The sequence below is a fragment of the Oceanicella actignis genome (genome assembly GCF_900111545.1).
Taxonomy (GTDB): Bacteria; Pseudomonadota; Alphaproteobacteria; order Rhodobacterales; family Rhodobacteraceae; genus Oceanicella; species Oceanicella actignis.
Window position 1 is genome coordinate 1 of record NZ_FOHL01000004.1, and the last position, 111149, is coordinate 111149.

The 111149-nt window shown below is 70.7% G+C and carries 103 protein-coding genes and 1 tRNA gene (1 of these 104 running past the window's edge); 51 read left to right on the plus strand and 53 right to left on the minus strand.

Features of this window, described 5'->3' with window-relative positions; genetic code table 11:
- The 3 genes from BMW67_RS07790 to putA all read right to left on the minus strand — a co-directional run.
- The coding region (locus BMW67_RS07790) for a GTP-binding protein (RefSeq protein WP_125459003.1) at positions 1-485 on the minus strand (485 nt) is incomplete at its 3' end.
- 133 nt (positions 486-618) lie between these two features.
- Positions 619-692 (minus strand) — tRNA-Gly (locus BMW67_RS07795).
- A 55-nt stretch (positions 693-747) separates the two neighbouring features.
- Positions 748-4404 carry a bifunctional proline dehydrogenase/L-glutamate gamma-semialdehyde dehydrogenase PutA gene (putA, locus tag BMW67_RS07800; protein WP_072746980.1) on the minus strand — a complete coding sequence of 1219 codons (3657 nt, stop codon included), beginning with the start codon at positions 4402-4404 and terminating at the stop codon, positions 748-750.
- Between the two features lie 127 nt (positions 4405-4531).
- On the opposite strand from putA, the gene BMW67_RS07805 reads away from it, so the two are divergent.
- The gene (locus BMW67_RS07805; RefSeq protein WP_072746981.1) at positions 4532-4990 is read left to right on the plus strand and encodes an Lrp/AsnC family transcriptional regulator; all 459 of its coding nucleotides are present in this window, start codon (positions 4532-4534) and stop codon (positions 4988-4990) included.
- Between the two features lie 46 nt (positions 4991-5036).
- Here the strand turns inward: BMW67_RS07805 and BMW67_RS07810 are convergent, their stop codons facing one another.
- The 9 genes from BMW67_RS07810 to BMW67_RS07850 form a co-directional block, all read right to left on the minus strand.
- Entirely contained in the window at positions 5037-7691 is a 2655-nt protein-coding gene (locus BMW67_RS07810) for a TRAP transporter large permease subunit (protein ID WP_072746982.1), read from the minus strand.
- A 14-nt stretch (positions 7692-7705) separates the two neighbouring features.
- Positions 7706-8716 carry a TRAP transporter small permease subunit gene (locus BMW67_RS07815; protein ID WP_072746983.1) on the minus strand — a complete coding sequence of 337 codons (1011 nt, stop codon included), beginning with the start codon at positions 8714-8716 and terminating at the stop codon, positions 7706-7708.
- Positions 8717-8779: 63 nt separating this feature from the next.
- Complete coding sequence (locus tag BMW67_RS07820) at positions 8780-9871, minus strand: TRAP transporter substrate-binding protein (protein WP_072746984.1); 1092 nt, start codon at positions 9869-9871, stop codon at positions 8780-8782.
- Between the two features lie 284 nt (positions 9872-10155).
- Positions 10156-10950 carry a TIGR03084 family metal-binding protein gene (locus BMW67_RS07825; RefSeq protein WP_342707600.1) on the minus strand — a complete coding sequence of 265 codons (795 nt, stop codon included), beginning with the start codon at positions 10948-10950 and terminating at the stop codon, positions 10156-10158.
- A gap of 2 nt (positions 10951-10952) precedes the next feature.
- Positions 10953-12083: a nitronate monooxygenase gene (locus BMW67_RS07830; RefSeq protein ID WP_072746985.1), complete on the minus strand. Its 1131-nt coding sequence runs from the start codon at positions 12081-12083 to the stop codon at positions 10953-10955.
- 25 nt (positions 12084-12108) lie between these two features.
- Positions 12109-14061 carry an acetyl/propionyl/methylcrotonyl-CoA carboxylase subunit alpha gene (locus tag BMW67_RS07835; protein ID WP_342707601.1) on the minus strand — a complete coding sequence of 651 codons (1953 nt, stop codon included), beginning with the start codon at positions 14059-14061 and terminating at the stop codon, positions 12109-12111.
- A gap of 2 nt (positions 14062-14063) precedes the next feature.
- The gene (locus tag BMW67_RS07840; RefSeq protein ID WP_072746987.1) at positions 14064-14864 is read right to left on the minus strand and encodes an enoyl-CoA hydratase-related protein; all 801 of its coding nucleotides are present in this window, start codon (positions 14862-14864) and stop codon (positions 14064-14066) included.
- Between the two features lie 2 nt (positions 14865-14866).
- On the minus strand, positions 14867-16486 hold the full coding sequence (locus tag BMW67_RS07845; protein WP_072746988.1) for an acyl-CoA carboxylase subunit beta: 1620 nt from the start codon (positions 16484-16486) through the stop codon (positions 14867-14869).
- Positions 16483-18258: an acyclic terpene utilization AtuA family protein gene (locus tag BMW67_RS07850; RefSeq protein WP_072746989.1), complete on the minus strand. Its 1776-nt coding sequence runs from the start codon at positions 18256-18258 to the stop codon at positions 16483-16485. Before BMW67_RS07850 ends, BMW67_RS07845 begins: the two co-directional genes overlap by 4 nt.
- Positions 18259-18361: 103 nt before the next feature.
- Here BMW67_RS07850 and BMW67_RS07855 point away from each other — a divergent pair, with 103 nt between their 5' ends.
- The 3 genes from BMW67_RS07855 (at position 18362) to BMW67_RS07865 (ending at position 20814) form a co-directional block, all read left to right on the plus strand.
- Positions 18362-18988 carry a TetR/AcrR family transcriptional regulator gene (locus tag BMW67_RS07855; RefSeq protein WP_072746990.1) on the plus strand — a complete coding sequence of 209 codons (627 nt, stop codon included), beginning with the start codon at positions 18362-18364 and terminating at the stop codon, positions 18986-18988.
- The gene (locus BMW67_RS07860) at positions 18985-20127 is read left to right on the plus strand and encodes an acyl-CoA dehydrogenase family protein (RefSeq protein ID WP_072746991.1); all 1143 of its coding nucleotides are present in this window, start codon (positions 18985-18987) and stop codon (positions 20125-20127) included. Before BMW67_RS07855 ends, BMW67_RS07860 begins: the two co-directional genes overlap by 4 nt.
- Positions 20128-20199: 72 nt before the next feature.
- Positions 20200-20814, plus strand: coding sequence for an MOSC domain-containing protein (locus tag BMW67_RS07865; protein WP_072746992.1), 615 nt, complete (start codon positions 20200-20202; stop codon positions 20812-20814).
- Here BMW67_RS07865 and BMW67_RS07870 read toward each other — a convergent pair.
- Positions 20805-21146 carry a DUF2853 family protein gene (locus BMW67_RS07870; protein ID WP_072746993.1) on the minus strand — a complete coding sequence of 114 codons (342 nt, stop codon included), beginning with the start codon at positions 21144-21146 and terminating at the stop codon, positions 20805-20807. The two genes, BMW67_RS07865 and BMW67_RS07870, sit on opposite strands and share 10 nt — an antisense overlap.
- A gap of 414 nt (positions 21147-21560) precedes the next feature.
- On the opposite strand from BMW67_RS07870, the gene BMW67_RS07875 reads away from it, so the two are divergent.
- From BMW67_RS07875 to BMW67_RS07915, 9 genes are all read left to right on the plus strand, one after another.
- The gene (locus BMW67_RS07875) at positions 21561-23237 is read left to right on the plus strand and encodes a formate--tetrahydrofolate ligase (protein ID WP_072746994.1); all 1677 of its coding nucleotides are present in this window, start codon (positions 21561-21563) and stop codon (positions 23235-23237) included.
- A 94-nt stretch (positions 23238-23331) separates the two neighbouring features.
- Positions 23332-23835 carry a hypothetical protein gene (locus BMW67_RS07880; RefSeq protein ID WP_125459004.1) on the plus strand — a complete coding sequence of 168 codons (504 nt, stop codon included), beginning with the start codon at positions 23332-23334 and terminating at the stop codon, positions 23833-23835.
- Entirely contained in the window at positions 23832-24299 is a 468-nt protein-coding gene (queF, locus tag BMW67_RS07885) for a preQ(1) synthase (RefSeq protein WP_072746996.1), read from the plus strand. The genes BMW67_RS07880 and queF overlap by 4 nt, the downstream gene beginning before the upstream one ends.
- Before the next feature lie 38 nt (positions 24300-24337).
- A complete protein-coding gene (folD, locus tag BMW67_RS07890) occupies positions 24338-25237 on the plus strand; it encodes a bifunctional methylenetetrahydrofolate dehydrogenase/methenyltetrahydrofolate cyclohydrolase FolD (RefSeq protein ID WP_072746997.1) in 900 nt (299 codons plus the stop codon).
- An 88-nt stretch (positions 25238-25325) separates the two neighbouring features.
- Positions 25326-25541: a SlyX family protein gene (locus tag BMW67_RS07895; RefSeq protein WP_072746998.1), complete on the plus strand. Its 216-nt coding sequence runs from the start codon at positions 25326-25328 to the stop codon at positions 25539-25541.
- 32 nt (positions 25542-25573) lie between these two features.
- Positions 25574-26323, plus strand: coding sequence for an SDR family oxidoreductase (locus BMW67_RS07900; RefSeq protein ID WP_072746999.1), 750 nt, complete (start codon positions 25574-25576; stop codon positions 26321-26323).
- A 101-nt stretch (positions 26324-26424) separates the two neighbouring features.
- Positions 26425-28995 (plus strand): ABC transporter transmembrane domain-containing protein, encoded by a 2571-nt coding sequence (locus tag BMW67_RS07905; protein WP_072747000.1) that lies wholly within the window; start codon positions 26425-26427, stop codon positions 28993-28995.
- A 37-nt stretch (positions 28996-29032) separates the two neighbouring features.
- A complete protein-coding gene (locus tag BMW67_RS07910) occupies positions 29033-29500 on the plus strand; it encodes a cyclic nucleotide-binding domain-containing protein (RefSeq protein ID WP_072747001.1) in 468 nt (155 codons plus the stop codon).
- A complete protein-coding gene (locus BMW67_RS07915; protein ID WP_177174494.1) occupies positions 29497-30408 on the plus strand; it encodes an MBL fold metallo-hydrolase in 912 nt (303 codons plus the stop codon). The genes BMW67_RS07910 and BMW67_RS07915 overlap by 4 nt, the downstream gene beginning before the upstream one ends.
- A 3-nt stretch (positions 30409-30411) precedes the next feature.
- On the opposite strand, the gene BMW67_RS07920 is transcribed toward BMW67_RS07915, so the two are convergent.
- From BMW67_RS07920 to BMW67_RS07950, 7 genes are read right to left on the minus strand one after another with little or no spacing between them, the layout of a single operon-like run.
- Entirely contained in the window at positions 30412-31866 is a 1455-nt protein-coding gene (locus BMW67_RS07920; RefSeq protein WP_072747003.1) for an aldehyde dehydrogenase family protein, read from the minus strand.
- Complete coding sequence (locus BMW67_RS07925) at positions 31863-33476, minus strand: ABC transporter ATP-binding protein (protein WP_072747004.1); 1614 nt, start codon at positions 33474-33476, stop codon at positions 31863-31865. The genes BMW67_RS07920 and BMW67_RS07925 overlap by 4 nt, the downstream gene beginning before the upstream one ends.
- Entirely contained in the window at positions 33473-34291 is an 819-nt protein-coding gene (locus BMW67_RS07930; RefSeq protein ID WP_072747005.1) for an ABC transporter permease, read from the minus strand. Before BMW67_RS07930 ends, BMW67_RS07925 begins: the two co-directional genes overlap by 4 nt.
- Positions 34288-35235, minus strand: coding sequence for an ABC transporter permease (locus BMW67_RS07935; RefSeq protein WP_072747006.1), 948 nt, complete (start codon positions 35233-35235; stop codon positions 34288-34290). The genes BMW67_RS07930 and BMW67_RS07935 overlap by 4 nt, the downstream gene beginning before the upstream one ends.
- Positions 35232-35753 carry a hypothetical protein gene (locus tag BMW67_RS07940; protein ID WP_072747007.1) on the minus strand — a complete coding sequence of 174 codons (522 nt, stop codon included), beginning with the start codon at positions 35751-35753 and terminating at the stop codon, positions 35232-35234. The genes BMW67_RS07935 and BMW67_RS07940 overlap by 4 nt, the downstream gene beginning before the upstream one ends.
- Before the next feature lie 58 nt (positions 35754-35811).
- Complete coding sequence (locus BMW67_RS07945; RefSeq protein WP_072747008.1) at positions 35812-37284, minus strand: ABC transporter substrate-binding protein; 1473 nt, start codon at positions 37282-37284, stop codon at positions 35812-35814.
- Between the two features lie 25 nt (positions 37285-37309).
- The gene (locus tag BMW67_RS07950) at positions 37310-38611 is read right to left on the minus strand and encodes an acetylornithine deacetylase/succinyl-diaminopimelate desuccinylase family protein (RefSeq protein ID WP_072747009.1); all 1302 of its coding nucleotides are present in this window, start codon (positions 38609-38611) and stop codon (positions 37310-37312) included.
- 80 nt (positions 38612-38691) lie between these two features.
- On the opposite strand from BMW67_RS07950, the gene BMW67_RS07955 reads away from it, so the two are divergent.
- Entirely contained in the window at positions 38692-39261 is a 570-nt protein-coding gene (locus tag BMW67_RS07955; protein ID WP_072747010.1) for a PAS and helix-turn-helix domain-containing protein, read from the plus strand.
- A 55-nt stretch (positions 39262-39316) separates the two neighbouring features.
- Positions 39317-40141, plus strand: coding sequence for a 4-hydroxy-tetrahydrodipicolinate reductase (gene dapB, locus BMW67_RS07960; RefSeq protein WP_072747011.1), 825 nt, complete (start codon positions 39317-39319; stop codon positions 40139-40141).
- A gap of 10 nt (positions 40142-40151) precedes the next feature.
- On the opposite strand, the gene BMW67_RS07965 is transcribed toward dapB, so the two are convergent.
- From BMW67_RS07965 to BMW67_RS07975, 3 genes are read right to left on the minus strand one after another with little or no spacing between them, the layout of a single operon-like run.
- A complete protein-coding gene (locus BMW67_RS07965; protein ID WP_072747012.1) occupies positions 40152-40796 on the minus strand; it encodes a Smr/MutS family protein in 645 nt (214 codons plus the stop codon).
- A gap of 9 nt (positions 40797-40805) precedes the next feature.
- The gene (mltA, locus tag BMW67_RS07970; RefSeq protein ID WP_072747013.1) at positions 40806-41879 is read right to left on the minus strand and encodes a murein transglycosylase A; all 1074 of its coding nucleotides are present in this window, start codon (positions 41877-41879) and stop codon (positions 40806-40808) included.
- Positions 41876-42538, minus strand: coding sequence for a Tim44/TimA family putative adaptor protein (locus tag BMW67_RS07975; protein WP_342707602.1), 663 nt, complete (start codon positions 42536-42538; stop codon positions 41876-41878). Before BMW67_RS07975 ends, mltA begins: the two co-directional genes overlap by 4 nt.
- Before the next feature lie 188 nt (positions 42539-42726).
- On the opposite strand from BMW67_RS07975, the gene BMW67_RS07980 reads away from it, so the two are divergent.
- Both BMW67_RS07980 and secB read left to right on the plus strand, forming a co-directional pair.
- Complete coding sequence (locus BMW67_RS07980) at positions 42727-43230, plus strand: FxsA family protein (RefSeq protein WP_072747015.1); 504 nt, start codon at positions 42727-42729, stop codon at positions 43228-43230.
- Positions 43231-43313: 83 nt separating this feature from the next.
- Positions 43314-43802 carry a protein-export chaperone SecB gene (gene secB, locus BMW67_RS07985; RefSeq protein ID WP_370426841.1) on the plus strand — a complete coding sequence of 163 codons (489 nt, stop codon included), beginning with the start codon at positions 43314-43316 and terminating at the stop codon, positions 43800-43802.
- A 31-nt stretch (positions 43803-43833) separates the two neighbouring features.
- On the opposite strand, the gene dnaQ is transcribed toward secB, so the two are convergent.
- The 5 genes from dnaQ to BMW67_RS08010 are packed head-to-tail and all read right to left on the minus strand — an operon-like array spanning position 43834 to position 47436.
- A complete protein-coding gene (gene dnaQ, locus BMW67_RS07990; protein WP_072747016.1) occupies positions 43834-44547 on the minus strand; it encodes a DNA polymerase III subunit epsilon in 714 nt (237 codons plus the stop codon).
- On the minus strand, positions 44540-45172 hold the full coding sequence (coaE, locus tag BMW67_RS07995; protein WP_072747017.1) for a dephospho-CoA kinase: 633 nt from the start codon (positions 45170-45172) through the stop codon (positions 44540-44542). Before coaE ends, dnaQ begins: the two co-directional genes overlap by 8 nt.
- 1 nt (position 45173) lies before the next feature.
- Positions 45174-46013: a shikimate dehydrogenase gene (locus BMW67_RS08000; protein ID WP_072747018.1), complete on the minus strand. Its 840-nt coding sequence runs from the start codon at positions 46011-46013 to the stop codon at positions 45174-45176.
- Positions 46010-46618 carry a Maf family protein gene (locus BMW67_RS08005; protein ID WP_072747019.1) on the minus strand — a complete coding sequence of 203 codons (609 nt, stop codon included), beginning with the start codon at positions 46616-46618 and terminating at the stop codon, positions 46010-46012. The genes BMW67_RS08000 and BMW67_RS08005 overlap by 4 nt, the downstream gene beginning before the upstream one ends.
- A complete protein-coding gene (locus BMW67_RS08010) occupies positions 46615-47436 on the minus strand; it encodes a pyruvate, water dikinase regulatory protein (protein ID WP_072747020.1) in 822 nt (273 codons plus the stop codon). The genes BMW67_RS08005 and BMW67_RS08010 overlap by 4 nt, the downstream gene beginning before the upstream one ends.
- A 455-nt stretch (positions 47437-47891) precedes the next feature.
- Between BMW67_RS08010 and hemE the strand changes: the two genes are divergently transcribed.
- The 8 genes from hemE (at position 47892) to BMW67_RS08050 (ending at position 56355) form a co-directional block, all read left to right on the plus strand.
- Complete coding sequence (hemE, locus tag BMW67_RS08015) at positions 47892-48932, plus strand: uroporphyrinogen decarboxylase (protein ID WP_072747021.1); 1041 nt, start codon at positions 47892-47894, stop codon at positions 48930-48932.
- Entirely contained in the window at positions 48929-49384 is a 456-nt protein-coding gene (gene hemJ / locus BMW67_RS08020) for a protoporphyrinogen oxidase HemJ (RefSeq protein WP_072747022.1), read from the plus strand. Before hemE ends, hemJ begins: the two co-directional genes overlap by 4 nt.
- A gap of 140 nt (positions 49385-49524) precedes the next feature.
- Positions 49525-50796: a transcription termination factor Rho gene (rho, locus tag BMW67_RS08025; RefSeq protein WP_072747023.1), complete on the plus strand. Its 1272-nt coding sequence runs from the start codon at positions 49525-49527 to the stop codon at positions 50794-50796.
- A gap of 70 nt (positions 50797-50866) precedes the next feature.
- Positions 50867-52171: a tRNA uridine-5-carboxymethylaminomethyl(34) synthesis GTPase MnmE gene (gene mnmE / locus BMW67_RS08030; protein WP_072747024.1), complete on the plus strand. Its 1305-nt coding sequence runs from the start codon at positions 50867-50869 to the stop codon at positions 52169-52171.
- A 2-nt stretch (positions 52172-52173) separates the two neighbouring features.
- Positions 52174-54039: a tRNA uridine-5-carboxymethylaminomethyl(34) synthesis enzyme MnmG gene (mnmG, locus tag BMW67_RS08035; RefSeq protein ID WP_072747025.1), complete on the plus strand. Its 1866-nt coding sequence runs from the start codon at positions 52174-52176 to the stop codon at positions 54037-54039.
- Entirely contained in the window at positions 54036-54677 is a 642-nt protein-coding gene (gene rsmG, locus BMW67_RS08040) for a 16S rRNA (guanine(527)-N(7))-methyltransferase RsmG (RefSeq protein WP_072747026.1), read from the plus strand. The genes mnmG and rsmG overlap by 4 nt, the downstream gene beginning before the upstream one ends.
- Before the next feature lie 10 nt (positions 54678-54687).
- Entirely contained in the window at positions 54688-55479 is a 792-nt protein-coding gene (locus tag BMW67_RS08045; RefSeq protein WP_072747027.1) for a ParA family protein, read from the plus strand.
- A gap of 18 nt (positions 55480-55497) precedes the next feature.
- Positions 55498-56355, plus strand: a complete 858-nt coding sequence (locus tag BMW67_RS08050; protein ID WP_072747028.1) for a ParB/RepB/Spo0J family partition protein — start codon at positions 55498-55500, stop codon at positions 56353-56355.
- On the opposite strand, the gene holA is transcribed toward BMW67_RS08050, so the two are convergent.
- The 4 genes from holA to BMW67_RS08070 all read right to left on the minus strand — a co-directional run bounded on the left by holA (position 56352) and on the right by BMW67_RS08070 (position 61031).
- Positions 56352-57368 (minus strand): DNA polymerase III subunit delta, encoded by a 1017-nt coding sequence (holA, locus tag BMW67_RS08055; RefSeq protein ID WP_072747029.1) that lies wholly within the window; start codon positions 57366-57368, stop codon positions 56352-56354. The two genes, BMW67_RS08050 and holA, sit on opposite strands and share 4 nt — an antisense overlap.
- Positions 57365-57865: an LPS assembly lipoprotein LptE gene (gene lptE, locus BMW67_RS08060; RefSeq protein WP_072747030.1), complete on the minus strand. Its 501-nt coding sequence runs from the start codon at positions 57863-57865 to the stop codon at positions 57365-57367. The genes holA and lptE overlap by 4 nt, the downstream gene beginning before the upstream one ends.
- Positions 57852-60428 (minus strand): leucine--tRNA ligase, encoded by a 2577-nt coding sequence (gene leuS / locus BMW67_RS08065; protein WP_072747031.1) that lies wholly within the window; start codon positions 60426-60428, stop codon positions 57852-57854. The genes lptE and leuS overlap by 14 nt, the downstream gene beginning before the upstream one ends.
- Positions 60429-60509: 81 nt before the next feature.
- Complete coding sequence (locus BMW67_RS08070; protein ID WP_170258967.1) at positions 60510-61031, minus strand: DUF3576 domain-containing protein; 522 nt, start codon at positions 61029-61031, stop codon at positions 60510-60512.
- Between the two features lie 254 nt (positions 61032-61285).
- Here BMW67_RS08070 and BMW67_RS08075 point away from each other — a divergent pair, with 254 nt between their 5' ends.
- The gene (locus BMW67_RS08075; RefSeq protein ID WP_072747033.1) at positions 61286-62296 is read left to right on the plus strand and encodes a porin; all 1011 of its coding nucleotides are present in this window, start codon (positions 61286-61288) and stop codon (positions 62294-62296) included.
- Between the two features lie 288 nt (positions 62297-62584).
- On the opposite strand, the gene BMW67_RS08080 is transcribed toward BMW67_RS08075, so the two are convergent.
- A complete protein-coding gene (locus tag BMW67_RS08080; protein WP_072747034.1) occupies positions 62585-64351 on the minus strand; it encodes an ATP-binding protein in 1767 nt (588 codons plus the stop codon).
- A gap of 97 nt (positions 64352-64448) precedes the next feature.
- Positions 64449-64997: a GNAT family N-acetyltransferase gene (locus tag BMW67_RS08085; protein ID WP_072747035.1), complete on the minus strand. Its 549-nt coding sequence runs from the start codon at positions 64995-64997 to the stop codon at positions 64449-64451.
- Positions 64998-65130: 133 nt separating this feature from the next.
- Here BMW67_RS08085 and BMW67_RS08090 point away from each other — a divergent pair, with 133 nt between their 5' ends.
- From BMW67_RS08090 to BMW67_RS08125, 8 genes are all read left to right on the plus strand, one after another.
- A complete protein-coding gene (locus tag BMW67_RS08090; protein ID WP_072747036.1) occupies positions 65131-67557 on the plus strand; it encodes a heavy metal translocating P-type ATPase in 2427 nt (808 codons plus the stop codon).
- Complete coding sequence (gene cueR / locus BMW67_RS08095) at positions 67554-67952, plus strand: Cu(I)-responsive transcriptional regulator (protein ID WP_072747037.1); 399 nt, start codon at positions 67554-67556, stop codon at positions 67950-67952. Before BMW67_RS08090 ends, cueR begins: the two co-directional genes overlap by 4 nt.
- A gap of 58 nt (positions 67953-68010) precedes the next feature.
- Positions 68011-69420, plus strand: a complete 1410-nt coding sequence (locus BMW67_RS08100; protein ID WP_245728491.1) for a sensor histidine kinase — start codon at positions 68011-68013, stop codon at positions 69418-69420.
- Positions 69417-70052 carry a response regulator gene (locus BMW67_RS08105; protein WP_072747038.1) on the plus strand — a complete coding sequence of 212 codons (636 nt, stop codon included), beginning with the start codon at positions 69417-69419 and terminating at the stop codon, positions 70050-70052. The genes BMW67_RS08100 and BMW67_RS08105 overlap by 4 nt, the downstream gene beginning before the upstream one ends.
- Before the next feature lie 108 nt (positions 70053-70160).
- Positions 70161-71363: a calcium-binding protein gene (locus BMW67_RS08110; RefSeq protein ID WP_083581240.1), complete on the plus strand. Its 1203-nt coding sequence runs from the start codon at positions 70161-70163 to the stop codon at positions 71361-71363.
- Positions 71364-71483: 120 nt separating this feature from the next.
- Positions 71484-72779, plus strand: coding sequence for an amidohydrolase family protein (locus tag BMW67_RS08115; protein WP_072747039.1), 1296 nt, complete (start codon positions 71484-71486; stop codon positions 72777-72779).
- 22 nt (positions 72780-72801) lie between these two features.
- Entirely contained in the window at positions 72802-73623 is an 822-nt protein-coding gene (locus tag BMW67_RS08120) for a purine-nucleoside phosphorylase (RefSeq protein WP_072747040.1), read from the plus strand.
- A gap of 19 nt (positions 73624-73642) precedes the next feature.
- Positions 73643-73837, plus strand: coding sequence for a PLDc N-terminal domain-containing protein (locus BMW67_RS08125; RefSeq protein WP_245728492.1), 195 nt, complete (start codon positions 73643-73645; stop codon positions 73835-73837).
- A 39-nt stretch (positions 73838-73876) separates the two neighbouring features.
- Here BMW67_RS08125 and BMW67_RS08130 read toward each other — a convergent pair whose 3' ends face one another.
- Entirely contained in the window at positions 73877-74824 is a 948-nt protein-coding gene (locus BMW67_RS08130; protein WP_072747042.1) for a cyclase family protein, read from the minus strand.
- 205 nt (positions 74825-75029) lie between these two features.
- Between BMW67_RS08130 and BMW67_RS08135 the strand changes: the two genes are divergently transcribed.
- Positions 75030-76526 carry a helicase HerA-like domain-containing protein gene (locus BMW67_RS08135; protein WP_072747043.1) on the plus strand — a complete coding sequence of 499 codons (1497 nt, stop codon included), beginning with the start codon at positions 75030-75032 and terminating at the stop codon, positions 76524-76526.
- A 3-nt stretch (positions 76527-76529) separates the two neighbouring features.
- Here BMW67_RS08135 and BMW67_RS08140 read toward each other — a convergent pair whose 3' ends face one another.
- The 7 genes from BMW67_RS08140 to ccrA form a co-directional block, all read right to left on the minus strand.
- Positions 76530-78089: an ATP-dependent DNA helicase gene (locus BMW67_RS08140; RefSeq protein WP_072747044.1), complete on the minus strand. Its 1560-nt coding sequence runs from the start codon at positions 78087-78089 to the stop codon at positions 76530-76532.
- A 91-nt stretch (positions 78090-78180) separates the two neighbouring features.
- Positions 78181-78828, minus strand: coding sequence for an acyl-homoserine-lactone synthase (locus BMW67_RS08145; protein ID WP_072747045.1), 648 nt, complete (start codon positions 78826-78828; stop codon positions 78181-78183).
- A gap of 86 nt (positions 78829-78914) precedes the next feature.
- Positions 78915-79640, minus strand: a complete 726-nt coding sequence (locus BMW67_RS08150; RefSeq protein WP_072747046.1) for a helix-turn-helix transcriptional regulator — start codon at positions 79638-79640, stop codon at positions 78915-78917.
- 154 nt (positions 79641-79794) lie between these two features.
- Entirely contained in the window at positions 79795-80142 is a 348-nt protein-coding gene (locus BMW67_RS15440; RefSeq protein ID WP_125459005.1) for a hypothetical protein, read from the minus strand.
- Between the two features lie 87 nt (positions 80143-80229).
- Positions 80230-80859: an acyl-homoserine-lactone synthase gene (locus tag BMW67_RS08155; protein WP_072747047.1), complete on the minus strand. Its 630-nt coding sequence runs from the start codon at positions 80857-80859 to the stop codon at positions 80230-80232.
- A gap of 90 nt (positions 80860-80949) precedes the next feature.
- Positions 80950-81681 carry a helix-turn-helix transcriptional regulator gene (locus BMW67_RS08160; protein ID WP_072747199.1) on the minus strand — a complete coding sequence of 244 codons (732 nt, stop codon included), beginning with the start codon at positions 81679-81681 and terminating at the stop codon, positions 80950-80952.
- Between the two features lie 658 nt (positions 81682-82339).
- Entirely contained in the window at positions 82340-83632 is a 1293-nt protein-coding gene (gene ccrA, locus BMW67_RS08165; RefSeq protein WP_072747048.1) for a crotonyl-CoA carboxylase/reductase, read from the minus strand.
- Between the two features lie 296 nt (positions 83633-83928).
- Here ccrA and BMW67_RS08170 point away from each other — a divergent pair, with 296 nt between their 5' ends.
- Positions 83929-85902 carry a protein meaA gene (locus tag BMW67_RS08170; protein WP_072747049.1) on the plus strand — a complete coding sequence of 658 codons (1974 nt, stop codon included), beginning with the start codon at positions 83929-83931 and terminating at the stop codon, positions 85900-85902.
- A 10-nt stretch (positions 85903-85912) separates the two neighbouring features.
- Here BMW67_RS08170 and BMW67_RS08175 read toward each other — a convergent pair whose 3' ends face one another.
- Positions 85913-87085: an MFS transporter gene (locus BMW67_RS08175; protein WP_072747050.1), complete on the minus strand. Its 1173-nt coding sequence runs from the start codon at positions 87083-87085 to the stop codon at positions 85913-85915.
- A gap of 104 nt (positions 87086-87189) precedes the next feature.
- On the opposite strand from BMW67_RS08175, the gene BMW67_RS08180 reads away from it, so the two are divergent.
- The 8 genes from BMW67_RS08180 (at position 87190) to atpC (ending at position 95127) form a co-directional block, all read left to right on the plus strand.
- A complete protein-coding gene (locus tag BMW67_RS08180; protein ID WP_072747051.1) occupies positions 87190-88575 on the plus strand; it encodes an aminotransferase in 1386 nt (461 codons plus the stop codon).
- Complete coding sequence (locus tag BMW67_RS08185) at positions 88572-88958, plus strand: DUF952 domain-containing protein (RefSeq protein WP_072747052.1); 387 nt, start codon at positions 88572-88574, stop codon at positions 88956-88958. Before BMW67_RS08180 ends, BMW67_RS08185 begins: the two co-directional genes overlap by 4 nt.
- A complete protein-coding gene (locus BMW67_RS08190; protein WP_072747200.1) occupies positions 88958-90004 on the plus strand; it encodes a quinone-dependent dihydroorotate dehydrogenase in 1047 nt (348 codons plus the stop codon). The genes BMW67_RS08185 and BMW67_RS08190 overlap by 1 nt, the downstream gene beginning before the upstream one ends.
- Before the next feature lie 250 nt (positions 90005-90254).
- Positions 90255-90815 (plus strand): F0F1 ATP synthase subunit delta, encoded by a 561-nt coding sequence (locus BMW67_RS08195; protein ID WP_072747053.1) that lies wholly within the window; start codon positions 90255-90257, stop codon positions 90813-90815.
- Positions 90815-92353, plus strand: a complete 1539-nt coding sequence (gene atpA, locus BMW67_RS08200) for a F0F1 ATP synthase subunit alpha (RefSeq protein WP_072747054.1) — start codon at positions 90815-90817, stop codon at positions 92351-92353. The genes BMW67_RS08195 and atpA overlap by 1 nt, the downstream gene beginning before the upstream one ends.
- A 29-nt stretch (positions 92354-92382) precedes the next feature.
- Positions 92383-93261 (plus strand): F0F1 ATP synthase subunit gamma, encoded by an 879-nt coding sequence (locus BMW67_RS08205; protein WP_072747055.1) that lies wholly within the window; start codon positions 92383-92385, stop codon positions 93259-93261.
- Positions 93262-93280: 19 nt separating this feature from the next.
- Positions 93281-94702: a F0F1 ATP synthase subunit beta gene (gene atpD, locus BMW67_RS08210; protein WP_072747056.1), complete on the plus strand. Its 1422-nt coding sequence runs from the start codon at positions 93281-93283 to the stop codon at positions 94700-94702.
- 26 nt (positions 94703-94728) lie between these two features.
- Positions 94729-95127 (plus strand): ATP synthase F1 subunit epsilon, encoded by a 399-nt coding sequence (gene atpC / locus BMW67_RS08215; RefSeq protein ID WP_072747057.1) that lies wholly within the window; start codon positions 94729-94731, stop codon positions 95125-95127.
- 74 nt (positions 95128-95201) lie between these two features.
- On the opposite strand, the gene BMW67_RS08220 is transcribed toward atpC, so the two are convergent.
- The 7 genes from BMW67_RS08220 to BMW67_RS08250 form a co-directional block, all read right to left on the minus strand.
- Positions 95202-95678, minus strand: coding sequence for an RNA pyrophosphohydrolase (locus tag BMW67_RS08220; RefSeq protein WP_072747058.1), 477 nt, complete (start codon positions 95676-95678; stop codon positions 95202-95204).
- 7 nt (positions 95679-95685) lie between these two features.
- Complete coding sequence (locus BMW67_RS08225) at positions 95686-97005, minus strand: S41 family peptidase (protein ID WP_072747059.1); 1320 nt, start codon at positions 97003-97005, stop codon at positions 95686-95688.
- Between the two features lie 14 nt (positions 97006-97019).
- The gene (locus BMW67_RS08230; RefSeq protein ID WP_083581242.1) at positions 97020-98180 is read right to left on the minus strand and encodes a murein hydrolase activator EnvC family protein; all 1161 of its coding nucleotides are present in this window, start codon (positions 98178-98180) and stop codon (positions 97020-97022) included.
- A complete protein-coding gene (gpmI, locus tag BMW67_RS08235) occupies positions 98177-99736 on the minus strand; it encodes a 2,3-bisphosphoglycerate-independent phosphoglycerate mutase (protein WP_072747060.1) in 1560 nt (519 codons plus the stop codon). Before gpmI ends, BMW67_RS08230 begins: the two co-directional genes overlap by 4 nt.
- A 78-nt stretch (positions 99737-99814) precedes the next feature.
- The gene (gene rlmH, locus BMW67_RS08240; protein ID WP_072747061.1) at positions 99815-100285 is read right to left on the minus strand and encodes a 23S rRNA (pseudouridine(1915)-N(3))-methyltransferase RlmH; all 471 of its coding nucleotides are present in this window, start codon (positions 100283-100285) and stop codon (positions 99815-99817) included.
- Between the two features lie 7 nt (positions 100286-100292).
- Positions 100293-100640 (minus strand): ribosome silencing factor, encoded by a 348-nt coding sequence (gene rsfS / locus BMW67_RS08245; RefSeq protein ID WP_370426843.1) that lies wholly within the window; start codon positions 100638-100640, stop codon positions 100293-100295.
- Positions 100641-100859: 219 nt separating this feature from the next.
- Positions 100860-101738, minus strand: coding sequence for a branched-chain amino acid aminotransferase (locus tag BMW67_RS08250; RefSeq protein WP_072747062.1), 879 nt, complete (start codon positions 101736-101738; stop codon positions 100860-100862).
- Between the two features lie 185 nt (positions 101739-101923).
- On the opposite strand from BMW67_RS08250, the gene BMW67_RS08255 reads away from it, so the two are divergent.
- The 6 genes from BMW67_RS08255 (at position 101924) to BMW67_RS08280 (ending at position 105900) form a co-directional block, all read left to right on the plus strand.
- Positions 101924-102460, plus strand: coding sequence for a MarR family winged helix-turn-helix transcriptional regulator (locus BMW67_RS08255; protein WP_072747063.1), 537 nt, complete (start codon positions 101924-101926; stop codon positions 102458-102460).
- Complete coding sequence (locus tag BMW67_RS08260; RefSeq protein WP_083581243.1) at positions 102457-103227, plus strand: response regulator; 771 nt, start codon at positions 102457-102459, stop codon at positions 103225-103227. The genes BMW67_RS08255 and BMW67_RS08260 overlap by 4 nt, the downstream gene beginning before the upstream one ends.
- A gap of 131 nt (positions 103228-103358) precedes the next feature.
- Positions 103359-103868 carry a type III secretion system chaperone family protein gene (locus BMW67_RS08265; RefSeq protein ID WP_072747064.1) on the plus strand — a complete coding sequence of 170 codons (510 nt, stop codon included), beginning with the start codon at positions 103359-103361 and terminating at the stop codon, positions 103866-103868.
- Positions 103869-103914: 46 nt separating this feature from the next.
- On the plus strand, positions 103915-104751 hold the full coding sequence (proC, locus tag BMW67_RS08270; protein ID WP_072747065.1) for a pyrroline-5-carboxylate reductase: 837 nt from the start codon (positions 103915-103917) through the stop codon (positions 104749-104751).
- Positions 104752-104894: 143 nt separating this feature from the next.
- Positions 104895-105383 (plus strand): phasin family protein, encoded by a 489-nt coding sequence (locus tag BMW67_RS08275; protein ID WP_072747066.1) that lies wholly within the window; start codon positions 104895-104897, stop codon positions 105381-105383.
- Positions 105384-105543: 160 nt separating this feature from the next.
- Complete coding sequence (locus BMW67_RS08280; protein ID WP_072747067.1) at positions 105544-105900, plus strand: tRNA-binding protein; 357 nt, start codon at positions 105544-105546, stop codon at positions 105898-105900.
- Between the two features lie 9 nt (positions 105901-105909).
- Here BMW67_RS08280 and BMW67_RS08285 read toward each other — a convergent pair whose 3' ends face one another.
- Entirely contained in the window at positions 105910-107244 is a 1335-nt protein-coding gene (locus tag BMW67_RS08285; RefSeq protein WP_342707603.1) for an ATP-binding protein, read from the minus strand.
- A gap of 72 nt (positions 107245-107316) precedes the next feature.
- Here BMW67_RS08285 and BMW67_RS08290 point away from each other — a divergent pair, with 72 nt between their 5' ends.
- Positions 107317-108255, plus strand: coding sequence for an MBL fold metallo-hydrolase (locus BMW67_RS08290; RefSeq protein WP_072747068.1), 939 nt, complete (start codon positions 107317-107319; stop codon positions 108253-108255).
- Positions 108256-108265: 10 nt separating this feature from the next.
- On the opposite strand, the gene BMW67_RS08295 is transcribed toward BMW67_RS08290, so the two are convergent.
- Positions 108266-109405, minus strand: coding sequence for a M48 family metalloprotease (locus BMW67_RS08295; RefSeq protein ID WP_072747069.1), 1140 nt, complete (start codon positions 109403-109405; stop codon positions 108266-108268).
- Between the two features lie 69 nt (positions 109406-109474).
- Positions 109475-111149: the 3' portion of a DUF898 family protein gene (locus BMW67_RS08300; RefSeq protein WP_083581246.1), read on the minus strand. 188 nt of this gene lie beyond the right edge of the window; 1675 of the gene's 1863 nt are visible here — the last part of the coding sequence; its start codon lies off the right edge, out of view; its stop codon occupies positions 109475-109477.

Here is a 111149-nt window from a genome sequence, read left to right on the forward strand (position 1 = left end):
TCGTCGCCCGGGAAGTCGTAGGAGGACAGCAGCTCGCGCACCTCCATCTCGACCAGCTCGAGCAGCTCGGGATCGTCGACCTGGTCCACCTTGTTCAGGAACACCACCAGCGCCGGAACGCCCACCTGGCGCGCCAGCAGGATGTGCTCGCGCGTCTGCGGCATCGGGCCGTCCGCCGCCGAAACCACCAGGATCGCGCCGTCCATCTGCGCCGCGCCCGTGATCATGTTCTTCACGTAGTCCGCGTGGCCCGGGCAGTCGACATGCGCGTAGTGGCGCTTCTCGGTCTCGTACTCGACATGCGCCGTCGAGATCGTGATGCCGCGCGCGCGCTCCTCGGGAGCCGCGTCGATCTGGCTGTAGTCCTTGAACTCGCCGAAATACTTCGTGATCGCAGCCGTCAGCGTCGTCTTCCCGTGGTCAACGTGGCCGATCGTGCCGACGTTCACATGCGGTTTCGTGCGCTCGAACTTTGCCTTCGCCATCCGTCCGTTCCCTGATTTCGAGGTCCCATCCGCGCAACCGCGGATCAACCGCGCCCGCTTAGTGAAAAAAGCGTCGCAGCGCAACAGGGAATGCGGTCATCATTCCGCGCGGCGCGCGAAAATGGGGAAGGCGTGGAGCGGGCAGCGGGAATCGAACCCGCAACAAGAGCTTGGAAGGCTCGTGTGATACCGTTTCACCATGCCCGCCGACGCTTTCCAGATAGCGCCGCGGCGCGCCGGACGCAAGCCCGGCGCGCCCCGCTCAGGCCGAGCGCGCCAGCAGCTCGGCGTTGCCGCCCGCCGCGGTGGTGTCGACGCTGAGCACGCGCTCATGCGCGAAATCCTGCGGCGCGTCCAGCCCGGCGACCAGCGGCGCGATGGGCCCCTCGCGCGCTGCAAGAGCCCTGCGCAGCGCGGCGAAGCGGTCGGGCGCGCAGGGCGTGGCGGCGGCGACCGCGATGGGCAGGCGCGTCAGCGCCTCGGGGTCGAGCGCGCCGTCAAGCGCGACGAGCGGCGGCGCGGCGCGGCCGCGGCCGGGCGCGCGCAGCAGCGGCGCCAGGATGCGCGGCGCCCCCGGCGCGGCGGCCACGACCGGGCAGCCCATGGCCAGCGCGTGGACGCATTGCGTCAGCAGCGCCTCCTCGTCCGGCCCAAGGCATAGCGCCGGGCCGCGGGGCGCAAGCCACAGCTGGTTCGATTCCCCGGTCGGTCCGGGCAGGTCGATGGGCCCCATGTCCACCGCCGCCGCCGCCGCCAGCGCCCGGGCCGCGCGCCCGCGCAGCAGCGCGCGCAGCGTGGCGAGGCGCGCGGGATCGGCCGCCCAGGCCCGCGTCTCGGGCGCGGCGGCGAGGCGCTCGAGCGCGGCGCGGGCCGCGGCCTCGTCCAGCGCCGGACCGGCCGCAACCGCCGTCGGCTGCGTCGCGGGCCGGCGGAAGCGGGGCAGATAGTTCGGCCCGCCCGCCTTCGGCCCGGTTCCCGACAGCCCCTCGCCGCCGAAGGGCTGGCAGCCGACCACGGCGCCGATCTGGTTGCGGTTGACATAGATGTTGCCGACATGCGCCCGATCGACGATGCGCTGAACGCGCCCGTCGATGCGGCTGTGCACGCCCATGGTCAGCCCGTAGCCGCGCGCGTTCACGGCCTCGACCACGCGCGGCAGATCCGGCGCGCGGAAGGTGGCGATGTGCAGGACGGGGCCGAAGATCTCTTCCTCCAGCGCCTCGATGCCCGGCACGCGGATGACCGCCGGCCCCACGAACAGCCCGCCCGCCGGCGCCTCGAGGCGCTTGAGCAGCCGCCCCTCGGCCTCGGCGCGGGCGATGTGAGCCTCGATGCGGGCGCGCGCCTCGGCGTCGATGACCGGGCCGACATCGGTCGACAGGGCGCGCGGGTCGCCGATGCGCAGCAGGTCCATCGCGCCCAGCAGCATCTCGGTCACCGTCGCGGCGACGTCCTCCTGCACATAAAGGATGCGCAGCGCCGAGCAGCGCTGCCCCGCCGACTGGAAGGCGCTGGCCAGGATGTCGCGCACCGCCTGTTCGGGCAGCGCCGAGCTGTCGACGATCATGGCGTTGAGCCCGCCGGTCTCGGCGATCAGCATCGCCTCGGGGGCGCTGCGGGCCAGCTGGCGGTTGATCAGGGCGGCGACCTCGGTCGAGCCGGTGAAGCATACGCCGTCGATCCCCGGATCGGCGGTCAGCGGCGCGCCGACGCCGGGGCCGTCGCCATAGACCATGCACAGCACGTCCTCGGGCAGGCCCGCCTCGGCCAGAAGCGCGGCGGCGCGCGCGGCGGTCAGCGGCGTCTGCTCGGCCGGCTTGGCGACCACGGCGTTGCCCGTGGCGAGGGCGGCCGAGATCTGGCCGGTGAAGATCGCCAGCGGAAAGTTCCAGGGCGAGATGCACGCGATCACGCCGCGCGCGGGGCCGGCGGCCTCGGCCAGCGGCGCCTGGGCGGCGTAGTAGCGCAGGAAATCGACCGCCTCGCGCACCTCGGCCACGCCGTCGAGCCAGGTCTTGCCCGCCTCGCGCGCGACCAGCTCGATCAGCTCGGCCATGTTGTCTTCGTAAAGATCGGCCGCCGCGCGCAGGATGGCGGCGCGGGCGGCGACGGGCGTCGCCTCCCAGGCCGGCTGGGCGGCGCGGGCGCGCGCGACGGCGCGGGCCACGCCTTGGGCGTCGGTCTCGTGCGCCACGCCCACCACCTCGGCCGGATCGGCGGGGTTGGTCACGGCGCGCGGCGCGCCCTCTTCGCCGGCGATCCAGCGATGGGGCGCGGCGAAGGGCGCGCGCGCCCGCGCCAGCGCCCGCACGGCCAGCGGATCGGTCAGGTCGACCCCGCGCGAGTTGCGCCGCTCGGCGCCGTAGAGGTCGGGCGGGGCCGGGATGGTCGGATCGGGCGAGAACTCATCCGCCTCGGCGGCGGCGATCGGGTCGGCGGCGATGACCTCGGGGGGAATGGCCTCGTCCACGATCTGGTGCACGAAGGACGAGTTCGCGCCGTTCTCGAGCAGCCGCCGCACCAGATAGGCCAGCAGGTCGCGATGGGCGCCGACCGGGGCGTAGATGCGGCTGCGCACGCCATGCTCGGACAGCAGAAGATCATGCAGCCCCTCGCCCATGCCGTGCAGGCGCTGGAATTCGAAATGATCGCGCCGCTCGCCGGCCATGTGCAGGACCGCGGCGGCGGTGTGCGCGTTGTGCGTGGCGAATTGCGGATAGATGCGGTCGGTCATGCCCAGCAGCTTGCGCGCGCAGGCGATGTAGCTGACGTCGGTGTGGCGCTTGCGGGTGAAGACGGGATAGCCCTCGAGCCCAAGCACCTGGGCGCGCTTGATCTCCGAGTCCCAGTAGGCCCCCTTGACCAGCCGCACCATGATCCGCCGGTCCAGCTTGCGGGCCAGCGCGTGCAGCCAGTCCAGCACCTCGGGCGCGCGTAGCCCGTAGGCCTGGACCACGACGCCGAAGCCGTCCCAGCCGGCAAGCTCGGGGTCCGACAGAACGGCCTCGATCACGTCAAGCGACAGGTCCAGGCGGTCGGCCTCTTCGGCGTCGATGTTCAGGCCGATGCCGGCCCTGGCCGCCGCGCGGGCCAGCTCGGACAGGCGCTCGACCATCACCGGCAGCATCACGTCGCGCTGGCCGTACTCGTAGCGCGCATGCAGCGCCGACAGCTTGACCGACACGCCCGGATTGTCGCGCACCGTGCCGCGCGCGCCCTCGCCGGCGACGCGGATGGCCTTGGCGTAGGCGCGGTGATAGCGCAGCGCGTCGGCGTCGGTGCGGGCGGCCTCGCCCAGCATGTCGTAAGAGAAGGTGTAGCCGCGCTCGCGCATCCGGGCGCCGCGCTTGACGGCCTGCTCCATGGTCTCGCCCAGCACGAACTGGGCGCCCATCTCCTGCATCGCGCGCGAGACGGCCAGGCGGATCGCCGGCTCGCCCAGCCGCCGGACCAGCCCGCGCAGGGCGGCGACGACGCCCTCGCCCTCGTCCGACAACATGCGCCCGGTCAGCATCAGCCCCCAGGTCGAGGCGTTGACCAGGATCGAGCCGCTGTCGCCCAGATGCGCGCCCCAGTCATGGGGGGCGACCTTGTCCTGGATCAGGTCGTCGATGGTCTCGGCGTCGGGCACGCGCAGCATGGCCTCGGCAAGGCACATGAGCGCGACGCCCTCGCGGGTGGACAGCCCGTATTCGGCCAGGAACAGCTCCATCAGCCCCGGATCGTCGCGCTTGCGGATCGCGCGGACCATGTCGGCGGCGCGGGCGCCGATGGCGGCGCGCTCGTCCGCGGTCAGGCCCGCGGCGGCGGCCAGGGCGGCGACGGCCTCGCTCTCGTCGGTCAGGATGCGGCGGCGCATGCGCGCGCGCAGCTCGTCAAGGGCGGCGGGGGCGGCGGAATCGGCGAAGGTCTGGGACATGGCGGGGCTCTCCTGGGCTCATGCTTGCGAGCATAACCCGCCGCGAGGGGGCTTGCGTCCCGTCTTGCGGGCCTGTTTCGGGCCATCTGACTTTTGTTCGTCGTCCATTTCGGCCATCATCCCGCGCATGAAGGAAGAAACCGACCGACTCGATTCCATCGACCTGCGCATCGTGCGCGAGCTGGAGCGCGACGCGCGCCAGTCCTTCGCCCGGCTGGCCGAAAAGGTGGGCCTGTCGAAGTCGCCCGTGCAGGCGCGGGTCAAGCGGCTTGAGCGGCTGGGGGTCATTCGCGGCTACGCGGCGCGGGTCGATCACGCGCGGCTGGGGGCGGGGCATGTGGCCTTCGCGCAGGTCACGCTGTCGGACACGCGCTCGCACGCGCTCGAAGCGTTCAACCGCGCGGTGGCCGACATTCCTCAGATCGTCGAATGTCACATGATCGCGGGCGGCTTCGACTATCTGCTCAAGATCCGCACGCGCGACATCGGCGCCTATCGCCGCCTGCTGGGCGAGACGCTGTCGCGCCTGCCGCATGTCTCGCACAGCTCGACCTTTGTGGTCATGGAGGCGGTGAAGGACGACTGAGCGCGAAAGCGAACGCCCCGCCACGGGGGCGGGGCGTCGTGGTGGCTCAGAAGCTGAGCGAGATGTCGCGGTGATCCGCCGAACACGAGGCGATGAACAGCGCCTGCTCGCGCGTCAGTCGGGGCTGCTGGCGCGCGCCCAGCGTGTCGCGGATGGCGGCCTCGTAGCGATCGAGCGCCGGCGCCAGCTCGGCCAGCGCCCGCTCGCGCCAGGCCAGATCGGCCTCGAGCGCGTTCAGCGCCGCCTGCATCTGGGCGATGGCCTCGGCCTTGTCGGGCGTGCGGGCGCGCAGGGCCGAGCGCGCCTTGGACACGGCCGAGCGGATTGCGCCGGCGCCCTCGACATCGCCCAGACGGCTGCGCATCTCGGTCACGGGCTCGACCATCTCGGCAGGCTCGTTCGCGGCCACCGCCTCGGCCAGGGCGCGCAGATCGGGCGCCAGGGCGCGCAGCGCCTCGGTCGCGGCCAGCGTCGCCTTGATTTCGGCCGCGGCCTCGTAGCTCTGATCCGCGGCGCGGCGATAGGCGGCGCGCGCGTTCTTCTCGGCCTGGTCCAGCTTGTGGAACGCCTTGTAGACCTCGGGCCAGTCGGCGGGGATCCGCGCGGCCAGCGCGGCGCGCTCGGTCTCGATCTCCTTGAGCCGCGCCTCGAGACGGGGCTTGAGCTGGTCGCCATCCTCGGGCCGCAGGCGGCTGAGGCGGGTGCGGATGCGGTCCGCCTCCTCGTCCAGACGGCGGATGTCCTTCTCGAGCGTGCGCACGGCGTCGTGCACGGGCCGATAGGCGGGGGCCGCGGCCGCGACCGCCTCGGCCGCCTTGCGCGCCTGCCCGAGCAGCGCGATGGCCTCTTCGGCCTTGTCGAGCCCGGCGGTCAGGTCCTTGGCCAGCTTCGAGGGCAGATAGCTCAGATCCTGGGCGCGCAGCGCATCGGCGACGGCGCGGATCCGGTCCGCGTCGTGCGCAAGGCGCTCGGCGACGTATTCCTCGAGGCACAGCTGCAGCTTCGGGTTGCGCGGCGGCGGCGCGGTTTCCGAGGTCAGCGAGACGCGCGTGGGCAGGTAGTTGGCCAGCGGCGGGTAGAAGCCGACGATGCCCAGCGCCACCAGCTGCAGCGCGATGAAGGCGATGACGCCCTTGTAGATCTCGATCGTGCGCACCGCCGCGGGCGCCACGCCGCGCAGGTAGAACAGCGCGAAGCCGAAGGGCGGCGTCAGGAACGAGGTCTGGATGTTCAGCCCGATCATCACGCCCAGCCACACGGCGGTGACGTTGGCGGCCGGATCGGCCAGCAGGATCGGCGCGACGATCGGCACCACGACCACGGCGATCTCGATGAAGTCCAGGAAGAAGCCCAGGATGAAGATCACCATCATGACGATGAAGAACTGCATCCAGAAGCCGCCGGGCAGCGATTCCAGGAACTCCTGCACCAGATGCTCGCCGCCGAAGCCGCGGAAGGCGGCGGTCAGCATGGCCGCGCCCATCAGGATGATGAACACCAGCGCCGAGGTCTTGGCCGTTTCGACCATCACGCCCTGCAGCGTGTTGTCGATGCGCAGCGCCCGCGCGCCCGACCATACCAGCGAGGCGATCAGCCCCGCACTGCCGATCAGGGCGATGACGACGCCGATCTGGTCGTCGGGGGTCTGGATGTTCTTGATGTTGGGCGCATAGACCACCTGCGCGAAGCCCGCAACCGCCAGCGAGATCAGGAACAGGATCGCCGGCGCGTAGGCCCGCGGCCCGGTCTCGAGCCGGTAGCCCGCCATCACCAGCGCGCCCGCCGCGCCGATGGCGCCGGCCTGGTTCACCGTCGCCACGCCGGCGATGATCGAACCCAGCACCAGGAAGATCAGCGCCAGCGGCGGCACCAGGGTGATCGCCACCTTGCCCCAGAAACGCGCGTCGTAGTCGCCCTCATAGGGCACGGCGGGGGCCTTCTTGGGGTTGAGCAGCGCGAAGACCAGGATGAACGCCATGTAGAGCCCGACCAGCACCAGGCCGGGCACGAAGGCGCCCAGGAACATCTCGCCCGCCGAGGTCGAGGCGACGTCGAAATCCGAGGGCATCGACAGCTCGCCCGTGGCGGCCTTGTAAAGCGCCTTGCGCGCCGTGCCCGCCTGGTCGACGGCGCTGGACAGCTGGTCGGCCAGGATGATCAGCACGATCGAGGGCGGGATGATCTGCCCCAGCGTGCCCGAGGCGGCGATGGTGCCGGTGGCCAGCGGCTTCGAGTAGTTGTTGCGCAGCATCGCCGGCAACGAGATCAGCCCCATCGCCACCACCGTCGCGCCCACGATGCCCGTGGTCGCCGCCAGCAGCGCGCCCACGAACACCACCGAGATGCCCAGCCCGCCGGGAATCGGCCCGAACAGCTGCGCCATGGTCACCAGCAGGTCCTCGGCGATGCGCGAGCGCTGCAGCATGATGCCCATGAAGATGAAGAGCGGAATCGCGATCAGCGTGTCGCGCTCGGCCTCCCAATAGACGCCGCGCAGGTTCGTGACCCCCGCCGACAGCCATTGCGACGGACCGCCCGAGGCGAAATAGGCGTCGGGCGAGCCGGCGAACAGCCAACCCGCCGCAGCCGCCGCACCCACGGCCAGGATCGCCGAGCCGGGCAGGGCGAAGGCGACCGGATAGCCCGAGCCGAGCGCCAGCGCCATGAGCAGGATCAGAAGAGCCAGAAAAACGAGTTCCATGTCAGCGATTCCGATCAGGCGGCGTGCGCGCCGTCATGGGCGCGGCCGCCCGGCTCGCCGCGCCAGTCGGCGACGGCGTCGAAGAAATATGCGGTGAACTGGATCAGCATGGTGATGGCGAACACGCCCAGATACCCGGCCATCAGGTATTTGACATACATGCCGAACCCGGACTGCGAGACCTCGTAGTTCGAGAGCGCGCCGGTGATGATGGCCGATCTGCCCGCGAACCCGATGATGAGGACCGTCCAGCACAGGACCATGCCCAGCAGCACCGTCCCGACGGCGTTCACCATGCCCTTGGTGCGGGGGCGGAAGCCGGCGTAGAACACGTCGACGCGCACATGCCCCTCCTCCATCAGCGTGTGGGCCGAGGCGAACAGAAACAGCGCTGCATACCAGAAGCGCACGAGGTCGCCCATGAAGGCCTGCTCGTAGGAGAAGATGAAGCGCGTGATCACGATCAGCAGCTCGGCCGCCACGATCAGCAGCGCCAGCCAGGTGAAGCCGAGCGTGCGCGAGAAGAACGCCGTCGCGAACCCCAGCGCCACAAGCGGCAGGTGAACGTTCGGCCCGCGGAAATGCGAACGCCCCAGATCCGAGGCGAGATCGGCGCCGACGACCTGTTCGAGCAGGCCCTCGACGCGCAGGAAGGAAATCGCGGCGTCGGCGATGCCCACATACAGCACCGCGAAGAAGCAGCCGCGGATCAGAAACGCGTTGAAGGCGGCGATGTCGTCGCAATCCTCGCGCAGGCCGCGCAGGGGCGTGCGCACGACCCAGAAGGCAGCCGCCAGCGCCGCCGCCGGCCAGGCCAGCAGCATGACCCAGGCCGCCGCGCCGCCGCCGGCCAGGGCCTGCGCCGGGCCCGGCATTTCGGGCGCGCCGTAAATCAGCCAGATCTCGGCCAGGAACACCGCCAGCATGGCCAGGTTGACCCAGCCGAAAAGCCGCGCGGCGACGTCCAGCCCGTCATTGCCGCCGGCCTTGCCGATCCTGCGGCCCTCTTCGCCAGACAAGGTCATCGCGTTCCCCCCTGTGCGAGGAACGGGGCCGAAGCCCCGTTCCCGTCATCGTAGCGGCGCGGCTCAGATGCCCAGCGCGCGGTTGCGCTTTTGCGAGTAGGCGACGTCCGAGATCTTCATCCAGGCGCCGATCTCGCGCAGCGCCTTCTGGAAGCTGTCGTCCACCTCGCGGGTCAGCTCCGAGTGGGCGCGCGTCTCTTCGAACACCTCGGCGGCGGCCTCGGCGAAGCTCTCGTAGATCTCGTCCGAGAACTCCTTCAGCACGACGCCGTTCTCGTTGATCATCTTCGACAGGTATTCGCCGTTGAGCGCGTTCACCTCGTCCATCGAGTTCGCGTGCTCTTCATAGGCGGCCGCGGTGATGACCTGACGCTCCCAATCGGTCAGCGAGCCCCACCAGGACGCGTTCATGGTCAGCGACAGGGCCGCGCCCGGCTCGTGCATGCCGGGATAGTAGTAATACTTGGCGGCCTCGTAGAACTTCATGAAGTAGTCGTTGTAGGGGCCGACCCACTCGGTCGCCTCGATGGCGCCGGAGACGAGGTTCTCGTAGATCTGGCCGCCGGGCAGCGACACCGGCGAGGCGCCCAGCTTGGCCATGACGTCGCCGCCAAGGCCGGGGATGCGCATCTTCAGGCCCTTGAGATCGTCGGCGGTCTCGATCTCCTTGTTGAACCAGCCGCCCATCTGGCAGCCCGTGTTGCCGGCCAGCAGGCCCTTGAGGCCGAACTCGCCCTTGACCTTGTCCATCAGCTCGTTGCCGCCGGCGTATTTCATCCAGGCGGTGTGCTCGGTGTAGGTCATGCCGAAGGGCACGGCGGTGAAGTAGGCCAGCGCGGGGTGCTTGCCCTTCCAGTAGTAGTCGGCGCCGATATAGGCCTGCGCGTTGCCCGAGGCGACCTCGTCGAAGCTGTCGAAGGCGCCCACGCGCTCGCCGGCGGCGAAATACTCGGTGACGATGCGCCCTTCGCTCAGATCGGTGATGCGCTGGGCCAGGCGCTGGGCGCTGATGCCCAGGCCGGGGAAGTCGCGCGGCCAGGTCGAGACGATGGTCATCGTCTTGCGCGCCTGCGCGACGGCCGGAGCGGCCAACCCGCCGGCGGCGGCGGCCGCGCCGCCCAGCGCGGCGCCCTTCAGAAACTTGCGGCGTTCCATTCATACCTCCCGTCTGATGTCATCGGCGCGCGGCCCGCCTTTTGCGCGGGCGGTTTGAGCGCGTCCGGTCTGCCAATTTGCACTTTCAGGCCCGATGGTCAATCGCAACGCCTTGCAACGCGGCGATCGGTCCCGCCGCGGCGGCGCCAAGCGCCTGACGGCGCGTCGCTTTCGCGCGCGGCGATATGCGCCGCCCGCCCATGCGCGGCGCGCGAATGCGGCTTGCCCGCCCTTGGCGCGGCGCCCGCGCCGCCCGCGCCGGGCGGGCGGGCGGCGCGGGCGCCTCAGCGCCGAACCGGGCCGCGCGTGCCCGGCGCGGGCGGCGTCTCGGGCGGTCCGGCGAAGCATTGGGCCGTGCGCATCCAGCGCTCGGCGGTCGGGCCGACCACGCGCAGGGCGGTGTCGGCGACGTTGCGCGTCTGGGTCACGACCTGGCAGAACTCGACGGCCGATCCCTCGATCAGATCAGGGCCCTCGCCGAACTCCCACACGGCGCCCGAGGGCGCGGTCAGCCGCAGGCGCGGCATGGGGGCGGGGGGCTCTTCGCCGCGCACGCGGAACGACCAGCCATAGGCGTTCACCCCCAGCACCACGACGTTGCGGATGCGGTCGGTCTCTTTGCGCTCGAGCCCCAGAAGGTCGAACACCTCCTGCCCATGGGCCCAGGTCTCCATGATGCGCGCCGAGATGGACGAGCGCGCCGACATGCTGGGCCCGGCCCATTTCACCCGCGCCCTGGGGTCGGCCTCGGCCCAGCGCGCGGCCATGTCCAGATAATGCGCGCGCCAGGCCTCGCGCAGCGCGTGGCCGCGCAGGCCGCCCAGCCATTCGTCCTCGGCCTGGCGCAGGCCGCGCCGGCCCAGCCGGTCCATGACCGGCGCCAACATCTGGTCGAAGGCGCGCTCGTCGGTCAGCGAGCGGTCGGCGGCGACGTTCCAGAAATGCAGGTGCCCCAGAACGTCGTTGATCGTCCAGCCCTTGAACTGCGTCGGGCGGTCGAAATCGGCCTCGGGCAGATCGGCGACGACGGCGTGCAGCGTCTCGCTCTCTTCGCGGAAATCGCGGGCTTGCTCGATCATGTTCATTCCTCCAGAAGGCGCGACAGGCGCTCGTAGGCGGCCAGGAAGTCGGTCTTGAACTCCTGCACCACGGCGGCGGCCGAGCCGGCGGCGCGCATCAGCCCCACGCCCTGCCCGACCCAATAGGTGGCCAGCCGCTCGGCGCCGGGATGGCCCGCGGCGGCCAGCTTCTCGACGCGGGCGAGCGCCGGTTCGGTCAGCAGCGATTGCAGCGGCATGGGCAGGGGCGGCGGCGCGTCGGGGCCTTCCCACGCATCGGTCCAGGCCGAGCGCAGCTGGCGCGAGGGCTTGCCCGTGCGGCTGCGCGCGCGCACCGTGTCGCGCGAGCCGGCGGCCAGCAGCTTGCGCTTGATCGGCTCGGGGGGTTCGGCCTCGGCGGTGGTCAGCCAGACCGAGCCGCACCAGGCCCCGGCCGCGCCCATCGCCATCGCCGCCGCCATCTGGCGGCCGGTCACGATGCCGCCGGCGGCCAGCACGGGAACGTCGCCCGCGACCTCGACCACCTCGGGGACCAGAACCATGGTCGGGACCTCGCCGCAATGGCCGCCGGCCTCGGCGCCGGCCGCGACCAGGATGTCGACGCCCGCCGCGATCTGCGCAAGCGCATGCTCGCGCGCGCCCACCAGCGCGGCCACCGGGACGCCCCGCGCGCGGGCCATCTCGATCATCGCCGCCGGCGGCGCGCCCAGCGCATTGGCGATCAGGCGGATGGGAAACGAGAAGGCGACCTCGAGCATCTCGGCCGCGCCGGCCTCGCTCATGTTGCGCGCGGCGCGCAGGGCGGCGCGGCGGTCCTGGTCGAGATCGGCGGCGGGCAGGCCGCCCTGGGCCAGAAGGCGCTCGACGAAGGCGCGCTGGGGCTCGGGCAGCATGGCCGCCAGGGCGTCGTCGTCCAGCGCCATGCCCTTGCCGGCCATGGCGTTGGGCACGATCAGATCCACCCCGTAGGGCTTGCCGTCGCAATGGGCGTCGATCCAGGCCAGCTCGCGCCGCAGCTCGTCGGGCGTGTATTTCACCGCCCCGAACACGCCCATGCCCCCCGCGCGCGAAACCGCCGCCACCACGTCGCGGCAGTGCGAGAAGGCGAACAGGGGAAATTCGATGCCCAGCCTTCGGCAAAGCTCCGAGTTCATGGCTCGCTCCTTTCCCGGCGCCGCGTCACGGCTCTTCGATCTCGACCAGCGGATCGCCCGCGGCCACCTGCGCGCCGGCCTGCGCGTGCACGGCCTTGACGCGCCCGGCGGCGGGGGCGCGGATGTCGTGCTGCATCTTCATCGCCTCGAGCGTGGCCAGGCGCTGGCCCTGGGCGACCTCAAGCCCCGGCTCGGCGGCCATGTCGGTCAGCACGCCGTGCATGGGCGCGCGCACAAGCCCCGGCCCGGCCTGGTCGCCCGCGGCGGCGGCGCGGTCGGCGCGCGTGAAGCGCAGGTCGCGCCAGGGCAGGGCCAGCAGCAACGCGTCTCCCTGCGCGGCGTGGAACATGCGCACGCGCCTTTCGTCGAGGCGCAGCGTCGCGCCGTCGGGCTCGTCGCGCTCGATCCGGGCGGCGAAGGCGGCGGCGCCGGTCTCGACGCGCAGCGCCGCGCCGCGCGCGCTCACGCGAAGGGCGCGCTCGGCCTCGGCGGCGCGCAGGCGCGCCGTCCATGCCGCGGCGCCGGCGCTGGACCAGTTCTCGAGCCCGGCGGGGTCCGAGACCATGGCCGCGCGCGAGGCGCGGCGCCCGCGCAGGAAGGCGGCCAGCGCGCCCAGCGCCCAGTCCTCTTCGCTCAGGGGCGGCGCGGGGTCCACGCCCGCCTCGTCCAGAAAGGCGGTCGTCGCGGCGCCTTGCGCGAACAACGGCGCGCGCAGGGCGGCGATCAGAAAGCCGCGATTGGTCGCCGGCCCCAGCAGCGCCGTGCGCTCGAGCGCGGCGATCAGCCGCCGGCGCGCGGTTTCGCGGTCGGGGCCATGGGCGATGATCTTGGCCGCCATCGAGTCGTAATGGGCCGAGATGCGCGGCCCCACGCCGTGATCGACGCGCACGCCCTCGGGCGCGCGCCACAGCGCCACCGGCCCGGTCGAGGGCAGGAACCCCGCGGCGGGATCCTCGGCGCACAGGCGAACCTCGATGGCGTGGCCGTTCAGGCGCACATCCTCCTGCGCAAGGCCAAGGGGCGCGCCCTGCGCGACGCGGATCTGAAGCGCGACAAGGTCAAGGCCGCAGACCGCCTCGGTCACGGGGTGCTCGACCTGAAGGCGCGTGTTCATCTCGAGAAAGAAGAAGTCGCCGCCCCGGTCCAGAAGGAACTCGACCGTGCCGGCGCCGCGATACCCCGCCGCGCGCGCCGCCGCCGTCGCCGCCGCGCCCATGCGCGCGCGCAGCTCGGGATCGAGGGCTGGGCTGGGGGCCTCTTCGATCAGCTTCTGGTGGCGGCGCTGCACCGAACAGTCGCGCTCGCCCAGATGGATCGTCGCGCCGTGGGCGTCGGCCATGATCTGGATCTCGACATGCCGCGCGCCCAGCGCCGCGCGTTCCAGGATCAGCGCGTCCGACCCGAAGGCGGCCAGGGCCTCGGCCCGGGCGCGGGCGAGGGCGTCGGGCAGCGCGTCAAGCTCGCGCACAAGGCGCATGCCGCGCCCGCCCCCGCCCGCCGCGGCCTTGACCATGAGCGGCGCGCCGATGGCGCGCGCCTCGGCGATCAGGCGCGCGTCGGACTGGTCGGGGCCGTCATATCCGGGCAGGCAGGGCACGCCGGCCTCGGCCACGCGCCGGCGCGCGGCGGCCTTGTCGCCCATCAGCTTGATGGCTTCGGGCGGCGGGCCGACGAAGACCAGCCCCGCCGCCTCGACCGCGCGGGCGAAGTCGGCGTTCTCGGACAGGAAGCCATAGCCCGGGTGGATCGCCTGCGCCCCGGTCCGGCGCGCCGCGCGCAGGATCGCCTCGGCGTTCAGATAGCTTTGCGCCGCCGGGGCGGGGCCGATGCACGCGGCGTCGTCGGCGAAGGCGACATGGGGGGCGTCGGCGTCCTCGTCCGAATGGACGGCGATGCAGCGCAGCCCCAGGCTGCGCGCGGCGCGCATCACGCGCAGGGCGATCTCGCCGCGATTGGCGACAAGGATGGAGTCGAACATGCTCATTCCTCCGGGGCCGCCACGGCCCAGCGCGGTTTGCGGCGAGCGGCGAAGGCGGCCAGCCCCTCGCGCGCCTCGTCGCCGGTCAGAAGGCAGGCGAAGCCGCGCGCGGCGCGCTCGATCTGCGCCGCGCGCTCCAGCCCCGGCAGCGCGCGCAGCAGGGCCTTGGTCTCGGCCACGGCGCCGGGCGCGGCCGCGAGGGCCTGCGCGCGCACGGCCGCCAGCGCCGCGTCGAGCCGGTCCGCGGGCACGGCCTGATCCACAAGGCCCAGGCGCTGGGCCTCGCGCGCGTCGAGGGCGGCGCCGGTCAGCATGAGCCGCCGCGCCGCCGCCGGCCCCGTGCGCCGCAGCACGAAAGGGGCGATCTGGGCGGGCGACAGGCCCAGCCGCGTCTCGGTCAGGGCCAGGCGCGCGTCCTCGGCCGCGATGGCGACGTCGGCGACGCACATCAGCCCCACCCCGCCGGCGGCGGCCGCGCCCTCGACCGCGGCCACGACCAGGATGGGCAGCGCGTCGATCTCGTCGAACAGGCGCGCGGCCTCGCGGCTCATCCGCTCGGCGGCGGCGCGGTCCATGCCGCCGTCAAGCGCGGCGGCGAAGCCCTTGAGGTCGCCGCCGGCGCAGAACACCCCGCCGCGCCCGCGCAGCGTCAGGCCGCGCGCGCCCTCGGCGACCATGGCCGCGCAAGCCTCGCGCAGCTGCGCGGCCATCTGCGGCGTGAGGGCGTTGCGCGCCTGCGGCCGCGAAAGCCAGACGGTGCGCCAGGGGCCGTCGCGCTCGATCTCGATTTCGCTCCGGGCCATGGTCACATCCTCGCCACGCCGAAGGCGTTGGGCCGAAGACGGCGCGCGCGCGCCTCGCGGCAGGTCTGCAGGGCGAAGGCCAGCACCTTGCGGCTGTCGCGCGGGTCGATCACGCCCATGTCCAGCATCCGGCCCGAGGTGTAGAAGGCGTCCTCCTGCCGCTCGAAATGGGCCTGGATGGCGGCGCGCTGGGCGGCCAGCCTGTCCTCGTCGGGCTCGAGGCCGCGCCGGCGCAGGCCCGCGCGGGCGACCAGATCCATGGCGCCGGCGGCCTGCGCGCCGCCCATCACCCCCGTGCGCGCATTGGGCCAGGCGAACAGGAAGTCGGGGTCGTAGCCCAGCCCGCACATGCCGTAGTTCCCGGCGCCGAAGCTGGCCCCGACATAGAGCGTGATCTTGGGCACGCGCGCGTTCGACACCGCCTGGATCATCTTCGAGCCATGCTTGATCATGCCGGCGCGCTCGCTTTCGACGCCGACGATGTAGCCGGTGGTGTTGGACAGGAAGATCAGCGGCGCGTCGGCCTGGTCGCACAGCTGGATGAACTGCGCCGCCTTGGCCGCGCCCTGCGGATCGATGGGGCCGTTGTTGCCGATGATGCCGACCTCGACGCCATGGATCGCGGCCTGAAGGCACACGGTCGAGGCGCCGAAGCGCGGCTTGAAGTCCATGAAGTCCGAGCCGTCGACCAGCCGCGCGGCCAGCTCGCGCATGTCGTAGGGCTTGCGATAGTCCACGGGGACGAGGCCGGCGATCTCGTCCGGGTCGTGCAGGGGCTCGGCGAAGGAGGGGCGCGGCGCGGCGCAGCGGCGGTTCCAGTCGAGCCGGGCCATCAGCTCGCGCGCCATGGCCAGGCCCTCGGCGTCGTCCTCGGCCACATACTCGACCAGCCCCGAGACCGAGGCGTGCATGTCCACCCCGCCCAGCTCGGCGTCGGTCGCGCTTTCGCCCGTCGCGGCGCGCACCAGCGCCGCGCCCGCCAGCGCGGCCATGCCGTTGCGGCGCACGCCGATGACGTAGTCCGACAGGCCCGGCTGATAGGCGCCGCCCGCGGTCGAGGGGCCGTGCAGGACCGTGATCGTGGGGATGCCCGCCGCGCTCAGCCGCGCCAGCTTGCAGAACATGGCGCCGCCATGGGCCCACAGCTCGACCTCGTAGTTCATCAGGTTGGCGCCGGCGCTTTCGACCAGATGCACCAGCGGCAGCTTCTGGCGCATGGCGATGTCCAGCACCCGCAGCGCCTTGTCCACGCTCTTGGGCGTGACGGCGCCGGCGTTGATGCCGCTGTCGTCGGCCAGCACCATGCAGCGCACGCCCGAGACGAAGCCGATGCCGGCGATCATGGACCCGCCGGGGATCGAGGTTTCGGGATCGGGGTCCTCGACCATGTAGTTGCACAGGCTGAAGAGCTCGAGAAACGGCGCCCCCGGGTCCAGCAGGCGCGCCACGCGCTCGCGCGGGGTCAGCTGGCCGCGCTCCTCGAACCGGGCGCGGCGTTTCTCCGAGGCGGCGGCGGCCCGCGCCTCGAGCGCGCGCAGCCGATCGACCAGCGCCAGCATGTCGGCGCGGTTGGCGGCGAACTCGGCCGAGGCGGGCGAGATGCGCGATCGGAACACGGTCATGGGCGGCCCTCCCGGGGCTTGGCGGCTTCGGCAAGCTCGGCGGGCGCCGGCACATGCGCGGCCAGCAGGCGCTGCGCATAGCCCTTGCCCTGCGGGTCGGCGCGCAGCGAGGCCACGCCCCCGCCCTCGAGCACGTCATGCAGCACGATGTTCATGGCGTTGATCCCCGGCAGCAGGAAGCGTTCGACGCGCGAGGGGCCGAAGCGCGCGAAGACCTCGGCGACGCGCTCCTCGGTCAGCGCCGCCCAGATCAGCGGCAGCCATTCGGGGCGGCGCGCGATGACCCCCACATTCACCCGGTCGCCCTTGTCGCCCGAACGCGCCCAGGCCAGCCGTTCGAGCGGCGCGGTCCCGGCCGCGGGCGCCTCGGGCGGCGGCGGGGGCGCGGGGCGCGGCGGGGGCGCGTCGGACGCGCCGCGCGGCGCGGGCAGGGGCGCCGGGTCGCCGATGTCGAGGCGCGCGCGCGCCTCTTCGGCCGGCAGAAGGAACGAGAACAGCCGCACCACCGGCGAGGGCTTGGGCCGCGCGCCGGCGAACATGCTCAGCCCGGGCGGGGCCGACAGGGCCAGGCCGATGGCCGCCTTCAGATACGTCGCCACCGCGCGCGCGTCGGCATGCCGGACCGCCAGCTTGAGCGCGACCTCCTCGTAGCCGGGCGGGTCATCGACGCGGCCGCCCGAGATCTCGGCGCTGATCCGGTCGAAATCGGGGGCGTTCATGGCCCGCAGCGCCGCTCGGGCGCGATCCTCGACCGCGCGGGCGAAGACGGCGGCCTTCTCGCGCGCGTCGCGGCCCTCGAAGGCGAAGATCTGGCCGGCGCGGAACCCGTCGGCCCAGGTCGCGCCGACCTTCAGCAGCCCGCTGGGCGCGCGCCCGCGCGCGCCGGCGACGCGCACCCGGTTCGGCCCGGCCTGCGTCAGCGTCACGCCCGAAAAGTCGCAGATCACGTCGGGCAGCGCGTAGGATTGCGGGTCCTCGATCTCGTAAAGCATCTGCTCGCCCACCGTCGCGGGCGAGACGAGCCCCGCGCAGCCCTCGGGCAAGACGATGTCGGCGGTCCCGTCGGGGCGGACCTCGGCGATCGGATAGCCGATGCGGGCGAAGTCGCCGACCGTGCGCCAGTCGGTGAAGTTGCCCCCGGTCGCCTGCGTGCCGCATTCGAGCAGATGGCCGACCAGCGAGCCGGCCGCCAGCAGGTCATGATCGTCCGGCCCCCAGCCGAAGCGATGCATCAGCACGCCCAGCGCCAGCGCGCTGTCGGCGCAGCGGCCGGCGACGACCACGTCCGCCCCGCGGCGCAGCGCCTCGGCGATGGGAACGGCGCCCAGATAGGCGTTGATCGAGGCCACCTTCGCGGCCGGCGGAAAGGGCGCGCCCGAGAACATCTCGACCCGATCGGCGAATTCGGCGGCGCGGGCGGTCAGGTCGTCGCCGGTCACGCAGGCCACGGTCAGATCAAGCCCCTGGCGCGCGATCTCGGCGCGCAGCGCCGCGGCGCAGGCGGGCGGGTTCACGCCGCCCGCGTTCGAGACCACGGCGACGCCGCCCCGGGCGATCGCGCGCAGATTGGGCGCCATGGCGGCGGTCACGAAGTCGGTCGCATAGCCCATGGCCGGGTCGGCGGCCCGCGCCCGCGCCATGATCGACATGGTGATCTCGGCCAGATAGTCGAAGATCAGCGCATCCACGCCCGCATCCAGCAGCTGCCGCGCGGCATGGGGCGCGTCGCCCCAGAAGCCGCTCGCGCCGCCGATTCTGATGATGTCCGCCATGGCGCCGCCTCCCTCGCCGTCCTTTCCGCTTGCGTCAGAACGAACGTTCTGTCTGTATGTTTGTCGAAACCCGCGCGCCGCGCAAGCCGAAAAGGACGATGACGTGACGACGCCCACGCCCGGAACCGCCGCCGCACCCGCGCCCGAGAGCGCCGCCGACCGCGTCGCCGCGGCGCGGGCGCGCATTCTTTCGGCGGTCGTCGCCTGCCTGGACGAGCTGGGCTACGCCGACACCTCGATCGCCAAGGTGCAGGCGCGCGCGGGCGTCTCGCGCGGGGCGCTCACCCATCACTTCCCGAGCAAGGAGGATCTGATGGCCGCGGCGGCCGAACGGCTGCTGGACGCGGCGCTCGAGCCCGCGCGCCGCCGCGACCCGCGCCCCGCGCGCGAGCAGATCATCGACGCCTGGCGGCGGATCGTGAACACCCCCGAGGGCCGCGCCTTCGTCGAGATCCTGGTCGCCGCGCGCACCGACGCCGCGCTGGGCGCGCGCATCCTGCCCCGGCTGGCCGCGTGGGAGGCGCGCGTGGGCGCGGCCGTGGCGCAGATCTTCCGCACCCCCGAGGGCGACGCGGCCCGGGTCTGGGCCATCTGCCGCACCTTCCTGCGCGGCCTCGTGATCCACGAGCGCTTCGTCGCGGACCCGGCCGAGCTGAACGCCATGGTCGCGCGCTTCGCCGACATCGTCGCCCCGCACCTGCAGCCCGCCGCGCCCGAGGAGGCCCCATGAAGAACCCCTTCGAAACGGACGAACGCCGCGCCTTTCGCGAATCCGTGGCCCGCTTCGTGGCCAGGGACATCGCCCCATATGCCGACGAGTGGGACGAGGCGGGCGAAGTCCCGTGGGAGCTGCACCTCAAGGCCGGGGCGCTGGGCCTGTTCGGCTTCGGCATCGAAGAGAAATGGGGCGGGCTGGGCTTCGACGACTGCTTCATGCGCGCCGCCGCCAGCCAGGAGCTGGGCGGGTGCGGCGCCTCGGGGGTTTTCGCGGCGCTGGGCGCGCGCAACATCTCGGTCGGCCCGATCGCCGCGCTCGGCTCGGACGAGATCCGCGCCGCCGTGCTGCCCGAGGTCCTGTCCGGGCGCGAAAGCTCGGCCCTGGCGGTGACCGAACCCTCGGGCGGCTCGGACGTGGCCAACCTGCGCACGCGCGCGCGCCGCGACGGCGGCGACTACGTCCTCGACGGCGAAAAGACCTTCATCACCGGCGGCATGAAATCGCGCTGGTTCGTGGTCGCCGCGCGCACCGGCGGGCCGGGGCTGGGGGGCATCTCGCTGTTCCTGGTCGAGGCCGGCGCGCCGGGCTTTTCGCGCGCGGCGATGACGCGCAAGATGGGCTGGTGGGCCTCGGACCAGGCGACGCTGCGCTTCGAGGGCGTGCGCGTGCCCGCGCGTCACATGCTGGGCCCGCAGGACCGCGGCTTTCTGGCCATCATGCACAACTTCAACTACGAGCGCCTCAACATGGTCGCCGCCTGCGTGGGCATGGCCCGCCGCTGCTGGCGCGACGCGCTGGACTGGGCGCGTCAGCGCAGCACCTTCGGCAAGCCGCTGATCGAGCGCCAGGTCATCCGCCACAAGTTCGCCGAGATGTCGGCGCGCATCGACGCGGTGGAAAGCTATCTGCACATGATCTGCTGGCAGGCGAACGAAGGCGCGATGCCCGTGGCCGAGGTCTCGAAGGCCAAGTTCCTGGCCACGAAGACGCTCGAATTCGTGGCCTCGGAATGCATGCAGGTGATGGGCGGCGCCGGCTACATGCGCGGCAACGCCGTCGAGCGCACATGGCGCGAGGTCAAGGTCATGGCCATCGGCGGCGGCTCGGAAGAGATCCTGCGCGACCTCGCGGCGCGGCAGATGGGGCTGTGAAGTCTTGACCCCGCGCGCCCCGAGCGCGAACGTGCGCGCCGGATCGTTTCCCGCCCGGCGCAAGGAGCCGCCATGCCCATTCTCTCGCCCACATCCATCGCCGGCCGCGTCGCCTTTCTGGGGGTGGTGCGCGACCGGCGCGTCACCCTGCGCTCCGAGCCGCTGACCGCGGTCGAGGCGACCTTCGAGGGCTTTGCGGGCGAGTGCCATGGCGGGCTGACGCGCCCGTCATGTTCGCGCGTGGCGGCCCAGTATCCCAAGGGAACCGAGATCCGCAACGCGCGTCAGGTCTCGATCCTGTCGGTCGAGGAGCTGGCCGACATCGCGGCGCGGATGGGGCTGGAGGCGCTGCGCCCCGAATGGCTGGGCGCCAACCTCGTGCTCGAAGGCATCCCCGACCTGACGCTTCTGCCGCCCTCGTCGCGGCTGATCTTCGCCAGCGGCGCAAGCATCGTCGTGGACATGGAAAACGGCCCCTGCCAGTTCCCCGCGCAGGAGATCGAGCGCGAACGCCCCGGCAAGGGCAAGGGCTTCAAGCCCGCGGCCGAGGGGCGGCGCGGGCTTGTCGGCTGGGTCGAGCGGCCCGGCCCCATCGCGCTCGGCGACGAGGTTCGGCTGCACGTCCCGCCGCTGCGCCTTTACCCGCACCTTCCGGCGCAGGCCGGCGCCGCGGCGGATCAGCCGTAGACGGCTTCCTTGCCGAAGCGCTTGACCAGCAGATAGTAGACCACCGCGCGGTATTTGCTGCGGTTCGAGCGCCCGTAGGTCTCCATCGCCTCGTCGATGGCCTTGTCCAGCTCGGGACCGTCGGGCAGGCCCAGCTTGCCGATCAGGAAGTTGCGCTTGACGGTCTCGAGCTCGGCCGGGTCCGAGCCCGACACGGTCGAGGCGTCGGCGTTGTAGATCGACGGGCCGCAGCCGATGGTGACCTTGCGCAGCAGGTCCATGTCCGGCTCGACCCCGCATTTCTCGCGCAGATCCGCGGCGTATTTCTCAATCAGCTCGTCGCGCTTGCCCATTTCGCATCCTCCCTGGCGTTTTCAAGGCGTCGCTCTCGATCATGACCGCGCGTTCGGCCCGATCAAGCGTCGAATTCATCCCTGGGCGAGGAACAAGGCGGAAATCCGGCCTCCGCGCGGCCGCGCGGGGGCGATTCGCACGCCCCGCCCGGACCTTGCCGCGCGCGCTCGTCGCGCCGTTCGGGCGCGTCCGCGAACGGCGACGGGCGCCACCGATGGCGCGCGCGGGTTTCCTGTCGGAAACGGCCGCGGGCGCGGAAATCGGCGCCGCCGTCGCTTCGCGGGCGGATTTCGTCGCAAAAGCTTGCCCATCGCGGCGCGGACAGCTCCTTAATCGGGGCCATCCGGCGCGGCCGCGCGCCGCCGCCCGCACGCCGCCGGGCCGGCGCGCTCCAGCATGAAAGACGACGCTCCATGGCACACAAGACCGACATCGAAATCGCCCGCGAAGCGAAAAAGAAGCCGATCCAGGAGATCGGCGCCAAGCTGGGCATCCCGGCCGAGCATCTGCTGCCCTTCGGCCATGACAAGGCCAAGGTCTCGGACGCCTTCATCAAGTCGCTGAGCGACCGGCCCGACGGCAAGCTGATCCTGGTCACCGCGATCAACCCCACCCCCGCCGGCGAGGGCAAGACCACCACCACCGTCGGGCTGGGCGACGGGCTGAACGCGATCGGCAAGAAGGCCGCCATCTGCATCCGCGAGGCCAGCCTCGGCCCCTGCTTCGGCATGAAGGGCGGCGCCGCCGGCGGCGGCTATGCGCAGGTCGTGCCGATGGAGGACATGAACCTTCACTTCACCGGCGACTTCCACGCCATCACCTCGGCGCACAACCTGCTGTCGGCGATGATCGACAACCACATCTACTGGGGCAACGAGCTGGGCATCGACCAGCGCCGCGTGACCTGGCGCCGCGTGATGGACATGAACGACCGCGCCCTGCGCCAGATCGTCACCAGCCTGGGCGGCGTGGCCAACGGCTTTCCGGCCGAGGGCGGCTTCGACATCACCGTGGCCTCCGAGGTCATGGCCATCCTGTGCCTGGCGACGGACCTCAAGGACCTGCAGCGGCGCCTTGGCGACATCATCGTGGCCTATCGGCGCGACCGCTCGCCGGTCTATGCGCGCGACCTCAAGGCCGACGGCGCGATGACGGTGCTGCTGGCGCAGGCGATGCAGCCGAACCTGGTCCAGACGCTCGAGAACAACCCCGCCTTCGTTCATGGCGGCCCCTTCGCCAACATCGCCCATGGCTGCAACTCGGTCATCGCCACGCGCACGGCGCTCAAGCTGGCCGACTACGTGGTGACCGAGGCCGGCTTCGGCGCCGATCTGGGCGCCGAGAAGTTCATGAACATCAAGTGCCGCAAGGCGGGGCTCGCGCCCGACGCGGTGGTGATCGTCGCCACGGTGCGCGCGCTGAAGATGAACGGCGGCGTCGCCCGCGCCGATCTGGGCGCCGAGAACGTCGCCGCCGTGCGCAAGGGATGCGCCAATCTGGGCCGCCACATCGAGAACGTGAAGCAGTTCGGCGTGCCGGCGGTGGTGGCCATCAACCACTTCGTCACCGACACCGAGGCCGAGATCGAGGCCGTCAAGGCCTATGTCGCCGAGCAGGGCTCGGAAGCCATCCTGTGCACCCACTGGGCCAACGGCTCGGCCGGCATCGCCGACCTGGCCCGCCGCGTGGTCGAGCTGGCCGAAAGCGGCGCGGCGCAGTTCGCCCCCCTCTACCCCGACGACATGCCGCTGTTCGAGAAGATCGAGACCATCGCCAAGCGCATCTACCGCGCCGACGAGGTGCTGGCCGACAAGAAGATCCGCGACCAGCTGCGCGCCTGGGAGGAGGCCGGCTACGGCAACCTGCCCATCTGCATGGCCAAGACGCAGTATTCCTTCTCGACCGACCCGAACCTGCGCGGCGCGCCCACCGGCCATTCGGTGCCCGTGCGCGAGGTGCGCCTGTCGGCCGGCGCCGGCTTCGTCGTCGTCATCTGCGGCGAGATCATGACCATGCCCGGCCTGCCTCGCCACCCGGCCGCCGAGACGATCCGCTTCAACGAGGAAGGCTTCGTCGAGGGGCTGTTCTGAACCGGCGCGGCGCGCGCCGATGGCCTCGACGCGCGCGCCGCGCTACAACCGCCGGACCCGCCGCACGCGCGGCGCCGTTCGGAAAGGACCGACCATGACCCCCATGGCACTGATGCGCGCCGCCGCGCTGGCGCTGCTCGCCGCCTCGGGCGCGGCGGCGGACCAGCCCGCCGGGCAGGACAAATACGCCGGCTACCACTATCCGCCGGTCGGCTCGCAAGAGGTCTTCGCCCGCGACCTGATCCGCGGCCCGGCGCCGGACGCGGCCGCGCGCGAGGCCTTCGTCAGCATGATCGCGGCGGCGCAGTTCGACGGGCGCCACCCGGCGGGCTACGCGCTGTTCGCCAAGGGGGCCGGCTCGCGCAAGCTGATCATGGTCGCGCTCGACGACCAGATCTTCCGCACGCCCTTCCGCGCCCGCGCCGTGATGGCGCGGCTGTCGGCGGCGATGCGCGGCGCGCCCTTCTTCAAGGAGAACGGCCTGTCGCAGGACGGAACCTTCTTCGACATGCTGGCGATGCTGGATTTCGAAAGCCTGACCGTGACCGACGGCGCGACCTGGTCGCACCGCGTCATCTTCGACAGGAGCGCCGAATGACCGACGAAACCGACCTGAGCGCCATCACCACGCTGGGCCGGGCCGCCCCGCAGCCGCGCTCGCCCGAAGAGGCGCGGCTCGACCCCGTGCCCAACCCCAAGCGCGGCACGCTTTACCTGGCGCGCTTCACCTGCCCCGAGTTCACCTCGCTGTGCCCGGTCACGGGGCAGCCGGACTTCGCCCATCTGGTCATCGACTACGCGCCCGATGCGCATCTGGTGGAATCGAAGTCGCTCAAGCTGTTCCTGACCTCGTTCCGCAACCACGGCGCGTTTCACGAGGATTGCACCGTCGAGGTGGGCCGCCGCATTCAGGAGGCCATCCGCCCGCTTTGGATCCGCGTCGGCGGATACTGGTATCCGCGCGGCGGCATCCCCATCGACGTCTTCTGGCAAAGCGGCCCCCCGCCCGAGGGGCTGTGGCTGCCCGATCAGGGCGTGCCGCCCTATCGCGGGCGCGGCTGAGCGCCCGTTCTGCGAACGCATTTTCGAAGGATCATGCCATGACCGCCTCCATCATCGACGGAAAGGCCTTCGCCCAGCAGTTGCGCGCGCGCGTGGCCGAACATGTGGCCCGGCTCAAGCGACAGGGGATCACGCCCGGGCTGGCCGTGGTTCTGGTCGGCGAGGACCCCGCCAGCCAGGTCTATGTGCGCAACAAGGGCCGGCAGACCGTCGAGGCCGGCATGGCCTCGTTCGAGCACCGGCTCGACGCCGCGACGTCGCAGGACGAGCTTCTGTCGCTGATCGCGCGGCTCAACGCCGACCCGGCCGTGCACGGCATCCTCGTGCAGCTGCCGCTGCCCAGGGGGCTGAACGCCGAGGCGGTCATCAACGCCATCGACCCGGCCAAGGACGTGGACGGCTTCCACATCCTCAACGTCGGGCGGCTGGCGACGGGGCAGAGGGCGATGGTTCCCTGCACGCCGCTGGGCTGCCTGATGCTGCTGCGCGACCGGCTGGGCGACCTGTCGGGCGCCGAGGCGGTGGTGGTGGGGCGCTCGAACATCGTCGGCAAGCCCATGGCCCAGCTGCTGCTGCGCGAGAACTGCACCGTCACCATCGCCCACAGCCGCACGCGCGACCTGCCGCAGACGTGCCGCCGCGCCGACATCCTGGTGGCGGCCGTCGGCCGGCCCGAGATGATCCGCGGCGACTGGATCAAGCCGGGCGCCACGGTGATCGACGTGGGCATCAACCGCGTGCCCGCCCCCGACAAGGGGCCGGACAAGACGCGCCTTGTCGGCGACGTGCACTTCGCCGAGGCGGTCGAGGCGGCGGGCGCCATCACGCCGGTTCCCGGCGGCGTCGGCCCCATGACCATCGCCTGCCTGCTGGCCAACACGCTGACCGCCTGCTGCCGCGCCCATGGCCTGCCCGAACCCGAGGGCCTGACCCTCTGACGCGGCGCCCATCGCCGCCCGAATCCCCTTTCGCCCGCGCCCCGGCCTGCGCTAGCCTGCGGGCCGCGAAGCAGGCGAAGGGGGGCTCATGTCCGACGACGCGAACATCGAGGCGCGGCTTGCCGCGCTGGAAGAGCATGCCGCGCATCAGGCCCGTCTGATCGAGGATCTGGACGAGGCCGTCCGCCGCCAGTGGGACGAGGTCGAGCGCCTGCGCAAGCGCCTTGCGCAGGCGATGGCCCGGCTGAGCGAGCTGCAAGGCGCCCTCGGCCCGCACGCGGCCGAAAAGCCCCCGCATTACTGAGCCCGCGACGCGCTCGAGAGGAGGACCAAGCAATGAGCCTGGAAGGACAGGTCGCCTGGATCACCGGCGCCGGCGGCGGAATCGGCGAGGCCGCGGCCCGCGCCCTGGCCGAAGGCGGCGCGCATGTCGCGCTGAGCGGCCGCCGCGCCGCCGAGCTCGAGCGCGTGGCGCGCGACATCGTCGCGGCGGGCGGCTCGGCCGAGACGCTGCCGCTCGACGTGACCGACGACGCCGCCGTCGCCGAGGCCGGCCGCGCCATCGCCGAGCGCCGCGGCCGGCTCGACATCCTGGTGGCCAATGCGGGCGTCAACGTCCCCCGCCGCAGCTTCGCCGAGGTCGACATGGCCGGCTGGCGCAAGGTGGTGGATGTGAACCTGAACGGCGTGATGAGCTGCGTTCTGGCCGCGCTGCCGACCATGCGCGCGCAGGGGGGCGGGCTGGTGATCATGATCTCGTCCTGGGCCGGACGCCACGCCGCGCGCCTGACAGGCCCGGCCTACAACGCCAGCAAGCACGCGGTCGTGGCGCTGTCGCACTCGCTCAACATGGAAGAGGGCGTGAACGGCATCCGCTCGACCGTCGTCATGCCCGGCGAGGTGAACACCCCCATTCTCGACGGCCGCCCCGTTCCCCCGCCCGAGGAAGAGCGCGCGCGCATGCTGCAGGCGGCCGACCTTGGGCGCATCATCCGCTTCGCCGCCGAAACCCCGCCGCATGTCTGCCTGAACGAGATCCTCGTCGCGCCGACGCGCAACCGCCTGTTCGACCCGATCGGCGCCTGAGCGCGCGGGCGCCGATGAACGGCTGGGCGGGCCGGCCTTTTCTTGCCGGCCCGATTGCGGGATGATCGGAGTCCGGCCACGGCCACGAGGGGCGCACCTGCATGGCGGACAAGCTGACGGCCTTCGCCTGGCGGCACTCGCGGCGAGACCAGATCATCATCACGGCGCTGACGGCGACGACCTTTCCGCTGATGTGGGCGACGCTCGAGCTGCCCAAGCGGATCATCAACGACGCCATCGACGGGCGCAACTTTCCCCGCCAGATCGGCTGGATGGAGCTTGAGCAGACCCAGTATCTGCTGGCGCTGTGCCTGGCCTATCTGGGCGCGGTGGCGGGGAACAACGCGCTCAAATACATCCTCAACGTGCGCCGCGGCCTGACGGGCGAGCGCATGCTGCGCCGGATGCGCTTCGACCTGTTCCGCCGCGTCATGGGGCGGCCGCTGACGCGCCTGCGCGCGACCAATCCCGGCGAGCTGGTGCAGATGATTTCGGCCGAGCTGGCGCCGGTGGGCGACTTCATCGGCGCCATCTTCGCCACGCCGCTGATGGCGGGCGGGCAGTTCATCGTCTATCTGGGCTTCATCATCGTTCAGAACGCCATGATCGGCGCGGCGGCGCTGGCGCTGTATCCGGTCCAGGCGTGGCTGGTGCCCAAGCTGCAGGCGCGGGTGGTGGCGCTGATCCGCGAGCGCATCGCCAACATCCGCGCCATGGCGCGCGACGTCACCGAATCGATCGAGGGCGCGCCCGAGATCCTGGCCCTGCGCACGCGCCGCTGGCACATGGCCGTGGTGTCGCGGCGGCTCTACGACAACTTCGTCATCCGCAAGCGCATCTTCTACCTGAAATATCTCATCAAGTTCGTGAACAACGTGGCCGACCACGTCACGCCGTTCTTCATCTTCCTGATCGGCGGCTGGTTCGTGATCGACGGCACGCTGGACCTGGGCGCGCTGACGGCGGTGCTCATCGCCTACAAGAACCTCTCGGCCCCGTGGAAAGAGCTGCTGAACTACTACCAGACCTTCTCGGACATGGCCGCGCGCTATCAATACGTGATGGACCAGTTCCAGCACGACGAAGAGGCCCCCGCCCTGCCCGAACGCGCGCCCCAGGGCCCGCACGCGCTTGCGCTGACCGATGCGCGCGCGCCCGGCCTGCCGGCGCCGGTCACCTGCCACGTGCCCGCCGGCGCGCGCGTGGCGGTGGTGGACCGCGACGCGGCGCGGCGGGGGGCGCTGCTGGCGGCGCTGGCCGGCATCGCCGAGCTGCAGTCGGGCGGCTGGTCCTCGTCCCAGCCGATCATCTATCGCGCCTCGGCGCTGGTGCGCTCGGACGCGCGGGTCTTCGCCGGCAGCTTCCGCTTCAACATGCTGCTGGGGCTGATGTTCCGCCCCGTCGCCGACGCCGACGACCCCGAGGCCGAGGCCCGCCGCCGCGAGGCCCTGGCCACCGGTGCGCCCCCCGACGACGTGGACGCGCGCTGGATCGACCCAGCCGAGGCCGGATACCGCGACATGGCGCATGTCGAAAGCCGCATCCTCGAAGCGGTTCACGGGCTCGAGCTGGACGACGACCTGTATGTGATCGGCCTTGGCAGCCGCGCCGACCCCGACGCCCGCCCGCGCCTGGCGCGCACGCTGCTCGATCTGCGCACGCACATCGCCGCCTCGGCCGAGCTGGGCCCCATGCGCGAGGACTTCATCGACGTCTGGCGCCCCGACCGCTTCAACGCCAATGCCTCGCTGGGCGAGAACGTGTTCTACGCCCGACCGCTCGACCCCGAAAGCGGCTGGGCGGGACTGCTGGCCGACCGCAAGGTGATGCGCGCGCTCGACGCGGCGGGGATACGTCCGCTGCTGACCGAAATCGCCATCGACCTGTGCGAGACGCTGCTGAGCCTGTTCGAAGGCGTGGCCGCGGACAGCGACCTCTTGCGCGAATACGGGCTTTTCTCGCGCTCGGAAACGCCCGAGATCCGCGCCATCGTCCAGAAGGCGCGTCGGCGCGGCCCGGGGCGGCTGTCGCGCGCCGAGACGCGCCGCCTGCTGACCATCGCCATGGACTACCGCCCCGCGCGCTTTCGCCTGGCGGTTCTGCGCGCCAAGGGCCGCGAGCCGGCGCTGGTCGCCGCGCGGCCGGCCCTGCGCAAGGCGCTTGCAGGCGATCCGCGGCTCGAGTTCATCGACGAGAGCCGCTACATGCGCAGCTTCTCGATCTCCGAGAACCTGTTCTTCGGCCCCGTCCGCGTCGAGCGCCGCGACAGCTGGGGCCCCTTCAAGCGCCGCGTCGACGTTCTGGTGCGCGAGACGGGCTTGCGCGAGGACGTGCTGCGCCTTGGCCTCGACCAGCCCGTGGGCGAGGGCGGCATGACGCTGAACGCGCGCCAGCGCGTGCGGCTGGCGCTGGGCCGGGCGCTGATGAAGAACCCCGCGGCGCTGCTGCTCGACGGCGTGGCCGCGGGCGACGAGCAGGCCGATCTCGACGCCCGCGCGCGGCTGCACCGGGCGCTGGACGGCGGCGCGCTGGTCTGGGGGGCGGCGACGGCGCGCGCCGCGCGCGATGCGGACGTCATCCTGCGCTTCGACGACGCGGCGGGCGGCGTTCTGCTGCAGGAGGGCCCCGAATCGCTCGCGCGCCTTGACGGCGCAGAAGACGAGGGTCGATAGTGTTCGCGGGGGACGAAAGACATTGGGGGCGACCCGCATGAAGTTCGAGACCGAGGTGGCCGCACTTCAGAAGACGCCCATGTTTCAAGGCGTGGATGCGTCGCGGCTGCGGCTGCTCGCCTTCATGGGCGAGGATCGGCGCTTCAATGACGGCGAATACGTGGTGCGCCAGGGCGACGTCAGCGACAGCGCCTATCTGATCCTCGAGGGCAAGGCCGACGTGATCGTCGAGGTCAACGGCAAGGCGACGGTCGTGGCGACGCTGGGCGATTCCGAGGTCTTCGGCGAGATGGCCATGCTGTGCGAAACGCCCCGCACCGCGTCCGTGCGCGCCCGCGGCGAGCTGCGCACCCTGATGTTCGAGCGCGAGGGCATGTTGCGGCTGCTGCGCGAATTTCCCGAGATGGCGGTCGAGATGGCGCGCTCTCTGGCCCATCGCCTTGAACGGACCACGGCCGAGCTGGCCCGCCTTCGCGCCAAGTGCCCGCCGTCCGAACCGTCGTGACCGCCGCAAGGATCGACAGGGGAACGCTCTTCACGATCTGGGGCGCCGGCGGATCGGCGCCCACGGGCGACCCGCGCCGCAGCCGGTTCGGAGGCGACACGATCTGCTTCGAGGTCCGGCGCCTCGACGCGGCCGCGCCGCCGCTGGTGATCGACCTTGGCTCGGCCTCGCTCAATCTGGGCGCGGATCTGGCGCGCCGCGCCGCGGCCGCCGGCCGCCCGGTCGCGGCCGAGATCCTGCTGAGCCATCTGCACCTCGATCACGTCATCGGCCTGCCCTTTTTCGGACCCTTCTACACGCCCGGCGCGCAGCTGCGGCTGCATTGCGGGGTGGTGGACAGCGCATGGGACCTGCAGGACAAGCTCTCGCGCTTCGCCGCGCCGCCCTTCTTTCCGGTCCATCCGCTGCAGATGGAAACCGTGCGCTATGCGCGTTTCGACCCCACGCGGCCCTTCGAGCTGTGCGGAATGCGGATCACCCCGGGGCTGAGCCACCATCCGGGCGGGTGCTGCGCGTTCCGCATCGAAAGCCCGGACGGCGCGATCGCCATCATCGGCGATCACGAGCATGGCGACCCCGAGGCCGACGCCCGCATGGCCGAACTTGCGCGCGGGGCGGACCTGCTGCTGTATGACGGCGCCTATGACGACGACGACTTCGCGCGCCGCCGCGGCTGGGGGCATTCGACCTGGCAGCACGGCGCGGATTTCGCCCGCGAGGCCGGGGCCGGCTGCGCGCTGATCTACCACCACCAGCCCGAACATTCGGATGACGAGCTTGACGCCATCGAGGCCCGGCTGCGCCGCCGCCTGCCGGTCGCGGCCATGGCGCGGCAGAACATGCGCGTTCTGATCGGCCCCGAGGGCGCGCGCGTGCTGGACCCGGCCGAGACCGTGCGCGAGGACTGAGCGTCAGCCATGCAGGGCCGCCACGGTCTTGACCGTGGAAAAGCCGTATAGCGCCTCGAAACCCTTTTCCCGCCCATGGCCCGAGGCGCCGCGCCCGCCGAAGGGCAGCTCGACCCCGCCGCCGGCGCCATAGTTGTTCACGAACACCTGCCCCGCCCGCAGCCTTTTCGCCAGGCGCATCTGCCGCGCGCCGTCCCGCGTCCAGACGCCGGCGACCAGACCGTAGGGCGTGCCGTTGGCGATGGCCACGGCCTCGTCCTCGTCGTCGAAGGGGATGACCAGCTGGACGGGGCCGAAGATCTCTTCCTGCGCAAGGGGATGGTCGGGCGCGGCGCCGGTCAGCAGCCGCGGCGCGACGTAAAAGCCCCCCGCCGGCGCGTCGGCGTCGATGCGCCCCTCGGCCGCCACGCTCAGATCGGCGCCCGCGGCCAGCAACCCCTCGACGCGCGCCTTCTGCCGCGCCGAGATCAGCGGGCCGACGTCGGGGTCGCGCATCGCCGGACCGACGCGCAGCGCGCGATAGCGCCGGGCCATGCGCTCAACCGCCTCGTCAAACCGCGCGCGCGCCACCAGGATGCGCGACGCGGCCGAGCAGGTCTGCCCCGCATTCTGGATGCCCGCCCCCACCAGAAAGGGCAGCGCCGCGTCCAGGTCCGCGTCCTCGAACACCAGCTGCGGCGACTTGCCCCCCAGCTCGAGCGTGACGGGCGTGACGTTGCGCGCCGCGGCCGCCTGGACCTGGACGCCGACGGCGACCGAGCCGGTGAAGCTCAGATGATCGACCCCGGGGCTGGCGGCAAGGGCGGCGCCGGCCTCTTCGCCCAGACCCGGCGCGACGTTCAGCGCGCCCGCGGGCAGCCCCGCCTCGCAGGCAAGGCGCGCGAAGGCCAGCGCGGTCAGGCAGGCGTCCTCGGCGGGCTTGAGCACCGCCGCGTTGCCCATCGCCAGCGCCGCGCCGACCGAGCGGCCGATGATCTGCATCGGATAGTTCCACGGCACGATGTGACCCGTCACGCCATGCGGCTCGCGCAAGGTGTAGACGGTGTAGCCGTCAAGATACGGGATGGTCTGGCCGTGGACCTTGTCGGCGGCGCCGGCGTAGAACTCCATGTATCGGGCCAGGGCGCGGGCGTCGGCCCGCGCCTGCGACAGCGGCTTGCCGACGTCGCGGGCCTCGAGCGCGGCCAGCTCTTCGATGCGCTCCTCGACCAGGCGGCCGATGCGGGCCAGGATGCGGCCGCGCTCGTAGGCCGGCATGCGGCCCCACGGCCCATCGAGCGCGGCGCGCGCGGCGGCGACGGCCTGTTCGATCTCGTCCGCGTCGGCGCGGGCGACCTCGGCCAGCGGCGCGCCCGTCGAGGGATCGCGCAGCGTCATGCTTCGCCGCGCCGGGCGCCATTCGCCGCCGATCAGCATCCGGCGTGGGTCGAAGAACAGCGGCAGGTCCGGGTCGGTCATCGGGCGGGCTCCTTTTCGTGCGGGGCGCGGGCGGCGCGGGCGGCCAGCGCCCGCTCGAGGTCCGGCGTCGCCTCGAGCAGGGCGCGCGTGCAGGGGTGGCGGGGCGCGGAAAAGATGCGCTCGGTCGGGCCTTCCTCGACGATGCGTCCGGCCTGCATCACCGCCACGCGGTCGGTCACGGCGCGCACCACGTGCAGATCGTGGCTGATGAACAGCATGCTCAGATCCAGCCGGTCGGACAGCTCGGCCAACAGGTCGAGGATGCGCGCGCGCACCGACACGTCCAGCGCGCTGACCGCCTCGTCCAGCACCACCAGGCGGGGCTCGCACACCAGCGCGCGGGCGATGGCGATGCGCTGGCGCTGGCCGCCCGAGAATTCGTGCGGGTAGCGGTCGAGCGCCTCGTCCCCCAGACCGACCCGCTCGAGGGCGGCGGCGGCGCGCCGGCGCGCCTCGGCGCGCGTGATGCGCGGGCGCAGCATGTGCAGCGGTTCGGCCACCAGATGCGCCACGGTCCAGCGCGGGTCGAAGCTGTCATAGGGGTCCTGGAACACCGCCTGGACGTGGCGGCGCCGCTCGGGCGGCGCGCCGGGCGCGAAGGGCGCGCCGCACAGCGTCACCGCGCCGCCCTGCAACGGCTCGAGCGCCAGCAGCGCGCGCGCCAGCGTGGACTTGCCGCAGCCGCTTTCGCCGACCAGGCCCACGTTCTCGCCCTGGCGGATGGCCAGCGACACGCGGTCCACGGCGCGGAACGCCGTTCGGCGGCGCAAGAGGCCGCGGCGCGAGACATGCTCGCGCGTGACCTCGCGGGCGCGCAGAACCTCGTCGCCGGGGGGGCGGGCGCGGCGCGCGGGCTGGTGAACCGAGGCCTGGAACAGCGCGCGCGTGTAGGGGTGGCGCATGTTGCGGAACAGGCGCACGGTCTCGTCCGTCTCGACCACCTCGCCATCCTTCATGATGGCGATGCGGTCGGCCATTTCGGCGACCACCGCCAGGTCGTGGGTGATCAGCATCAGGCCCGCGCCGTCCTCGGCGGTCAGCCGCCGCAGCAGGTCGAGGATGCGGGCCTGCGTGGTCACGTCGAGGGCGGTGGTCGGCTCGTCGGCGATGACCAGCCTGGGCCGCAGCGCCGTTGCCATGGCGATGACCACGCGCTGGCGCTGGCCGCCGCTCAGATCGTGGGGATAGCGGTCATGCGGCACGCGGTCCGCGGGCAGGCCGGCGCGCTCGAGCGCGCGGCGCGCCTCGGCGCGGGCGTCAAGGTCGGGGCGGTGCAGGCGGATCACCTCCTCGACCTGTCGGCCGATGGGGTGAAGGGGGTTGAGGGCGGTCATGGGCTCTTGAAACACCATGCCGATGGCGGCCCCGCGCAGGGCGCACATGCGCGCCTCGGAGGCGGCCAGAAGGTCTTCGCCCTCGAACAGCACGCGCCCCTCGGCGACGCCGCGCGGCGCAAGGCGCATCACGGAAAGCGCGGTCATCGACTTGCCCGAGCCGCTTTCGCCGACCACGCCCAGCACCTCGCCCGGGGCGATGTGGAGCGAGACGTCGCGCAGCACCTGCGCGGCGCCGATGCGAAGCGACAGCCTGTCGATGCGCAGAAGGCTCATCGCGCGCGCCTCACCTTCGGGTCGGACAGATCGCGCAGGCCGTCGCCCAGCAGGTTCAGCCCCAGCACCGTCAGCACGATGGCAAGCCCCGGAAAGATCGCGAACCAGGGCGCGACGTAGATCATGGTCTGCGCCTCGTTCAGCATGCGCCCCCACGAGGGCATGGGCGGCTGCACGCCCAGGCCGACATAGCTCAGCCCCGCCTCGGCCAGGATGCCCAGGCTGAACTGGATGGTCGCCTGCACGATCAGCAGATTGGTGACGTTGGGCAGCACATGCTCGACCGAGATGCGCGCCGCGCCCTTGCCCGCCACGCGCGCCGCCAGGACGAAGTCGCGCGTCCACAGGCTGAGCGCGGCGCCGCGCGTGACACGGGCGAAGACGGGGATGTTGAAGATGCCGATGGCGATGACGGCGTTGAACGCCCCGGGGCCGAGCGTGGCGGTGATCATGATCGCCAGCAGCAGCGAGGGAAAGGCGAAGATCAGATCGTTCAGCCGCATGACCAGCTCGTCCAGCCAGCCGCCGCGCCGCGCCGCGGCGGCCAGCCCCAGCGGCACGCCCAGCCCCGCGCCCACGCCCACCGCCACCAGCGCCACCGCGATCGAGGCCCGCGCCCCGACCATGACCATCGAGAAGATGTCGCGCCCGAAATGGTCGGTGCCGAACCAGTGCTGCGCCGAGGGCGGCTGCAGCCGCGCCGCCACGGTCAGCCGCGTGACGTCGTAGGGCGTCCAGAAGAAGGACAGCGCCGCCAGCCCGACCGCCGTCAGGCTGAGCGCGGCGCCGATGACCAGCGCGGGCGAGAGCCTCATCGCCGCCTCGCGCGCAGGCGCGGATCGACCGCCGCATAGGCCGCGTCCACCGCCAGCGTCACCAGCGTGACCGCCAGCACCAGCAGCGTCAGCACCGACTTGACCACGATCAGGTCGCGCTGCACGACGCCCTGGAACACCAGCCGCCCCAGCCCGGGCAGGAAGAACACGTTCTCGATGATGACGGCGCCGGCCAGAAGAAAGCTGAACTGCATGCCGATGATGGTCAGCACCGGGATCATGGCGTTGCGCAGGGCGTGGCGGCGCAGCGCCTGGCGTTCGGTCAGACCCTTGGCGCGCGCCGTGCGGATGTAGTCCTCGGACATGGTCTCGATCAACGCCGAGCGCATCACCCGCGTCAGGATCGCCGCCTGCGGCAGCGCCAGCGACACGGCCGGCAGCGTCAGCGCGCGCATCGCCTCGAGCGGATCGCCCCAGCCCGGAAAGCCGCCCGCCGAGAACCAGCGCAGCCCGGTCGAGAACGCCAGCACCAGCAGCATCGCCACCCAGAAATTGGGCGTCGCGACGCCGATCTGCACCAGCCCCAGCGTCGCCGCATCGGCCGCGCGCCCGCGATGGGCCGCCGCATGAACCCCCGCCGGAATGGCGATGAGCGTGGACAGCGCCAGCGCATACAGCGTCAGCGGCCCCGAAACGGCCAGGCGATCGGCGATCAGCTCGGCGATGGGGGTGCGGTAGGTGTAGCTGACGCCGAAATCGCCGCGCAGCATGCCCGCAAGCCAGGCCAGGTATCGCTCGAGCGGGGGCGCGTTCAGCCCCAGCTCGGCGCGCAGCGCGGCCACGGCCTCGTCCGAGGCGTTGAGCCCCAGCATGGTCACCGCCGGATCGCCGGGCGCGACCTCGAGCATCACGAAGATCACCGCCGTGGCCGCCAGCAGGGTCAGCGCCAGCGTCGCCGCGCGCCTGACCAGAAAGGCGATCATCGGCGCGCCTCCAGCCGCGCGCGCAGCTCGTGCGCCAGCCAGCGGCGCCCTTCGAGCCAGGGCGAGAGCTCGAGCGCGCGGCCGTCGGCCAGCGCGATGGCGCCGCTTTCCGACACCGCCGACACCTGTTCGATCGGCACGTCGTAGCGCGGGCCAAGGATGTTCTGCGAACGGATGCGGTCCCAGGTCACGGTCACATGCTCGGTCAGCTGCACGAAGCGCCAGACGGCCGCGGCGGCGAAGATCAGCGTCAGCGCCAGGTGCATGGGCGCGTCGGCCAGAGGCTGGCCCATGCGCACGCGCTCATACAGGGTCCAGGCCAGCACCGCCGTCGCCGCGACCAGCGCCGCCCACCAGCCCCAGCAGGCCGGCCGCGCGCGCAGGATCGCCACATGTCCCGGGCGCAGCGGCGCGTCCCACAGCTTGCGCCGCGCCGGGGCCGGCCGCGTCTGCGCGAGGTTGCGCCACAGCAGCCAGCCCAATGCGACGAATGCCAGAGCGACGAGGAACCGGGCCATGCTGCGTCCTTGCGTTCGCCGCCGCGCGCCCGGCCTGGGCCGGGCGCGCGGGGCGCGGTCAGTCTTCCCAGTAGACGGCCGTCAGGTCGTTGGCCTGGGTGGGGGCGTCATGCCACAGGCCTTTGACCTTGGCGTTCCAGACGCCGATCTTGCCCAGCTGGAACAGAAAGCCGTTCACGGCGTCTTCGGCGATCACCGCCTGCGCGGCGCCCAGGATGGCGGCGCGGCGGGCCGGGTCGACGGCGGCGTTCAGGTCCTGCATCAGCTTGCGGAAGGCCGGATTGTCATACTGGAAGTAGTAGTCGGGCCGCGCATAGATGCCGATGTCCATGGGCTCGGTGTGCGAGACGATGGTCAGGTCGTAATCCTTGCCGCGGAACACCTGCTCGAGCCACTGCGCCCATTCGACGTTCTCGATCGTCAGGTCGATGCCCACCTCGCGCAGCTGCGCGGCGACCAGCTCGCCGCCGCGCCGCGCATAGGAGGGCGGCGGCAGCTTGAGCGTGGCCTTGAAGCCGTTCGGATGGCCCGCCTCGGCCAGAAGGGCGCGCGCCTTGTCGGGGTCGTGCGGATAGAGGGCGGTCAGGTCCACATAGGCGGGGTTGTGAGGCGCGAAATGGCTGCCGATGGGCGTGCCGACGCCGAACATGGCGCCGTCGATGATCGCCTGCCGGTCGATGGCGTGAGCGATGGCGCGGCGCACGCGCAGATCGTCGAAGGGCGGACGGGCGTTGTTGGTGGAAAGGATGGTCTCGCCCTCGGTCGAGCCCATCACCACCTCGAAGCGCGGATCGGCCTGAAGCTGGGGCACGGTCTCGGGGCTGGGATAGCCGGGAAAGGCGTCGACGTCGCCGGCCATCAGCGCCGCCAGCGCCGCGGTCGGGTCGGCGATGAACTTGAAGGTCGCGCTTTCAAGGCGCGCCGGCGTTCCCCAGTAGTCGGGGTTGCGCTCGATGGTGACGCTGTCGCCCTTGACCCAGTTGCGGAACCGGAACGGGCCGGTGCCGATCGGATGGGTGGCGTTGCCCTCGGCGCTGGCCGGATCGACGATCACCGCGTCGCCCCAGCCCATGTTGAACAGGAACTGGCCGGTCGGACGCTTGAGCGTGATGCGCACGGTGGCGGGGTCCAGGACCTCGATCTTCTCGATCGGCTCGAACAGGCCCTTTTGCGCGTTGGTCGAGCCCTCGGCCATGGCGCGCTCGAAGCTGAACTTCACGTCCGAGGCGTCGAACGCCGCGCCGTCGTGAAAGCGCGCCCCCTCGACCAGGTGGAAGACGTAGGTCAGCCCGTCCTCGGACACCTCCCACGAGCGCGCCAGCGCCGGCCGCACCGAGCCGTCGGGGCCGATGCGCGTCAGGCCCTCGAAGATGTTGGCGTAGGTCACCTCGTCGATGGCCGCGGCGGCGCCGGCGGTGGGGTCGAGATTGGGCGGCTCGAGCTGCATGCCCACGGTCAGATGCGTGGGCGCCGCCTGCGCCGCGCCGATCATCATGGCCAGCGCCGCCGCCGTTCTGGTAAACAGTTCCATGCCTTCGCTCCCTGTCGCGCGGCGCTCATGCCGGCGCCGCATCCTTCGCCGCGCCGGCGGTCAGCAGCCGCCATGCGGCCAGCGCCATGACCCTTGCCGACGCCGCAAGATCCTCCACCTCGACATATTCGTCGGGTTGATGCGCAAGGTCCAGCCTTCCGGGCCCGTAGGCGATGCAGTCGCGCACGCCGCCGATCTGGTCGAAGTGCTTCTGATCGTAAGTGCCGGGCGAAACCACCACCCGCGCCTCGCGCCCCAGAACGTCGCGCACGGCCCCGCGCACGGCGCGCGCGACGGGGCCCTCGGGGTCGGCCATGGTGGGGCGCACCTCGAACAGGTCGGTCAGCCGCGCCTCGAAGCCGTGGCGCGCGCCCACCTCGTCGAGCAGGGCGCGCAGCTCGGCCTTGACCTCGGCGGGGTCTTCCTCGGGGATCAGGCGGCGGTCGAAGACCAGGCTGGCGTGGTCGGGCACGTTGGGCGCAAGAAAGCCCTCGGCCGTCTCGGGCTGGCCGCCATGCAGCGCGGCGATGTTGAGCGAGGCGCGCCGCGCCGCTTCGGGCACGACGGGCGCCGCGGCGACGCGCGCGGCGATGCGCGGGATGTATTCGGTTTCGAGCGCATGCAGCACCCAGCCCATGCGCCGCACCGCGCACTCGCCAAGAAAGGGCATCGAGCCATGCGCTACGCGGCCGAAGGTCTCGATTCGGCCCCACCACACGCCGCGATGGCCGATGCACACGCCGTCGGGCGAGAAGGGCTCGGGGATGATGACGTGATCCTGCCGCCCCGCGGCGAACAGGCCGCGCCGCGCCAGCCAGGCGGCGCCGCCAAAGCCGCCCGATTCCTCGTCCGCCACGCCCGACACCTCGATCGCGCCGGGCCAGCCGCCCAGCTCGGCCAGCGCCTCGGCGGCGATGATCGAGGCCGCCAGCCCGCCCTTCATGTCGCACGCGCCGCGGCCATAGATGCGGCCGTCGCGCAGCTCGGCCCCGAACGGGTCCACGCTCCAGCCCTGGCCGGGGGGAACGACGTCGTAATGCGAGTTGAAATGCACGCACGGGCCGGGGCCGGCGCCCTCGCGCCGGGCCAAGACGTTGACGCGCGGGTGACGCTCGCTGTCGGCCAGCGCGCCCTCGGCGCGGATCAGCTGCGCGTCGAAGCCCGCCGCCGCCAGCCGGTCGGCCACGATGCGCGCGCAGGCCTCGTAATCGGCGCCGGGCGGATTGACCGAGGGCACGCGGATCAGCGCGCGCGTCAGCTCGATCAGATCCTCGCGGCGCGCCTCGATGGCGGCGTCGATCGCGGCGCGGATCGCGGCGTCTTGCATCTGCCGGCTCCTTCATGCTTGCCTTGCGCAAGAATTATCCGCGCCCCTGCGCGCGCCGCGCAATATCGTGGAACCACCCTATGGACCCGACCGCCGACCAGCAGCTGTGGGATCTGGCCTTCGACGGCGCCCCGGTGGGGATCGCCCTGGCCGAGCGCCGCGTCATCAGGGTCTGCAACCGCACCTTCGCGCAGATGTTCGGCTATGAGCGCTACGAGCTGATCGGGCGCTCCTTTCGCGATCTGTATCCCTCGGCGGCCGAGTTCGAGCAGTTCGGCGACATCGGGATCGAGGCGCTGCGCGCCTCGGGCCGCTACTCGGACGAGCGCATCATGGCCCGGCGCGACGGCACGCTGTTCTGGGTTCGCGTGCGCGCGACCACGCCGCACCCGGACGACCCGCTCAGCCGCGTGGTGCTGAGCTTCGCCGATCTGTCGGACCAGCGCCCGGCCCACAGCCTGACCCCGCGCGAGCGGCAGATCGTCATGCATCTGTTCGACGGGCGCACATCGAAGCAGATCGCGCAGGCGCTGTCGCTGTCGCCGCGCACGGTCGAGGCCCACCGGGCGCGCCTCTTGCGCAAGTTCGGCGCGGCCAACGTCGCCGAGCTGCTGGCGCTTCTGTCGGGGATGCCGGCCACCGACCGCTAGGCGCGGCGCGCGGGGCGCGCTATCAAGGCGCCCACCACCCAGCAGGAGAGCAGGCATGACCCAGACCGCCCCCATTCCCGTCACCGTCGTCGGCGCGTCCGGCCGCATGGGCCGGATGCTGATCGAGGCGGTGCGCGAGAACCCCGCCGTCGTCCTGACCGGCGCCACCGAGCGCCCCGGTCACCCATGGATCGGCCGCGACCTGGGCGAGGCGCTGGGCGGCGCGCCCATGGGCGTGACGGTCGAGGACGACCCGCTCGAGGCCTTCGCCCGCTCGCGGGCGGTGCTGGACTTCACCGCGCCGGCCGCGACGCTGGCGCATGCGGCGCTGGCCGCGCAGGCGCGCTGCGTGCATGTGATCGGCACCACCGGCTTCGGCGACGAGGACCTTGCGCGTCTGTCCGCCGCCGCGCGCCATGCGGTCATCGTGCGGGCGGGGAACATGTCGCTCGGCGTGAACCTGCTGACGATGCTCACGCGCAAGGTGGCGAAGGCGCTGGACGAAAGCTTCGACATCGAGATCCTCGAGATGCACCACAACCGCAAGGTGGACGCGCCCTCGGGCACGGCGCTGATGCTGGGCGAGGCCGCGGCCGAGGGGCGCGGAACCACGCTGGCCGAAGCGGCCGAGCGCGCGCGCGACGGCATGTGCGGCCCGCGCAAGCCGGGCGCGATCGGCTTCGCCTCGCTGCGCGGCGGCGACGTGGTGGGCGAGCACGAGGTGATCTTCGCCGGCGCGGGCGAGCGCATCGTGCTGCGCCATGTGGCCACCGACCGGATGCTGTTCGCCCGCGGGGCGGTGCGCGCCGCGATCTGGGGCCAGGACCGCAAGCCCGGCGAATACGACATGCTCGACGTTCTGGGCCTGGAGCGCGACTGAGGCCCCGGCCCTAGCGCAGCTTCTTGAGGTATACGTAGAAGGCGCCCTCGCCGCCATGGCGGCGATGGGCGGGATAGATGCCCACCACCATTCCCGCCAGCGGTCCCGCGCGCAGCCAGCGCGGCGCCGCGCGGCGCAGCACGCCCTCGGCGGGCGCCATGAAGGGCGCGTCTTCGCCCGCGCAGCGCGCGCGCCCGCCCTTGCCGGTGATGATCAGAACGCAGCGCAGCCCGCGCATGCGGCTGGCGCGCACGAATCCGGTCAGCGCGGCGTGGGCGCGCTCGGCCGTCATGCCGTGCAGGTCAAGCCGCGCCTCGGGCTCGCGCCGGCCGGCGCGCAGACGCCGCGCGGTGCGGCGGTCCAGCCCCTCGGCCGGCGCCAGGCTGTCATAGGGCTCGGGAGCGAAGTCGAAGGCGACCGACGGCGCCGGAGGCGACGGGGGCGGGGGCGGCGGCGCGGCGCCCGGCCGGCGCGGCGACTTGCGCGGCGGCGCCTCGATGGCGGGCTGCGCCGGCGCGCCCCGAAGGGCCGAGGGCGGCGCCTCGGACGGCGCGGGCGGCGGAGTGGGGCGCATGGGGTCGGCCGTGGCGGCGACCTGGCTCCACAGGGCGCTTTCCTCGGGGGTCAATCGACGCGGGCGGCGACGGCGGGCCATGGCGCGCCCTCACCGCGCCAGCGCCAGGCGCCGCGCCGCCGAGACCGGCAGCAGCACCGCCACGCGTCCGCACCCATGCATGGCCGAGGCCTTCTCGAAGGCCTCTTCGCCCGCGCCGAAGAACAGATCGACCCGCCCCGGCCCCTTGATCGCCGCGCCCACATCCTGCGCCACGAACAGCCGCCGCAGGGGCGGCGCGCCCGGCGCCTCGACCCACAGTGGCGCGCCAAGGGGCGCGAAGGCCGGATCGACCGCCGCCGAGCGCCCGGCATGCAGCGGCCGGCCCATGGCGCCGATGGGGCCGTCATCGGGGTCAAGCTCAGCGATCTCGCGAAAGAAGATGTAGGACGGGTTCACGTCCAGCCAGCGCAGCCGCTCGGGATCCTCGGACAGCCACGCGCGCAGCCGCTGGGCCGAAAGCCGCCCCGGCGCGAATGCGCCGGCCTCGACCAGCGCGCGGCCGAGCGAGCGGTAAGGATGCGCGTTGCGCCCGGCGAAGCCCAGCCGCAGCACCCGCCCGTCGGTCAGCCGGACGCGGCCGCTGCCCTGGACGTGCAGGAAATAGGCCGCCACGGGATCATCGAGCCAGACCAGCTCGAGCCCGCGGCCGCGCAGCGCGCCGGCCCGGATCTGCGCGCGCGTCAGCCGCCGCAAGGCCGGGTCGTCCGGCGCGGCATGCAGCGGGTGACGGAAACGCGCATCCGGGCGCAGGGCGCCGTGCAGTTCGGGCTCGAAATAGCCGGTCAGCAAGCCGCCCTCGGGCGGCGAAACCAGCACCGGAACGAAGAAGGTCTCGAAGAACCGCCGCGCCTCGATCGCCGGGTCGCGCGCCGCGGCGCAGGCTGCGCGCCAGTCCTCGGGGCTCAGCGCGACGCCCGGCGCCCCGTCGCCGCGCCCGCCCGCGCCCGCGAGGTCGCAGGTGGCGGCGAAGACGCGGCGGGCGGCGGCGTGATCCTCGTCGGCCCAGCCCTGCAGCTGCGCGAAGTCGAGCGCGCGCCATGGCCCGCCGGCCCAGCCGGGCGCGCCCGGCGTCATGGCGGCCAGCGCCAGCGCCGCCAGGCCTGCCCGAAGCGCGCCGATCATCCGCCCGTCGCGGTCAGGATCCAGTTGGGATCGGACGATCCCATCTTGCGCGTGAAGGTCCACAGATCGGTCTGGCGGCGGACCTCGTTCGGGTCGCCCTCGACGATGTCGTGATCGGCGTTGCGCACGACCGAGATCAGCTCGCCCACGAAACGCACCTCGACATCGGCCTCGCCCGTGTCCTCGGAGAACATGGCCGAGAAGATCCGCGCCTCGCGCACGCCGATGAAGCGCGCGTCCACGGTCAGCCCCTGGGCGCGGCGGCGCTCGATGGCGTCGGCGAAGCTCTGATACACCTCGTCCGACAGCAGCGGGCGAAGGGTGTCGAGATCGCCGTTCTCATAGGCCATGAGGATGATCTCGTAGGCGCGCTTGGCCCCCTCGATGAAGGCGACCGGAGAGAAGCCCGGCTCGGCCCGCGCCATGCGCCGCAGCGCCAGCGCCGTTTCGCTGTCGGGATCGGCGACGCGGGCGATCTCCTCTTCGAGGGTGCGCTCTCGGTCCTCGCCCGACCAGGACGGCGCGGCGGGCGCGTCGGCCTCGACCGGGCGCAGGGGCGGCACGGTCGGCTTCTCGAAGCCGGTGCGCGTTCCAAGCACGCTGCGCAGCCGAAGGAAGACGAACACCGCGATCGCGGCGAGTATCAGGAGTTCGATCATGGCGCTGTTCATGTCTTCGATTGCGTCTCGCTGGGATCGCGTTTCGGGGCCGCCCCGGGCGCGCGCCAGATCCCCTTGCGGGAACGTGGCGCCCGGCCCGGCTAGAGCCTATGTAAGGCGTGGCGCGGCGCAAGTCCAACCAGCTTGCGTTTCGCAGCGCCCGAGACGCAAGCGGAGGATGTCTCCCCATGTGGCTTTTCCTGATCCTGGTCGCCGTGCCGATCGTCGAGATCGCGCTTTTCATCAAGGTCGGCGGCTTTCTGGGGCTGTGGCCCACGCTGGCGATCGTGCTGGCCACGGCGGCGGCGGGCACGCTGCTGCTGCGCGCGCAGGGGCGCGAGGCGATCGACGATCTTCAGCGCAGCCTGACGCAGGGCGGCGATCCGGCGGGCGCGCTGGCGCATGGGGCGCTGGTGCTGGCGGCGGGGCTGCTGCTGCTGACGCCGGGCTTCTTCACCGACGCGGTGGGCCTGGCGCTGCTGATCCGGCCGGTGCGGGCGGCGGTCATCCGCTGGGCCTCGCGTCACATGGCCGCGCGCATGGAGGTGCATGTGCACGCCGCGCGCACCGGCCCCGGCCCGGGTCCGGCCGGCGAGGACGAGGTGATCGACGCCGAGTTCGTGGTCCTCGACGAGGACGGCCGCCCCAGGCCCGAACCGGACCCGGACGCGCGCCGCGTTCCGCCGCGCTGAGCGGGGCGCGCATTGTCGCGGCCGGCCGGAAGTGCTAGCCATCGGCGCGGGCGCAGCCGCCCGACCGCATCATTGAACGGAGCATGTCCGACATGGCCGAGAACGCCCAGCAGCCCCCGCAGCCGCAGGTTTCCATCCTTTCGCAGTTCACCAGGGACCTGTCCTTCGAGAACATCGCCGCCATCAAGCAGCAGGCGCCGCAGGGCAAGCCCGACATCCAGGTGGCCGTCAATCTGGACGCGCGCGCGCGCGGCGAGGACCGCTACGAGGTGTCGCTCAAGATCACGGCGAACGCCAAGTCGGGCGAGGAGTCGCTGTTCATGGTCGAGCTGGACTATGCGGGCGTGTTCCACGTGGTCAACGTGCCGCAGGAGCAGCTGCATCCCTTCCTGCTGATCGAATGCCCGCGCCAGCTGTTCCCCTTCGCGCGCCGCATCATCGCCGACGTCACGCGCGACGGCGGCTATCCGCCGCTGATGCTGGACATGGTCGATTTCGTGGCGATCTACCGCCAGGAGCTTCAGCGCCGCCAGGCCGAGCAGGCCGCCGCCGAAGGCTCGGGCCAGGCCTGAGCCGGGACCTGGGCGAGCGGGCGCGCCGCGCTCAGCCGCCCAGGCGCCGCCACAGGGCGTCTTCGCCCAGTTCGGCGACGAAGGCCTCGTGCGCGACGCGCTCGGCCTCGGTCAGCCGGGAAGGCAGCGGGGCGGGCCGCGGCGGGGCGACCCACTCGGCCTCGGCGCCGTCTGGGCGGCTCTGCCCGCGGCCGCCCTCGATCACGCCCAGGGCGAAATCGGGCTGACGGCCGCCGATCAGCTCGAGATAGACCTCGGCCAGAAGCTCGGAGTCGAGCAGCGCGCCGTGCTTGTCGCGGGCCGAGTTGTCGACCCCGAAGCGGCGGCACAGCGCGTCGAGGGTGTTCTGCGCGCCCGGAAAACGCTTGCGCGCCATCTCGAGCGTGTCGATGGCGCGGCTCATGGGCAGGGGCGGCAGGCCGGCCCATTCGAGCTCGGCGTTGATGAAGCGCATGTCGAAGCGGGCGTTGTGGATCACCAGCTTCGCGTCGCCGATGAAGTCCAGAAACGCCTGCGCCACGTCCTTGAACAGCGGCTTGTCGGCCAGGAAGTCGTCGCCCAGGCCGTGCACCTCGAAGGCCTCGCGCGGCATGGGGCGTTCGGGGTTCAGATACTGGTGATAGTGGCGGCCGGTGGCGACGTGGTTCACCAGCTCGACGGCGCCGATCTCGACGATGCGATGGCGGCCCGAGGGGTCGTAGGGGTCGATGCCGGTGGTTTCGGTGTCGAGAACGATCTCACGCATCGCGGTCCTCCTCGTCGCGCAGGCGACCGTCGCGCACGGCGTCGAGAATCGCGCCGACGCGGCTTCGGGCATGGTCGAGGCCCCGCCCCGTATCGACGACGAAATCGGCCCTTGCGCGCTTTTGCGCGTCGGGCATCTGGCGGTCCAGGATGGCGCGGAAGGTCTCTTCGCTCATGCCCGGACGGGCCAGCACCCGGCTGCGCTGGATCTCGGGGGGCGCCGAGACGACGACCACCGCGTCGAAGGCCGCATCGCCCCCGGTTTCGAACAGCAGGGGAATGTCGCACACCGCCACGGGCGCGCCCTGGGCGCGGGCCTCGTCCAGAAACCGGGCGCGGTCCATGCCCACCAGCGGATGCACGGCCTGTTCGAGCCGCGGGATCAGCGACGGATCGGCCGTGACCGCGGCGCGCAGCGCGGCGCGGTCGACGCGCGCGCCCTCGGCCGAGTCGATCACGCAGCCGGGCGCGACGGCGCGCACCGCCTCGACCGCGGCGCCGCCGGGGCCGTAAAGCCGCGCCACCGCCGCATCGGCATCCCAGACGGGCACGCCGCGATCGGCGAACATGGCGGCGGTGGTGGACTTGCCCATGCCGATCGAGCCGGTCAGGCCGAGAACGCGCATGTCAATCCTCCAGCACCGCGCGGCGCAGCTCCTCGTCCACCTCGGGAGCGACGCCGTACCACGCCTCGAAGCCCGGCCGGCCCTGGTGCAGCAGCATGCCCAGGCCGTCGACCCAGCGCATGCGGCGCTCGCGCGCCTCTTCGAGAAGGGGCGTCATCAAGGGCGTGTAGACGATGTCCGTCACCAGCATCGACTTGGGCGCGCGCCGCAGCGAGACGGGCAGCGGCGGATGGCCGGTCATGCCCAGCGCGGTGGCGTTGACCAGCGTCGCGGCGCCGTCCATGGCGGCTTCGGCCTTGATCCAGTCGACCACCCGCACCTTGGCGCCGAAATGCTCGGCCAGGAACTCGGCCCGCGCGCGGGTGCGGTTGGTCAGGCGGATTTCCGGCGCGCCGTCGGACAGAAGCGCCGAGATGATCGCCCGCGCCGCGCCCCCGGCGCCGAACACCAGCGCCGGACCGTCGGACGCCTTCCACCCCGGCGCCCCTGCGCGCAGGTTCTCGAGAAAGCCGTAGCCGTCGGTGTTGTCGGCGTAGATGGTCCCGTCCTCGCGGAAGGTGATGGTGTTGGCCGCGCCGATCAGCGAGGCGCGGTCCGAAACCTTGGTCGCCAGCTTGAGCACGGTTTCCTTGAAGGGAATGGTGACGTTCACCCCGCGAAAGCCCAAGAGGGGCAGCGCGCGGAAGGCGGCCTCGAAGTCGCGCGGCGCGACGCCCAGCGGCACGTAGTCGCCCGCCAACCCGTAGCGCCGCAGCCAGTGGTGATGCAGGCGCGGCGATCGCGAATGCGCGATGGGCCAGCCGACGACCCCCGCAAGCGGAACGCGGTCGTGCTCGGTCATTCCCCCAAAACTCCCCTGGCGCGCAGGAAACCCAGAATCTCGAGCAACGGCAGGCCGAGGACCGTGAAGTGGTCGCCCTGAACGCGGCTGAAGAGCTGCGCGCCAAGCCCTTCGAGATGATAGCAGCCGACCGTCTCGGTCACGGTATCGCCCAGCCGGTCCAGATAGTCATCCAGAAATTGGTCCGAGAAGGGGCGCATGGCAAGCTGCGCGCGCCCCACATGACGCCAGACGGGCCGGCCCTGATGCACGATGACCGCAGCCGACAGCAGCTGATGGGTGCGGCCGCGCAGGGCGCGCAGCTGCGCGGCGGCCTCGGCGCGATCGGCCGGCTTGTCGAACAGGCGGTCCTCGCAGACCAGCACCTGGTCGGCGCCCAGAACCAGATCGCCCGGCGCGTCGGCGCGCCGGAGCCCGACGCGCATGGCCTTCATCTCGGCCAGGGCGTCGGCGACGTCGCGCGCGGGCGCGCCCTCGGCCAGCATGGCGCGCTTGATCTCGGCCTCGTCGACGCGGGCGGGCTCGATGACGACGGGAACGCCCGCCGCCTCGAGCATGCGGGCGCGCGCGCGGCTGGCCGAGGCGAGAACGACCCGGGCGCTCATTCCGCCCGCCCCCGCGCGCGCAGCTCGGCCATGATCGAGGCGGCGGTTTCCTCGATCGAGCGGCGCGTGACGTCGATCACCGGCACGCCGAGGCGCTGGAAGGTGAGCAGGGCCTGCGAGACCTCTTCGCGGATGCGCTCGGGATCGGCGTATCCGTCGCCCCCCTCGCCGCCGATGGCGCGCAGCCGCTGGCCGCGGATCTGCGCCAGCCGGTTGGGGCTGGCGGTCAGGCCGATGGCGGGCACGCCCTCGGCGATCGCCTGCTCGAGCTCGGGCGGCAGCGGCCGGCCCGGAACCAGCGGAACGTTGGCCGCCTTGACGCCGCGCACGGCCAGGTAAAGGCAGGTCGGCGTCTTGGACGTGCGGCTGACGCCCAGCAGGATCACATCCGCGCGGCGCAGACGGTCGCCGACCGCCCCGTCATCGTGCGACATGGCGTATTCGATGGCGGCCACGCGGTCGAAATAGGACCGGTCGGTTTCGTATTGCTTGCCCGGCCGCAACCTGCGCGCGGGGCCAAGCGCCTGTTCGAGCAGAGCGAAGAGCGGCTTGAGCAGCGGCACGGTGGGCGCGCCGAGCTTGCGGCAGCCTTCCTCGAGCCGGGCGCACAAGCTCTGATCGAGCAGGGTGTAGACGACGGCGCCGGGGTGTTTCTCGACATCCTCCAGAACGCGCTCGACGTCCTTGGGCGAGCGCACGAAGACATGCATGCGCCGCTTGACCTTCGGGTCCTCGAACTGGCTCAGCGCCGCGTTCGCCGCGACGCTGAGCGTCTCGCCCGTCGAGTCCGAGACCAGATGCAGAACGTAAGCGGACATGAATCGCCTTTCCGGTGTTCTCGTGCGCGCGGCGCATATTGGCCGCGACGCGCGCCTGGGGATAGCGTGGATTGTCGGGGATAACCCGGCATCGGCGCGAGGTGTGGCGAGATCGCTTCAATCGGGCGCCCGAGTCATCCACCTGTTGACGAGGAATCCGGCCCCGGCCGCGTCGGCTGTGGATAACTTTCGCCCATCGCGACGCCCCGCCGCAGCATGGCGCGCCGAGCTGAGGAAAACTCTCACGCTTATGGCTTAAGAATTTGTTTTTTCGATGTTTTTTATCAACACGACAGGCGTGGAGAACCTTGAAAAGCGGCGATGAATCCGCGCGCGCTGGACAAAATTGTGGATAACCTTGTGGAGCTTCGGACTCGAAACGGTAATCCCCACTGTGCAGGGGCCCTACTAAGCACTACAACCTTCAAATCTCCCCCTGTTTCTCTGAGGATGACATGACCCCGCCGACAAAGACCCTTCTGCGCGCCCTGGCCGGCGAAACCCTGCCGACGCCGCCGATCTGGCTCATGCGTCAAGCGGGACGCTACCTGCCCGAATACCGGGCGGTGCGCGAGAAGGCGGGCGGATTCCTCGATCTTTGCTACAACCCGGACCTGGCCACCGAGGTGACGCTGCAACCGATCCGACGCTTCGGCTTCGACGCGGCGATCCTGTTCGCCGACATCCTTCTGGTTCCCCAGGCCCTGGGCGCCAAACTGGCCTTCGAGGCCGGAGAGGGCCCGCGCCTGTCCACCGTCATACGCAAGGAGGACCTGGCCGTTCTGAAGCCGGCCTCGGCAGTCCACGAAACCTTGTCGCCCATCTACGAAACCGTCCGCCGTTTGCGCAGCGAGCTGCCCTCGCACGTCGCGTTGATCGGCTTCGCCGGCGCGCCCTGGACGGTCGCGACCTACATGATCGCCGGGCGCGGAACGCCGGACCAGGCCCCGGCGCGGCGCATGATCGTCGAGGCGCCCGAGTTGTTCGCCGCGTTGCTCGACCGGATCACCGAAGCCACCATCGAATATCTGGACGCGCAGATCGAGGCTGGCGCAGAAGCGGTCAAGATATTCGACAGCTGGGCCGGACCGCTCAATTTCGAGGATTTCGAAACCTGCTGCATCGCGCCCTTCAACCGCATCGCCGCGGCGCTGAAGGAACGGCATCCGAACGTGCCAATCATCGGCTTTCCCCGCGGGGCCGGCGCGCGCAGCGCGGCGTTCGTCAAGGCCACCGACGCTGACGCGATCGCCATAGACCAAAGCGTCGATCCGGCTTGGGCCGCAGAGAATCTGCAAGGAAAATGCGCGGTGCAGGGCAACCTCGATCCGCTCTTGCTGGTGACGGGCGGCGCGCGTCTCGAGTCCCAGGCGCGGCGCATCTTGCGCGCGCTGCGCAACGGGCCGCATGTCTTCAACCTTGGACACGGCATCACGCCGGACGCCGATCCCGACAACGTCGCGCGGCTGGTCGAAATCGTGCGGAGCGCGGAATGACGGACTGGCTGGCCGCGCATTACGACTGGCTCAAGGCGCTGCATGTGATGAGCGTCATCGCCTGGATGGCCGGGATCTTCTACCTGCCGCGGCTTTTCGTCTATCACGCCGAACGCGGACGCGCCGAGCCGGTTCTGGACGAAACCTTCAAGGTCATGGAGCGGCGGCTTTATCGTGCGATCATGGTTCCGGCGATGATCTCGAGCTGGATTTTCGGCGCGTCGATGCTGATCGCGATCGGGCTCGAGGGGATCCTGGCCGCGGCTTGGCTGCAGGCCAAGCTGGCGCTGGTCGTGGCCATGACCATCTATCACGAGTTCCTGGGGCGCGAGATGCGCGCCTTTCAGGCGGGCGCCAATCGACGCTCGGGCCGCGCCTTTCGCATGATCAACGAGATCCCGACCCTTCTCATGGTTCTGATCGTGATAATGGCCATCGTCGAGCCGTTCTGAGGATCTTGACAAGCGCGGCCGCCTTCCCGTAGCATTTCGCGCGTCCGTGCACCCCTGTCCGACCCTCCTTCCCGCACGGAAATCCTCTTGCCGCCAGCTGCCGAGAGACGAGGCCGCGCGCGCAAATCTTCGGGAAATACATGGAAATCCAAGAACTTAAGCTCTCCGACCTGAAGGAGAAGTCGCCCACTGCCCTGCTGGAGTTCGCCGAAGAGCTCGAGATCGAAGGCGCGTCGACCATGCGCCGGCAGGACATGATGTTCGCCATCCTGAAAGAGCTTGCTGACCGGGATGTCCAGATCATCGGCGGCGGCGTGCTTGAGGTTCTTCAGGACGGATTCGGGTTCCTGCGCTCGCCCGAGTCCAATTATCTGCCGGGACCGGACGACATTTACGTCAGCCCCAACCAGATCCGCAAATTCGCCCTGCGCACCGGAGACACGGTCGAGGGCTTGATCCGTGCGCCGAAGGAAGGCGAACGCTATTTCGCGCTGGTCAAGCTGAACACGCTGAACTTCGAAGATCCCGAGAAGGCGCGCCACAAGGTCCATTTCGACAATCTGACGCCGCTCTACCCGAATGAGCGGCTCAAGATGGAAATCGAAGACGAACAGACCAAGGACAAGTCGGCGCGCGTGATCGATCTGGTCGCCCCGATCGGCAAGGGACAGCGCTGCCTGATCGTCGCGCCGCCGCGGACCGGCAAGACGGTTCTGCTCCAGAACATCGCGCACTCGATCGAGAAGAACCATCCCGAGTGCTACCTCATCGTCCTGCTGATCGACGAGCGCCCCGAGGAAGTGACGGACATGCAGCGCTCGGTCGCGGGCGAGGTCATCTCCTCGACCTTCGACGAGCCGGCCACGCGGCATGTCGCGGTTTCGGAAATGGTGATCGAAAAGGCCAAGCGCCTGGTCGAACATGGCCGCGACGTCGTGATCCTGCTTGATTCGATCACCAGGCTGGGACGCGCCTACAACACGGTCATTCCCAGCTCGGGCAAGGTTCTGACCGGCGGCGTCGACGCGAATGCATTGCAACGGCCGAAGCGATTCTTCGGCGCCGCGCGGAACATCGAAGAGGGCGGTTCGCTGTCGATCATCGCCACCGCGCTGATCGATACCGGAAGCCGCATGGACGAGGTGATCTTCGAAGAGTTCAAGGGAACCGGCAACTCGGAGATCGTGCTTGACCGCAAGGTCGCCGACAAGCGCGTCTTCCCGGCGATCGACATCCTGAAATCCGGCACCCGCAAGGAAGAGCTTCTGGTCGAGAAGAGCGACCTGGCCAAGATGTTCGTCCTGCGCCGCATCCTGAACCCCATGGGTCCGGCCGACGCGATCGATTTCCTGCTCGGCAAGCTCAAGCAGACCAAAACCAACGCCGAATTCTTCGATTCGATGAACGCCTGACTCCCGACCGGAATTTTCGTCGATCGGCCCGAGCACCAGGCTGTTCGGGCCGATTTTATTGGAGTGGTCGATGGACGAGGAAACGATCTTCGCCCAGGCGACGGCGCCCGGCAAGGCGGGCGTCGCCGTCATCCGCATCTCGGGACCGCTGGCCGATTCCGCCCTGTCGGCCCTGGCTGGACCTTTGCCCGAGCCGCGAAGGATGGTCCTGCGGCGAGTGGCGAACCCATCGAATGGCGAGACTCTGGACCATGCCCTGGTGGTGCGTTTCGCAGCCGAGGCCAGCTTCACCGGCGAGCCGACGGCCGAGCTGCACCTGCACGGAAGCGCAGCGGTCGTGCGCTCGGTCCTGGATGCCTTGGCGAAGATGGAGGGGCTGAGGCCGGCCGAGCCGGGCGAATTCACGCGCCGGGCGCTGCTCAACGGCCGCATGGATCTTGCGCAGGTCGAGGGGCTGTCGGACCTGCTCGCCGCCGAAACCGAAGCGCAGCGGCTTCAGGCCATGCGGGTCATGGAGGGCGGCTTGAGCCGGCTGGTCGATCATTGGCGCGAAAGGCTCATCCGCGCCGCGGCGTTGATCGAAGCCGGCATCGATTTCGCGGACGAAGATTTGCCCGCGGGTTTGCTCGATGGCGCGGCGGACGCCATGGAGACGGTTCTTGCCGAAGTCAAGGCGGAGCTTTCCGGGGCCCAGGCGGCTGAGCGTATCAGGGAGGGTTTCCGGGTAGCGATCCTGGGGCGGCCAAACTCGGGCAAGTCGACGCTGCTCAACGCTCTGGCGAAGCGCGACGCGGCAATCGTTTCGGAGCATGCGGGGACGACTCGGGACGTCATCGAGGTGCATCTGGATCTTTGGGGCCTGCCGGTGACGTTCCTCGACACCGCCGGGCTGCGGGAAACGGATGATCCGGTCGAGAGGATCGGCATCGAACGTTCTCGCAAGGCGGCGGAAAACGCGGATGTTCGGCTTTGGCTGCAGGAGATCGACGATGGCGCCGAGCCGGAGATTGCATTGAGCGATGCCGACCTGTTCGTCATCAGCAAGGCGGATCGAGGCTCCGCCCCTGATGGTTTGGCCGTATCCGCATTGACCGGAAAAGGCGTGGACTTGCTGCTTGAGACGCTGTTCAATCGCCTTCGGGCGACGGCGCAGACATCGAGCCACGTGATCCGCGTTCGCCAACGCGTCGCGCTGGAGCGCGGCGCGGAGGCGTTGGAAAGATGTCTTTCGTTGGCGCGATCCGGGATCGGCGAGCCCGAGATTCTTGCCGAGGAACTGCGTTACGCGTTAAGGCAACTTGAGGCTCTGATCGGGCGGGTCGATGTCGAGGACCTGCTGGATGACGTCTTCGCCAGTTTCTGCATAGGGAAATAGGCATGTTTCACGTGAAACACGGGCGTTATGACGTGGTGGTGGTCGGCGGCGGGCATGCCGGCGTCGAGGCCGGCTGCGCGGCCGCGCGCCGCGGAGCGCGCACGGCGCTGATCACCCTGGATGCCTCGAAGATTGGCGAGATGTCTTGCAACCCCGCCTTCGGCGGCCTTGGGAAAGGTCACATCGTTCGCGAAATCGATGCGCTGGACGGCGTGATGGCGCGAGCGGCCGACTACTCGGCGATTCACTACCGCTTGCTCAATCGAAGCAAGGGCCCCGCCGTTCAAGGGCCAAGGGTTCAGGCCGACCGCGACCGATACCGCAGATACGTCCAGAAATTTGTGGCGGCATTGCCCAATCTCGATGTCATCGAGGCCGAGGTCGAGCGATTGAACTGCCGACAGGGCCAAATTAGTGGCGTCGTTCTCGCGAGCGGAGACGTCATCGGTTGCGCGGCTGTGGTCCTTGCCACCGGCACGTTTCTGCGGGGCAAGCTATTCGTCGGCGACCAGTCGCAAAGCGGTGGCCGGGTCTTCGAGCGCGCGGCAACGGCTCTTGGGCTCGAACTCGAGTGCATGGGTCTGCCCATGGGGCGCCTCAAGACCGGCACGCCGCCGCGACTCTGGCGACGCAGCATCGACTTCTCGATTCTCGAGGAGCAAGCCGGCGACGCCGACCCCTCCTTCATGTCGTTCCTCACGGACGGGATCATTGCGCCGCAGGAGTCGTGCTACATCACGTCGACCAACGAACGCACGCACGAGATCATTCAAGAGAATATCTCGAAATCCGCCATGTATGGCGGCCACATCGCCGCGCGCGGTCCGCGTTACTGCCCTTCCATCGAAGACAAGGTGACGAGATTTCCCGAACGGGGCGCACATCAGGTCTTTCTTGAGCCCGAGGGCGCGGGCGCCCAGACCATCTATCCGAACGGGATCTCGACGTCGCTCCCGGCCGACATCCAGCTTGAATATGTCCGCACGATCAAGGGGCTGGAGAAGGCCGAGATTTCGCAGCCGGGCTATGCGGTCGAGTATGACTTCATTGATCCACGAGCGCTGGACCGCCGTTTGATGCTCAAGGATTTGCCGGGCCTTTTCGTTGCGGGTCAGATCAACGGGACCACTGGGTATGAAGAGGCCGGGGGGCAGGGATTGCTCGCCGGCGCAAACGCGGCCGCATTCGCTCGGGGGCTCGAGGTCTTGGAGCTCTCGCGTGATGAAGCCTATATCGGCGTCATGGTCGATGATCTCGTCACGCGCGGGGTCAGCGAACCCTATCGCATGTTCACATCGCGCGCCGAGTTTCGGCTCAGCCTTAGGGCCGACAACGCCGACCAGCGGCTGACCCCGAAGGGCGTCAGCCTGGGCCTTGTCACGGAAGAGCGGCAGCGGAGGTTCGAGGAGAAATTGCGCCGGCTTGACTCCGCCCGATCGCTACTCAAATTCCGCACGGTTTCGCCCCAAGAGGCGCGTTCGGCTGGGATACGCGTCAACATGGACGGCGCGCGACGCTCTCTTTACCAGCTCCTTGGCGCCGGAGACCAGGTTTGGGATGCGTTGTGCACAATCGCGCCGGAGCTGGCAAAACTGGACGCCGACATTCGCGACCAGATTGCCCGCGACGCGAAATACGCGCCGTTTCTTGAGCGGCAGGAACAGGAAATTGCGCGCCTTCGCGCGAGCGAATCGATCCCGATCCCGCCCGATTTCGACTACCGTCGAGTCGCGGGCCTCTCCGCCGAGCTGCAGGAACGCCTGGCCGCAGCCCGGCCCGAGACCTTGGCCCAGGCCATGCGCATCGAGGGCGTCACGCCAACCGGCATGGCGCTTGTTCTCGCCAGCATCCGCAAGCGCGCCGTATGAACCGGCGTGACGTTGAAAATTTCCTCGCCAACGAGGTCGGTGTTTCACGTGAAACGCTCGAGCGGCTCGATCTCTTCGAGCAGCTTCTCGGTCGCTGGAATCGCGCGATCAATCTGGTCGGTCCTTCCACCCTCGATTCAATCTGGGAACGTCATTTCGCCGACTCCGCCCAACTGTGGCTTCTGCGGCCGGAAGTCATCACGTCCTGGCTGGACCTTGGTTCCGGCGGTGGCTTTCCGGGCCTCGTGATCGCCGCCATCGCAGCCGAGCTCAATCCGACCCTTCAGGTTACGCTCGTCGAGTCCGACAGTCGCAAGTGCGCCTTTCTTCTTGCCGCGGCGCGAGAGATGAGCGTGAATGCGACCGTTCTGAACAAGAGGATCGAGTCCATCCCGGCAGGGCCACATGAAGTCATTTCGGCCCGGGCGCTGGCGCCGCTCTCCAAGCTTCTCGACATGACCGAACGCTTCGCGCCATTCTCGCCGCGCCTGCTTTTCCCGAAAGGCGCCAATGCGCTGTCGGAGTTGACCGAGGCGCGAAAAAGCTGGAATATCGACGCGCGGCTCATGCCAAGTCGGGTCGATCCCCGCGGCCAAATCCTGGAAATATCGAGGTTTTCCCGTGTCCAGCACGCCTGACCAGCCTTTGATGAGCGACGCCCGCAGGATTCTGGCCATTGCCAATCAGAAAGGCGGGGTCGGAAAGACCACGACCGCGATCAACCTGGCGGCGGCGTTGGTCGAGACGGGGCGGAAGGTGCTCCTCATCGACCTTGATCCGCAAGGGAACGCCAGCACCGGCCTGGGCATAGACGCGGACCGGCGCGTGAAGACCGCCTACGATGTCCTCATCGCGGACGACCCGCTGCGCGACGCGATCCAACGCACGGATCTCGAGCGCCTGGACATCGTGCCGGCGACGGTAGATCTCAGCTCGGCCGATGTGGCGATGGTGAGCGACAAGCGCCGCAATCGTCGGTTGCGCGATGCCCTGGCCGCGGCCGAAATCGCGCGCGACTACGACCATGTCGTCATCGACTGCCCGCCATCGCTCAATCTTCTGACGATCAACGCCATGGGCGCGGCCGACGCGGTTCTGGTGCCGCTCCAATGCGAGTTTTTCGCCATGGAGGGGCTGTCGCAACTCCTCAAGACCGTCAAGCAGGTTCGGCGAAGCCTGAATCCCGATCTGAAGATCGAAGGCGTCATCCTCACCATGTTCGACCGACGCAACAACCTGTCGCAGATGGTCGCCGAGGATGTGCGGCGCAACCTTGGCGATCTGGTCTACCGGACCGTCATTCCGCGAAACGTTCGTCTGTCCGAAGCGCCTTCCTATGCTGCGCCCATCACGGTCTACGATAGCGCATCGCGCGGAAGTCTCGCCTACCGCGCCCTGGCGCGCGAATTCATCGAGCGCCAGGCCCTCGCCGCCGCCTGAGAACGAAAGGGTTTCGCAATGGCCAAGCAACCGCACAACAAGGCCTTGGGACGTGGCCTAGCCGAGCTCCTGGCCGATGACGAAGCCGAGACGACGCAGCGCGAGTCCACGTTGCCGATCGACGTCATCGTCCCGAATCCGGCGCAGCCTCGACGCCACTTCGACCCCGATCTGCTCGACGAACTTGCCGCCTCGATCCGAGAGCGCGGTGTCATACAGCCGCTGATCGTGCGTCCGGATCCCGGCAAGCAGGGGCGATACCAGATCGTCGCCGGAGAGCGGCGTTGGCGCGCGGCGCAGAAGGCGCAACTGCACGAGGTTCCCGTCGTCATCCGCGACCTCGATGATGCGCAGGTTCTCGAGTTTGCGATCATCGAGAACATTCAAAGAACAGACCTGAATCCGGTCGAAGAGGCGCGCGGCTTCGCGCAGCTGATCGAGCAGTTCGGCCACACCCAGGAAAAACTGGCCGAAGCGATGGGCAAGAGCCGCAGCTACATCGCCAACGCCTTGCGCCTGTTGACGCTTCCCCAAAGCGTGCTCGACCACCTGGCCGCCGGTCGGCTCAGCGCCGGACATGCGCGCGCGCTGATCACGGCGGAGGATCCCGCCGCTCTCGCCGAGCGCGTCATCGCTCAGGGCCTTTCGGTTCGCGAAACGGAAAGGCTCGTCAAGGACCAGAAGACCAAGGCGACGGCCGCGCCGAAGCCGCGCGTCGTCAAGGACCCTGACACGCTCGCGCTCGAGGCCGACCTCAGCGCCAGCATCGGCCTTCCCGTCAAGATCGAGCACAAGGGAGAGAAAGGCGGCGAGGTGCGCCTGCGTTATGCCAGTCTCGAAGAGCTGGACGGCATCTGTCAGCTTCTGAGCCGTTAACGGCGCTGCCGCGCCTGCATCGCAAGGCGCATGAGCGTGCGCTCGACCAGCGCTTGCGCCGGCGGCGGGTTCGGAGAGCGAAGCGCCAGATCCGCTTCGAGCAATGCGCGCAGCGCGTTTTCGATCCCCTCGCGCCCCAGCCTGCGCACATGCGCGACCATCAGCGAACGCCTCGGACCGAACAGGGGCGGCCGCGCGCGTCCCGCCGCCGCTTCTGGGCCATCGGGCGCCGATGCGATCTCGAAGGCCTGGCGAAAATGCCGCGACGTCGCGATGAGCAGGCCCGTCGGCGCGGCGCCCTGGGCCGCCAGCCGTCTGAGAATGATCGGAAGGCGCTCGACTTCGCCCTTCGCCACCGCCGCGACCAGCTCGTCAAGCTCGGCCTCCAGCTGCGCGGGCGCGCAGGCGGCGACGTCCTCGGCCCGAAGCGCTCCCTCGCCCTCGCCCAGATACAGCGCCAGCTTCTCGATCAACGCGCGGAATTCTTCCGCCTCCATCCCCTCGGCAAGCGCCGCAAGGGCGTCCATGGCTTCCGGCGACCAGCTGGCGATGCGCGCCGCCTTGAGCATGGCGGCGATCTCTTCCCGGTCGGGAGGCTCGGAATACACCCCCACCGCCGCCAGCTGCGCGTGCGCTTCGAACAGCTTGCGCAAGGCGCCCTTCGGCTTCAGATCTCCGGCGGAAACCACCAGCGCCGCATCGCCGCCCCGCAGGTCTTCAAGCGCCGCCTCGACCGCCTTCCCGACGCCATCGCCGGCGCCTTCGATCACGACGACGGTTCTTGCGCTGAAGAAGCCCCGTGAGCGCAAGGCATCGCTCAGCGCCGCCGGGTCGCGCTGGACCGCCGGGCCCGCAAGCCGAACGAGCTCTCCGTCCTCGCCCGCCAGCGCGCGCGCAAGGCGCTCGCGCCGCACCGCGGTCTCGGCAGGATCCGGGCCGAAAAGCAGCGTGCCGGCGACGCCCTCGATCGGGCGCTCGACATGACGCTTCGCCTCGCGGCCGGTCAGCTTCATGTTTGCGCGCGGCGGCTCAGCTCGGCCAGGACGCGATCCGCGATCCGCTCGCCCAGCTCGCGCGCCAGGCGCTCCTGCGCATCGCGTTCGGCGGCGCGCGTCGCAAAGAGCGAGCCGGTGGCGGAATACGCCGTCACGGCCTCGACGAAGCCGGAGACGGGCGCAAAGTCTTCTCCGCCCGTCAGAATGTAGCGGCTGCGTCCCCGCAGAACATAGCGCGTGATCGAGTTGTCGTCGGTGATCGCCAGGCCGGACGAAGAGAAGGAAAGTTCGGCCGTCAGGCGCAGGGGCGCGTCCGGTCCGGCGCGCCCGAGCCGACGCTCGACCGCCTCGCGCAGGGCGAAGCCGAGCCGGTCGGTCGGCACGTCGAGCGCAATTGCGCCAAGAGCGAGCGCCGGGCCGGAACCAGCGCGGTTCATCGGCGCGAAGCCGCACGCGCCCAGCGTCGCCGCGGCCAGCAGCGCGGCGCAGAGGCGGCGGCGCTCAGAGCACGACATTGACGATGCGTCCGGGCACGACGATCACCTTGCGCGGCGTCTTGCCGTCCAGAAAGCGGCGCACGTTGTCGTCGGCCAGCGCCATCTGCTCGATCTCTTCGCGCGAGGCCTCGCGCGGGACGCGTATCTCGGCGCGCCGCTTGCCGTTGACCTGAACCGCGATCGGGGTCGTGTCCTCGACCAGCAAGGCGGGATCGGCCTTGGGCCAGGGGGTTTGCGCGACCAGCGTCGTCTCGCCCAGGGCCGACCAGATTTCCTCGGCGATGTGCGGCGCCATCGGGGCCATGAGCTGGGCCAGGGCGGACAGGGCCTCGCGCCTGGCGTGCCCCATGCCCTCGCCCTCGGCCGGCGCCTTCGAGATCGCGTTGACGAACTCGTAGATGCGGGCGATCGCCTTGTTGAAGGCGAAGCCCTCGATGTCGGCCGTCACGCCGGCGATGGTCCGATGCGTGGCGCGGCGCAGCGCCATGGCGGCCTCGCACGGATCGGCCGGCGGCTCGGCGCCCCTGGCGGGCAGCGAAGGCAAGGCGTCCTCGGTCAGACGCCAGACCCGCTGCAGAAAGCGCCAGGCCGCTTCGGCGCCGGCCGCCGTCCATTCGACGTCACGGTCCGGCGGGCTGTCCGACAGGATGAACCAACGGGCCGTGTCGGCGCCGTACTGGTCGATGATGTCGGTCGGATCGACCACGTTCTTCTTGGATTTGGACATCTTGATCGAGGGACCGACCTCGACCGGCGCGCCGGTGGCCGCCTCGACATGGCGCCCGTCCACGATGCGCACCTCGTCCGGGCTCAGCCAGCGCCCGTCCTGCGCGCGGTAGGTCTCGTGACAGACCATGCCCTGGGTGAACAGCGCTTCGAAGGGTTCGACGCATTTCTCGGGCAGGTGGCCCGTCTTGTGCATCGCCCGCGCGAAGAACCGCGAATAGAGCAGGTGCAGGATCGCATGCTCGACGCCGCCGATATACTGATCGACGTTCATCCAGTAATCGACCGCTTCGGGATCGGTCGGCGTCTTGGCCCTCGGCGCGGTGAAGCGCGCGTAATACCACGAGCTGTCCACGAAGGTGTCCATCGTGTCGGTCTCGCGCTTGGCGGGGCCGCCGCAGCGCGGGCAGGGCGCGTCGCGCCAGGTCGGATGGCGGTCGAGCGGGTTGCCCGGCTTGTCGAATGTCACATCCTCGGGCAGGCGAACGGGCAGGTTTTCCTTCTTCTCGGGCACCACGCCGCATTCGGGGCAGTGGAGCACCGGGATCGGGCAGCCCCAGTAGCGCTGGCGGCTGATGCCCCAGTCGCGCAGGCGATAGTTCACCTTGCGCTCGCCCTTGCCGGCTTGCTCGATGCGGCGGGCGACCTCGGCCTTGGCCTCGTCGACGCTCATGCCGTCCAGAAAGCGCGAGTTCACGATGCGCCCGGGGCCGGTGTAGGCCTCGTCCTCGATGACGAAGCTGGCCGGGTCCTGGCCTTCGGGGCACACCACCGGCGTCACCGGCAGGCCGTATTTGCGCGCGAAATCGAGGTCGCGCTGGTCGTGCGCAGGGCAGCCGAAGATGGCGCCGGTCCCGTAATCCATGAGGATGAAGTTCGCGACGTAGACCGGGAGCTGCCAGTCGCGGTCGAAGGGATGGCGCACGCGAACGCCGGTGTCGAAGCCCTTCTTCTCGGCCTTTTCCAGCGCCTCTTCCGAAGTGCCGATCCGCCGGCATTCCTCGGCGAAGGCCGCAAGCTCGGCATTCTCGCGCGCCAGCGCCTTGGCCAGCGGATGGTCCGCGGCCACGGCGCAGAAGCTGGCGCCGAACAGCGTGTCGGGGCGCGTGGTGTAGACGGTCAGCTCCTCATGGCCTTCGGGCGCGCCGATCGTCTCGAAGCGGAACTCCAGCCCCTCCGAGCGTCCGATCCAGTTGCGCTGCATCAGCCGCACCTTCTCGGGCCATTTTTCCAGCCGGTCGATGCCTGCGAGCAGCTCCTCGGCGAAGTCGGTGATGCGGAAGAACCACTGCGTCAGCTCGCGCCGCTCGACCAGCGCGCCCGAGCGCCAGCCGCGCCCGTTCTCGACCTGCTCGTTGGCCAGAACGGTCATGTCCACGGGATCCCAGTTGACCATCGAGGACTTGCGATAGACCAGCCCCGCTTCGAGCATGTCCAGGAACAGCGCCTGCTGCTGCGCGTAGTATTCGGGATCGCAGGTGGCGAATTCGCGCGACCAGTCCAGCGACAGGCCAAGCGGCAACATCTGCGCCTTCATGGCGGCGATGTTGTCATAGGTCCATTTGCCCGGATGCACGCCGCGCTCCATGGCGGCGTTCTCGGCGGGCATGCCGAACGCATCCCACCCCATGGGGTGCAAGACGTTGAATCCGCACGCTTTCTTGTAGCGCGCCACGACGTCGCCCATCGCGTAGTTGCGCACATGCCCCATGTGAATGCGCCCCGACGGATAGGGGAACATTTCCAGAACGTAGCATTTGGGGCGCGCGGGATCGGCTTGCGCGCGGAAGCAGCCGCCGTCTTCCCACGCCTTGCGCCATTTCGGCTCGACTTCCCGGTGGTTGTAGCGCGCCATGTCTTCCCTCGGATTGCTGCCCTGCGGACGCCCTGTCTTACGGGCGGGCGGCGGGCTTTTCAATCCGGCATGGCGCCCGGCTCAGCCCTTCTGCTTGGCCAGCTCGGCGACCTTGATCTGACGCGCCCGCGCCAGGATGGCGTCCTCAAGCTTGCGCGCCGTCTCGGGGCTGACCGGGGCGGGCAGCCACTCGCCGCCCTCGCCGCGCACCTGCCGATAGACCGCCACCTTCAGCGAACTGGCCTCCAGCTTGGGGCTCGACACCAGAACCGTGACCTTGAAGCGCTCGTCCGGCGCATCGGGATTCACTCCCCAGTCGGTCGCGATCACCCCCGAGAACGGGTCCGTCGAGCTCAGCGGCAGGAAGGCCAGCGTGTCGAGCGACGCGCGCCACAGATGGCGGTTGATGGCGATGCCCGCGCCGCCGCCCTCGGTCTCGACGCGGTTCGCGCGCAGCAGGTCCCCGATGGTCGAGGCCCGCCGGTCGCGGGTCATGTCCGCAAGGGTCGGGTCGTATTGCTCCTTGGGCGGCGTGCCCCCGCCGCAGGCGCCAAGAGCAAGAGACGCGGCAAGCGCGCCGGCGATCGGCAGGATCTTGTTCACTCGAGGCCTCCTCGCTTGCGCCGCGCGGCGGCGCGTCCCTGGCCGCATTTAGCTGGGCGCCGCGCCCGGTGTAAAGCCTGCGCGCGCCCCCGGCGCCGCCGCAATTGTTGCGCGCACGTCACAACCCGTCCGCGGATTGAGCGCCGCGACGCATGTCGCTTGACGTTGAAGCCGCCTTTTGACGAAAGTCTGCGTGGCCTTCCGGGGATAACCCGCGGAAGGGTCAAGACATCGCATCAACCGCGAGGGACACCATGAAGAACCTTCTCATCATGTCCACGGCCCTGGTCGCCGTGGCCTCCGTCGCCCAGGCGGCCGAGCCGCTCAAGGCCTCCGTCGGCGGCTACATGTTCGTCGGCGTCGGCGCCAACGACATCGACGGCCAGGACAGCAGCATCGGCGTCCTGCGCGACGGCGAAATCCACTTCAAGGTCAAGGGCTCGTCCGACAACGGCCTGACCTTCGACGGCAAGGTCGAGCTCGAGGCCTGGTCGCAGGGCGGCGACATCATCGACGAGAACTGGGCCCGCGTGTCCGGCTCGTTCGGTTCGATCAAGATCGGCGCCGACGACCACGCGTCGTACAACCTGGCCACCGGCGTTATCTACTTCATGGGCGCGCATATCGGCGCCTATGACGCCTTCGGCGAGTCGGGCGGTCCGGCCGCGTTCGTGTCGAACAACCGCTTCGGCGACGACATCGGCGTGTACTACAACACCCCGAACTTCAACGGCTTCCAGGCCGAGATCTCGTGGCAGCCGAACGGCTCGTCGGACGGCTCGGGCGACAGCAACTCGCTGGTCACCGACAACAACGCCGCCGCCAACAACAACCAGATCTCGATCGGTCTGAACTACCAGGGTGAGTTCAACGGCGTCGAGATCCGTCTGTCGGGCGGCTGGGACTATGTCGACGAGCTGGGCGGCAACGGCGGTTCGTCCGAGGATGCGTTCATGGCCGGCGCTCAGATCGGCTACATGGGCTTCGTCCTGGGCGGCCACTACAAGCAGGCCCTGGTCGCCGGCGACACCGACGACTACGTCGGCAACATCGGCTACAAGACCGGCCCCTGGGGCTTCGGCCTGCAGTATGCCCGCATCGAGCAGGATCTGGCTGGCGGCTACGAGGTCGACAAGTTCGCCGGCTGGGTGACCTACGCTCTCGCGCCGGGCGTGTCGGTGGGTCTTGGCGTCGAGCACCAGAACTCGGACGGCGCGAACTCCGACGGCACCGCCGGCATGGCCGTCATGAGCCTCGGCTTCTGATCCAGAGCCGATCGGCTTTCGATCCGGGGGCGGTCCGCAAGGACCGCCCCTTTCTCGTTTCTCGAACCGCTGCGATCAGTCGACCGGGCCATGGCGCCCCGCACCGCCTGTGGAACGCCCGGGCCGCACCCGCCGCGCACGGGGCGCGTCATCCGCAGCGGGCGCATCGGAAAACCCATCGGGCGAGTCGGCGTCCGGCCGGCTTCGGTTGCAGCGGCCCGGTTGGGTCCGCAGCTTTTCGGTTTGTGGTCGTCGTGATGTCGGCTTGCCCCGGGCCTGTCGGACGCGTCAGGCCGCGCCCAGTCCCGCTTGCGGCGCGTGCCCTGCGCCGCCCTGCGTCACGCGGGCGATCTCGGCGATCAGCGCGGTTCGATCCACCGGCTTGGCCACATGGCCGTTCATCCCGAGGCGCAGATAGGTTTCGCGTTCGGCCGGATCGGCGGTCAGGGCGATGACCGGCACGTCCCGCAGCGGCGGCGGCGACGCGCGCAGGCGGCGGATGGTTTCGATGCCGTCCATCTCCGGCATGTGGATGTCCAGCAGCACCAGGTCATAGGGCCCCTTCGCCAGCGCATCGAGCGCCTCGCGCCCGTTGGTCGCCTCGTCGATCACGCGCTTGTCGCCGTTGAGCAGCATGCGCGCCAGAAGCCGGTTGGTCGGCGTGTCGTCCACGACCAGGATTCGCATCGCGCGGGGCAGCGCGGCCCGCGCCGCGGCGGGCGCATCCGCTTCGGGCTCGACCGCGGCCGCTTTCAACGTCAGGGTGAAGCGCGAGCCGCCGCCCGGCCGCGGCGCCGCCGAGACGTCGCCATCCATCATGCGCGCGATTTCGCGCGTCACGGCCAGCCCTAGGCCCGTTCCGCCGAACCGCCGGCCAATCGAGGCGTCGGCCTGAACGAATGGCTGGAAAATGGCGCCGATCTGCTCGGGGTTGACGCCGATGCCCGTGTCGTCGACGACGATGCGCAACTCGTGACGACCGTCTTCGGCGGGCGTCGAGGTCACATGAACCGCCACGCCTCCTTCGCTTGTGAACTTGAGGGCGTTCGACACCAGATTGCCGACGCATTGGCGCAGGCGGTTCGCATCGACCAGAAGGCGCGGCGGCAGATCTGGCGAGATGACGAGCTCGAAGGCAAGCCCCTTCTGGTTGGCCAGCGCTTTCCAGACGATCGCCGTCTTGGTCAGCATGTCGCGAACGTCGGTCGGCGTGGGCGAGAGCTCCATCCTGCCGGCCTCGATCTTGGACACGTCGAGAATGTCGTTCAGGATGGTGTTCAAGGCCGAGGCGGATGCGATGATCGCCTCGACCTGTTCGCGCTGCAACGCCGAAAGCTCGGTGCGCGCCAGCGCCTGCGCCATGCCGAGGACGCCGTTGAGGGGCGTTCTGATTTCGTGGCTGGTGTTGGCAAGGAACAGCGACTTGGTGCGGTTCGCCTCCTCGGCCTGGCGGCGGGCTGTCTTCGCCTCGCGCAGCGCGGCGTAAAGGCGCGTCACGGATCGGCTGTTCTCGAGCGAGGCGACGATGAAGTAGAACAGGAACATCGTCACGCCCAGAACCATGGGCGCCGCATCGAACAGGCTCATCCGCTCCCAGTCGCGATAGACGATGATCGCCGGCATGGCGGCCAGATAAAGCGCCGGCGCGGCGCCCATCATCAGCAACAGGCGACGCGAGTGCGAGAAGAAGATGATCGTGTGCAGAAGGCTGCCGATCAGCAGGATGAAGGCGTAGATCTGATCGTACACCCCGCCGTTGAGCCATATGATGACGCTGGCCGCGCCGAATGCCAGGCCGCCCCAGAGGAAGTTGGCCTCCATCATGTGCCGCCAGCGCTCGGGCGGCTCGCGCCTTACGCAGGCGCGCTGGTAGACGAGTATCTCGATCGCTTCGTTGATGATGACGCCCAGCGACCAGGCCAGGAGGACGATCGGTCCGGCGACCTTGAATACGACGAGACCCACGATCGTGGTCGCCAGGAAGCGCGCCGCCGCGTTCTCGTGCAATTCCTCGAGCACGCGGATGTCGGCGTTCTGTTCGTCGAAGTCCAACATGTGATCATCCAGAAATCTGGCCTGGCGCCGGGGCCAGCTTCGCCGGGCGAGCTTTCGATTTCGTGTATGGAGCGAAAACTCCTCGCAGCGCAGCACGTTATGCGCTGGCGGCCTTCTCGTCACGCGCATCCTTCTGTTCGGGCGGCCGCAACTCGGCCAGGACCAGGCCCGGCTCGTCCGGGTCGGGGCGCAGGGAAAAGCCCAGCGAACGCGCCAGGCCAAGCATGGGTCCGTTCTGCGCGGCGATCTCGCCCCAGATGCGGCGCAGGCCCATGCGCCGTCCGGCTTCGAGCGCCGCGCGCAACGCCGCCCGGCCCAGTCCCAGCCCCTGATGGTCGCCGCGCACCGAAACGGCGAATTCGGCTGCGCCCGCGCCGTCGCCCATCAGCCGCGCGCCCGCGACGATGGGGCCGCCCTGCTCGGGTTCGAGCACCAGGCAGACGTCGCGGGCCGGGTCGATGGTGCACAGCCGCCTGGCCAGCTCGGGCGTCAGATGCGGCACGGCATGCAGCATGCGGAACCATTTCTGGCGGTCGGGCAGGGTCTCGTAACCCTCCATCAGCGCCGGAGCGTCCGACGGGCGGATGGGCCGCAGCCGGAAGCGGCGGCCGTCCGCCGCGACGATGATCTGGGGCGCAATGGGCACGAAATCTCGCCTCGATAATTCAATCTGCAACTCGTGCAACCCTAGCTGGCGTCGTGAGCCGCGTCGAGCAGGACCTTGACCTTCCAGTCGCTGGAAGGCCTATCTTCGCGCCAACCCGGCAGGAGGAACGGCCATGAATGCTCTGGACGACCAGATCCAAGGGCGCCGCGAGGCGGCGGTTTCGCTCGAGATCACCGGCATGACATGCGCCGGATGCGCGCGCCGCGTCGAGAGCGCCCTGCGCGAGGTCGAGGGCGTGCGGGACGCGCAGGTCAACCTGGCGCTCGAGCGCGCCGACATCGACGGCGCGGCGGACCCCGCGGCGCTGGTCGAGGCCGTCCGCAAGGCCGGCTTCGGCGTGCGGCTGGCGCAAACCGATCTGGCGATCCGGGGCATGACCTGCGCCGGATGCGCGGCGACGGTGGAAAAGGCCCTGCGCCGCACGCCGGGGGTGATCGACGCCGCGGTCAACCTTGCCACCGAAAGCGCGACCGTCCGTCACCTGCCCCACATGGCCGGTCCGGCCGAGCTGATGGCGGCGGTCAAGGCCGCGGGCTACGATGCGGCGCCCGCGGGCGCGCGCGACCACGACGCCGCCGAGGCCGCCGCCGCGCGTCGGCGCGACGTGCAGGACCTGGCGCTGGCGCTGCTGCTGGCGGCGCCGCTGGCGGGGCAGATGGTCCTGATGGCGCTCGGCTTCGACATGCGCATGCCCGTCTGGGCCGAGCTGGCCCTTGCCACGCCGGTTCAGCTCTGGGCGGGGCGGCGCTTTCATGTCGGGGCGGCGCGGGCGATCCGGGCCGGGGCCGGCAACATGGACGTGCTGGTCTCGCTCGGCTCCTGGGCGGCCTATCTGCACAGCCTCTGGCTTGTCGCGACGCAGGGCGAGGGGGCGGCGGGGCATCTCTATTTCGAGGCCTCGGCCGTCATCATCGCGCTCGTCCTTCTGGGCAAGACGCTCGAGAACCGCGCCAAGCGCGCCGCTTCGGCCGCGTTGCGCGAGCTGATGTCGCTGCGGCCCGAAACCGCCCATGTCCTGATCGCCGGCAAGGAGCACGAGCGCCCGGTCGATGCGGTCGGCGTCGGCGACGTTCTCGTCGTGCGCCCGGGCGAGCGCATTCCCGTCGACGGCGTGATCCTGCGCGGCGAGACCGAGCTGGACGAAAGTCTCATCACCGGCGAATCCATGCCCGTGCGCCGCGGGCCCGGCGACGTCGCGCCGGCGGGCGCGCTCAACGGTCCGGGGCTGATCCGCATCCGCGCCGAGCGCGTGGGCCGCGACACCACGCTCGCCCGCATCGCCGAGCTGGTCGCCCACGCCCAGACGGGCAAGGCCCCGGTCCAGCGGCTGGTCGATCGCGTCAGCGCCGTCTTCGTGCCCGTGGTCATGGCGCTGGCGGCGCTGACCTTCGGCGGCTGGCTGGCCGCTAGCGTCGGGTTCGAGCACGCGTTCCGCGCCGCCGTGTCGGTTCTGGTCATCGCCTGCCCCTGCGCGCTGGGCCTGGCCACGCCGACCGCGCTGGTCGCGGGCACGGGCGCGGCGGCGCGCGCGGGCATCCTGATCCGCGACATCGAGACGCTCGAGCGCGCGGCGCGGCTCGACGTCATCGTTTTCGACAAGACCGGCACGCTGACCGAGGGCGCGCCGCGCCTGACGGCCCTGGCGCCGGCGCAGGGCCTGGACGAGAACGCCCTGCTGCTGCTGGCCGCCTCGGCGCAGCTCGGCTCCGAGCACCCGCTGGGCAAGGCGATGGCCCGCGCCGCGCGCGAACGGGGGCTCGAGCCCGAACAGCCGGACTCGTTCGAGGCCGTCATCGGCGCCGGCGTGATCGCGCGGGTCGGCGGCCGGACGGTGCGCATCGGCACGCGCGCGCTGGTCGAGGCCGAGCCGCCCGCCGAGCTGGCGCAACAGGCGCGCGCCTGGACCGAGGCCGGCGCGACGGTGGTCTGGATCGCCGACGACGGCGCAATCCTGGGCGTCGCCGCGCTCGAGGACGCGCTGCGGGCCGACGCGCCGGCGACCATCGCGCGGCTGCGCGCGCGCGGCCTGCGCACCATGCTGCTGACGGGCGACAACGCCGCCGTCGCCCGCCGCGTGGCCCGGAGGCTGGGCATCGACGACGTCGCCGCCGAGGTGCGCCCCGAGCACAAGGCGCAGACCGTCGCCGATCTGCGCAAGGGCGGGCGACGCGTGGCCATGGTCGGCGACGGCGTGAACGACGCGCCGGCCCTTGCCGCGGCGGATGTGGGCATCGCCATGGGCTCGGGCGCGGACGCGGCGCGCGAGGCGGCGGGGATCACGCTCATGCGGCCGCGGCTGATGCTGGTCGCCGATGCGCTCGACGTCGCGGCCGCCACCGCGCGCAAGATCCGGCAGAACCTGTTCTGGGCCTTCGCTTACAACGTCGTGTGCCTGCCGATCGCGGCGGCGGGGCTGCTGAACCCGGCGATCGCCGGCGCGGCGATGGCGATGTCCTCGGTCTCGGTCGTCACCAACGCGCTGACCTTGCGCCGCTGGCGGCCCGAGGCGGATCGCCCGATGGACCGAGGCGCGGCATGAACATCTCGCAAGTTGCGCGGCAATGCGGGCTGCCGCCCAAGACCATCCGTTATTACGAAGAGATCGGGCTGATCCGTCCGAGCCGCACGCCCGCGGGCTACCGCAGCTTTTCCGAGGCCGACGCCCGCCGCCTGGCGTTTCTGGCGCGCGCGCGGCGGCTGGGCTTCGGCATCGACGAATGCCGCGCCCTGCTCGACCTTTACGAGGACCAGCGGCGCAGCGCCGCCGAGGTGCGCCGCATCGCCGCCGCGCATCTGGCCGAGATCGACCGCCGCATCGACGAGCTTCGCCAGATGCGCGCCGCGCTGGCCGATCTGGTGGCGCGATGCCACGGGCAGGACCGCCCCGATTGCCCGATCATCGACGGTCTGGCCGGCGAAGCCGAGCGCGGCTGACGCCATCGTCGGACCAAGGTCCGTTGCCCGCGCCCGCCCAGCCTGCTCAGATGCGCGCATGACGATGCACAAGGCGCGGCGCATCCGCATGAGCATTCCGCGCGGCCGGCGGCGAACGCTGGCGGCGCAGTTCGCGCTGGTCGGCGGGGTCGTGATGGCGGCGGCGACGCTGGTGGCGGGCTTCTGGGTCTCGGAGCGCATCGAACATGGGGTGCTGCGCAACTCGGCCAACGCCACCGCGCACTACATGGAAAGCGTGATCTCGCCGCTCAGCCAGGAGCTGGCGCGCAGCGACCGGCTGTCCGAGGACTCGCGCCGCGCCCTGCGCCGCATCTTCGAGGAAACGCCGCTGGGCGCGCGGGTCGTCTCCTACAAGATCTGGAAGCCCGGCGGCCTTGTGGCCGACGCCAGCGACCCGGCGCTGATCGGCCGCCGCTTCGCGCCGACCGAGAACCTGCGCGAGGCATGGAAGGGCGAGGTGCGGGCCGATCTGCAAGAACTTCGCGACGACGAGGACGCCGGCGAGAAGGCCCTGAACATTCCGTTGCTCGAGATCTACTCGCCGATCCGCGAGGACTGGTCGGGCCGGATCATCGCCGTGGCCGAGTTCTACGAACGCAGCGAAAAGCTGGCCGCCGACCTGGCCGCCGCACGGCGCAACAGCTGGATCGCGGTCGGCGCCGCGATGCTGACCATCTTCGCCGCGCTGTTCGGCATCGTCGCGCGCGGCAGCCGCACCATCGAGCGCCAGCGCGCCGCGCTGACCATGCGCCTTGACGAGCTGGCCGCGCTGTCCGAGACCAATCGCGCCCTGCGCCGCCGCGTGCAGGAGGCGGCGGCGCGTTCGGCCGCCGCAGGCGAGCAGACCCTGCGCCGCATCGGCGCCGATCTGCATGACGGGCCGGCGCAGCTTCTGGCCTTCGCGGCGCTGCGCCTTGACGCCCTGCGCCGCGCCGCGCCCGCCGCGGCCGCCGACATCGACGCCATCGAAAGCGCCCTGCGCGAATCGATCCGCGAGCTGCGCGCCGTCTCGCGCGGTCTTTCGCGCCCCGAGGTCGAGCGCCTGAGCCCGTCCGAGATCGTCGAGGCCGCCGTCGAGGCGCACCGCATGCGCACGCGCGACGCGGTGCGGATCGACATCGCCGGCGACGAGGCGCCGGCGCTGTCCGCGGCGGCGCGGATCTGCATCTTCCGCTTCGTGCAGGAGGCGCTGAACAACGCGCACCGGCATGCGGGGAGCGAGGGTCTGCGCGTCGAGCTGCGCCAGTCGCCGACCGAGCTGCGCCTGCGCGTTCTCGACGCAGGCCCCGGGCCCGGAGCCGCCGCGCATGGTCGCGCGTCGACGGGGCTTGGCCTGGCGGGGCTGCGCGACCGCGTCGAATCGCTGGGCGGCGAGTTCTTCGTCCGCCCTCGCCCCCAGGGCGGAACCGAGGTCGCGATGATCCTTTGCGCAGGAGACGACCGATGAGCGCGATCCGCATCGTTCTGGCCGACGACCACCCCCTGTTCCGCGAAGGCGTCGCCAAGGCGCTGTCCGAGGACCCCGAGCTGGCCGTCGTCGGACAGGCCGAGGATGCCGACGGCGCCGTCCGGCTTGCCCGCAGCCTGTCGCCGGACCTGGTCCTTCTGGACGTCTCCATGCCCGGCGGCGGGCTGGCCGCCCTGCGGCGCGTGCGCGCGCTGCCCGACCCGCCCGCGGCGGCGATGCTGACCGTGTCCGAGGATGACGACGACATCCTCGACGCGCTGCGCGCCGGGGCCTCGGGCTACATCCTCAAGGGCGTCGGCGCCGCCGAGCTGATCGAAGCGGTCAAGGACATATGCGCCGGCCGCAGCTGGGTCTCGTCCGCCGTCGCGCGCCGCATCTCGGGCGAGATGGCGCGGCCCGCCGGCCCCTCGCCCGTCGATGCGCTGACCCGCCGCGAGGAGGACATCCTGCGTCTGGTCGCCCAGGGTCTGAGCAACCGCGAGGTCGGCGAGGCCCTGGGCCTGCAGGAAAAGACGGTCAAGCACTACATGACTTCAATTCTTCAGAAACTCCATGCGCGCAATCGCGTCGAGGCTGCCATGATGGCGCGCGAACGCTGGCCAGACGGCTGAGCGCCGATTCGCCGGACCAAGGTCCGTGTCGGACGGGCGGCGAATCGCAGATCCTGGGACGCAGGGGTCGAATGACCCGGCATCGCGACGAACACGGAGGAGAAAAGCATGGCAGGCGACGTCATCAAGGTCGAGATTTCCAACGACGAGATCGAGATCGTCTATGCCGACGGCTCGAAAGAGCAGATCGAGCGCGGGATCTTCACCAGCAAGGCGGGCGACGGCACGGTGCTCGAACGCCGCGCCGCGACGCAGGACGACGTGCTGCGCCTTCAGACTCTGGCCGACGGCGCGGACGCCTCGCTGATCGACGATCTGAGCGGCGACGACGACATCTCGGGAGACGACTCGCCCGATGACATCAACGGCCGCGACGGCGACGATCACATCGACGCCGGCGGCTCGGACGACATCGTGGACGGCGGGCGCGGCTCGGACGACATCTTCGGCCGCGACGGCGACGACGATCTGCGCGGCGGTCTCGGCGCCGATCGCGTCAGGGGTGGGCTGGGCGACGACATGATCGACGGCGGCGCCGAGTGCGACCGCCTGTTCGGCGGCGTCGGCCTTGACGACCTGCGCGGCGGCGACATGGACGACCTGCTTGACGGCGGCGCCGACGACGACCGCCTGCGCGGCGGCGACGGGAACGATGACGTGCGCGGCGGCGACGGCGACGACGACGTGCGCGGCGGCGCGGGCGACGACATGCTTGACGGCGGCCTTGGCAATGACGACCTGCGCGGCGGCGCCGGCGCGGACCAGGCCAGCGGCGGCGAGGGCGACGACGACATCCGCGGCGATGACGGAGACGACGTGCTTGACGGCGGCGCGGGCATGGACCGGCTCAAGGGCGGCAAGGGTTCGGACACGGCCCATGGCGGCGCGGACGATGACCGCGTGATCGGCGGCGGATCTGCAGACGACGTGTTCGGCGACGAGGGCGACGACGTGGTCAAGGGCGGCGGCGGCGACGACCAGGTTTCGGGCGGGCTTGGCGACGACCGCGTGCGCGGCGGGTCGGGCGACGACGTCATCGAAGGCGGCGCGGGCGCCGATCGCGCCTGGGGCGGCGGCGGCGCGGACGTGTTCGTGTTCGCTCCCGGCGACGGCGCCGACAAGATCCACGACTTCCAGGACGGCGTCGACCGCATCGACCTTTCTTCCTTCGACTTCTCGGCCGCGGCGGATCTGGAGCCGAGCATGACGCAGTTGGGCGACAGCGTCGTGATCGACCTGGGCGGCGGCGATTCGCTCACGCTGGAGCACATGACGCTGGCGCAGATCGACGACGGCGACTTCATCTTCTGACCTCTGCGCCCCGGTCCGCCCTCGCCGGCGGGCCGGGGTCCGCGCGTCTTGGGCGTGGAAACCCGCGCCGCGCGGCTCTATCAATGTGGCGACAGCCAGCTCATTGCGCAGGAGCCGCAGATGACCGACCTCCTCATTCGCAACGTTCGCATCGTGACCGGCGCAGGCGCCGACGCCGTGATCGAGGGCGGCGTCGCCGTCTCGGGCGGGATCATCGAGGCGGTGGGCAAGACCCCCGACCGCGCGCAGGAGGTGATCGACGGCCAGGGCATGATCCTGGCGCCCGGCCTGGTCAACACCCATTGCCACGCCGGCGACAGCCTGTTCCGCGGCCTGGTCGAGAACCTGCCCCTCGAGCCCTGGCTGCAAACGGTCTGGAAGGCCGAAGGCGCGATCCTGAACCCCGAGACCTGCCGGCTTGGCGCGCGCCTGGGCTTCGCCGAGCTGGCGCTCGGGGGCGTGACCTCGGTCATCGACATGTTCTGGTTCCCGGAGCAGACCGTTCAGGCCGCCGCCGAGGTGGGTCTGCGCGTCTCGTGCGGGGGGCTGTTCTTCGACCCGTCGGGCATGGACGGCAAGACCGCCGCGGACAGGCCGGACGACGCCCGCGCCTTCTTCGACCGGCACCCGCCGAGCGACTTCATGCGCCCCGGCGTGTTTCCCCACGGGGCCTACACCGTCGGCCCGGACAATCTGCGCCTTGCGGCCGAGCTGGCGCGCGAGCATGACGCGATCTTCTCGATCCACGCCTCCGAGACCGCTTTCGAGCGGCAGGACGTGCTGACCCGCCATGGCGCGACGCCCGTGCGGCTGCTGCACGAGCTGGGCGCCCTGGACGAGCGCGCGGTGCTGGCCCATTGCGTGCATCTCGACGACGAAGAGATCGCCATTCTGGCGCAAACCGGCGCGGCGGTGGCGCACAACCCGCTGTCGAATCTCAAGCTGGCCAGCGGCTTCGCCCGCATCCCCGACATGCTGGCCGCCGGCGTGCGCGTGACGCTGGGGACCGACGGCGCCATCTCGGGCAACGATCTGGACATGTGGCTGGCGATGCGCCTGGCCGCCACCATCCACAAGGCCGCCACCGGCCGCGCCGACGCGGTCTCGACGCATGAGGCGCTGCGCATGGCCACCCAGGCGGGCGCCGAGGCGATGGGGCTGGGCGACCGCATCGGCACGATCGAGGTGGGCAAGCAGGCCGACATGATCCTGATCGACGTCTCGGGCCCGCATGCGGCGCCGATGTTCGACCCGCTCACGCATCTTGTCTACTCGGCCGGCCGCGCGGATGTGCGCCACGTGTTCGTCGCCGGCGAGCAGATCGTGCGCGACCGCCGCTTGACCCGCATCGACATCGCGCCGACGCTCGAGGCGGTGCGCGCGCTTGCGCCGCGCATCCGCGCCGCCATCGCCTGACGCGCCACGGGAAGGACGCCGCATGACCGACGCCGAACGCACTCTTGACGCCGCGGCGGGACGCCTTGCCGAACTCGGCCCGATCGAGGCGGCGCTGATCCTGGGTTCGGGCCTGGGCGCGCTGGCCGATCAGGTCGAAGAGGCGCGCGCGCTGCCCTATGCCGAGCTGCCTGGCTTTCCCGTCTCGACGGCGCCGGGCCATGCCGGGCGCTTCGTCGTCGGGCGCCTGCACGGGCGGCGCGTGGCGCTGATGCAGGGCCGGCTGCACCTTTACGAAGGGTGGAGCGCGGCGCAGATCGCCCTGCCCGTGCGGCTCTTGCGCCGCATGGGCGCGCGCACGCTGGTCATCACCAACGCCGCCGGCGCGCTGAACCCCGATCTGAAGCCCGGCGCGCCGATGCTGATCGCCGACCATCTGAACTTCACCGGCTCCAATCCGCTGACCGGGCCGAATGACGAGCGCATCGGCCCCCGTTTTCCCGACATGAGCCGCGCCTATGATCCCGAGCTGCGCGCGCTGGCGCGCGCCGCGGCCGCCGAGGCCGGCGAGCCGCTGGCCGAGGGGGTCTATGCGGGCGTCGCGGGCCCTTCGCTCGAAACCTCGGCCGAGCGCCGCTTCCTGCGCATGGCCGGGGGCGACGCGGTGGGCATGTCGACCGTCGTCGAGGCGATCGCTGCCAATCACTGCGGCATGCGGGTGGCGGCGATCTCGGCCATCACCAACGCCGCCGACGGCGGCCCCGACCAGCAGCCGGACACCATCGAAGAGGTTCTGGCGAACGCCGCCGTCGCCGGCGAGAAGATCGGCCGCATCCTGGCCCGGCTGATCCCCGCATTGCCCTGAGGCGAGGAAGGAGCGCGAGATGCCTTTTCACGGAATGCACGGAATGGGGCTCTGGGGGCTGGCGCTCCTGGCGCTGGACATATGGGCGATCGTCTCGGTGATCGGCTCGAATGCGGGAACGGGGGCGAAGGTGGCCTGGGTGCTGGCGGTGCTGCTGCTGCCGCTTCTGGGCTTTCTGGCCTGGCTCCTGTTCGGCCCGCGCTCGGCGCGCTGAGGGGGCCGGCCGCCCGTTCGGGGCGGCCGGCGCCGAGGGTCAGTAGAGCGCCACGGGGTTGATGATCATCTGCACCGTGCCGCGGATGCGGGCCTGGCCCAGCACGAACATGAACTCGTTCACGCCCTCGCGCAGAAGCGGGCCGGTGTTCATGGTTTCCAGCAGATAGACGCCGTTTTCCTTCAGCGCGATCACATGGCCGTAGAAGGCCCCGTCGCCCGGCGCCGGCGGAATCGGCTCGACGCCCCAGGTGTCGGCGCCGATGGCCATGGGCTCGAGCGAGACCAGGTAGCGCATGCCCTCGACGCTCACGCCCGGCTCGCCGGACACCCAGGCCTTGGGGTCGGATTCGAGCATGGCCTCGGTCCAGCCCGTGTGGAACAGGATGATGTCGCCTTTGCGCAGCTCGACCCCCTGCGCCCTGGCGGCGGCCTTGATCTCTTCGGGGCCGAAGTGGTCGCCGGCCTCGAGATGCGGCTTGCCCGCCGCGGCGGCCATGTCCAGCACGACGCCGCGCCCGACCAGCGGCGGGATGTTGTGCGTGCCAAGCCGCTTGAGGCCCGTCAGCTCGGCGATGTCCTTCTCGTCGTTGCAGTTGTAATAGTAGCCCTTCTCGCCCAGATGGCCGAGGCCGTCGATCTGGCTTCCGATGCCCAGCCAGGTCTGGACCAGGTCGTCGTTGTAATTGCCCTCATAGCCGAACTGGGTCAGCTTCTTGCCGCCCTGCTGGCCGGGCTGCACCACCTCGAGCGACAGCGAGCGCGGCGGGAAGGCCGGGGTCGAGCTGTCGATCACGATGCCCAGCGGCAGCGACTTGCCCTGCTTGACCAGCTTCAGCGCGGCAAGCGTGTTCTCGGGCGTGACAAGGTTGGCCGAGCCGATCTCGTCTTCCGGGCCCCATTTCGAATGGACGCAATCGTCGGCGAGGGCCGCGCCCCCGGCCATGAGCGCGGCGGCTGCGATGCAGGCGGCGATGGATCTGCGCATGAGCGTCTTCCTTTCTGAAGGCGGGCCGCGCGCGGCGGCCGGCGAGAAAAAAGCGAAATGAAATTTCGCAAAATCATGGGCGCGACAAACCGCCGCGGTCAAGCGATTCGCGCCCCCGCCGCGCGCCCCGCCCGATTCGAAACGGCCGAGGGGCTTGCCCTTGGCCCCGCGCGCGTGTCTGTCTTGCCCAAAGGCGGAGGCGACAATGAACGAGATCGACGCGAAGGGCGTGTTCCTGGGCGGTGGCGGCAAGGACTACGCCCAGCCCCAGCATCTGCGGCTGGACAAGGCCAACCGGCACGGCCTGATCGCCGGCGCCACCGGCACGGGCAAGACGGTGACGTTGCAGATCATGGCCGAGGGGTTCTCGAGCGCCGGCGTGCCGGTGTTCCTGTCCGACGTGAAGGGCGATCTGAGCGGCCTGTGCCAGCCCGGATCGCCCGATCACAAGCTGCACGGCGCCTTCCTCGAGCGGGCGCGCAAGATCGGCTTCGACGATTTCGGCTATCAGGGCTTTCCCGTCGTCTTCTGGGACCTGTTCGGGCAAGAGGGGCACCCCGTGCGCGCCACGGTGTCCGAGATGGGGCCGCTTCTGCTCTCGCGCATGCTCGATCTGAACGAGACGCAGGAAGGCGTGATGAACATCGTCTTCCGGCTTGCCGACGAGGAAGGGCTGCTGCTGCTCGACTTCAAGGATCTGCGCGCCATGCTCACGCATGTCTCCGAGCGCGCGCGCGAGCTGTCGGCGCGCTACGGCAACGTCTCGGCGGCGTCGGTGGGGGCGATCCAGCGGCGGCTGCTGGTGCTCGAGAACCAGGGCGCGGCCCAGTTCTTCGGCGAGCCGGCGCTGCGCCTGTCGGACATGATCGCGCAGGATGGCGGCAAGGGGCGCATCAACGTGCTGGCGGCGCGGCGGCTGATGTCCTCGCCGCGGCTTTACGCGACCTTCCTTCTGTGGCTCCTGTCCGAGCTGTTCGAGGAGCTGCCCGAGGTCGGCGACCCGGAAAAGCCGGTCATGGCCTTCTTCTTCGACGAGGCGCACCTGCTGTTCGACGGCGCGCCCAAGGCGCTGGTGGACAAGGTCGAGCAGGTGGCGCGGCTGATTCGCTCGAAGGGGGTGGGGGTGTTCTTCATCACCCAGAACCCCGCCGACGTGCCGGACGACGTGCTGGGGCAGCTGGGCTCGCGCGTGCAGCATGCGCTGCGCGCCTACACGCCGCGCGACCAGAAGGCGCTGCGCGCCGCCGCGCAAACCTTCCGCCCCAATCCCGAGTTCGACGCCGAAGAGGTCATTCCCAATCTGGGCGTGGGCGAGGCGCTGGTGTCCACGCTGGACCGCAAGGGCAGGCCGGGCATCGTGCAGCGGACGCTGATCCGGCCGCCCTCGTCGCGTCTTGGTCCGGCCGAGCCCGCCGCGCTCGAGGCCGCGCGGCGCGCGTCGCCGGTGGCGGGTCTGTATGACCGGCCTCTCGACCGCCAGAGCGCCTACGAGATCCTGGCCGAGCGCGCCGAACGCGCCGCCGAAGAGGCCGAGAAGGCCCAAAAGGCCGACTCGGCCCCTCAGGCGCGCACGCGCAGCCGCGCCTCGCGTTCGGACAGCGTCGGCGAGGCCTTCGCCAAGTCGGTGGCGCGCAGCATCGGCACGCGCCTTGTGCGCGAGATCGTGCGGGGCGTGCTGGGCGGCATCTTTCGGGGCCGCTGACGCTCAGCCGTCGGGGTCCTGATCCGACAGGGTCAGCGGCGCGGGGGCGGCCAGGCGCAGATCCTCGACGCCGAGCGACGCCTGCGGGCGGGCCATGCGGTTGCGCGTGACCCAGATCAGGCGCTCTTCGGCGCGGGTGACGGCGACATAGGCAAGGCGCTTCCACAGCGGCATGCCCGCGTCGCTGCGTCCCGCGCGACAGGCCGCCCACAGGTCGGGCGCAAAGACCTGAACGCTTGGCCATTGCGAACCCTGGGCCTTGTGGATGGTCGCCGCCGCGCCATGCACGAAGGTCGCGCCCATGGCGGCCGCGGCGGGAATGAAGGGCTCTTCCTGATCGGGGCGTTCGATCCGAATGATCGAGGCGACGCTGATCTGCGGCTCTTCGGCGCCCAGGATATGCAGCTTTGCAAAGCCCTTGCGCCGCCCGGGGCCCAGATAGACGCATTGCGCGCCCTTCACCAGGCCGCGCGCCTCGAGGTCGATGCGCTTCTTGCGATGGCGCGCCGGCAGCTCGATGCCGTCGCAGATCAGCGGTTCGCCCGGCAAGAGCGCGTCCTCGGGCGCGCCATGCACCTTGCGGAAGGCGTCGATCAGGCGGATGCGCGTGGCGTTGCGCCAGACCAGCATGGGAGAGCGCGCCATCAACGTCGGATCTGCGCGCTCGGCGACGACAACGCGCGGGTCCTGACGCGCGGCGCGCTCGATCAGGCGCTCGAAATCCTCGAAGCCGATGTCGGGATCGGACAGCGCGTGCGCGATGTCGAGAATGGGGTTCCCGGCCGCCTGCCGGTGAATGCGCGACAGCTCGATCCGCCGATCCGGCCCCAGCGCGTCGAACACCATGGCCCCCGACTGTCCGACCGGCGCCAGCTGCGCCGGGTCGCCGAACAGCACGATCAGCCCGAAGATCTGGCGCAGATCCTCAAGCTGCTTGTCGTCCAGCATCGAGGCCTCGTCCACCAGCGCGATGTCCAGCGGATCGTCGCGCCGCGCCCAGCCGGTGATGAAGTCCGAGCCGCGCAGCCCTATGGCCGCCAGCGCGCCGGGTATGGACTTGTGCCGCTCGTAGCTGGCCCGCACGCGGTCGAGCTGTTCGTCCTCGATGTTCTCGACCTCGGGGCGTTCGCCCTCGCCGGCCAGCCATTCGGCGATCTTCTCGAACTGCGGGTCGTAGACCGGAGTGTAGATGATGCGGTGGATCGTGGTCGCCGGCACGCCCAGATTGCGCAGCACGCTGGCTGCCTTGTTGGTGGGCGCAAGCACGGCGAAGCTGCGCCGGTCCTTGTTGCGGCGCCCTTCCCAGTCGCCCGTCACAGGCTCGAGCCCGGCGGCGCTCAGCGCCTCGACCAGCAGCGACAAGAGACGCGTCTTGCCCGATCCCGCGCGGCCCAGAACGGCCATGACCTCGGCCGGTCCGTCGGCGCGCGCCATGGTCGCGCCGCCGCTCAGATCGACGCCATGACGGCGCAGCGCGGCGGCGACGGCCGCGAATGCGGCGGCCTGGTCGTCGGACAGCGCAAGGTCGCCTGGCGCTTGGCTTTGGGCGGGCGTGGTGGTCACGTCTGGCTCTGTCGCTTCGGGCCCCGCTTGGCCCGCCCAAGCCTTAGCCCGGATCGCGGCGCATGGAAACCGCCGCGCGCCGGGCGCCCGATCAGGCCGCGCGGGCCAGCGCCGGAATGGCCGCGTGCGGAACGATGGGCGGGATCGCGCCCAGGCGCAGCCCCTCGGGCGCGCGGTCCAGGATGTTCTGGCGCACCTGTTCCGAGATTTCCCACACGCCGACGATGATCTGGTCGCGCCCGGTTCCGCGCGCGCCGATGTCCTCGGCCGGCCAGCCCGCGTTGCGCCAGATGCGGCGCATGGGCGGATCGTAGCAGCCGATGTAGTGGGTCAGCCCGTAGCGCAGGCCCACTTCGATTCCGGCCAGCATCAGCGCCGTCGAGATGCGCCGCGCCGCCTGCATGCCGCCGCTGATGCGCGGCGAGACGACGAAGCGCGTGCTCTCCCAGATGAGCGGGCTTTCGATCGTGCCGCCGAGGATGTCCGAGAAATGATCGTTGATCATGCAGCCCGCCGTGGTCGGGGCCAGGCGACCGGATCCGCCATGCGTGCCGTCGGGCAGCTCGTAGATGCAGTAGAGCGGGTTGATGCGGTCGTATTCGTCGGTCTCCCACCCGTTCTCGTCGATGCGCAGATCCCAGGCGCGGCGGTCGCGGAACTGGGCCGCGCGGTCGCGGAACATGGAGTCGGCAAGGCGCGGAAAGGCAGGCAGATCGGAGCCGTAGACGAAACGGATCATGGGCGCACTCCTGTTGGGGGATGCGCCAAGGATTCCACAAAGAGGTAAATTTTCGCGGAATCACGAAATGATTAACAAATCGTGCATCAGACGCGAATTATTCCCGCCTTCACGCCCTTCGCAACCGCATGAAAGGTGTTGACCGCGCCCAGCTTGTTCCGCGCCGATTCCAGGTAAACCCGCAGCGTGTTTTCCGAGATTTGCAGCTTTTCGGCGATCTGCGCGCGCCGCACGCCTTGCGAAATCAGCGTCAGCACGTCGCGTTCGCGCGGCGACAGGGTCTTGGAGGGCAACCTCGTCTCGATGTTCAGCGAGGACATCGAATGGGTGTGGATGCTGTGCGCCAGAATCAGAAGCTCCTGGCTGATCTCCTGGATGAGCAGCGCCCATTCGCGTTCGGTGCAGGATTTCGAGACGTTGAACATCGCGAACTGCCCCATGGGGCCGTGCAGCGGAATCGAGTAGCCGTGATTCCCCACGCCGAACTCGGCGGCCTCGGCCAGAAGGCGGCGATTCGCTTGCCCGCTCCAGTCCAGGTGGCGCCACTCGACCGGCGCGAAGCCGCTTTGCATCGCGACCACGGTCGGATCGGTGTAGCGATAGCCGGCCTCTTCGTAACGCGCGTGCCAGTCCGGCGAGTAGGTCATGGCGCCGAACTCCTCGGCCGCCCGGTCGCCGCCCAGAGAAAGCGCGTAGTATATGGCGTTGTCCAGGTCGTAGAGCTTGCGCACCTTCACCAGCAGACGCCGGAGTCCTTCTTCCGTGACGGCTTGAGGAAGCTGATCGACGATCGTCTGGAGTTTCTCGCTCATGGCCTGCTCCGCTGCGCCGTGGATCTTCGGCGTCAGGGCGCAAGAAATCCCGCCCCGCACGCCGGGTGCGGGGTCAGGATAGATTAACCATCACTGAATTCAACTTCTAATTGCGCGTGCCTTCGCCGCCTCCGTCAGAGCGTCGCATCCAGGTTCAGGCGTGGGTTTCGCTCGGGGCGGAGTCCGATCCGCTCGAAGCGCGCTTCTTCAGCTCGACCGCGGCGACGACGATGGCGTCGTCGATCTGTTCGGCAAGGCTGATGTAGTAATTCCGCAGCGCGAACTGCCGAAGGTCGGCAAGGACGTCGATCATCCATTCGTTCTTCACCGGGCTTCTCCCATCGGTTGATCCCTGATGACCAAAGATTGCCCCGGCTGCGCGTCTGGCGCCATTCACCAAAACAAGCTCATCGAAAATGGTGAGGGGGGAGCGATCAAAAGGCTGAAAGACAAGGAAATTTTTCCGAGCGAATCGAAACGCCGTTAACTCGGCCTTCATCATCCCGGCAGGTTCCGGGCGATCGGGAAAAGCAAGGGCCGCACCGCGCATCGCGCGCGGCGCGGCCGCTTCCCCGGCCCGTCGGGGCGCTCATGCGGCGATGGCGAACTCCAGCTCTCGCGCGGCGGCGGCGATCTGCTCGTGCTCGGCGACGCGGCGCGCCATCTTGTCGCGAACCTCTTCGGTGCAGGGCCAGATGCCCGCGCAGATGCGCTTGCGGCCTTCGCCGGCGGCGCCCATCACGTCGGGCGCGAAATCCAGGCTGCGATAGACGCGCAGCATCGGCTCGTCGAACACCGCGACGTAGAACTCGACGCCGAAGCGAAGCCCCGCGTCGATGCCCGCGAGCAGCAGAGAGGTGGTGATGTGCATCGCCTCGCGCGCCGAGCGCACGCTGGGCGAGACGCAAAAGCGCGTGATCTCCCAGATCGTGGGCGAGCTGATGACTACGCCGTCGGTCAGGTGCGAGAAATGCTCGCCGATCATGGTGCGGCCGGTGGTGGGCATGAGCCGGCCCGAGCCGCCATGGCTGCCGTCTTCGCGTTCGTAGATGATGTAGAGCGGGCCGAGCGGGTCATACTGATCGCGCTCCCACCCGTTCTCGTCCACATGGACGTCCCATTTCATCCGGTCGCGGAATTGCCGGGCGCGGTCCTTGAACATCTCGTCGACCAGGCGGGGATGCTTGTCGAGTTCGTGGGCGTAAACATAGCGGATCATGGCACTCTCCTTGGGGAAGCTGGGGAGGCCATGATCGGCAATTAACCATGAATGTTAACTGAATGAAAGGTTAATTTTTCACGTTAAACTCTAAATGTTTATTATACCTGTTCTTACCGCTATTGAGACAGCATGAGGCATGTTCAGTCCGCCCAGCTTGTTGCGGGCGCTGTCCAAATAAACTCGCAGCGTATTTTCGGAGATTTTGAGCGATTCGGCGATCTGGCTTCTGCTCATGCCCGACGAAATCATCGCCAATGCATCGCGTTCCCTCGGCGAAAGAGCAGGAAGTCCTTTCTCTTCGTCGACCGAAAAAATCTCCAACACCTTCTGGTGCATGAAATTGGCCACAAGCAGCCAATCCGTGGCCGTTTCGGCCAGGTAGCGCTCCCAGACGGCGTCCGTGCATGTCTTGTTGATCGTCAGCACCGCGAACTGGCCGTTGGGGCCGCGAATGGGCACCGTGTAGCCCTGGTTGCCGACGCCCGCATCCACCGCCTCGAGGATCAGGTTGCGCCGCTTGCGCGGGCTCCAGTCCAGACGCTTCCAGTCGAGCGGGGTGAAGCTTTGCACCGCGCCGATGACCGTCGGGTCGACCTCCTTGTAGTTCTCCTCCAGATATCGTTGCGACCACTCGGCTCGATACGTGATCTCGCCGAACTCATACGCCCCTTGTCCGGGGTCGCCGCCGAAGGACATGACCACGTAGACGACATGATCCACGTCGTAGACGTCCCGAATGAGATCCGCGAAGCGACGCACGTCCTCCACGGTTCTGAACTCGGGAAGCCTTTCGATTATGGCGCGTATGCGCTCCGACATGGGTTCCGCCTGACACGTCTCGATGTCGCGGAGCATACTATCTGCGCCGCGCTCAAGCCATGTCCGGCGACCTGAACGCCGGATGAGCGGCCCGCTCCACCGCCGGTGGAGCCGGGCGCGAGGACACGCCAGTCAGGCCCTCCCTGCGACGGCGCCAGGGGATGACCGATGGACCGGCCACGCAACACGCACCACAATGCGGCCGTTTCAAACGCTTACGCGCGGCCACCCCCTGAACGCACGCCGGCGGCCAGCTCCCGGGCGCCGCAATCCGCCGCGTTTGGGGTGCGCGGAAGATCGCCGCAAGCCGTGCGACCGCCCTCGATGCAGGCGAATCGCGCAGCCTCTTCGCCGCCTTGAGGCGAAAGGCCCGGCTTTCCGGGGCCGGATCAGGGTCTGGGGCGCACTCGCCCCTGGCCCGAATCCGACGCCGCCTTTACGCTCGCTACGCTTGTCGTCACTCGCTTACGCCACGCTACGTTCAGAAGAATAGGTTAATCTGGAAGGCGAAACATTCCTCGGAAATCGCGAGGCCGGGCCGTCTAAGCCTCGGAAGACGTTGCGTCAAGTTGTCAATTGCGGCAAAAGAAGGGCGGAGGGCCGCCTTGTTTCGACCCTCCGCCGGCAGTGTTCGTCAGGGTGATTCGCCCGTGGCGAATCAGTTCCGCGAAGCCGCGAGCGCGTCCTCGAAGGTGCGCAGCCTCGTGCGCGGCGCGCTGACCAGCACCGCCATGTTCCCCGGCTTGTGCTCGTTGCGCATCATCTTCATGTGCGCCTTGGGAATGTCGCTCCAGGGGAAGACCTCGGACATGCACGGGTCCAGACGCCGCTCCAGCATCAGCTGGTTGGCCTGGCTGGCCTGCTTGAGGTTGGCGAAGTGGCTGCCCTGGATGCGCTTCTGGTGCATCCAGACGTAGCGCGCGTCCATGGTCAGGTTGTAGCCGGTCGTGCCGGCGCAGATCACCACCATGCCGCCCCGCTTGACCACGAAGGTCGAGACGGGGAACGTCGCCTCGCCAGGGTGCTCGAACACGATGTCGACGTTGTTGCCCTTGCCGGTGATCTCCCAGATCGCCTTGCCGAAGCGGCGGGCCTCGTCGAACCAGGCCTTGTATTCGGGCGTGCCGACCTTGGGCAGCTGGCCCCAGCAGTTGAAGTCCTTGCGGTTGATGACGCCCTTGGCGCCCAGCCCCATGACGAAGTCGCGCTTGTCTTCGTCCGAGATGACGCCGATGGCGTTCGCGCCGGCCGTGTTGATCAGCTGGATCGCGTAGGAGCCGAGGCCGCCCGAGGCGCCCCAAACCAGCACGTTCTGCCCGGGCTTGAGCGTGTGCGGGCGGTGGCCGAACAGCATCCGGTAGGCGGTGGCCAGGGTCAGGGTGTAGCAGGCCGATTCTTCCCAGGTCAGGTGCTGCGGCCGCTTCATCAGCTGCTGCGCCTGCACGCGGGTGAACTGCGCGAACGAGCCGTCGGGCGTCTCGTAGCCCCAGATGCGCTGGCTGGGCGAGAACATCGGATCGCCGCCGTTGCACTCCTCGTCGTCGCCGTCGTCCTGGTTGCAGTGGATCACGACCTCGTCGCCGACCTTCCAGCGCTTGACCTTGTCGCCGACCTTCCAGACGATCCCCGACGCGTCCGAGCCGGCGATGTGGTATTCGGCCTTGTGCACGTCGAAGGGCGAGATCGGCACTCCCAGCCCCGCCCAGACGCCATTGTAGTTGACGCCGGCGGCCATGACGAAGACCAGCACCTCGTGGCTGTCGATCTCGGGAACGTCCACGACCTCGAGCTGCATGGACTTCTCGGGCTCGCCATGGCGCTCGCGCCGGATGGTCCAGGCATACATCTTCTTGGGCACATGGCCCAGGGGCGGAATTTCGCCGATTTCGTAAAGGTCCTTGATCGGCGCCTCGTATTCGATCGGGGCGGCGGGGGTGTCGAGGGGGGCCATGAGGGTCTCCTTCCATGTTGCGGCGCGGTCGGCCGATGCGGCCGTGCGCAACAATCGTGCTAATTTCGTCTGGCTTGAGGAATGACATTGCTCGGGCGGCCTTGCAAGCGTTTTGTGCGCTGCGGTAACGAGCAACTTAATTCCCATGGGCGACACGGTGGCGACAGAATGTTTCAATCGCTTTGCGCTGCGTTGCAAAATACCTTATAGCCTGAGGCAAGGCGGGCGGCGCGAATCGCGGCCCGCGCAACGCATGCCCGCGCCCGCGCGCGCGAGCCGCCGACGAGGAGCCGCCCATGACCGAGACCCGCCGCGACCGCCCCTGGCTTTTCCGCACCTATGCCGGCCATTCCACCGCGCAGGCGTCCAACGCGCTTTACCGCTCCAACCTGGCCAAGGGGCAGACCGGCCTTTCGGTCGCCTTCGACCTGCCGACCCAGACCGGCTATGACAGCGACCACCCCCTTGCGCGCGGCGAGGTGGGCAAGGTCGGCGTGCCGGTCTCGCATCTGGGGGACATGCGCGCGCTGTTCGACGGCATCCCGCTCGAGCAGATGAACACCTCGATGACCATCAACGCCACCGCCGCCTGGCTGCTGGCGCTGTATATCGCCGCGGCCGAGGAGCAGGGCGCCGACATCCGCAAGCTTCAGGGCACGGTGCAGAACGACATCATCAAGGAATACCTCTCGCGCGGGACCTATGTGTTCCCGCCGCAGCCCTCGCTGCGGCTGATCGGCGACATCGCCGCCTACACCTATCGCGAGGTTCCCAGGTGGAACCCGATGAACGTCTGCTCGTATCACCTGCAAGAGGCCGGGGCCACGCCCGAGCAGGAGCTGGCCTATGCGCTGGCCACCGCCATCGCGGTGCTCGACACGGTCAAGGCGCAGGGTGCCGTGCCCGAGCAGGATTTCCCGACCGTGGTCGGGCGCATCTCGTTCTTCGTCAATGCGGGCATCCGCTTCGTGACCGAGATGTGCAAGATGCGCGCCTTCGTCGATCTGTGGGACGAGATCTGCCGCGACCGCTACGGCGTCGAGGATCCCAAGCTGCGCCGCTTCCGCTACGGCGTGCAGGTCAACAGCCTGGGCCTGACCGAGCAGCAGCCCGAGAACAACGTCTACCGCATCCTCATCGAGATGCTGGCCGTCACGCTGTCGAAGAAGGCGCGGGCGCGCGCCGTGCAGCTGCCCGCCTGGAACGAGGCGCTGGGTCTGCCGCGGCCCTGGGATCAGCAGTGGTCGCTGCGCATGCAGCAGATCATGGCCTACGAGACCGATCTGCTCGAATATGACGACCTCTTCGACGGCAACCCCGCCGTCGAGCGCGAGGTGGCCGAGCTGAAGGAGGCCGCGCGCGCCGAGCTTGCCCGCATCGAGGAGATGGGCGGCGCCGTTCAGGCGATCGACTACATGAAGTCCCGCCTGGTCGAGGCCAACACCGCCCGCCTTGCGCGCATCGAGCGCGGCGAGACCGTGGTGGTCGGCGTCAACCGCTTCACCGAGACCGAGCCCAGCCCCCTGACCGCCGGCGACGGCGACATCCTGGTCGTCGATCCGGCCGTCGAGCAGGAGCAGATCGCGCGCCTCAACGCCTGGCGCGCCGCCCGCGACCCCGCCGCCGTCGAGGCCGCCCTGGCCGCGTTGAAAGAGGCCGCCCGCTCGGGCGCCAACATCATGCCGCCCTCGATCGCGGCGGCCAAGGCGGGCGTCACCACCGGCGAGTGGGGCGCCGCCATGCGCGAGGTGTTCGGCGAATACCGCGCTCCGACCGGCGTCGCCAAGGCCGCCTCGGTCGACGCCGCGGGTCTTGAAGAGGTGCGCGCCGCGGTCGAGGAGGTGTCCGCCCGGCTGGGCCGCAGGCTCAAGTTCCTGGTCGGCAAGCCGGGGCTCGACGGCCATTCGAACGGCGCCGAGCAGATCGCCGTGCGCGCGCGCGACTGCGGCATGGAGGTCGTCTACGAGGGCATCCGCCTGACGCCGGCGCAGATCGTGAACGCCGCGCTCGAGGAATCGGCGCATGTGGTCGGCCTGTCGATCCTGTCGGGCTCGCATCTGCCGCTGGTCAAGGAGGTGATCGACCGCATGAAGGCGGCCGGCCTTGACGACGTGCCCGTCGTGGTCGGCGGCATCATTCCCGAGGCCGACGCCGAAGAGCTGCGCGCCTACGGGGTGGCGCGGGTCTACACGCCCAAGGATTTCGAGCTGAACCGCATCATGTCCGACATCGTCGACCTGGTCGCCGCCGAAAGCCGCGAGGCGGCCTGACGCGCCGCCCTCAGGGCTTCGAATCGCGGCTGAAAAGGTAGATCGCCAGCGCGACGGTCAGCGTGGCGGCGTAATAGGCGAAGATGGCGTGAAAGGCGGCCGCCGGGTCGGCCGGATCGGCCGCCGCTTCGGCGATCCGCCCGGTCGCGAACTGCCCCAGCCCGACGCCGCCGATGCTGAAGAAGTTCATCACCGTCACGCCGCGCCCGGTCAGATGCGCGGGGAAGAAGCTGCGCGCATGGGCCATGAGCGCGGCATAGGACGCGCCGAAAAAGCCGATCGCCGTCATCAGCGCCGTGGCCGTCTGCGGCGCGACGCCCATGGCCAGAACCGCCACGCAGGCCGCGCCGATGGCGTTCGCGCTCAGGTTCAACCACTTGCGCGTGCCCAGCAGCCTGTCGGCCGAACCGATCAGCACGCTGCCCGCCACCATGCCAAGCGCCATCCACGTCATCGCCTCGCCGATGCCGATCGCGTCCATGCCGTGGACCTCGGACAGGTAGGGGCCGGCCCACAGCCCGCGGATGCCCGCCGACGAGGCGTAGTTGAACACCGCCAGCGGCAGCAGCGGCCACAGAACGCGCATCCGCAGCACCGCAAGCACCCCGCCCAGCGCGCTGTCGCCCTCGGCGGCGATGCGCTCGGGATCGCGGATGGCGGTCAACGCGATCGCGGCCAGAAGCGCCGCCATCGCCGCAAGACCCAGCATCACCCCGCGCCAGCCGAAGGCCTCGGCCGCATGGGCCAGCGGCCCCGCGCCAAGCACGTTGCCCAGCGACCCGAAGCCGATCATCAGCCCCGACAGCGTGGCGAAGCGCGCCGGCGCATGGCGGCGGGCGAAGATGAACATGCCGGCCATCAGCACCGGCGCGCAGCCGACGCCGATCAGCGCCATGGCCGCGATCAGCGCGCCCGCGCTCTGCGCCGAGGCGAACAGCAGCGAGCCCCCCGCCGCGCCGACCAGCATCAGCCAGCCCACGGTGCGCCGCGGGCCGATCCGGTCCAGCGCCACGCCGATCGGAAACTGCGCCAGCGCAAAGGCCATGAACCACGCCCCGGCCGCGTCCGACAGCTGCACCGCGCTCAGGCCCAGATCCGCCGTCAGCCCCGGCGACAGCACCGCCAGAAACGAGCGGAAGAACTGGCTCAGCACATAGGCGGCGAACAGCGCTGCGACGTCCATCTGACAAGGCTCCCTTATGGATCGCCCCGGTTTCGCCCGCGCGCCCCCTTGCGTCAATCGCCGATCCGCGCCACCACATGGAAAACCTGCCAAGGAGCGCCCCCATGACCCGCCCGCCCCTGACCAACATGCAGACCCGCGACGTAGAGGCCCTGCTCCATCCCTACACCAATCCGGCGACGCTGCGCGCCGAGGGGCCGTTCATCGTCTCGCGCGCCGAGGGGCTGCATGTCTTCGACGCCGAGGGCCGGCGCTATCTCGAAGGCATGTCGGGGCTGTGGTGCTGCGGGCTGGGCTTCGGCGACGCCGAGCTGATCGAAACCGCGCGCGAACAGCTGGGCCGCCTGCCCTATTACCACCTCTTCGCCGGGCGCAGCCACGAACCCGCCATCGAGCTGGCCGAGCGCATCAAGGAGCTGGCCCCCGGCGCGGCGCGCGTCTTCTACCAGTCCAGCGGCTCCGAGGCGAACGAGACGCAGATCAAGCTCGTCTGGTATTTCAACAACGCCCGGGGCAAGCCGCAGAAGAAAAAGATCATCAGCCGCGCGAAGGCCTACCACGGGGTGACGATCGTCTCGGCCTCGCTGACCGGCCTGCCCTACAACCATCGCGATTTCGACCTGCCGGTGGACCGCATCTTGCACACCGCGACGCCGCACGCCTGGCGCGGGGCCGAGCCGGGCGAAGACGAACGCGCCTACGCGGCCCGCCTTGCGCGCGAGCTGGACGCGTTGATCGAGCGCGAAGGCCCCGACACCGTCGCCGCCTTCATCGCCGAGCCCGTGATGGGCGCCGGCGGCGTCATCGTCCCGCCCGAGGGCTATTTCGAGGAAATCTCGGCCGTGCTGGCCCGCCACGACGTCCTGCTCATCGCCGACGAGGTGATCTGCGGCTTCGGGCGCACGGGCCAGTGGTTCGGACACCAGACGCTGGGCTTCAAGCCCAACGCCATTTCGATGGCCAAGCAGCTGACCGCGGGCTACGCGCCCCTGTCGGCGGTGGCGATCGACGCCGAAATGGCCGCCGCCGTCGAGGACAACGCCTCGCGCATCGGCGTGTTCGGGCATGGCTTCACCTATGGCGGCCATCCGCTGGGCTGCGCCGTGGGCGCCAAGGCGCTCGAGATCTACCAGCGGCGCGACATCCCCGGCCATGTGCGCAGGATCGCGCCGCTGTTCCAGGCGCGGCTGCGCGCGTTGGCCGATCATCCGCTGGTGGGCGAGGCGCGCGGCCTCGGGCTGCTGGGCGCCCTCGAGCTGGCGCCCGACAAGTCGGGCCGCGCCGCCTTCGAGCCCGCCGGCAAGGTCGGCGCGCGCATGGCGGCCGAGCTGCAGGCGCGCGGCGTGATCCTGCGCGCCATGGGCGACGTGATCGGCTTCTGCCCGCCCATGATCATCGACGAGGACGGCATCGAAGAGCTGTTCGCCCCCATTCCCGACGCGCTCGACGCCACGCTCGCATGGGCGCGCGCCGAGGGGCTGATGCGATGACCGCCGGCGTCATCTACAAGATCCTGCGCGCCGAGGAATGGGCGCGCCTCGAGGCCGAGGGCGCGTTCGAGGGCGCGCCCGTCGATCTGGCCGACGGATACATCCATTTCTCGACCGCCGCCCAGGCGCCCGAGACGGCGCGCAAGCACTTCGCCGGCGCCCAGGGTCTTGTCCTTGCGGCGTGCGATGCGGCGGCGCTGGGCGAGGCCCTCAGATGGGAGCCGGCGCGCGGCGGCGATCTGTTCCCGCATCTCTACGCCCCCTTGCCGCGCGCGGCGGTGATATGGGCGCGGCCCCTGCCCCTCGGGCCGGACGGCGCGCACCGTTTTCCGCCCGAATTCCCCGCCCCCGAGCGCGCCGAAGGCGAGGCCGGCGCGTCATGATGCGCGCCGTCGAGCGCGCCGGGCTGGCGGCGCTGCGCCTGCTCGATCCCGAGACCGCCCATGCGCTGGCGCTGCGCGCGCTGGCGGCGGGGCTTGCGCCCGCGCCGGGGCCGATTTCGTCGCCGCGGCTGGCGGGGCGGGCGATGGGGCTGGAGTTCCCCAATCCCGTCGGCATCGCCGCCGGCTTCGACAAGAACGCCCAGGCGGTGGACGCGGCGTTGAGGCTGGGCGTCGGCTTCGTCGAGATCGGCGCCGTCACGCCGCGGCCCCAGCCCGGCAATCCGCGCCCGCGCCTGTTTCGCCTGCCCCAGGACCGGGCGGCGATCAACCGCTTCGGCTTCAACAATGACGGCATGGAGGCCATAGCCCGCCGGCTCGAGCGCGCGCGCCGCGACGGAGTCGTGGGCGTGAATCTGGGCGCCAACAAGGATTCGCCCGACCGCGCGGCCGATTACGCGGCCGTTCTGCGCCGCTTCGCCGGGCTGGCCGATTTCTTCACCGTGAACGTCTCTTCTCCCAACACCGAGCGTCTGCGCGACCTGCAGGGCGCGGCCGCGCTCGACCGGCTTCTGGCCCTGTGTCAGGAGGCCCGCGACGCCGCCGCTCCCGGCAAGCCGGTTCTGGTCAAGATCGCGCCCGATCTGTCCGGCGACGAGCTGGCCGCCATCGCCCAGGTGGCGATGCGCCGGGGAATCGACGCAATCGTGGCCACCAACACCACCCTTTCGCGCGAGGGGCTGCGCAGCCCGCACGCGGCGCAGGCTGGCGGGCTGTCGGGCGCGCCGCTCTTCGCCCGCTCGACCGAGACGCTGCGCGCGCTGGCGCGGCTGACGCAGGGGCGCGTCACGCTGGTCGGGGTGGGGGGCGTGTTCTCGGGGCGCGACGCCTATGCCAAGATCCGCGCCGGAGCGCGGCTGGTGCAGCTCTACACCGCCCTCGTCTACGAGGGGCCGAGACTTGCGGCGCGCATCGTGCGCGAGCTGGACGAGCTGCTGGTCCGGGACGGCTTTTCGCATGTCGATCAGGCCGTCGGCGCCGACCTCTGAGCCGGTCAGGGCGCCGCACAACGACGCAATCTCGCCCGGCGGCGACGCGGCATTTGCCCTCGAAACCCCGATTCTGGGGCTCAACCGCATGAATTGAAACGAAAAAGCCCGAAAAACCGCCTTCCAAGGCCCGTATTGCATGGCCGGGGGGGCTGTGCTAGCAACCGCACGAATTCGGGGGGAACGTTCGTTTTCCACCCTCTCTGGGCGCATGCTTGTCGCGCCCGCCGGAAAACGCGGAAGGGATCACGTGGCCGATTCAGCTTCTCTTGTATCCGGACTGGCCGGGCGCTACGCGACCGCGCTGTTCGAACTCGCCGAGGAAGCCGACAAGCTTTCCGAAGTGGAAAAGGATCTTGCGGAACTGAAGGCCGCTCTGGCCGACAGCGCCGCGCTGCGCGACCTGGCGACCAGCCCGGTCTACAGCCGCGAGGAACAGGCGGCCGCCATCGCGGCCGTCGCCGAGGCGATGGGCCTGAACGGCCTGACCCGCAACCTGCTGGGCCTGATGGCGGCCAGGCGCCGTCTGTTCGCGCTGGGCGCGGTGTGCGACGCCTTCGCGGCGCTGGCCGCCGACAAGCGGGGCGAGATCTCGGCCGAGGTGCGCGCCGCCGCGCCTCTGACCGACGCGCAGCGCGAGGCCCTGGCCGACACGATCCGCAAGGCGGTCGGCAAGGATGTGAAACTGAATGTCGCCGTCGATGAATCCCTCATCGGCGGTCTCGTCGTGAAGGTGGGCTCTCGCATGATCGACACGTCGATCCGCGCGCGCCTCGCCAATCTCCAGAACGCTATGAAAGAGGTCGGGTGATGGGCATCCAGGCATCTGAGATTTCTGCGATCCTCAAGGAGCAGATCAAGAACTTCGGCCAGGAAGCCGAGGTCGCCGAGGTGGGCCGGGTGCTCTCGGTGGGCGACGGCATCGCGCGCGTCCACGGGCTGGACAACGTGCAGGCCGGCGAAACCGTCGAGTTTCCCGGCGGCATCATGGGCATGGCGCTGAACCTCGAGCAGGACAACGTCGGCATCGTGATCTTCGGCTCGGACCGCGAGATCAAGGAAGGCGACATCGTCAAGCGCACCGGGGCCATCGTGGACGTTCCCGTGGGCAAGGGCCTGCTGGGCCGCGTCGTGGACGCGCTGGGCAACCCGCTTGACGGCAAGGGACCGATCGAGGCCGCCGAGCGCCGCCGCGCCGACGTCAAGGCGCCGGGCATCATTCCCCGCCGCTCGGTGCACGAGCCCATGGCCACCGGCCTCAAGGCGATCGACTCGCTGATCCCGATCGGCCGCGGCCAGCGCGAGCTGATCATCGGCGACCGCCAGACCGGCAAGACCGCCGTCGCGCTCGACGCGATCCTCAACCAGAAGAGCTACAACGAGGCCGCCGGCGACGACGAGTCCAAGAAGCTCTACTGCGTCTACTGCGCCGTCGGGCAGAAGCGCTCGACCGTCGCGCAGCTGGTGAAGAAGCTCGAGGAAACCGGCGCCATCGAGTACTCGATCGTCGTCGCCGCCACCGCCTCGGACCCCGCGCCGATGCAGTTCCTGGCGCCCTACTCGGCCTGCGCCATCGCCGAGTATTTCCGCGACAACGGCATGCACGCGCTGATCATCTACGACGACCTGTCCAAGCAGGCCGTCGCCTACCGCCAGATGTCGCTGCTGCTGCGCCGTCCGCCGGGGCGCGAGGCCTATCCGGGCGACGTGTTCTACCTGCACTCGCGCCTGCTCGAGCGCGCCGCCAAGCTGAACGAGGATTTCGGCTCGGGCTCGCTGACCGCGCTGCCGATCATCGAGACGCAGGCGGGCGACGTGTCGGCCTACATCCCGACCAACGTGATCTCGATCACCGACGGCCAGATCTTCCTAGAGACCGAGCTGTTCTACCAGGGCATCCGCCCGGCCGTGAACGTCGGCCTGTCGGTGTCGCGCGTGGGTTCGGCGGCCCAGACCAAGGCGATGAAGTCGGTCGCGGGCTCGATCAAGCTCGAGCTGGCGCAGTATCGCGAGATGGCGGCCTTCGCGCAGTTCGGCTCGGACCTTGACGCGGCCACGCAGCGCCTGCTGAACCGCGGCGCGCGCCTGACCGAGCTGCTCAAGCAGCCGCAGTATTCGCCGCTGACCAACGCCGAGCAGGTGGTGGTGATCTTCGCCGGCACCAACGGCTTCCTCGACCCGCTGCCGGTCTCGGCGGTCGGCCGCTTCGAGAAGGGCCTGCTGGCGCATTTCCGCACCAAGCATCATGACCTGCTCGACGAGATCCGCGACACCGACCCCAAGATCGCCGGCGACATCGCCGAGCGCATCAAGGCCGCGATCGAGGAATTCGCCAAGGGTTTCGCGTAAGCGCCCGCTGTTGAGGAGGAGTTAGGCAGATGCCGAGCCTCAAGGATCTGAAAATCCGGATCAACAGCGTGAAGTCCACGCGGAAGATCACCAAGGCCATGCAGATGGTCGCGGCGGCCAAGCTCCGCCGCGCCCAGGAGGCGGCCGAGGCCGCGCGCCCCTATGCCGAGCGCATGAACGCCGTTCTGGCGAATCTGGCGCGCGGCGCGAACCCGGACACCGCGCCGCGCCTGCTGCGCGGCACGGGCTCCGATCGCGTGCATCTTCTGATCGTCGCCACCGCCGAGCGCGGCCTGTGCGGCGGCTTCAACTCGTCCATCGTGCGCCTGGCGCGCGAGCGGATCGAGCGGCTCAAGGCCGAGGGCAAGCAGGTCAAGATCCTGACCATCGGCCGCAAGGGGCGCGAGCAGCTCAAGCGCGAATACGCCGACCTGTTCGTGGGGCATGTGGATCTGAGCGGGGTCAAGCGCATCGGCTATGCCAACGCGCACGAGATCGCGCACGACATCCTCGCCCGCTTCGAGGGCGGCGAATTCGACGTCGCCACGCTGTTCTATGCGCGGTTCAAGTCGGTGATCTCGCAGGTCCCGACGGCGCAGCAGCTGATTCCGGCCGTGTTCGAGCAGGACGAGGCCGCCGCGAACGCCCCGGCCGTGGTCTATGACTACGAGCCCGAGGAAGAGGCCATCCTGGCCGACCTTTTGCCGCGCTCGGTGGCGACGCAGATCTTCGCCGGACTGCTCGAGAACGCGGCCTCGGAGCAGGGCGCGCGCATGTCCGCCATGGACAACGCGACCCGCAACGCCGGCGAAATGATCGACAAGCTGACCATCGAATACAACCGCTCGCGTCAGGCTGCGATCACCAAGGAACTGATCGAGATCATCTCGGGCGCCGAGGCGCTCTGACGATACGGAGAGACCGAAAATGGCCAAGACCGGCAAAATCACCCAGGTGATCGGCGCCGTCGTCGACGTGCAGTTCGACGGCGAGCCTCCCGCGATCCTCAACGCGCTCGAGACCGACAACAACGGGCAGCGGCTCGTGCTCGAGGTCGCCCAGCATCTGGGCGAGAACACCGTGCGCGCCATCGCCATGGACGCCACCGAGGGTCTGGTTCGCGGCCAGACCGTGACCGACACGGGCGGCCCGATCACCGTGCCCGTGGGCGACGCCACGCTGGGCCGCATCCTGAACGTGGTCGGCGAGCCGATCGACGAGAAGGGGCCGATCGAGACCGCCGAGCGCCGTCCGATCCACGCCGAAGCCCCCAGCTTCTCCGAGCAGTCGACCGAATCCGAGATCCTCGTCACCGGCATCAAGGTCATCGACCTGCTGGCCCCCTACGCCAAGGGCGGCAAGATCGGCCTGTTCGGCGGCGCGGGCGTCGGCAAGACGGTTCTGATTCAGGAGCTGATCAACAACGTCGCCAAGGTGCACTCGGGCTATTCGGTGTTCGCCGGCGTGGGCGAGCGCACCCGCGAGGGCAACGACCTTTACCACGAGTTCATCGAGTCGGGCGTCATCAACGCCGACAACCTGTCCGAGTCGAAGGTGGCGCTGGTCTTCGGCCAGATGAACGAGCCGCCGGGCGCCCGCGCGCGCGTCGCCCTGACCGGCCTGACGCTGGCCGAGCAGTTCCGCGACCAGTCGGGCACCGACGTTCTGTTCTTCGTCGACAACATCTTCCGCTTCACCCAGGCGGGCTCCGAGGTGTCGGCGCTGCTGGGCCGCATCCCCTCGGCGGTGGGCTACCAGCCGACGCTGGCCACCGACATGGGCGCCCTGCAGGAGCGAATCACCTCGACCAAGCACGGCTCGATCACCTCGGTGCAGGCGATCTACGTGCCCGCGGACGACCTGACCGACCCGGCGCCGGCGACCTCGTTCGCGCACCTTGACGCCACCACGGTTCTGTCGCGCGCGATCTCCGAGCTGGGCATCTACCCGGCCGTGGACCCGCTCGACTCGACCTCGCGCATGCTCGACCCGGCCATCGTCGGCGAAGAGCACTACAACGTCGCCCGCCAGGTGCAGGAGATCCTTCAGCGCTACAAGGCGCTTCAGGACATCATCGCCATCCTCGGCATGGACGAGCTGTCGGAAGAGGACAAGCTGATCGTCGCCCGCGCGCGCAAGATCCAGCGCTTCCTCTCGCAGCCCTTCGACGTGGCCGAGGTGTTCACCGGCTCGCCGGGCGTGCAGGTGCCGCTGGAGAAGACCATCGACAGCTTCAAGCGCGTCTGCGCCGGCGAGTTCGACCACCTGCCCGAGGCCGCCTTCTACATGGTCGGCGACATCGACGAAGTGCAGGAGAAGGCCGCGAGGCTGGCCGCCGCGGCGGCCTGATCCGCGCGCTCTGAAAGGAGGCAGTGATGGCCGACAAGATGCAGTTCGACTTCGTGTCGCCCGAGCGCCGTCTCGTCTCCGCCGAGGTGGACCGCGTGGCGATTCCCGGGATGGAGGGCGACCTGACCGCCCTCCCCAACCACGCGCCCTTGCTGACCACCCTGCGGCCCGGCGTCGTCCGGGCCTATGAGGGCGGTTCGGTGATGGAATATGTGGTGACCGGCGGCTTCGCCGAGATCTCGCCCGCCGGGGCGCAGGTCCTGGCCGAAGAGGCCGTCCCGCGCGAAGAGGTCACGCGCGAGTGGCTCGACGCCGCCATCAAGGACGCCGAAGAGGCCCTTGCCGTGAGCGGCGAGAAGGCGCGCGCGCTGGCCGCGCTCAGGGTCAACGACCTGAAGGCGCTGGGGGGCCAGCTGGGGCTCTGACGCCAGCGCACAAGCCCGAACGGCAAGGCCCCGCGCGAGCGATCGCGCGGGGCCTTTCCTGTCGGCGGCGGCGCTCAGTCGAAGAGCGGCGCGAACTCGGCGAAGATGCGCTCGTAGGTCGGGCGCTTGAAGGGCACGATCGAGGCCAGGAGCTCGTCGCGGGTCATCCACCGCCATTCGCTGAATTCGGGCGTGTGGCGCGTGATGTCGATGTCGTCGTCCGAACCATCGAAGGCGAAGGCGAACCAGCGCTGCTTCTGGCCGCGATACTTGCCGCCCCACAGCTTGCCGACCAGCTCGGGCGGCAGGTCGTAGGGGATCCAGTCCGACGAGCTGGCCAGCAGCCGCGCCTGCTCGGGGGCGATGCCGGTTTCCTCGGCCATCTCGCGATAGGCGGCGGCCAGCAGGTCCTCGCCCGGATCGACGCCGCCCTGGGGCATCTGCCAGGCGCCGGGCGTGTCGATCCGCTGCCCGGCGAAGATCAGCCGGGCAGGGTTCAGGATCATCGTCCCGACGCAGGGACGGTAGGGCAGGGCCGAAACGTCGCTCATCGCCGCGTCAGCGCTTTTCGGCATAGATCGACAGCCCCGTGAGCAGGTCCAGCGCATAGGCCAGCTGCAGATCCTTGTCGCGCAGCTGGGCGGTGGCCTCGTGGCGCTTGCGCTCCTCCTCAAGCTGCTTGCGCTCGTCCTCGGTCAGCGAGTCGTTGTCGAGCCGCCCGCGCAGGTCGGCTTCCGAGCGCCCGCGGCGCGCGGCGTCGTCGGCCGCGGCCAGCTTGCGCTGCTCGATGAGGATGTCGGGTTCGATCCCCAGCGCCTGGATCGAGCGCCCCGAGGGCGTGTAGTAACGCGCCGTCGTCAGGCGGATGGCGCCCTTGCCCGCCAGCGGCATGATGGTCTGCACCGAGCCCTTGCCGAAGCTCTTGGTCCCGATCACCACCGCGCGCCGATGGTCCTGAAGCGCGCCCGCGACGATCTCGGAGGCCGAGGCCGAGCCGCCGTTGATGAGCACCACCATGGGCTTGCCGTCGGTCAGGTCGCCCGGCTCGGCATTGTAGCGCTCGCTGTCCTCGGGGTTGCGTCCGCGGGTCGAGACGATCTCGCCCGCGTCGAGGAAGGCGTCGGACACGGCGATGGCCTGCCCCAGCAGCCCGCCCGGGTTGTTGCGCAGGTCCAGCACATAGCCCTTGACGTTCTCGGCGCCGCCCAGCTCTTCCTTGATCTTGGCGATGCCGGCGACGAGGTTGTCGTAGGTCTGCTCGTTGAAGGCGGTCACGCGCAGCACGCCCACATCGCCCTCGACGCGCGCGCGCACGGCGCGGATCTTGATGACGTCGCGGGTGATGGTGACGTCGAAGGGCTCTTCGGCCCCCTCGCGCGCGATGGTGACGACGATGTCCGATCCCACCGGCCCGCGCATCTTGTCCACCGCCTCGGACAGGGTCAGCCCCAGCACGCTTTCGCCATTGATATGCGTGATGAAGTCGCCGGCCTGGATGCCGGCCGCCGCCGCAGGCGTGTCGTCGATGGGCGAGATGACCTTGACGAAGCCGTTCTCCATGGTCACCTCGATGCCCAGGCCCCCGAACTCGCCCTTGGTCTGGATGCGCATGTCGTCGAAATCGTCGGGCGGCAGGTAGCTCGAATGCGGGTCGAGCGAGGTCAGCATGCCGTTGATCGCGGCCTCGATCAGCTGCTTCTCGTCCACCTCCTCGACATACGAGGCGCGCACGCGCTCGAGGATATCGCCGAAGAGGTCGAGATATTCGTAAGTGACGGCGGCGTCGTTCTCCTGCGCGAGCAGCGGAGCGACGAGCTGCGTCGTCGCGACGACGCCGGCGATGGCGCCGATCGACGCGGCCAGAGCGAGCTTCTTCATGCGGTCAAGACCCTTCACTGAGCGAATGCGAACCACGAGGCCGGATCCACGGGCGCGCCGTCCTCTCGCGTTTCGATATAGAGCGTCGCGGTCGAGATTGCCCCGTCGCCCCCCTTGGCTTCAACGAAAAACTGCCCCTGATCCCCGGTCGCGGCCCCGGTCGCGGCGCCGGTCAGCCCCACCGGCGCGCCGGCGGGCAGGGTGTCGCCCGGCCGTCCTTCGGTTTCGGCCAGCCCGGCCAGGATGAGCAGTCGCCCCGGCTGGGGTTCGAGGATCGCGACGCGGCCGTAGCCCTCCATTTCGCCGGCATAGCGCAGCGTGGCGTCGAAGGGGGCGAGGACCGGCGTCAGCGGCGGCGCGGCCAGCAGAACGCCCTCGAGCCGCGCGCCGTCGGGCCCGGTCTGGCCGAAGCGGCCGGCGACGCGCCCCGGCGCGGGCGGGGGCAGGGCGCCGTAGGCGGGCGCGGGGGGCGGGGCGGCGTCGGGCGGGGCGGCCAGAAGGGCGACGAAGGCGCGCAGATCGCGCGCCGCACGGCGCAGCCGGTCGGCCGAAGGGGCGGGGGCGCCGCCCTCGTCCTCGCGCAGCGCCGCCGCCAGCGCCGCGCGCGCGCGTTGCAGCGCGGCCAGGGTGCGGCGCGCGGCGGCCCGCGTTTCCTCGTGGCGGGCCCGCAGCGCCCTGCGCCGCGCGACGTCGCTGCGCAGCTCGGCGGCCTTGCGGGCAAGCTGCGGCGTCAGCTCGGCCATCAGCATCGCCGCGCGATCGCGCCCCACCGGGCCGAGCGGATGCGCGAACAGCGCCGGCGGCGGCGTCATCTGCATGGCCATGAGCGTGGCGAACAGCCGGTCGGCCTGCGCGCGCTGCGCCTCGGTCCGGCGGGCCAGCCGCGCCTCGTCCGCGTCCAGCGCGCGAAGCCGCGCGCGCGCCGCCGCCAGACCGCTTTCGAGCGCCGCGGCGGCGTCTGCGGCGGCCTTGAGCGCCGCCGCTTCGTCGCGCGCGTTCTCTAGCGCATCGGCCGCATCCTCGATCAGGGCGACGGCCAGCGCCGCCTCGATCTCGGGCGCGGCGGCGACGGGAGCGGGCGCGTGGGCCGGGTCCTCGGCGCGCGCCGCGGGCGGCGACAGGGCCAACCCCACCGCCAGCGCCTGCGCCAGCGCCGCGCGCAGGGCGCGGGTCATGCCTCGGCGGCGGCCGGCGCGGGTTCGAGCAGGCTGCGTCCGGTCATCTCGGCCGGCTGAGGCAGGCCCATCAGCGCCAGAAGCGTCGGCGCCAGGTCGCCCAGCACGCCGCCGTCGCGCAGCGCCGCGCCCTCTGGCCCGCCGACCAGCGCGACCGGGACCGGGTTGAGCGTGTGCGCCGTGTGCGGGCCGCCCGTTTCGGGGTCGATCATCATTTCGCAATTGCCGTGATCGGCGGTGACGATCATCGCGCCCCCCGCTTGCTCGAGCGCGGCGAGGGCGCGGCCAAGCCCCTGGTCCACCGCCTCGCAGGCGGCGATGGCGGCCTCGAGCGCGCCGGTATGCCCGACCATGTCGGGATTGGCGAAATTGACGACGATCAGGTCATGCTCGCGCGCGGCGATCGCTTCGGCCAGCTTCCCGGCCACCTCGTCGGCCGACATGCGCGGCTGCAGGTCGTAGGTCCGCACCTTGGGCGAAGGGGCCATGAAGCGGTCCTCGCCGGGGAAGGGCTCTTCGCGGCCGCCGTTGAGGAAGAAGGTGACGTGCGGGTATTTCTCGGTCTCGGCCATGCGCAGCTGCCGCTTGCCGTGCCGCGCGGCCCACTCGCCCAGCGTGTTGACGATGGGCTCGGGCGGGAACATCGCGGTCATGAAGGCGTTGTGGCGCTCGGAATACTCGACCAGCCCGCACATGGCCGCCAGGCGCGGACGGCCCGAGACGTCGAAGGCGTCGAATTCGGGATCGCCAAGGGCCGAAAGGATCTCGCGCGCACGGTCGGCGCGGAAGTTCATGAACAGCAGCCCGTCGCCGTCCTTCATGCCCGCATAGTCGCCGATGACGGCGGGCGAGACGAACTCGTCCGTTTCGCCCCGCGCATAGGCGGCCTCGATGGCGGCCAGGGGGTCGTCATGGCGTTCGCCCTCGGCCCGGACCATCAGCCGCCACGCCTTTTCGACGCGCTCCCAGCGGTTGTCGCGGTCCATGGCGTAGAAGCGCCCGCACAGCGTGGCGATGCGCGCGTCGCCCGCGCCCTGCAGCGCGCGCGCCAGCTCGGCGATCTGCTCGCGCGCGCTTTGGGGCGGCGTGTCGCGGCCGTCGAGGAAGGCATGGACGCGCACGGGCACGCCCGCCGCCGCGATGACGCGGGCGGCATGGGCGATGTGCCGCTGGTGGGCGTGCACGCCGCCGGGGCTGGCCAGCCCGGCCACATGCGCGGTTCCGCCCGTCTTGCGCAGGCGCGCGATCAAGTCCTGCAGCGCCGGGTTGCGGTCGAAGTCGCCGCTCTCGATGGCGCGGTCGATGCGCGGAAGGTCCATCCAGACGATGCGGCCGGCGCCGATGTTGGTGTGCCCGACCTCCGAATTGCCCATCTGCCCCTCGGGCAGGCCCACCGCCGATCCGCAGGCGCGCAGCGAGGCATGCGGGCATTCGGCCCAGATGCGGTCGAAATTGGGCGTGTCGGCCAGCGCGACGGCGTTGCCTTCGCGCGCCTTGCGCAGGCCCCAGCCGTCAAGGATGCACAGGACGACGGGTTTGGGCGCTGCGGCGGTCATGGGGCTCTCCTTCGAGGGTTGCGCCTTGTGGATGTAGAGCCGCGCGGGCGCGCGCGCAACCGGGCGCGGCGCCGCGGGTCAGGCGCGGTGATAGGGCGCGCCCGCAAGGATGGACGCGGCCCGATACAGCTGCTCGGCCAGCATCACGCGCGCCAGCATGTGCGGCCAGACCATCGGCCCGAAGCTGAGCAGCCGGTCGGCGCGCGCGCGCAAGGCGGGGGCGTGGCCGTCGGCGCCGCCGATGGCGAAGGCCACATGCCCGCGGCCCTGGTCGCGCCACTCGGCCAGCCAGCGCGCGAATTCGGGCGAGGAGGGCGTCTCTCCGCGCTCGTCCAGCGCCACCAGCGCGGCGCCGTCGGGCAGGGCGGCGAGCAGCAGCGCGCTTTCGGCCTCCGCGCCGCCGCCGCGCCGGTCCTCGACCTCGCGCAGCTGCGCCGGGCCCAGCCCGAGACGGCGCCCGGTCTGGTCGAAGCGCTTGAGGTAGTCGGCGACCATCTGGCCCTCGGGACCGCGGCGCAGACGCCCCACGGCGAGGATCGAGATCTTCACCCCGCGCTCAGGCCGACCCGGCCGCGCGCGCCGCCCGCGCCGGAGCCTGCCCGCCCTGCGGCGCGGCGGCCCACATCTTCTCGAGCTGGTAGAACTCGCGCACCTCGGGGCGGAAGACGTGGACGATCACGTCGCCCGCGTCGATCAGCACCCAGTCGCCGGCCTCCTTGCCCTCGACGCGGGCGGACAGGCCGAGCGTCTCCTTCAGGCGCTCGAGCAGCTTTTCCGAGATGGCGGTGACCTGGCGCGACGAGCGGCCGGACGCGATCACCATGTAGTCGGCGATCTGGGTCTTGCCGCGAAGGTCGATGGTGACGATGTCCTCGGCCTTGTCGTCTTCGAGCGAATCGAGCACGGTCCGCAGCAGTTGATCGCTGCTCGCCGCCCCCGCGGGAGCGGGTTCCGAACCGGCCGCTCCCGAGTCAACACGTTCCGACAGAACAGTGTCCTCCTGAATGCGCGCCGTCCTTCGCGCCCCGGCGCCGGGCGCGGACAGTCTAGCGCAAAGGGGTGAGGCGCTCAAGAAAAGCGACCCGCGACGCCGCGCGCAGCCGTCGCGCGCGGCCCGCGCCGGTCAGAGCCGGCCGCGAACGAGCTTCTCGTAATCCGACGCGACGGTCAGCGCAAGGTCGCCGACCTCGAAGCGGTGCTCGCCGATCTGGCCCACGGGCGTGACCTCGGCCGCCGTGCCGGTCAGCCAGCACTGCTCGAAATCGTCCAGCTCTTCGGGGCGGATGTGGCGTTCGACCACCTCGACGCCGCGGCGGCCCAGCAGCTCGATCACCGTCTGCCGGGTGATGCCGTTGAGGAAGCAGTCGGGCGTGGGCGTGTGCACCTTGCCGTCCTTGACGAAGAAGATGTTGGCGCCGGTCGCCTCGGCGACGAAGCCGCGATAGTCCATCATCAGCGCGTCCGAGCAGCCCTTCGCCTCGGCGGCGTGCTTGGACATGGTGCAGATCATGTAAAGCCCGGCCGCCTTGGCGTGGCTGGGGATCGTCTCGGGGCTGGGGCGGCGCCATTTCGAGATGTCGAGCCTGGCGCCGCGGGTCTTGGCGTCGCCGTAATAGGCGCCCCACTCCCAGGTGGCGACGGCCATGTGCACGGGGTTGCGCGCCGAGGCCACCCCCATGTCGGGCCCCGAGCCGCGCCAGACGAAGGCGCGCACATAGGCGTCCTTGAGGCCGTTGGCCTCCATCGCCGCCTTCTTGGCCGCCTCGATGTCCTCCACCGACCAGCGCATGGGAATGTCCAGCGCCTCGGCCGAGGCGATCAGCCGCGCCGAATGCTCGCGCGACTTGAAGATGACGCCGTCATAGGCGCGTTCGCCCTCGAAGACCGACGAGGCGTAGTGCAGCGCGTGCGTCAGCACATGCACCTTCGCTTCGCGCCAGGGGACCAGCTTGCCGTCCAGCCAGATGAAGCCGTCCCGATCGTCATACGCCTCAGCAGCCATGTCGCCGTGTTCCTTCCACATCCTCGCCCGCGCGCGGCGGGGCCTTGCATTGCGGGATATGTCCCGGTTGCGGGAACGGGGGAAATATTGTTTCTCCGCAGCGGGGGAATCGCTAGCATTGCGCCCTTGGAATGTCAACAAGCCTGACTTAAAATGCCGCCCAGCAACCAACGGAGCCGCAGCGCATGACCCAGCCCAGATCCAGGCCCGCGAAGCTGTCCGGCGGCGAGCGGCTGCTGTTCCTGACGGACGATCAGCTGCGCCAGGGCGTCGAGCTGATGTTCTTCGCCTATCGCGACATGGTCGCCGACGCCGACCGCGTGCTGGCCGAGCGCGGCTACGGGCGCGCCCATCATCGCTGCCTGCACTTCATCTGGCGCCGTCCCGGCCTGTCGGTCGCCGAGCTGCTGGACATCCTGTCGGTCACCAAGCAGTCGCTCAACCGCGTCCTGCGGCAGCTGGTGCGCGACGGCCTGGTGGAAAGCCGGGTCGGACAGGCCGACCGGCGTCAGCGGCTTCTGCGCCTGACCCCCAGGGGCGAAGAGCTGGTGCGCGATCTGGCCAACGCCCAGAACGCGCGCATGCGCCGGGTGTTCCTCGAGGCCGGCCCCGAGGCGGTGCACGGCTTCAAGACCGTGCTTGCCGGCATGATCGACGAGGGCCGCCGCGCCGCCGTGCTGGATCTGGTCGAGGACCGCTTTCCCGAAGGAGGGAAGCGATGAGCGGACGGCCCTTCGGCGCGGCCGGCGCCGCCGAATCCGGTACGTCATCCGGTGCGTCATCCGGTGCGTCATCCGATGCGTCGCGCCCCGGCGCGCATCTGCTGGTGGTGGACGATGACGAGCGCATCCGCGCCTTGCTGCGCCGCTACCTTGCGCGGTCGGGCTTCTACGTCACCGGCGCGCGCGATGCGGCGCATGCGCGGCGCCTGCTCGAGGGGCTGGCCTTCGACCTGCTGATCGTGGACGTGATGATGCCGGGCGAGGACGGCCTGTCGCTGGTCGCCTCGCTGCGGCCCCGGATCGCCACGCCGGTGCTGCTGCTGACCGCGCGCGGCGCCGCGCAGGACCGCATTCGCGGGCTCGAGGCCGGCGCCGACGACTATCTGGCCAAGCCCTTCGAGCCGCGCGAGCTGCTCTTGCGCATCCATGCCATCCTGCGCCGCGCCGCGCCGCCCGAGCCCGCGCCCGAGCCGCCGCGCGTGCTGTCGCTGGGCGAGGTGCGCTACGACGTCGGCCGCGGCGAGCTCTGGCGCGGCGAAGAGCGCATCCGCCTGACCGCGACCGAGGGCGCGTTGCTGCGCGTTCTGGCCGCCGCCGCGCACGAGCCGGTGGACCGCGCCACCCTCCTGGCCGAGCTGGACGACGCGCAAGAGCGCGCGGTGGATGTCCAGATCACCCGCCTGCGCCGCAAGATCGAGCCCGACCCCAAGGCGCCGCGCTACATCCAGACGGTGCGCGGCGCGGGCTACATGCTGACCCCCGACTGAACGGAGCGCGTCTTTTCCCCTTTTGCGCGAATCCGATTTGCGGCAACATGCCCGGGCGGAAGGGCGCGCAGAACGTCCTCCGGCGCATCCTCGGGGCCGCGCCGGCCCCGCCGAGCAGGAGGAACGGCTCCATGCCCGCATACGCGCACGATCCCTTCGCCGAAGATCCCCACCCCATCGACCTTGTTCAGGCCCTGGCCGCGGGGCGCAGCTGGCCTTTCGACCGGGTCGCGCCCGACCGCATAGATCTGGCGGTGCAGGGCGCGTGGCGGCTCTATTCCATGGGCCTCGAATGGCGCGCGCGCGAAGGGGCGCTGCGCCTGCTGCTGACCTTCGACCTTGCCGCGCCCCGTCGCCGCGCGGCGCAGCTCGAGCTGGCCCGCGCCGTCAACATGGCCAACGATCATTGCTGGGGCGGCGCCTTCGTCGTCTGGCCCGAGCACGACGTCATGGCCTTTCGCGCCGCGCTGGCGCTGGCCGTCGACGAGCCGCCGGCGCGCGGCCGGCTCGAAGACATGATCGGCGCCGCCGTCGATGCGTGCGAGCGCTTCGTCCCCGCCTTCGAACTGGCGGCGCAAGGGCGCGCCGGGGCCGAGGCGGCGCTGGAAATCGTCATCTCGGACCCTTACGGTCGCGCCTGACGGCGGACCGGCAAGGCGCCGGCGCCCCAGGGGACAGGAGGAGAGGATGACGCAGACCACCGCTGCGGACATCGCCGCGCTGGCCGAGCGCGGCGTGACGATTCTGGGTTGCGGCAAGATGGGCGGCGCCATGCTGCGCGGCTGGCTGGCCGCGGGGCTGCCGCCCGAGGCCGCGACCGTGCTCGACCCCGCGCCCGCCGACTGGCTGCGCGAGCTGGCCGCGCGCGGCCTGCGCCTCAATCCCGAGCGGGTCGAGGATGCGGCCGTGTGCGTGCTGGCCGTCAAGCCGCAGGTCATGGCAAAGGCGGCGCCGCAGGTGGCGCATCTGGCGGGCCGCGGCGCCCTGTTCATGTCGATCGCGGCGGGCACGCCGATCAGCTTCTTCGAATCGCTCTTCGGCGCCGACGCGCCCATCGTCCGCGCCATGCCCAACACGCCGGCCGCGGTGGGGCGCGGGGTGACGGCGCTGATCGGCAACGCCGCCGCGACCGAGGCGCACATGCGGCTGGCCGAGGCGCTGGCCGGCGCGGTCGGCGCCGTGGTGCGCCTTGAAGCCGAGTCGCAGATGGACGCGGTCACGGCCATATCCGGCTCGGGTCCGGCCTATGTCTTTCACATGATCGAGGCCATGGCCGCCGCCGGCCGCGCGCTGGACCTGCCCGACGAGCTGGCGATGACCCTGGCCAGGCAGACCGTCATCGGCGCCGCCGAGCTGGCGCGCCGCTCGGACGCCTCGGCCGAGCAGCTGCGGCGCGACGTCACCAGCCCCGGAGGCACCACCGCCGCCGCGCTCGAGGTGCTGATGGCGCCCGACGGGCTGACGGCGCTGATGACCCGCGCCGCCGCCGCCGCCGCGCGCCGCAGCCGCGAGCTGGCGGGCTGACCGGGACTCGCGGCGGGCGTCTTTTTGTGCGGCGCACAATCAGAGGGCTTGACTTTCATGTTGCGCTGCACAATATTTCCCTCATGAGCAGGAGGCGGAAACACCTGACCTCCTCCCAGACGCCCAGAGGAAAGGGACGCCAGATGTTCGACAAGTTCTACACCTTCGAGCCCGAGAAGTTCGCCGAGCTCTTCAAGACCGCCGACATGACCAAGTTCTTCGAGCAGGCCAAGATGCCCATGTTCGACATGACCGCCGTCATGGACGCGCAGAAGAAGAACATGGATGCGCTGATCGCCGCCAACAAGGCCGTGGCCGCCGGCTACCAGGATCTGTTCAAGAAGCAGGTCGCGATCTTCGAAGAGACCATGGCCGCCGCGCAGGCCCAGCTGTCCGAGCTGAAGATGGACCAGCTGACCCCCGAGGCGTCGGCCAAGCAGGCCGAGCTGGTCAAGACCGCCTTCGAGAAGGCCGTCGCCAACATGACCGAGCTGGCCGAGGCCGCGAAGAAGGCCAACATGGAAGCCTTCGAGATCGTTCAGGCCCGCGTCAAGGAATCGATTGAGGAGATCAAGGAGCTGGCCAAGAACGCCCAGCCCGCCAAGCCGGCCAAGGCCGCCAAGACCGCCTGATCGAGACGGAATCCCGGCGCGCGCCCTCTCCCTCGCGCGCCGAAGGATCGGCCGCCCGCGTCCTCCCCGCGGGCGGCCGATTCGCGTTCGGGCGCGGGCTTGCCCGGCGCGGCGCCGCGCGCTACCGCTGGCGTTCCGCAATTCAGCCGCCGGAGGCCCGATGTCCGATCCATCCGCTTCGCCGACCATCGTCTATGACGACTTCGCCAGGGTCGATGTGCGCGTCGGCCGCGTCGTGCGCGCCGAGCCCTACCCCGAGGCCCGCAAGCCCGCCATCAAGCTGTGGGTGGATTTCGGCCCCGAGATCGGGCTGCGGGCCTCGTCCGCGCAGATCACCGAACGCTACGCCCCCGAATCGCTGATCGGCCGCCAGGTTCTGGGGGTGGTGAACCTGCCGCCGCGCCAGATCGGCAAGTTCCGCTCCGAAGTCCTGATCCTGGGCGTGCCGGACGCCGCGGGGGCGGTGACGCTGGTGGCTCCGGACGCCGAGGTTCCGCCGGGCGCGCGCCTGTTCTGAGGCCGGGCCTCAGCGCGGCAGGCGCAGCGTGGCGCGCAGGCCGCCCAGATCGGCGCTGTCGCCCAGCTCGAGCGCGCCGCCATGCGCGCGCGCCACGTCCAGCGCGATCGACAGCCCGAGCCCCACGCCGCCGCCCGAATCCTGGTTGCGCGCCTCGTCCAGCCGCGAGAAGGCGCGCAGCGCCGCCTCGCGCTGGTCGGGCGCGATGCCGGGGCCGTCATCCTCGACCACGAATTCGACGCTGCGCGGCCCGATCCGAAGGGTCAGCCGCGCGCGCTCGCCATGGCGCGCGGCGTTGTCGAGCAGGTTCTGCACCGCCCGCCGCACCGCGCCGGGGCGCATGACCGGCGGCGCGTCGGGGTCGGCGGCGCCCTCGACGCGCAGCTCCAGCGCGCGGCCCATGCGCGCGGCGTCGGCCGCAAGCTCGTGCGCCATGGCGACGGGATCGGTCGGCTCGGGCTCTTCGCCATGGCCGCCGCTGGCGAAGTCCAGGAGCTCGCCCAGCATGCGCTCCATCTCGTCCACGTCGCGCATCAGCTCGCGCGTCTCTTCGCTGTCCTCGGCCATGGCCAGCGCCAGCTTCATCCGCGTCAGGGGCGTGCGCAGGTCGTGGCTGACGGCCGACAGCATCTTCGAGCGCTGCTCGATCTGGCGTTCGATCCTGCGCCGCATGTCCAGAAAGGCGGCCCCGGCGCGGCGCACCTCTTCCGCGCCGGCGGGGCGGAAGGGCGTCGGACGGCCCTTGCCGAAGCTGTCGGCGGCCTCGGCCAGCTGGCGGATCGGGCGCACCTGGTTGCGCAGGAAAAGCACCGCCACCACCACCAGCGCGCTGGCCGTCACCGCCATCCACACCAGCAGCAGATGGGGATTCGAGGCGATCACCCGCCGGCGCGGAATCACCGCCCGCAGCACGCCGCGCGCGGTCAGGATGCGCACGTCCGCGCTGCGCCGATCCGTCACCAGATCGACCGTCAGCGGCCGCGTCACGCGGCGGCGCAGCGTGTCGGACAGCGCGTCGCCCGACACGTCGTAGAAATGCCGCAGGCTGCGCGAGGGGATCGCGGCCTCGTCCATCAGCTCGAGCCGCATGTTCAGCGGGCGGGCCAGCTCGGCCAGGCGCGCGCGCGCGGTTGCGTCGTCGGGGGCGGACTCGACCGTCTCGACGATGTAGTTGAGCTCGAGCGCCACCGCGTCAGCCATCTGTTCGGTCACGCCGGCGTAGTGGCGCTGGATGAACAGCCCGGTCACGACCAGCTGCAACAGCACGATCGGCAGGACCAGGATCATCAGCGCGCGGCCGAACAGGCTTCGCGGCAGGTATCGCTTGAGCAGGGCTTTCATCATCCGCATTCTGTGCCCCGCCCGCCGCGGCGGCGCAAGGAATCAGGGGCGCGAGGCGCCGAAGGGGATGCGGCGATGGACGATCCGTTCGACAGGGACGCGCGCGCGGCGCATGGCGTGGCCGAGACGCTAGAGCCGGGGCTGCGCCGCGTCACCTGCCCCAATCCGGGCCCGATGACCTTCACCGGCACGCAGACCTACATCCTCGGGCGCGGGGGCGTGGCGGTGGTCGATCCGGGCCCCGAGAACGCGGCGCATCTGGCCGCGATAGAACGCGCGCTCGCGCCGGGCGAGCGCATCGAGGCCATCTTGCTCACGCACACCCATGTGGATCATTCGCCGGGGGCGCGGGCGCTGGCCGCGCGCACCGGAGCGCCGGTGATGGGCTTCGGCCCCCATGGCGCGGGGCTGAGCGCGCGCATGGCCCGGCTCGAGGCCGAGGGCGCGCATCTGGGCGGCGGCGAGGGAGCCGACCGCGCCACCGTTCCCGACCGCCTGCTGGCCGATGGCGAGCGCGTCGAGGGCGACGGCTGGGCCGCGACGGCGCTGCATACGCCGGGCCATCTGTCGAACCATCTGTGCTTCGCGGTCGAGGCCGAGGGCATGGCCCCGGGCGCCGTCCTGTCGGGCGATCACGTCATGGCCTGGGCGACCACCATGGTCTCGCCGCCCGACGGCGACATGCGCGCCTTCATGGCCAGCCTGCGCCGGATGCGCGCGCGCGAGGACCGGATCTACTATCCCGGCCACGGCGCGCCCGTGCGCGATCCGCGCGCGATGATCGACCACCAGATCCGCCACCGCCTGATGCGCGAGGAGCAGATCCTGCGCGCCCTGCCGCCCGAGGGCGCCGACGTCGCCGCCCTGACCGCGCGCATCTACGCCGAGGTCGATCCCGCGCTGCATCCGGCGGCGGCGCGCAACGTCTTCGCCCATCTGATCGGCCTGATCGAGGACGGGCGCGCGCGCCACGAGGGGCCGCTGTCGCCGACGGCGCGGTTCTTCGCAGCCTGAGCCGCCGGGCTCAATCGCAGATCTGACGCAGGGCCACCCAGTCGCCGTCCTCGAGCGCGGGGCGGAAGGGGCTTGCCCCGATCACGTCCGCTGCGCGGGCGCGGGCGGCGCGGGCGCGCGCCTCGGGATCGCGCGACAGGTGGCTGCGCGGCGCCGGGCCCGGGTCGCGCGCCAGCGTCTCGAGCAGCGCCGCCATGGCCGAGGCGGGCAGCCCGGCCTTGGCGAAGGCGTCCAGCGCCGCGGCGTCGGCGCCGGCCTCGGCGCGCGCATCGTGCCGGGCGCGCAGCAGGGCTTGCGCGAGGGCGGGCGCCTCGGCCGGGCCTGGGAGGCCGCCGGTCAGAAGCCGCAGCGATTCGCGCGGGCCGCCGGCGCGCAGCAGCGCGTCCAGCGGCGCGCGCCGCGCGGCGTGGGCCAGCTCGTGCGCGACGGCGGCGGCCAGCTCTTCGGGGGTGCGGGCCGCGTCGATCAGCCCGCGAAGGATCAGCACCCAGCCGCCCGGCAGCGCCGCCGCGTTGCGCGCGGGCCAGTCCACGACCGCGAGACGCGCCGGCGGCGCGGCGTCAAGGGCCGGCGTCAGCCGCCGCGCCAGGCGATCGAGCGCCGCGACGCCGTCGGGGGCCGCGCACAGGCGCGCCTCGGGGCCAAGGGCCGCCGGGGCGGCCTGCGCCAGCGCGCGGCCCAGCGCCGCCGTGCGTTCGACCGGCGCGCGCATGGCCAGCGCGCGCAGCGCCGCGGGCGCCGCCGCCGACAGCGCCCCGGCCAGCGCCAGCGCGGCGGCGATCCACGCCAGGCGCCGCCAGCGCCGACGCGGCGCGCGGGGCGGCCGGCGCAGGTCGGGGCAGACCTCTTCCAGCGCGGCGATCATGTCGCGGTCGGCGATGGTCAGCCGCTCCGGCGCATCGGCGTCTGGCATGAGCGTCAGCGCCTCGGCGTGGCCGGCTTTGGGGTCGGCGGCGGCGGGATCGGCGCGCAGGCTGCCCAGCGCCCAATGGTCGATGGGCTCGTCGGACAGGGTGAAAAGCGTCAGCGAGGCCGCGCCGAACTTGACGATCACCTCTTGCGGCTGGGCGCCGGGCGCCGGGACGTAGCGTCCTTCGGCCTCGAGCAGGGCGTAGCGTTTGAGCGCGGTCGCGCCCGTGATTGCGCGCATCGACTGGCCGTCTCCGATCCTTGAGGCGGCGCGGGCCGCCCTGGCGCCGTGGGGCGCGAGAGCATCGGTTTACTCCGATGCGTCCGCCTTCGCCACCCGCGGCGGCGCCGCGCCCGACATGCGCCAGCGCAGGGCGCGCAGGTCCTCGACGGCGATGACGTCGCTGGCCATGCACAGCCGCGCGTGCCGCGCGCGCAGCCACGCCGCGCTCCACAGCCACAGCGACCACGCCGCGCCCAGCGCGCCGGCCGCGCCCAGCGACGCGGCGGCCAGGACCGGGTTGCGCCAGTAATCCGCCCCCGGCGCGCCAAGCGCCGCATTCGCCGCCAGCGGGATGGCCGCGATCAGCGCCAGCGCCGCCCAGATCAGCGCGCCGGGCCAGAGCGCGCGCAGCGCCGTCGAGGCGAGCGCCGCCCACAGCCCCGAGGCCCGCAGCCCGCAGCGCGCCGCCGCGCCGCCCAGGCGCAGCCCGCCGATCATGGCGCGCAGCTCGGCGGCGCGGTAGGCGAACAGCGCCGCAGCCCCCGCCCCCGCCCAAAGCGCAAGCGCCAGCTCGGCGCCCGGCGCGCGCCATGCCGCGCGGACAAGCTCGGCCACCGGGCCGAGCAGCGGGTGGAGGGCCGGCGGCAGGTCGGGCCCCAGCGCGCCGATGGCCGCCAGCGCCCCGCCGCCCGCCGTCAGCGCCCAGAAGGCCAGCCAGCGCGGCGCGGCGCCCAGCGCCGAGGCCTCGAAGCCGAACCGCTCTTCGCCCCAGTAGGCGCGCCGGAGCATGTGCCGCTCGCGCGCCATGCGCCAGAAGGGCGCCAGCAGCCCGGCCGAGCCGATCACCAGCGGCGCCCATGCCAGCCACAGCGCCGGCAGCGACCAGGCCGAGCCGCGCAGCGCGGCGCCGACCCCGCGCCAGCTGGCCGCGCCCAGCAGCCGGGCGCGTCGCCGCCATGTCGCCAGCTGCGCCAGCGCGCCCAGCGGAAGCGCCGCCAGCAGCGCCGCCGCCGCCGCCCGCAGCCCGGCCGCCTCGGGTGCGCCCAGCGCGGCCAGCGCCGCCGGCGCCGCCAGCCAGGCGCCGAGCGCGATCGCGGCCCCGATCGCCGCCAGCATCGCGCCGTCGCGCAGCGCGGCGCGGCGGGTTGAGGCCATGCGCACGGCCTCGCCGTCGATCAGCGTGCGCGCCCACAACGCCTCGTCGATCGCCGCGCGCAGCCAGGGCAGGCCAAGGCCTAGCGTGAAGCTGGCCAGCAAGGCGCCGCGCAGCGCAAGGCGGTTGAGCGGGCCGTCATCCTCGGCGTCGAAAGCCATGGCGCCGTCGGCGTCGGCCCACGGGGCGCCGGGCGCCTCGGGCCCGGCGGCGCCGTTTTCGGGCTCGGCTTCGTCATACGGGTCGGCTGTGAGGATGGGCTGGTCTTCGTCGACCGGTTGCGCCGCTGCCGCGGCCGATTCGCCCGCTGCGGGGGCGGACCGTTCGGGCATCGGTTCGACGGCTTCGGGCGGTTCGGGCGCCGGGTGGTCGGGCGCCGGGCGGTCGGGCGCCGCGTTGTCGGGCGCCGGGCGGTCCGGCTCGGGCCGGGCGGGCGAGGGCGCGGCGGGTTCGTGCGTCGGCGCGCCCTTGGCCGGATCGGGCAGCGGCGGGCGCCGGCCGGCCGCATCCTTGCTGGCCGTCCGGGCGGGCGACGTTTCCGGCGCCTTTGCCGATGGCGCGGGCGGCGCGGCGGCGTTGCGCGGCGCCTTCTGCGCGGCCTTGGCCGAA

Excerpts from the sequence above, each read along its gene's own strand:
- dnaQ (WP_072747016.1), bottom strand. The coding sequence starts at position 44,547 with ATGCGTGAGATCGTTCTCGACACCGAAACCACCGGCATCGACCCCTAC.
- hemE (WP_072747021.1), top strand. The coding sequence starts at position 47,892 with ATGACCCCGCCGACAAAGACCCTTCTGCGCGCCCTGGCCGGCGAAACC.
- BMW67_RS08120 (WP_072747040.1), top strand. The coding sequence starts at position 72,802 with ATGACCGACGCCGAACGCACTCTTGACGCCGCGGCGGGACGCCTTGCC.
- mltA (WP_072747013.1), bottom strand. The coding sequence starts at position 41,879 with ATGATCGGCGCGCTTCGGGCAGGCCTGGCGGCGCTGGCGCTGGCCGCC.
- BMW67_RS15440 (WP_125459005.1), bottom strand. The coding sequence starts at position 80,142 with ATGATGAAGGCCGAGTTAACGGCGTTTCGATTCGCTCGGAAAAATTTC.
- BMW67_RS07940 (WP_072747007.1), bottom strand. The coding sequence starts at position 35,753 with ATGGCCCGGTTCCTCGTCGCTCTGGCATTCGTCGCATTGGGCTGGCTG.
- queF (WP_072746996.1), top strand. The coding sequence starts at position 23,832 with ATGACCGACGAAACCGACCTGAGCGCCATCACCACGCTGGGCCGGGCC.
- BMW67_RS08265 (WP_072747064.1), top strand. The coding sequence starts at position 103,359 with ATGCCCGCATACGCGCACGATCCCTTCGCCGAAGATCCCCACCCCATC.
- gpmI (WP_072747060.1), bottom strand. The coding sequence starts at position 99,736 with ATGACCGCCGCAGCGCCCAAACCCGTCGTCCTGTGCATCCTTGACGGC.
- BMW67_RS07865 (WP_072746992.1), top strand. The coding sequence starts at position 20,200 with ATGCCCATTCTCTCGCCCACATCCATCGCCGGCCGCGTCGCCTTTCTG.
- BMW67_RS08220 (WP_072747058.1), bottom strand. The coding sequence starts at position 95,678 with ATGAGCGACGTTTCGGCCCTGCCCTACCGTCCCTGCGTCGGGACGATG.
- BMW67_RS08180 (WP_072747051.1), top strand. The coding sequence starts at position 87,190 with ATGACCCGCCCGCCCCTGACCAACATGCAGACCCGCGACGTAGAGGCC.
- BMW67_RS08130 (WP_072747042.1), bottom strand. The coding sequence starts at position 74,824 with ATGCGCAGATCCATCGCCGCCTGCATCGCAGCCGCCGCGCTCATGGCC.
- dapB (WP_072747011.1), top strand. The coding sequence starts at position 39,317 with ATGACCCAGACCGCCCCCATTCCCGTCACCGTCGTCGGCGCGTCCGGC.
- BMW67_RS07825 (WP_342707600.1), bottom strand. The coding sequence starts at position 10,950 with ATGATCGAGCAAGCCCGCGATTTCCGCGAAGAGAGCGAGACGCTGCAC.
- BMW67_RS08135 (WP_072747043.1), top strand. The coding sequence starts at position 75,030 with ATGAACGAGATCGACGCGAAGGGCGTGTTCCTGGGCGGTGGCGGCAAG.
- BMW67_RS07910 (WP_072747001.1), top strand. The coding sequence starts at position 29,033 with ATGAAGTTCGAGACCGAGGTGGCCGCACTTCAGAAGACGCCCATGTTT.
- holA (WP_072747029.1), bottom strand. The coding sequence starts at position 57,368 with ATGAAGCTGACCGGCCGCGAGGCGAAGCGTCATGTCGAGCGCCCGATC.
- BMW67_RS07880 (WP_125459004.1), top strand. The coding sequence starts at position 23,332 with ATGACCCCCATGGCACTGATGCGCGCCGCCGCGCTGGCGCTGCTCGCC.
- BMW67_RS08105 (WP_072747038.1), top strand. The coding sequence starts at position 69,417 with ATGAGCGCGATCCGCATCGTTCTGGCCGACGACCACCCCCTGTTCCGC.
- BMW67_RS08160 (WP_072747199.1), bottom strand. The coding sequence starts at position 81,681 with ATGTCGGAGCGCATACGCGCCATAATCGAAAGGCTTCCCGAGTTCAGA.
- BMW67_RS07900 (WP_072746999.1), top strand. The coding sequence starts at position 25,574 with ATGAGCCTGGAAGGACAGGTCGCCTGGATCACCGGCGCCGGCGGCGGA.
- BMW67_RS08125 (WP_245728492.1), top strand. The coding sequence starts at position 73,643 with ATGCCTTTTCACGGAATGCACGGAATGGGGCTCTGGGGGCTGGCGCTC.
- BMW67_RS07925 (WP_072747004.1), bottom strand. The coding sequence starts at position 33,476 with ATGAGCCTTCTGCGCATCGACAGGCTGTCGCTTCGCATCGGCGCCGCG.
- BMW67_RS08225 (WP_072747059.1), bottom strand. The coding sequence starts at position 97,005 with ATGAAGAAGCTCGCTCTGGCCGCGTCGATCGGCGCCATCGCCGGCGTC.
- BMW67_RS08075 (WP_072747033.1), top strand. The coding sequence starts at position 61,286 with ATGAAGAACCTTCTCATCATGTCCACGGCCCTGGTCGCCGTGGCCTCC.
- BMW67_RS08250 (WP_072747062.1), bottom strand. The coding sequence starts at position 101,738 with ATGGCTGCTGAGGCGTATGACGATCGGGACGGCTTCATCTGGCTGGAC.
- BMW67_RS08280 (WP_072747067.1), top strand. The coding sequence starts at position 105,544 with ATGTCCGATCCATCCGCTTCGCCGACCATCGTCTATGACGACTTCGCC.
- BMW67_RS07950 (WP_072747009.1), bottom strand. The coding sequence starts at position 38,611 with ATGCAAGACGCCGCGATCCGCGCCGCGATCGACGCCGCCATCGAGGCG.
- BMW67_RS07860 (WP_072746991.1), top strand. The coding sequence starts at position 18,985 with ATGAAGAACCCCTTCGAAACGGACGAACGCCGCGCCTTTCGCGAATCC.
- BMW67_RS07955 (WP_072747010.1), top strand. The coding sequence starts at position 38,692 with ATGGACCCGACCGCCGACCAGCAGCTGTGGGATCTGGCCTTCGACGGC.
- BMW67_RS07965 (WP_072747012.1), bottom strand. The coding sequence starts at position 40,796 with ATGGCCCGCCGTCGCCGCCCGCGTCGATTGACCCCCGAGGAAAGCGCC.
- BMW67_RS08275 (WP_072747066.1), top strand. The coding sequence starts at position 104,895 with ATGTTCGACAAGTTCTACACCTTCGAGCCCGAGAAGTTCGCCGAGCTC.
- folD (WP_072746997.1), top strand. The coding sequence starts at position 24,338 with ATGACCGCCTCCATCATCGACGGAAAGGCCTTCGCCCAGCAGTTGCGC.
- BMW67_RS08170 (WP_072747049.1), top strand. The coding sequence starts at position 83,929 with ATGACCGAGACCCGCCGCGACCGCCCCTGGCTTTTCCGCACCTATGCC.
- BMW67_RS07810 (WP_072746982.1), bottom strand. The coding sequence starts at position 7,691 with ATGGAACTCGTTTTTCTGGCTCTTCTGATCCTGCTCATGGCGCTGGCG.
- coaE (WP_072747017.1), bottom strand. The coding sequence starts at position 45,172 with ATGCGCGTTCTCGGCCTGACCGGCTCGATCGGCATGGGCAAGTCCACC.
- BMW67_RS08045 (WP_072747027.1), top strand. The coding sequence starts at position 54,688 with ATGAGCGACGCCCGCAGGATTCTGGCCATTGCCAATCAGAAAGGCGGG.
- BMW67_RS08100 (WP_245728491.1), top strand. The coding sequence starts at position 68,011 with ATGACGATGCACAAGGCGCGGCGCATCCGCATGAGCATTCCGCGCGGC.
- BMW67_RS08175 (WP_072747050.1), bottom strand. The coding sequence starts at position 87,085 with ATGGACGTCGCAGCGCTGTTCGCCGCCTATGTGCTGAGCCAGTTCTTC.
- atpC (WP_072747057.1), top strand. The coding sequence starts at position 94,729 with ATGGCCGACAAGATGCAGTTCGACTTCGTGTCGCCCGAGCGCCGTCTC.
- BMW67_RS08155 (WP_072747047.1), bottom strand. The coding sequence starts at position 80,859 with ATGATCCGCTATGTTTACGCCCACGAACTCGACAAGCATCCCCGCCTG.
- BMW67_RS07815 (WP_072746983.1), bottom strand. The coding sequence starts at position 8,716 with ATGACCTTGTCTGGCGAAGAGGGCCGCAGGATCGGCAAGGCCGGCGGC.
- BMW67_RS08000 (WP_072747018.1), bottom strand. The coding sequence starts at position 46,013 with ATGACCGAGCACGACCGCGTTCCGCTTGCGGGGGTCGTCGGCTGGCCC.
- ccrA (WP_072747048.1), bottom strand. The coding sequence starts at position 83,632 with ATGGCCCCCCTCGACACCCCCGCCGCCCCGATCGAATACGAGGCGCCG.
- BMW67_RS07980 (WP_072747015.1), top strand. The coding sequence starts at position 42,727 with ATGTGGCTTTTCCTGATCCTGGTCGCCGTGCCGATCGTCGAGATCGCG.
- proC (WP_072747065.1), top strand. The coding sequence starts at position 103,915 with ATGACGCAGACCACCGCTGCGGACATCGCCGCGCTGGCCGAGCGCGGC.
- BMW67_RS07945 (WP_072747008.1), bottom strand. The coding sequence starts at position 37,284 with ATGGAACTGTTTACCAGAACGGCGGCGGCGCTGGCCATGATGATCGGC.
- BMW67_RS08205 (WP_072747055.1), top strand. The coding sequence starts at position 92,383 with ATGCCGAGCCTCAAGGATCTGAAAATCCGGATCAACAGCGTGAAGTCC.
- BMW67_RS07905 (WP_072747000.1), top strand. The coding sequence starts at position 26,425 with ATGGCGGACAAGCTGACGGCCTTCGCCTGGCGGCACTCGCGGCGAGAC.
- BMW67_RS08255 (WP_072747063.1), top strand. The coding sequence starts at position 101,924 with ATGACCCAGCCCAGATCCAGGCCCGCGAAGCTGTCCGGCGGCGAGCGG.
- mnmE (WP_072747024.1), top strand. The coding sequence starts at position 50,867 with ATGGACGAGGAAACGATCTTCGCCCAGGCGACGGCGCCCGGCAAGGCG.
- BMW67_RS07975 (WP_342707602.1), bottom strand. The coding sequence starts at position 42,538 with ATGATCGAACTCCTGATACTCGCCGCGATCGCGGTGTTCGTCTTCCTT.
- BMW67_RS08110 (WP_083581240.1), top strand. The coding sequence starts at position 70,161 with ATGGCAGGCGACGTCATCAAGGTCGAGATTTCCAACGACGAGATCGAG.
- BMW67_RS08050 (WP_072747028.1), top strand. The coding sequence starts at position 55,498 with ATGGCCAAGCAACCGCACAACAAGGCCTTGGGACGTGGCCTAGCCGAG.
- BMW67_RS08285 (WP_342707603.1), bottom strand. The coding sequence starts at position 107,244 with ATGATGAAAGCCCTGCTCAAGCGATACCTGCCGCGAAGCCTGTTCGGC.
- BMW67_RS07920 (WP_072747003.1), bottom strand. The coding sequence starts at position 31,866 with ATGACCGACCCGGACCTGCCGCTGTTCTTCGACCCACGCCGGATGCTG.
- BMW67_RS08005 (WP_072747019.1), bottom strand. The coding sequence starts at position 46,618 with ATGAGCGCCCGGGTCGTTCTCGCCTCGGCCAGCCGCGCGCGCGCCCGC.
- BMW67_RS08010 (WP_072747020.1), bottom strand. The coding sequence starts at position 47,436 with ATGTCCGCTTACGTTCTGCATCTGGTCTCGGACTCGACGGGCGAGACG.
- mnmG (WP_072747025.1), top strand. The coding sequence starts at position 52,174 with ATGTTTCACGTGAAACACGGGCGTTATGACGTGGTGGTGGTCGGCGGC.
- BMW67_RS07895 (WP_072746998.1), top strand. The coding sequence starts at position 25,326 with ATGTCCGACGACGCGAACATCGAGGCGCGGCTTGCCGCGCTGGAAGAG.
- BMW67_RS07845 (WP_072746988.1), bottom strand. The coding sequence starts at position 16,486 with ATGACCGTGTTCCGATCGCGCATCTCGCCCGCCTCGGCCGAGTTCGCC.
- BMW67_RS07930 (WP_072747005.1), bottom strand. The coding sequence starts at position 34,291 with ATGAGGCTCTCGCCCGCGCTGGTCATCGGCGCCGCGCTCAGCCTGACG.
- cueR (WP_072747037.1), top strand. The coding sequence starts at position 67,554 with ATGAACATCTCGCAAGTTGCGCGGCAATGCGGGCTGCCGCCCAAGACC.
- BMW67_RS07850 (WP_072746989.1), bottom strand. The coding sequence starts at position 18,258 with ATGGCGGACATCATCAGAATCGGCGGCGCGAGCGGCTTCTGGGGCGAC.
- rsmG (WP_072747026.1), top strand. The coding sequence starts at position 54,036 with ATGAACCGGCGTGACGTTGAAAATTTCCTCGCCAACGAGGTCGGTGTT.
- BMW67_RS08190 (WP_072747200.1), top strand. The coding sequence starts at position 88,958 with ATGCGCGCCGTCGAGCGCGCCGGGCTGGCGGCGCTGCGCCTGCTCGAT.
- BMW67_RS07835 (WP_342707601.1), bottom strand. The coding sequence starts at position 14,061 with ATGTTCGACTCCATCCTTGTCGCCAATCGCGGCGAGATCGCCCTGCGC.
- atpD (WP_072747056.1), top strand. The coding sequence starts at position 93,281 with ATGGCCAAGACCGGCAAAATCACCCAGGTGATCGGCGCCGTCGTCGAC.
- BMW67_RS08090 (WP_072747036.1), top strand. The coding sequence starts at position 65,131 with ATGAATGCTCTGGACGACCAGATCCAAGGGCGCCGCGAGGCGGCGGTT.
- BMW67_RS08295 (WP_072747069.1), bottom strand. The coding sequence starts at position 109,405 with ATGCGCGCAATCACGGGCGCGACCGCGCTCAAACGCTACGCCCTGCTC.
- BMW67_RS08115 (WP_072747039.1), top strand. The coding sequence starts at position 71,484 with ATGACCGACCTCCTCATTCGCAACGTTCGCATCGTGACCGGCGCAGGC.
- rho (WP_072747023.1), top strand. The coding sequence starts at position 49,525 with ATGGAAATCCAAGAACTTAAGCTCTCCGACCTGAAGGAGAAGTCGCCC.
- BMW67_RS07840 (WP_072746987.1), bottom strand. The coding sequence starts at position 14,864 with ATGGCCCGGAGCGAAATCGAGATCGAGCGCGACGGCCCCTGGCGCACC.
- BMW67_RS07875 (WP_072746994.1), top strand. The coding sequence starts at position 21,561 with ATGGCACACAAGACCGACATCGAAATCGCCCGCGAAGCGAAAAAGAAG.
- BMW67_RS08145 (WP_072747045.1), bottom strand. The coding sequence starts at position 78,828 with ATGATCCGTTTCGTCTACGGCTCCGATCTGCCTGCCTTTCCGCGCCTT.
- BMW67_RS07870 (WP_072746993.1), bottom strand. The coding sequence starts at position 21,146 with ATGGGCAAGCGCGACGAGCTGATTGAGAAATACGCCGCGGATCTGCGC.
- putA (WP_072746980.1), bottom strand. The coding sequence starts at position 4,404 with ATGTCCCAGACCTTCGCCGATTCCGCCGCCCCCGCCGCCCTTGACGAG.
- BMW67_RS07935 (WP_072747006.1), bottom strand. The coding sequence starts at position 35,235 with ATGATCGCCTTTCTGGTCAGGCGCGCGGCGACGCTGGCGCTGACCCTG.
- BMW67_RS08185 (WP_072747052.1), top strand. The coding sequence starts at position 88,572 with ATGACCGCCGGCGTCATCTACAAGATCCTGCGCGCCGAGGAATGGGCG.
- BMW67_RS07820 (WP_072746984.1), bottom strand. The coding sequence starts at position 9,871 with ATGGAACGCCGCAAGTTTCTGAAGGGCGCCGCGCTGGGCGGCGCGGCC.
- lptE (WP_072747030.1), bottom strand. The coding sequence starts at position 57,865 with ATGTCGTGCTCTGAGCGCCGCCGCCTCTGCGCCGCGCTGCTGGCCGCG.
- hemJ (WP_072747022.1), top strand. The coding sequence starts at position 48,929 with ATGACGGACTGGCTGGCCGCGCATTACGACTGGCTCAAGGCGCTGCAT.
- BMW67_RS07805 (WP_072746981.1), top strand. The coding sequence starts at position 4,532 with ATGAAGGAAGAAACCGACCGACTCGATTCCATCGACCTGCGCATCGTG.
- BMW67_RS08290 (WP_072747068.1), top strand. The coding sequence starts at position 107,317 with ATGGACGATCCGTTCGACAGGGACGCGCGCGCGGCGCATGGCGTGGCC.
- leuS (WP_072747031.1), bottom strand. The coding sequence starts at position 60,428 with ATGGCGCGCTACAACCACCGGGAAGTCGAGCCGAAATGGCGCAAGGCG.
- BMW67_RS08260 (WP_083581243.1), top strand. The coding sequence starts at position 102,457 with ATGAGCGGACGGCCCTTCGGCGCGGCCGGCGCCGCCGAATCCGGTACG.
- BMW67_RS08150 (WP_072747046.1), bottom strand. The coding sequence starts at position 79,640 with ATGAGCGAGAAACTCCAGACGATCGTCGATCAGCTTCCTCAAGCCGTC.
- BMW67_RS08080 (WP_072747034.1), bottom strand. The coding sequence starts at position 64,351 with ATGTTGGACTTCGACGAACAGAACGCCGACATCCGCGTGCTCGAGGAA.
- BMW67_RS07830 (WP_072746985.1), bottom strand. The coding sequence starts at position 12,083 with ATGAACTCGGAGCTTTGCCGAAGGCTGGGCATCGAATTTCCCCTGTTC.
- atpA (WP_072747054.1), top strand. The coding sequence starts at position 90,815 with ATGGGCATCCAGGCATCTGAGATTTCTGCGATCCTCAAGGAGCAGATC.
- secB (WP_370426841.1), top strand. The coding sequence starts at position 43,314 with ATGTCCGACATGGCCGAGAACGCCCAGCAGCCCCCGCAGCCGCAGGTT.
- BMW67_RS08230 (WP_083581242.1), bottom strand. The coding sequence starts at position 98,180 with ATGACCCGCGCCCTGCGCGCGGCGCTGGCGCAGGCGCTGGCGGTGGGG.